Origin of the sequence: Nitrococcus mobilis Nb-231, from assembly GCF_000153205.1 — a bacterium.
GTDB classification, from domain to species: domain Bacteria; phylum Pseudomonadota; class Gammaproteobacteria; order Nitrococcales; family Nitrococcaceae; genus Nitrococcus; species Nitrococcus mobilis.
Window position 1 is genome coordinate 929,342 of record NZ_CH672427.1, and the last position, 115,343, is coordinate 1,044,684.

General features: G+C 61.2%; 106 protein-coding genes, 1 tRNA gene and 2 pseudogenes (2 of these 109 running past the window's edge). 27 read left to right on the forward strand and 82 right to left on the reverse strand.

Features of this window, described 5'->3' with window-relative positions; all coding sequences use genetic code 11:
• On the forward strand, nucleotides 1-1,021 hold the 3' portion of the coding sequence (locus NB231_RS04215; RefSeq protein WP_005000051.1) for a hypothetical protein. The gene continues 365 nt to the left of window position 1, outside the view; 1,021 of the gene's 1,386 nt are visible here — the last part of the coding sequence; the start codon falls outside the window, past its left edge; it ends in the stop codon at nucleotides 1,019-1,021.
• A gap of 80 nt (nucleotides 1,022-1,101) precedes the next feature.
• On the opposite strand, the gene NB231_RS04220 is transcribed toward NB231_RS04215, so the two are convergent.
• The 12 genes from NB231_RS04220 to NB231_RS04275 all read right to left on the reverse strand — a co-directional run bounded on the left by NB231_RS04220 (nucleotide 1,102) and on the right by NB231_RS04275 (nucleotide 10,579).
• Nucleotides 1,102-1,371, reverse strand: coding sequence for a hypothetical protein (locus tag NB231_RS04220; protein WP_005000053.1), 270 nt, complete (start codon nucleotides 1,369-1,371; stop codon nucleotides 1,102-1,104).
• Between the two features lie 87 nt (nucleotides 1,372-1,458).
• A complete protein-coding gene (locus tag NB231_RS04225) occupies nucleotides 1,459-1,689 on the reverse strand; it encodes a hypothetical protein (RefSeq protein WP_005000054.1) in 231 nt (76 codons plus the stop codon).
• 46 nt (nucleotides 1,690-1,735) lie between these two features.
• The gene (locus tag NB231_RS04230; protein ID WP_040661784.1) at nucleotides 1,736-1,969 is read right to left on the reverse strand and encodes a DUF4160 domain-containing protein; all 234 of its coding nucleotides are present in this window, start codon (nucleotides 1,967-1,969) and stop codon (nucleotides 1,736-1,738) included.
• Nucleotides 1,970-1,987: 18 nt separating this feature from the next.
• Nucleotides 1,988-2,272 carry a DUF2442 domain-containing protein gene (locus NB231_RS04235; protein WP_005000055.1) on the reverse strand — a complete coding sequence of 95 codons (285 nt, stop codon included), beginning with the start codon at nucleotides 2,270-2,272 and terminating at the stop codon, nucleotides 1,988-1,990.
• 246 nt (nucleotides 2,273-2,518) lie between these two features.
• Nucleotides 2,519-3,586: a hypothetical protein gene (locus NB231_RS04240; RefSeq protein WP_156776893.1), complete on the reverse strand. Its 1,068-nt coding sequence runs from the start codon at nucleotides 3,584-3,586 to the stop codon at nucleotides 2,519-2,521.
• 255 nt (nucleotides 3,587-3,841) lie between these two features.
• Nucleotides 3,842-4,777, reverse strand: a complete 936-nt coding sequence (locus NB231_RS04245; protein WP_005000057.1) for an ArsA family ATPase — start codon at nucleotides 4,775-4,777, stop codon at nucleotides 3,842-3,844.
• Between the two features lie 10 nt (nucleotides 4,778-4,787).
• Complete coding sequence (locus NB231_RS04250) at nucleotides 4,788-5,054, reverse strand: cory-CC-star protein (RefSeq protein WP_005000058.1); 267 nt, start codon at nucleotides 5,052-5,054, stop codon at nucleotides 4,788-4,790.
• Between the two features lie 134 nt (nucleotides 5,055-5,188).
• Nucleotides 5,189-6,895 (reverse strand): carbon starvation CstA family protein, encoded by a 1,707-nt coding sequence (locus tag NB231_RS04255; protein ID WP_040661787.1) that lies wholly within the window; start codon nucleotides 6,893-6,895, stop codon nucleotides 5,189-5,191.
• A gap of 133 nt (nucleotides 6,896-7,028) precedes the next feature.
• Nucleotides 7,029-7,820 carry a YggS family pyridoxal phosphate-dependent enzyme gene (locus tag NB231_RS04260; protein ID WP_084766230.1) on the reverse strand — a complete coding sequence of 264 codons (792 nt, stop codon included), beginning with the start codon at nucleotides 7,818-7,820 and terminating at the stop codon, nucleotides 7,029-7,031.
• Nucleotides 7,821-7,855: 35 nt separating this feature from the next.
• Entirely contained in the window at nucleotides 7,856-9,124 is a 1,269-nt protein-coding gene (glgC, locus tag NB231_RS04265; RefSeq protein WP_005000061.1) for a glucose-1-phosphate adenylyltransferase, read from the reverse strand.
• A gap of 46 nt (nucleotides 9,125-9,170) precedes the next feature.
• On the reverse strand, nucleotides 9,171-9,869 hold the full coding sequence (locus NB231_RS04270) for a TIGR04282 family arsenosugar biosynthesis glycosyltransferase (protein ID WP_084766231.1): 699 nt from the start codon (nucleotides 9,867-9,869) through the stop codon (nucleotides 9,171-9,173).
• A 2-nt stretch (nucleotides 9,870-9,871) separates the two neighbouring features.
• Nucleotides 9,872-10,579, reverse strand: a complete 708-nt coding sequence (locus tag NB231_RS04275; protein ID WP_005000063.1) for a TIGR04283 family arsenosugar biosynthesis glycosyltransferase — start codon at nucleotides 10,577-10,579, stop codon at nucleotides 9,872-9,874.
• 88 nt (nucleotides 10,580-10,667) lie between these two features.
• Here NB231_RS04275 and NB231_RS04280 point away from each other — a divergent pair.
• From NB231_RS04280 to NB231_RS04295, 4 genes are all read left to right on the forward strand, one after another.
• Nucleotides 10,668-10,743: transfer RNA gene (locus NB231_RS04280), tRNA-Ala, on the forward strand.
• 326 nt (nucleotides 10,744-11,069) lie between these two features.
• The gene (locus tag NB231_RS04285) at nucleotides 11,070-11,483 is read left to right on the forward strand and encodes a group III truncated hemoglobin (protein ID WP_005000064.1); all 414 of its coding nucleotides are present in this window, start codon (nucleotides 11,070-11,072) and stop codon (nucleotides 11,481-11,483) included.
• 96 nt (nucleotides 11,484-11,579) lie between these two features.
• The gene (locus NB231_RS04290; protein ID WP_005000066.1) at nucleotides 11,580-12,002 is read left to right on the forward strand and encodes a group III truncated hemoglobin; all 423 of its coding nucleotides are present in this window, start codon (nucleotides 11,580-11,582) and stop codon (nucleotides 12,000-12,002) included.
• 162 nt (nucleotides 12,003-12,164) lie between these two features.
• Nucleotides 12,165-13,166, forward strand: a complete 1,002-nt coding sequence (locus NB231_RS04295) for an aldo/keto reductase (protein WP_005000068.1) — start codon at nucleotides 12,165-12,167, stop codon at nucleotides 13,164-13,166.
• Nucleotides 13,167-13,169: 3 nt separating this feature from the next.
• On the opposite strand, the gene NB231_RS04300 is transcribed toward NB231_RS04295, so the two are convergent.
• The 6 genes from NB231_RS04300 to NB231_RS04325 form a co-directional block, all read right to left on the reverse strand.
• On the reverse strand, nucleotides 13,170-14,300 hold the full coding sequence (locus NB231_RS04300; protein ID WP_005000070.1) for a class I SAM-dependent methyltransferase: 1,131 nt from the start codon (nucleotides 14,298-14,300) through the stop codon (nucleotides 13,170-13,172).
• A 272-nt stretch (nucleotides 14,301-14,572) separates the two neighbouring features.
• Nucleotides 14,573-14,848 (reverse strand): hypothetical protein, encoded by a 276-nt coding sequence (locus NB231_RS04305; protein ID WP_005000071.1) that lies wholly within the window; start codon nucleotides 14,846-14,848, stop codon nucleotides 14,573-14,575.
• Nucleotides 14,845-15,036 carry a hypothetical protein gene (locus tag NB231_RS04310; RefSeq protein ID WP_332247689.1) on the reverse strand — a complete coding sequence of 64 codons (192 nt, stop codon included), beginning with the start codon at nucleotides 15,034-15,036 and terminating at the stop codon, nucleotides 14,845-14,847. The genes NB231_RS04305 and NB231_RS04310 overlap by 4 nt, the downstream gene beginning before the upstream one ends.
• A gap of 43 nt (nucleotides 15,037-15,079) precedes the next feature.
• Nucleotides 15,080-15,388 (reverse strand): hypothetical protein, encoded by a 309-nt coding sequence (locus tag NB231_RS18930; RefSeq protein ID WP_005000075.1) that lies wholly within the window; start codon nucleotides 15,386-15,388, stop codon nucleotides 15,080-15,082.
• A gap of 233 nt (nucleotides 15,389-15,621) precedes the next feature.
• Nucleotides 15,622-16,053, reverse strand: coding sequence for a hypothetical protein (locus NB231_RS04320; protein WP_005000076.1), 432 nt, complete (start codon nucleotides 16,051-16,053; stop codon nucleotides 15,622-15,624).
• A gap of 153 nt (nucleotides 16,054-16,206) precedes the next feature.
• Nucleotides 16,207-16,656, reverse strand: a complete 450-nt coding sequence (locus NB231_RS04325) for a MerR family transcriptional regulator (protein ID WP_005000077.1) — start codon at nucleotides 16,654-16,656, stop codon at nucleotides 16,207-16,209.
• 89 nt (nucleotides 16,657-16,745) lie between these two features.
• Here NB231_RS04325 and NB231_RS04330 point away from each other — a divergent pair, with 89 nt between their 5' ends.
• Nucleotides 16,746-17,681: a cation diffusion facilitator family transporter gene (locus NB231_RS04330; RefSeq protein ID WP_005000078.1), complete on the forward strand. Its 936-nt coding sequence runs from the start codon at nucleotides 16,746-16,748 to the stop codon at nucleotides 17,679-17,681.
• Nucleotides 17,682-17,699: 18 nt separating this feature from the next.
• On the opposite strand, the pseudogene NB231_RS18285 reads toward NB231_RS04330, so the two are convergent.
• Nucleotides 17,700-17,792 (reverse strand): annotated as a pseudogene (locus NB231_RS18285) (IS5/IS1182 family transposase); the annotation flags it as partial.
• A 30-nt stretch (nucleotides 17,793-17,822) separates the two neighbouring features.
• Between NB231_RS18285 and NB231_RS18290 the strand changes: the two are divergent.
• Nucleotides 17,823-17,969 carry a hypothetical protein gene (locus NB231_RS18290; RefSeq protein ID WP_005000080.1) on the forward strand — a complete coding sequence of 49 codons (147 nt, stop codon included), beginning with the start codon at nucleotides 17,823-17,825 and terminating at the stop codon, nucleotides 17,967-17,969.
• Here the strand turns inward: NB231_RS18290 and NB231_RS04335 are convergent.
• The 4 genes from NB231_RS04335 to NB231_RS04350 are packed head-to-tail and all read right to left on the reverse strand — an operon-like array spanning nucleotide 17,966 to nucleotide 21,367.
• Complete coding sequence (locus NB231_RS04335; RefSeq protein WP_232210385.1) at nucleotides 17,966-18,844, reverse strand: alpha/beta fold hydrolase; 879 nt, start codon at nucleotides 18,842-18,844, stop codon at nucleotides 17,966-17,968. The two genes, NB231_RS18290 and NB231_RS04335, sit on opposite strands and share 4 nt — an antisense overlap.
• Nucleotides 18,841-19,581 carry an SDR family oxidoreductase gene (locus tag NB231_RS04340; protein WP_005000083.1) on the reverse strand — a complete coding sequence of 247 codons (741 nt, stop codon included), beginning with the start codon at nucleotides 19,579-19,581 and terminating at the stop codon, nucleotides 18,841-18,843. Before NB231_RS04340 ends, NB231_RS04335 begins: the two co-directional genes overlap by 4 nt.
• The gene (locus NB231_RS04345; RefSeq protein ID WP_005000086.1) at nucleotides 19,581-20,390 is read right to left on the reverse strand and encodes a M90 family metallopeptidase; all 810 of its coding nucleotides are present in this window, start codon (nucleotides 20,388-20,390) and stop codon (nucleotides 19,581-19,583) included. Before NB231_RS04345 ends, NB231_RS04340 begins: the two co-directional genes overlap by 1 nt.
• Nucleotides 20,387-21,367 (reverse strand): 2-hydroxyacid dehydrogenase, encoded by a 981-nt coding sequence (locus tag NB231_RS04350; protein ID WP_040661796.1) that lies wholly within the window; start codon nucleotides 21,365-21,367, stop codon nucleotides 20,387-20,389. Before NB231_RS04350 ends, NB231_RS04345 begins: the two co-directional genes overlap by 4 nt.
• A gap of 268 nt (nucleotides 21,368-21,635) precedes the next feature.
• Between NB231_RS04350 and NB231_RS04355 the strand changes: the two genes are divergently transcribed.
• Nucleotides 21,636-22,136 (forward strand): aminoacyl-tRNA deacylase, encoded by a 501-nt coding sequence (locus NB231_RS04355; protein ID WP_198007232.1) that lies wholly within the window; start codon nucleotides 21,636-21,638, stop codon nucleotides 22,134-22,136.
• 6 nt (nucleotides 22,137-22,142) lie between these two features.
• Here NB231_RS04355 and NB231_RS04360 read toward each other — a convergent pair whose 3' ends face one another.
• From NB231_RS04360 to fabG, 4 genes are all read right to left on the reverse strand, one after another.
• Nucleotides 22,143-23,510 (reverse strand): glutamate--cysteine ligase, encoded by a 1,368-nt coding sequence (locus NB231_RS04360; RefSeq protein ID WP_005000090.1) that lies wholly within the window; start codon nucleotides 23,508-23,510, stop codon nucleotides 22,143-22,145.
• 198 nt (nucleotides 23,511-23,708) lie between these two features.
• On the reverse strand, nucleotides 23,709-25,253 hold the full coding sequence (locus NB231_RS04365; RefSeq protein ID WP_005000092.1) for a bifunctional aminoglycoside phosphotransferase/ATP-binding protein: 1,545 nt from the start codon (nucleotides 25,251-25,253) through the stop codon (nucleotides 23,709-23,711).
• A gap of 212 nt (nucleotides 25,254-25,465) precedes the next feature.
• Nucleotides 25,466-26,446, reverse strand: a complete 981-nt coding sequence (locus NB231_RS04370; RefSeq protein WP_005000094.1) for a cysteine synthase A — start codon at nucleotides 26,444-26,446, stop codon at nucleotides 25,466-25,468.
• Between the two features lie 341 nt (nucleotides 26,447-26,787).
• Entirely contained in the window at nucleotides 26,788-27,531 is a 744-nt protein-coding gene (gene fabG / locus NB231_RS04375; protein WP_005000095.1) for a 3-oxoacyl-[acyl-carrier-protein] reductase, read from the reverse strand.
• Nucleotides 27,532-27,795: 264 nt separating this feature from the next.
• Between fabG and NB231_RS04380 the strand changes: the two genes are divergently transcribed.
• Nucleotides 27,796-27,996 (forward strand): DUF6316 family protein, encoded by a 201-nt coding sequence (locus tag NB231_RS04380; RefSeq protein WP_005000096.1) that lies wholly within the window; start codon nucleotides 27,796-27,798, stop codon nucleotides 27,994-27,996.
• A 98-nt stretch (nucleotides 27,997-28,094) separates the two neighbouring features.
• Here NB231_RS04380 and NB231_RS04385 read toward each other — a convergent pair whose 3' ends face one another.
• Nucleotides 28,095-28,781, reverse strand: a complete 687-nt coding sequence (locus NB231_RS04385; RefSeq protein ID WP_040661799.1) for a rhomboid family intramembrane serine protease — start codon at nucleotides 28,779-28,781, stop codon at nucleotides 28,095-28,097.
• A gap of 161 nt (nucleotides 28,782-28,942) precedes the next feature.
• On the opposite strand from NB231_RS04385, the gene NB231_RS04390 reads away from it, so the two are divergent.
• Nucleotides 28,943-30,274, forward strand: coding sequence for a DUF3422 family protein (locus NB231_RS04390; RefSeq protein WP_005000098.1), 1,332 nt, complete (start codon nucleotides 28,943-28,945; stop codon nucleotides 30,272-30,274).
• Between the two features lie 271 nt (nucleotides 30,275-30,545).
• Here the strand turns inward: NB231_RS04390 and NB231_RS19395 are convergent, their stop codons facing one another.
• A complete protein-coding gene (locus tag NB231_RS19395) occupies nucleotides 30,546-32,510 on the reverse strand; it encodes an MBL fold metallo-hydrolase (protein ID WP_005000100.1) in 1,965 nt (654 codons plus the stop codon).
• Between the two features lie 167 nt (nucleotides 32,511-32,677).
• Between NB231_RS19395 and NB231_RS04400 the strand changes: the two genes are divergently transcribed.
• A complete protein-coding gene (locus NB231_RS04400; RefSeq protein ID WP_005000102.1) occupies nucleotides 32,678-32,974 on the forward strand; it encodes a hypothetical protein in 297 nt (98 codons plus the stop codon).
• Between the two features lie 254 nt (nucleotides 32,975-33,228).
• Here the strand turns inward: NB231_RS04400 and NB231_RS04405 are convergent, their stop codons facing one another.
• From NB231_RS04405 to ilvA, 3 genes are all read right to left on the reverse strand, one after another.
• Nucleotides 33,229-33,441, reverse strand: a complete 213-nt coding sequence (locus NB231_RS04405) for a cold-shock protein (protein WP_005000104.1) — start codon at nucleotides 33,439-33,441, stop codon at nucleotides 33,229-33,231.
• Between the two features lie 269 nt (nucleotides 33,442-33,710).
• Nucleotides 33,711-34,712, reverse strand: a complete 1,002-nt coding sequence (locus NB231_RS04410) for a YhdH/YhfP family quinone oxidoreductase (protein WP_005000105.1) — start codon at nucleotides 34,710-34,712, stop codon at nucleotides 33,711-33,713.
• Between the two features lie 83 nt (nucleotides 34,713-34,795).
• Entirely contained in the window at nucleotides 34,796-36,307 is a 1,512-nt protein-coding gene (ilvA, locus tag NB231_RS04415; RefSeq protein WP_005000106.1) for a threonine ammonia-lyase, biosynthetic, read from the reverse strand.
• Nucleotides 36,308-36,456: 149 nt separating this feature from the next.
• On the opposite strand from ilvA, the gene rpiA reads away from it, so the two are divergent.
• Nucleotides 36,457-37,119 carry a ribose-5-phosphate isomerase RpiA gene (gene rpiA / locus NB231_RS04420; RefSeq protein WP_005000107.1) on the forward strand — a complete coding sequence of 221 codons (663 nt, stop codon included), beginning with the start codon at nucleotides 36,457-36,459 and terminating at the stop codon, nucleotides 37,117-37,119.
• A 105-nt stretch (nucleotides 37,120-37,224) separates the two neighbouring features.
• Nucleotides 37,225-37,431 carry a DUF2905 domain-containing protein gene (locus tag NB231_RS04425; protein ID WP_040661802.1) on the forward strand — a complete coding sequence of 69 codons (207 nt, stop codon included), beginning with the start codon at nucleotides 37,225-37,227 and terminating at the stop codon, nucleotides 37,429-37,431.
• 213 nt (nucleotides 37,432-37,644) lie between these two features.
• Here NB231_RS04425 and NB231_RS04430 read toward each other — a convergent pair whose 3' ends face one another.
• The 6 genes from NB231_RS04430 to NB231_RS04455 form a co-directional block, all read right to left on the reverse strand.
• A complete protein-coding gene (locus NB231_RS04430) occupies nucleotides 37,645-38,124 on the reverse strand; it encodes a molybdenum cofactor biosynthesis protein MoaE (RefSeq protein ID WP_005000110.1) in 480 nt (159 codons plus the stop codon).
• Nucleotides 38,125-38,136: 12 nt separating this feature from the next.
• Complete coding sequence (locus NB231_RS04435) at nucleotides 38,137-38,376, reverse strand: MoaD/ThiS family protein (protein ID WP_005000112.1); 240 nt, start codon at nucleotides 38,374-38,376, stop codon at nucleotides 38,137-38,139.
• 9 nt (nucleotides 38,377-38,385) lie between these two features.
• Complete coding sequence (gene moaA, locus NB231_RS04440) at nucleotides 38,386-39,435, reverse strand: GTP 3',8-cyclase MoaA (RefSeq protein WP_005000113.1); 1,050 nt, start codon at nucleotides 39,433-39,435, stop codon at nucleotides 38,386-38,388.
• A 740-nt stretch (nucleotides 39,436-40,175) separates the two neighbouring features.
• Nucleotides 40,176-40,490: a DUF190 domain-containing protein gene (locus tag NB231_RS04445; protein ID WP_005000114.1), complete on the reverse strand. Its 315-nt coding sequence runs from the start codon at nucleotides 40,488-40,490 to the stop codon at nucleotides 40,176-40,178.
• 41 nt (nucleotides 40,491-40,531) lie between these two features.
• The gene (locus tag NB231_RS04450; protein WP_005000115.1) at nucleotides 40,532-40,906 is read right to left on the reverse strand and encodes a fluoride efflux transporter FluC; all 375 of its coding nucleotides are present in this window, start codon (nucleotides 40,904-40,906) and stop codon (nucleotides 40,532-40,534) included.
• Between the two features lie 416 nt (nucleotides 40,907-41,322).
• The gene (locus NB231_RS04455; RefSeq protein ID WP_005000116.1) at nucleotides 41,323-42,519 is read right to left on the reverse strand and encodes a recombinase family protein; all 1,197 of its coding nucleotides are present in this window, start codon (nucleotides 42,517-42,519) and stop codon (nucleotides 41,323-41,325) included.
• A gap of 212 nt (nucleotides 42,520-42,731) precedes the next feature.
• Between NB231_RS04455 and NB231_RS20420 the strand changes: the two are divergent.
• Nucleotides 42,732-44,571: pseudogene (locus NB231_RS20420) on the forward strand (IS1634 family transposase).
• Between the two features lie 56 nt (nucleotides 44,572-44,627).
• On the opposite strand, the gene NB231_RS04465 reads toward NB231_RS20420, so the two are convergent.
• The 7 genes from NB231_RS04465 to NB231_RS04500 form a co-directional block, all read right to left on the reverse strand.
• Nucleotides 44,628-44,969 (reverse strand): recombinase family protein, encoded by a 342-nt coding sequence (locus NB231_RS04465; protein ID WP_156776894.1) that lies wholly within the window; start codon nucleotides 44,967-44,969, stop codon nucleotides 44,628-44,630.
• A gap of 207 nt (nucleotides 44,970-45,176) precedes the next feature.
• Nucleotides 45,177-48,191, reverse strand: a complete 3,015-nt coding sequence (locus tag NB231_RS04470) for a type I restriction endonuclease subunit R (RefSeq protein WP_005000121.1) — start codon at nucleotides 48,189-48,191, stop codon at nucleotides 45,177-45,179.
• The gene (locus NB231_RS17415) at nucleotides 48,188-50,320 is read right to left on the reverse strand and encodes an NADAR domain-containing protein (protein ID WP_005000122.1); all 2,133 of its coding nucleotides are present in this window, start codon (nucleotides 50,318-50,320) and stop codon (nucleotides 48,188-48,190) included. The genes NB231_RS04470 and NB231_RS17415 overlap by 4 nt, the downstream gene beginning before the upstream one ends.
• On the reverse strand, nucleotides 50,317-51,354 hold the full coding sequence (locus NB231_RS04480; protein ID WP_050756050.1) for a phosphoribosyltransferase-like protein: 1,038 nt from the start codon (nucleotides 51,352-51,354) through the stop codon (nucleotides 50,317-50,319). The genes NB231_RS17415 and NB231_RS04480 overlap by 4 nt, the downstream gene beginning before the upstream one ends.
• Complete coding sequence (locus NB231_RS04485; protein WP_005000123.1) at nucleotides 51,351-53,654, reverse strand: type I restriction-modification system subunit M; 2,304 nt, start codon at nucleotides 53,652-53,654, stop codon at nucleotides 51,351-51,353. Before NB231_RS04485 ends, NB231_RS04480 begins: the two co-directional genes overlap by 4 nt.
• A gap of 239 nt (nucleotides 53,655-53,893) precedes the next feature.
• The gene (locus NB231_RS04495; RefSeq protein WP_005000124.1) at nucleotides 53,894-54,085 is read right to left on the reverse strand and encodes a hypothetical protein; all 192 of its coding nucleotides are present in this window, start codon (nucleotides 54,083-54,085) and stop codon (nucleotides 53,894-53,896) included.
• A 205-nt stretch (nucleotides 54,086-54,290) separates the two neighbouring features.
• Nucleotides 54,291-54,653: a helix-turn-helix domain-containing protein gene (locus NB231_RS04500; protein WP_005000125.1), complete on the reverse strand. Its 363-nt coding sequence runs from the start codon at nucleotides 54,651-54,653 to the stop codon at nucleotides 54,291-54,293.
• 1,973 nt (nucleotides 54,654-56,626) lie between these two features.
• Here NB231_RS04500 and NB231_RS04505 point away from each other — a divergent pair.
• Nucleotides 56,627-57,100 (forward strand): Crp/Fnr family transcriptional regulator, encoded by a 474-nt coding sequence (locus NB231_RS04505; protein ID WP_005000126.1) that lies wholly within the window; start codon nucleotides 56,627-56,629, stop codon nucleotides 57,098-57,100.
• A gap of 69 nt (nucleotides 57,101-57,169) precedes the next feature.
• On the opposite strand, the gene hypB is transcribed toward NB231_RS04505, so the two are convergent.
• The 12 genes from hypB to NB231_RS04565 all read right to left on the reverse strand — a co-directional run bounded on the left by hypB (nucleotide 57,170) and on the right by NB231_RS04565 (nucleotide 68,667).
• Nucleotides 57,170-58,009, reverse strand: a complete 840-nt coding sequence (hypB, locus tag NB231_RS04510) for a hydrogenase nickel incorporation protein HypB (RefSeq protein WP_005000128.1) — start codon at nucleotides 58,007-58,009, stop codon at nucleotides 57,170-57,172.
• A complete protein-coding gene (locus NB231_RS04515) occupies nucleotides 58,009-58,341 on the reverse strand; it encodes a hydrogenase maturation nickel metallochaperone HypA/HybF (RefSeq protein WP_005000129.1) in 333 nt (110 codons plus the stop codon). Before NB231_RS04515 ends, hypB begins: the two co-directional genes overlap by 1 nt.
• A gap of 12 nt (nucleotides 58,342-58,353) precedes the next feature.
• Nucleotides 58,354-59,448, reverse strand: coding sequence for a hydrogenase expression/formation protein HypE (hypE, locus tag NB231_RS04520; protein ID WP_005000131.1), 1,095 nt, complete (start codon nucleotides 59,446-59,448; stop codon nucleotides 58,354-58,356).
• Nucleotides 59,445-60,617: a hydrogenase formation protein HypD gene (gene hypD / locus NB231_RS04525; protein WP_005000132.1), complete on the reverse strand. Its 1,173-nt coding sequence runs from the start codon at nucleotides 60,615-60,617 to the stop codon at nucleotides 59,445-59,447. Before hypD ends, hypE begins: the two co-directional genes overlap by 4 nt.
• Before the next feature lie 64 nt (nucleotides 60,618-60,681).
• Nucleotides 60,682-60,960, reverse strand: a complete 279-nt coding sequence (locus tag NB231_RS04530; RefSeq protein WP_005000133.1) for a HypC/HybG/HupF family hydrogenase formation chaperone — start codon at nucleotides 60,958-60,960, stop codon at nucleotides 60,682-60,684.
• 4 nt (nucleotides 60,961-60,964) lie between these two features.
• Nucleotides 60,965-63,310 carry a carbamoyltransferase HypF gene (gene hypF, locus NB231_RS04535; protein WP_005000137.1) on the reverse strand — a complete coding sequence of 782 codons (2,346 nt, stop codon included), beginning with the start codon at nucleotides 63,308-63,310 and terminating at the stop codon, nucleotides 60,965-60,967.
• A gap of 377 nt (nucleotides 63,311-63,687) precedes the next feature.
• The gene (locus NB231_RS04540; RefSeq protein WP_198007233.1) at nucleotides 63,688-64,191 is read right to left on the reverse strand and encodes a hydrogenase maturation protease; all 504 of its coding nucleotides are present in this window, start codon (nucleotides 64,189-64,191) and stop codon (nucleotides 63,688-63,690) included.
• Complete coding sequence (locus NB231_RS04545) at nucleotides 64,184-65,473, reverse strand: Ni/Fe hydrogenase subunit alpha (RefSeq protein ID WP_005000139.1); 1,290 nt, start codon at nucleotides 65,471-65,473, stop codon at nucleotides 64,184-64,186. Before NB231_RS04545 ends, NB231_RS04540 begins: the two co-directional genes overlap by 8 nt.
• Nucleotides 65,463-66,245 (reverse strand): NADH-quinone oxidoreductase subunit B family protein, encoded by a 783-nt coding sequence (locus NB231_RS04550; protein ID WP_005000141.1) that lies wholly within the window; start codon nucleotides 66,243-66,245, stop codon nucleotides 65,463-65,465. Before NB231_RS04550 ends, NB231_RS04545 begins: the two co-directional genes overlap by 11 nt.
• A gap of 1 nt (nucleotide 66,246) precedes the next feature.
• Entirely contained in the window at nucleotides 66,247-67,113 is an 867-nt protein-coding gene (locus NB231_RS04555; RefSeq protein ID WP_232210386.1) for an FAD/NAD(P)-binding protein, read from the reverse strand.
• Nucleotides 67,091-67,552: a cyclic nucleotide-binding domain-containing protein gene (locus NB231_RS04560; RefSeq protein ID WP_005000145.1), complete on the reverse strand. Its 462-nt coding sequence runs from the start codon at nucleotides 67,550-67,552 to the stop codon at nucleotides 67,091-67,093. Before NB231_RS04560 ends, NB231_RS04555 begins: the two co-directional genes overlap by 23 nt.
• Nucleotides 67,549-68,667 (reverse strand): 4Fe-4S dicluster domain-containing protein, encoded by a 1,119-nt coding sequence (locus NB231_RS04565; protein ID WP_198007338.1) that lies wholly within the window; start codon nucleotides 68,665-68,667, stop codon nucleotides 67,549-67,551. The genes NB231_RS04560 and NB231_RS04565 overlap by 4 nt, the downstream gene beginning before the upstream one ends.
• A 333-nt stretch (nucleotides 68,668-69,000) precedes the next feature.
• On the opposite strand from NB231_RS04565, the gene NB231_RS04570 reads away from it, so the two are divergent.
• The 4 genes from NB231_RS04570 to NB231_RS04585 all read left to right on the forward strand — a co-directional run bounded on the left by NB231_RS04570 (nucleotide 69,001) and on the right by NB231_RS04585 (nucleotide 74,774).
• On the forward strand, nucleotides 69,001-70,020 hold the full coding sequence (locus tag NB231_RS04570) for a hypothetical protein (protein ID WP_005000150.1): 1,020 nt from the start codon (nucleotides 69,001-69,003) through the stop codon (nucleotides 70,018-70,020).
• A gap of 277 nt (nucleotides 70,021-70,297) precedes the next feature.
• A complete protein-coding gene (locus NB231_RS04575; protein WP_084766232.1) occupies nucleotides 70,298-71,845 on the forward strand; it encodes a sensor histidine kinase in 1,548 nt (515 codons plus the stop codon).
• A gap of 19 nt (nucleotides 71,846-71,864) precedes the next feature.
• Nucleotides 71,865-72,311, forward strand: a complete 447-nt coding sequence (locus NB231_RS04580) for a response regulator (RefSeq protein WP_005000152.1) — start codon at nucleotides 71,865-71,867, stop codon at nucleotides 72,309-72,311.
• A gap of 6 nt (nucleotides 72,312-72,317) precedes the next feature.
• On the forward strand, nucleotides 72,318-74,774 hold the full coding sequence (locus tag NB231_RS04585) for an EAL domain-containing protein (RefSeq protein WP_005000153.1): 2,457 nt from the start codon (nucleotides 72,318-72,320) through the stop codon (nucleotides 74,772-74,774).
• Between the two features lie 125 nt (nucleotides 74,775-74,899).
• On the opposite strand, the gene NB231_RS04590 is transcribed toward NB231_RS04585, so the two are convergent.
• On the reverse strand, nucleotides 74,900-75,406 hold the full coding sequence (locus NB231_RS04590; protein WP_005000155.1) for a pirin family protein: 507 nt from the start codon (nucleotides 75,404-75,406) through the stop codon (nucleotides 74,900-74,902).
• A gap of 40 nt (nucleotides 75,407-75,446) precedes the next feature.
• Nucleotides 75,447-76,352, reverse strand: coding sequence for a pirin family protein (locus NB231_RS04595; protein WP_040661812.1), 906 nt, complete (start codon nucleotides 76,350-76,352; stop codon nucleotides 75,447-75,449).
• Nucleotides 76,353-76,704: 352 nt separating this feature from the next.
• On the opposite strand from NB231_RS04595, the gene NB231_RS04600 reads away from it, so the two are divergent.
• Together NB231_RS04600 and NB231_RS04605 are read left to right on the forward strand one after the other, a co-directional pair.
• On the forward strand, nucleotides 76,705-77,376 hold the full coding sequence (locus NB231_RS04600; protein ID WP_005000158.1) for a TetR/AcrR family transcriptional regulator: 672 nt from the start codon (nucleotides 76,705-76,707) through the stop codon (nucleotides 77,374-77,376).
• Between the two features lie 18 nt (nucleotides 77,377-77,394).
• The gene (locus NB231_RS04605; RefSeq protein WP_005000159.1) at nucleotides 77,395-78,444 is read left to right on the forward strand and encodes a metal-dependent hydrolase; all 1,050 of its coding nucleotides are present in this window, start codon (nucleotides 77,395-77,397) and stop codon (nucleotides 78,442-78,444) included.
• A gap of 249 nt (nucleotides 78,445-78,693) precedes the next feature.
• On the opposite strand, the gene NB231_RS04610 is transcribed toward NB231_RS04605, so the two are convergent.
• The 7 genes from NB231_RS04610 to NB231_RS04640 all read right to left on the reverse strand — a co-directional run bounded on the left by NB231_RS04610 (nucleotide 78,694) and on the right by NB231_RS04640 (nucleotide 88,443).
• Nucleotides 78,694-80,343, reverse strand: coding sequence for an acetolactate synthase large subunit (locus NB231_RS04610; RefSeq protein ID WP_005000160.1), 1,650 nt, complete (start codon nucleotides 80,341-80,343; stop codon nucleotides 78,694-78,696).
• Nucleotides 80,344-80,376: 33 nt separating this feature from the next.
• Complete coding sequence (locus NB231_RS04615) at nucleotides 80,377-81,816, reverse strand: cryptochrome/photolyase family protein (RefSeq protein WP_005000161.1); 1,440 nt, start codon at nucleotides 81,814-81,816, stop codon at nucleotides 80,377-80,379.
• 75 nt (nucleotides 81,817-81,891) lie between these two features.
• A complete protein-coding gene (gene truD / locus NB231_RS04620; RefSeq protein WP_232210387.1) occupies nucleotides 81,892-82,956 on the reverse strand; it encodes a tRNA pseudouridine(13) synthase TruD in 1,065 nt (354 codons plus the stop codon).
• Nucleotides 82,957-83,208: 252 nt separating this feature from the next.
• Entirely contained in the window at nucleotides 83,209-84,267 is a 1,059-nt protein-coding gene (locus NB231_RS04625; RefSeq protein ID WP_232210388.1) for a zinc-binding alcohol dehydrogenase family protein, read from the reverse strand.
• 628 nt (nucleotides 84,268-84,895) lie between these two features.
• Nucleotides 84,896-86,002 (reverse strand): HNH endonuclease signature motif containing protein, encoded by a 1,107-nt coding sequence (locus NB231_RS04630; protein ID WP_005000168.1) that lies wholly within the window; start codon nucleotides 86,000-86,002, stop codon nucleotides 84,896-84,898.
• The gene (locus NB231_RS04635; RefSeq protein WP_005000169.1) at nucleotides 85,999-86,712 is read right to left on the reverse strand and encodes an OmpA/MotB family protein; all 714 of its coding nucleotides are present in this window, start codon (nucleotides 86,710-86,712) and stop codon (nucleotides 85,999-86,001) included. The genes NB231_RS04630 and NB231_RS04635 overlap by 4 nt, the downstream gene beginning before the upstream one ends.
• An 18-nt stretch (nucleotides 86,713-86,730) precedes the next feature.
• On the reverse strand, nucleotides 86,731-88,443 hold the full coding sequence (locus NB231_RS04640; protein WP_040663166.1) for a hypothetical protein: 1,713 nt from the start codon (nucleotides 88,441-88,443) through the stop codon (nucleotides 86,731-86,733).
• Between the two features lie 331 nt (nucleotides 88,444-88,774).
• Here NB231_RS04640 and NB231_RS04645 point away from each other — a divergent pair, with 331 nt between their 5' ends.
• On the forward strand, nucleotides 88,775-90,199 hold the full coding sequence (locus NB231_RS04645; RefSeq protein ID WP_005000172.1) for a dihydrolipoyl dehydrogenase: 1,425 nt from the start codon (nucleotides 88,775-88,777) through the stop codon (nucleotides 90,197-90,199).
• Between the two features lie 54 nt (nucleotides 90,200-90,253).
• On the opposite strand, the gene NB231_RS04650 is transcribed toward NB231_RS04645, so the two are convergent.
• From NB231_RS04650 to NB231_RS04710, 13 genes are all read right to left on the reverse strand, one after another.
• On the reverse strand, nucleotides 90,254-91,252 hold the full coding sequence (locus NB231_RS04650; RefSeq protein WP_040663169.1) for a ribose-phosphate diphosphokinase: 999 nt from the start codon (nucleotides 91,250-91,252) through the stop codon (nucleotides 90,254-90,256).
• 89 nt (nucleotides 91,253-91,341) lie between these two features.
• The gene (locus NB231_RS04655; RefSeq protein WP_005000175.1) at nucleotides 91,342-94,695 is read right to left on the reverse strand and encodes an exonuclease V subunit beta; all 3,354 of its coding nucleotides are present in this window, start codon (nucleotides 94,693-94,695) and stop codon (nucleotides 91,342-91,344) included.
• Entirely contained in the window at nucleotides 94,692-97,361 is a 2,670-nt protein-coding gene (locus NB231_RS04660; protein ID WP_050756051.1) for a PD-(D/E)XK nuclease family protein, read from the reverse strand. The genes NB231_RS04655 and NB231_RS04660 overlap by 4 nt, the downstream gene beginning before the upstream one ends.
• 73 nt (nucleotides 97,362-97,434) lie before the next feature.
• Nucleotides 97,435-99,069, reverse strand: coding sequence for an electron transfer flavoprotein-ubiquinone oxidoreductase (locus NB231_RS04665; protein WP_005000177.1), 1,635 nt, complete (start codon nucleotides 99,067-99,069; stop codon nucleotides 97,435-97,437).
• Between the two features lie 77 nt (nucleotides 99,070-99,146).
• Nucleotides 99,147-100,745 carry an AMP-binding protein gene (locus NB231_RS04670; protein WP_005000178.1) on the reverse strand — a complete coding sequence of 533 codons (1,599 nt, stop codon included), beginning with the start codon at nucleotides 100,743-100,745 and terminating at the stop codon, nucleotides 99,147-99,149.
• 254 nt (nucleotides 100,746-100,999) lie between these two features.
• Nucleotides 101,000-101,524 carry an SRPBCC family protein gene (locus NB231_RS04675; protein WP_005000179.1) on the reverse strand — a complete coding sequence of 175 codons (525 nt, stop codon included), beginning with the start codon at nucleotides 101,522-101,524 and terminating at the stop codon, nucleotides 101,000-101,002.
• A gap of 88 nt (nucleotides 101,525-101,612) precedes the next feature.
• Nucleotides 101,613-102,425: a M23 family metallopeptidase gene (locus tag NB231_RS04680; RefSeq protein WP_232210389.1), complete on the reverse strand. Its 813-nt coding sequence runs from the start codon at nucleotides 102,423-102,425 to the stop codon at nucleotides 101,613-101,615.
• A gap of 72 nt (nucleotides 102,426-102,497) precedes the next feature.
• Nucleotides 102,498-103,325 carry a metal ABC transporter permease gene (locus NB231_RS04685; protein WP_005000181.1) on the reverse strand — a complete coding sequence of 276 codons (828 nt, stop codon included), beginning with the start codon at nucleotides 103,323-103,325 and terminating at the stop codon, nucleotides 102,498-102,500.
• A gap of 4 nt (nucleotides 103,326-103,329) precedes the next feature.
• A complete protein-coding gene (locus tag NB231_RS04690; RefSeq protein WP_005000182.1) occupies nucleotides 103,330-104,067 on the reverse strand; it encodes a metal ABC transporter ATP-binding protein in 738 nt (245 codons plus the stop codon).
• Nucleotides 104,064-105,005, reverse strand: coding sequence for a metal ABC transporter solute-binding protein, Zn/Mn family (locus tag NB231_RS04695; RefSeq protein WP_005000183.1), 942 nt, complete (start codon nucleotides 105,003-105,005; stop codon nucleotides 104,064-104,066). Before NB231_RS04695 ends, NB231_RS04690 begins: the two co-directional genes overlap by 4 nt.
• 116 nt (nucleotides 105,006-105,121) lie before the next feature.
• Complete coding sequence (locus NB231_RS04700; protein WP_005000184.1) at nucleotides 105,122-105,466, reverse strand: histidine triad nucleotide-binding protein; 345 nt, start codon at nucleotides 105,464-105,466, stop codon at nucleotides 105,122-105,124.
• A gap of 274 nt (nucleotides 105,467-105,740) precedes the next feature.
• Entirely contained in the window at nucleotides 105,741-106,421 is a 681-nt protein-coding gene (gene tsaB, locus NB231_RS04705; RefSeq protein ID WP_040661821.1) for a tRNA (adenosine(37)-N6)-threonylcarbamoyltransferase complex dimerization subunit type 1 TsaB, read from the reverse strand.
• Between the two features lie 363 nt (nucleotides 106,422-106,784).
• On the reverse strand, nucleotides 106,785-107,360 hold the full coding sequence (locus NB231_RS04710; RefSeq protein WP_005000186.1) for an IS5 family transposase: 576 nt from the start codon (nucleotides 107,358-107,360) through the stop codon (nucleotides 106,785-106,787).
• A gap of 209 nt (nucleotides 107,361-107,569) precedes the next feature.
• Here NB231_RS04710 and NB231_RS04715 point away from each other — a divergent pair, with 209 nt between their 5' ends.
• From NB231_RS04715 to NB231_RS04730, 5 genes are all read left to right on the forward strand, one after another.
• Nucleotides 107,570-108,178, forward strand: a complete 609-nt coding sequence (locus NB231_RS04715) for a hypothetical protein (protein ID WP_005000188.1) — start codon at nucleotides 107,570-107,572, stop codon at nucleotides 108,176-108,178.
• Nucleotides 108,175-108,315: a hypothetical protein gene (locus NB231_RS17420; RefSeq protein ID WP_005000192.1), complete on the forward strand. Its 141-nt coding sequence runs from the start codon at nucleotides 108,175-108,177 to the stop codon at nucleotides 108,313-108,315. The genes NB231_RS04715 and NB231_RS17420 overlap by 4 nt, the downstream gene beginning before the upstream one ends.
• A 331-nt stretch (nucleotides 108,316-108,646) precedes the next feature.
• The gene (gene ectA, locus NB231_RS04720) at nucleotides 108,647-109,153 is read left to right on the forward strand and encodes a diaminobutyrate acetyltransferase (protein ID WP_040661824.1); all 507 of its coding nucleotides are present in this window, start codon (nucleotides 108,647-108,649) and stop codon (nucleotides 109,151-109,153) included.
• A 100-nt stretch (nucleotides 109,154-109,253) separates the two neighbouring features.
• Complete coding sequence (gene ectB / locus NB231_RS04725; protein WP_005000198.1) at nucleotides 109,254-110,549, forward strand: diaminobutyrate--2-oxoglutarate transaminase; 1,296 nt, start codon at nucleotides 109,254-109,256, stop codon at nucleotides 110,547-110,549.
• A 32-nt stretch (nucleotides 110,550-110,581) separates the two neighbouring features.
• A complete protein-coding gene (locus NB231_RS04730) occupies nucleotides 110,582-110,965 on the forward strand; it encodes an ectoine synthase (protein WP_005000199.1) in 384 nt (127 codons plus the stop codon).
• A gap of 187 nt (nucleotides 110,966-111,152) precedes the next feature.
• On the opposite strand, the gene NB231_RS04735 is transcribed toward NB231_RS04730, so the two are convergent.
• The 3 genes from NB231_RS04735 to mrcB all read right to left on the reverse strand — a co-directional run.
• Nucleotides 111,153-113,141, reverse strand: a complete 1,989-nt coding sequence (locus NB231_RS04735) for an ATP-dependent DNA helicase (RefSeq protein ID WP_084766235.1) — start codon at nucleotides 113,139-113,141, stop codon at nucleotides 111,153-111,155.
• Nucleotides 113,098-113,439, reverse strand: coding sequence for a tetratricopeptide repeat protein (locus NB231_RS04740; RefSeq protein WP_005000201.1), 342 nt, complete (start codon nucleotides 113,437-113,439; stop codon nucleotides 113,098-113,100). The genes NB231_RS04735 and NB231_RS04740 overlap by 44 nt, the downstream gene beginning before the upstream one ends.
• A 167-nt stretch (nucleotides 113,440-113,606) precedes the next feature.
• On the reverse strand, nucleotides 113,607-115,343 hold the 3' portion of the coding sequence (gene mrcB, locus NB231_RS04745) for a penicillin-binding protein 1B (RefSeq protein ID WP_005000202.1). 582 nt of this gene lie beyond the right edge of the window; 1,737 of the gene's 2,319 nt are visible here — the last part of the coding sequence; its start codon lies beyond the right edge, outside the window; the stop codon is at nucleotides 113,607-113,609.

Consider the following 115,343-nt stretch of genomic DNA (forward strand, 5'->3'; position numbering starts at 1 on the left):
CGAAGCGCTATTGACCACCCAGCTATCGATGCTGCCGACCGATCTCATCGCTCAGGAGGATTTTGCAACGGCTTGTCTCATCGCGCTGGACCTGGAGCGGGAGACGACCGGGTGGCGGGTCTCCCGATTCGACACTCGCAACCGGCGGACGCTACGGCTCTGGAAGCGCGTCGCCAACGATACCCGCTGCAAGGGAATCCGCGTACACGCGGTCTTGAGCGCTATGGATTACAACACGGCACGCTCTGCAGGCAGGCTTGCCGCCCGGGCGGGAGTACGGCACGCCGCGGTCGGCATCGCCGGTATCACGCGTGACCCGAGCGCGACGGATTTCTTCGTCATGGAAACCAAGAGCATCAGGCTCGCGCGACCCGTGCCGCGGCGCTACGTGCGGCTGGCTCAGATCATTCGGGGCTTTGCGGAGGGCTTCGGTGAAGCCGGACGACCCCCCGAAAGCTTTCACTGCCTGGGACTGGGAGCACCGTATCTGTTTCCCGTCACCGCCGCGGCGCTGGCCGAAGCGACGCGCGCCACCACGGATGCGACAAGCCCCATACACGCCGCTGTAAGAGATCGCGTGCTCTACGACCCGGTGAAAGACGGCGATCGCGCAAGCACCAAGGAAATCGTCGATCGCATCGTCAGAGGCGGCGACTGGCCGTTTTTGAGCCCGTTCACACGCGCCTTCCGCGAGAAGTTCGGACACGATCCCGAGGCGGCACGGAAGGCTTGGGCGGCGCTGGGAAAGCCCGCGATCACCAGGCAGCTGCTCGAGGTAGCAAGCCCGTTGACCGCCTCCTTGCCGCTTTTCGCCGACGCTGATGACGAGGTACGGAAAATCGCCGCGCGAGCATGGATTGCGCACAATCATTGGGTCCTTGGCGCGATCGCCGACAGCTTGCCGAATGAGAAAGGACGCCGTGACCTGGCTCTTTCCGTCATCGACAGATTGCTTTCGAACCCGCCGACGATGACAACACGCGGCCTCGCTGCCGCCCGCGAGGTTATCCTCAGCGATTGAGGGCGGTGCGAGCGGGACGGATCGGCAGAGGCCAGATACCAGGCGAGTTCCGGCACGGCCTGGATGGGGCCGGCCATGGCTCACCCAGGGAGGTCGGGCAGATAGCCGACCTGGGTGACGGTCGCCATCCCACCGAGCACCGGGGCGGTGAACCAGATGGTGAAGCCGCAAGCCTCGAGGCAGTAACTGCCGCCCGGAAGATTCGGGTCTTCGTGGAACTCCCACCGCCCCTCGGAGAGGGAGCGCAGGGCTTCGCTGAGGCAGTTCCATTCCTGGGTCAGCAGGCGGTCGAGCAAGCGGCGGGTTCGAGCACCGGGGATCTGGATGCGCACGAAGGAGTGCCGGGGCATCTCTGCTCAGCCTTCGTGGCCGACCAGATCGTGCCGCCCGGCGCGCTGCGCGGCGTACTCTTCCAGCGAAGGGCCTTCGGCGCAGCCCTACATGGCCTCGCGATGTACGCGCAGCATCTCCTCGAGGCCCTCGGGGTCGCGCATCAGCTCGCGCAGCTGGGCCAGGGCGCGGTAGTGTTCCACCGAGAGCATGACCGCGGCCGGACGGTTGTCACGCATGACCAGCACGTGGTCGGTCTCACGGTTGGCAATCTGGCGCAGGGCCTCTGCGGCGGCACTGATGGATACGTAGCGTATAAGGGTACTCTCCGCCGGCAAGGCGATGGCGTGACTATCAGATTATTATGCCTATCTATGCCGAAGCTCAGTCCAGAGGGTCGATTTTCCCGGGTGACTCCAGACGCTTCGCACGTCTCCAGGCTTCTCGCAGCTCGGATTGATGCAGCAAGGCCCACTCAACCACAAGCCCTTGCGCTCTCGCTGGAAGATGTCCATGGAGCACGGCCAACGTATCGATAGCGACAACAACCTCGTGCCCGCCGTATGAGGCGTGGAAATGAGGCGGCGCATGGTCATCGAAGTACATACGAATAATGATCCCGTAGAATCGGCAGAGTCAGGCATCTGCGATCAGCGTCCGCGCACCCGGCATCACCTCTTCGACGGATTTGCCAGTGAGCTGCATATAGAGCGCATCCGGGCAAAGCTCCAGGTCCTCGCCCCATGCGATCGCTCCAACTTCTGAGACGTGCACCGTTTCAAAAAATGCCCGCTTGTTCCAAGCCTTGAACACACCGCGGCCAGCCAGATGAGACAAATCGATCTCTCCCATCGTGCCATCAGAATACCGCAGCCAGATTCGGTAGCCGTCTCGGGCTTCCACGTCAGCCGGCCGGATCATGCCCCCTCCGTTACACGCTCATCCTGTTTGAACATTTTGCCTCCTTTAGACTGAAGGGCCGCTTGGCGATGCATTCAATGCCGTACTCTGCGCCGCCGGGCACGACATCCGGTTACTGCTGTAGACAATAACCAATCTTTTGCGCCGATTTTTTTAGACGATTCTAAAAATCCATTTACCCTAGAGCAATGGTTCGTCCATTCCACTACGCTGCTTCAATGGCCGCTTAGCATTACCCAGACGGGATTAGTTCGTGACCGAGGCGGGTTTACATTTCAGCCTCACAAGAGGTTTATTCCCATCCGGACAAAAAGAATCCCACCCGATATCAACGCCATGATCGACCACCTTACCGCAGTATGGTGATCTAAGAGTTATCGTTGGCGAGCCAGAATTTTCTTGATAAACAGCTAGCGGGTCGCCTTGCTTCACGTGTTGGCCAACCCGAGCCTCGTAGCGAACGAGCCCACGCCGCCCGAAGAGCCTGATGGGGCTAATAAGGAAATCTTCCGCACTAACGCAATCTTCTAGACTTAGTGTCACCACGCTTAAATCAACATCACACTCCCGAGTCGTTAGGATTAAGCGGTCCCGGTACATCAATTGCTCTCCATGGTGCTTGAGTATGGCCCTGACATAGCCGCCCAGGACGGATTCAATGTAGAAGCGTTCCTTCCACTCGTCCAGCGAGCCGGTAGCTCCGCTAGGGTAGACAAATCCGATGCGTTCACCGGAATTTATTAGTTCGCCAAGCTCGGGGCCATTATGGCCGCTCCGATTCTTGTAGTAATGCACCCGGCCGGGGGAACGGTACCAATCAATCCAGGATCCAGAATAATGACTTTCTCTTGGTCCAAACTGTGTTCGGTCCCAACACAAAGCCTCGAATTCCTTTATGGAGTCGCGCAGGGAATTTTCAATCGCCGATTTATCTTCTTTAAAAGATTTTTTATCTTCGACCTTGAGTGCTGATCGCAAAAAAATCCCTACTGCATTAAGGCGATAACTTCTATAGTAGTCAGCTGTCGCAATAAGCTTCGTTGAGTACCGTTCGTAAGGAGTTAGCTGGAAAGTGTAATAAGCAGGCTGGTCGTCATGGCGGCAATCCTGAATAGACAGCTTGTACCGATGCGTATACTTGTCTAGCTCGCAATCGACAATGAAACTGCTTTGGCCTCCAGGCGGGCATCTCGATAGACGTTGCCCCACGCAAAAGCGCTTAGGCAGATACAAGTAGATTGCTTTGTAATTGAAATTCCTAGACTTAATCCAATGATACCAGTGCTGTGTCTCAAGCAAGAGTTGCCATGTCACTTGAAACTCGTGAGGGATGATGGCAGTTAACTGCTCTGTGACCCCGGGGTATCGGGAAGGCTCTCTGCTGACCGCCCGAAATCGGTCTATTGCTTGTCTCGCATCCTCGTCGCGGCATTCTCCGTTAGGGTCAAACTCCCTGATCAACATGTGAAACCTCTATAGCTACTACGAGTAGGTATTATACGGATAGCATCCTCATTATAAGGCTTGTCAGATCCCTCACAGTGTTACAACCGGCTGAATGCATGCTTCTCAGCTCAGCACCGCCGGGCTGAGCTGCGTGGCGACGGTGCGCAGTTGCTCCAGGGTGGTGATATCGTGCGGATCGTGGACGATGTGGACAATGCCGGTGGCGGCGAAGCGGCGTTCGATCTCGGCTAGATATTCGGCCTGCTGGCTGAGCCGCGCGCGCATGAACGCCCCTTCCGCGTCGGCTGGCAGCACCCGATTGATTAGCAATCGCCCTACGGTGAGGTGGCTCGCCTGTAGTGCTCGCAGTGCCCGGGCCGTCTCCTCGATGGGTAGTCGCTCAGGGATGAGCACCAAGTAAAAGCATGCGTCTTCCAACAAGCGCCGGCGGGCCTGCTCGAAGCGGCGCTGGCGCTCGGCGAGCCGCTCGAGCACCGGATCCTCGGCGCGCACCGGCTCCCGGCCGGCCATGTTGCGCAGCATGCGCTCCATGCCGCTTACCCGCTCGCGCTGGCGGCGCACGCCCTGCACCCAGGCGGTGAGTAGACTCGGAAGGGTGAGCAGGCGCAGCGTCTGCCCGGTCGGCGCGGTGTCGAAGACGATGCGCTCGAACTCCTCCGGACAGCGGCCGATCAGCTCGACGAAACGGTCGAACAGCGCCGCTTCATCCGTGCCGGGGCTGGATCGGGCGAGGTCGAGCTGCCTTTCCACGGTCGCTATGACCTCCGGGCTCACAGCCGCCCGCGCGTCGGCCTTGATGCGCTCGATGTGGCGTTCGGCCTCGGCCGCGGCATCGATCTCGACCGCCCATAAGGTGCCCGCCACCCGGCTGGGCTCGGCTCCGAGCACACGACCGAGCACATCGCCGGTGGAGTGGGCGGGGTCGGTGGAGACCAGCAGCACCCGCTCACCCGCCTCGGCACGCCGCAAGGCGAAGGCGGCGGCGAGCGTCGTCTTGCCCACGCCACCCTTGCCGCCGAAGAAGATCAGCCTGGCCATGGGCAACCCGTCAGCAGCAGAAGCCGACCTCCGGGAAGCGCTCCATGCCCATGCGGCGGTGCCATTGGTGGAAGGCTTCGACCATCTCCGGATAGAGCTCCAGCGTGTAGTAGCCCGCCGGGTTCGGAACCCCCAGGGCCTCGAGGAAGAGCATGGCGAGCAACGCGTCCTGCTGGCGGTTGGCCTCCCGCTGCAGGGCCGAGCGCCAGGGCGCGACGAAGAGCTCGTCGTGGAAGGCTTCGATACGACAATAGAGGCGGCGCAGATCAGGTGGCACTGGAATCGGCCTCCGCGGCCGTTGTGCCCGCCGGCAACGCCAAGCCCGAACCGAGGGCTTTGGGATTCCGCTCCCGAGCACGCCTGAGGCAATGCATCATGGCCGTTCACCTCCCATCGACCGGGCCGATCTTATTAGCGCTCGACCGGCACCGCCTGAGCCATCGGTGCACGGCGCAGCCGGTTAAAGGCCATGACGGCCTCCACCAACAGCCAGACGCTCAAGACCAGAATGATGGAATCCAGGCTCAGCAGCAACCAGTCCCTCTGGGTATAGAACGTTACCAGGTTCAAAAGCAGCGCGTAGACCGTCATGAACAGCAGGAACACCAGCGGGATGAGCGGCGCGGCCGGATTGCACCGACGCGCGGCGGTCCACACCGCGATCACCGCCAGGGTGAGCCCGGCAGTGAGCTGATTGGTGGTGCCGAACAGCTGCCAGAGGCGACCGAAGGCGAAGCCCTGCTCACCGCCGCCCGGCGCGAGCGCCAGGGCCAGCGGCGCCGCCACCCCTGCGGTGGTGGCGGCGGTGACGTTGCGGGCCAGCCAGCGCACACCGATCAGCTCGCCGACCTCCTGGAAAATATAGCGCTGCAGGCGCACACCCGTATCCATGGTGGTGCCGGCGAAGGTGATGACCACCACCGAGGCGAAAATCGCCCCCAGCTCCGGCGGGATGCCGAGATGACTCACGAAGTGGCCGACACCGCTGACGAAATTATCCACCGCGCCGCTCGAAGCGGTACCGAAATCTACGTATTTCTCATTCCAGACGGCGGCGGTACCGATGCCCGCCGTGGTGGCGAGGATGGCGCCCAAAGCGAGCGAGCCCTCCCCCAGGGCACCGAGATAACCGACGTAGCGGGCGTCGGTCTCCTTGTCGAGCTGCTTGGAGGTGGTACCCGAGGCAACCAGGCTGTGAAAGCCGGAGATCGCCCCGCAGGCGATGGTGATGAACAGGAACGGGAACCAGCTCGGCGAGTCTTGCGCGATATAGGTGTTGACCGCGGGCGCGTTGATGGTGTCGAAGCCGACCAACACACCGCAAAAGATCAGCCCGAGGGCGACGAACAGCTGATGGGAGTTGATGTAGTCGCGGGGCTGGAGCAGTACCCAAACCGGCAACCGCGAGGCGAACCAAGTATAGAGAAAGATCAGCAGAACCCAGGTGGTCTTCGGGGTGAACCCGACGAGCGCCGCCAGGCCGTCGACCGACACCGGGTAGAGCTGGCCGACCGGGATCATGAGATAGAGGACGACCAACCCGATCAGCGAAGGGATCAGTGCCGGGGAGCGCGCACGATACACTCGCTGCCCGACCACGATGGCGATGGGAATGACGGCAACGGCCGGTATCACCGAAGCCGGATTGGCGATGAACAGCGTCGCCATGACCACGGCGAAAACCGCATTCACCAAAGTCAGCAGGAAGAACAGGATGATCAGAAACAGCGACCGCGCCCGGCCGCTGATGACACTACCCGAGAGCGTACCGATGTTCTGGCCTTTATTGCGCACGGAGGTGACCAAGGCACCCGTATCGTGTACCCCGGCGGCGAAAATCGCGCCGAACACAACCCACAGCAGGGCGGGCAGCCAGCCCCAGTAGACGGCGATGGCCGGGCCGACGATCGGTGCGGCGCCGGCCACCGAGGTAAAGTGGTGGCCGAAGAGCACGTGTTTGTTGGTGGGGACGTAGTCGACCCCGTCCTTGAGCTCGTGCGCCGGCGTAACGAAGTTCGGATCGAGCCGGTAGACCTTCTCGGCCAGATACCGGGAATAGAAACGAAACCCGAGATAGAAGGCCGCAAATACGAGTACGGCCACCACCACTGCCGGCACGGTGTTCTCCTTGCTTGCGCTTGCTTCGCTCTCGTGCTATCCCCTGCCGCCCCGCAGCACACCCGCCAAGCCGGCCGCGCACCGAATACGGATACAGCGCCCGGAAGCTCATTGCGCCGCTTCAGGGCGTTCGTCACTGATCCGCTACGCCGCTGCCCTCGCCCGGCCAGTAATGGCTGTCCGGCAGCGGGCGCGCTCCGAAGATCGCTTGCCCGACCCGCACGACCGTCGCGCCCTCCTCCACGGCGGCCTCGAAATCTCCCGACATGCCCATCGACAGCTCATCGAGCGCGATCGCGGGCGGCGCCGCGTCGCGGAGCCGATCCCGAAGTACTCTGAGCCTGCGGAAGCAGGCCCGGACACGCACGGTATCCGGGTCAAAGACGGCCAGCGTCATAAGGCCACGCACCCGCAATGCCGAAAACGCCGGCAGCGCGCGCAGGAAATCGGCGACGGCCTCGGGGGCAAGGCCGAATTTGCTCGCCTCAGCGGAGGTGTTGACCTGCACGAGCACGTCGAGCCCCCGGCCTGCACCTTGCAAACGGCGCTCCAACGCCTCGGCCAGCCGCAAGCTATCCAAGGCCTGGAACTCCCGCGCGAAGCGGACCGCCTGCTTGGCCTTGTTGGTCTGCAGATGACCTATGATACTCCAGGTGACCGGCAGATCCGCGAGGTGTTCCGCCTTGGCGTCGGCCTCCTGAATCTTGTTCTCGCCGAACTCGGTGAGCCCGGCCACAAAGGCCGCTCGCAACCGCTCGGCGGCGACCGTTTTGGTCACCGGCAGGAGCCGCACTTCTTCCGGCGCGCGGCCGGCGCGCGCGCAGGCCTGCGCAATACGCCGGCGCACTTCGTCGCAGTGCTGTCGTATTAACAATTCATCGGTCTTAGTCATACGCTTATTAGCGCCGTTGCGGGTGATCGTCAACAGGCCCTATCCTACCGTGAGCATTGCCAGGTCACTCAGCGCACGTGCGCCACCTCCTGACCAAGCATCTCGGCCGTGACCAACACCACTCCCTTGGGCGAGACGAAGAAGCGCTCGCGGTCGGCCACGTCATCCTCGCCGATGACAGTTTCACGGGGAATTCGGCAGCCCTCGTCGATCACACAGCGACGAATCCGGCAGCCCTCGCCCACCACCACGTCAGGCAAGATGACCGCATCCTGTATCTTGGCTCTCGGCCGCACAAGCACCTGCGAGAACAACAACGAGTGGCGCACCTCCGCTCCTTGGATGATATCGCCGCCCGAGACCATGGAGTCGATCGCGATCCCACGATGACCGGCGTCATTAATGAACTTGGCCGGCGGCAGCTGCGCCTGATAAGTCCAGATGGGACGGTCTTGGTCGTAGAGATCGAGTTCGGAGCCCTTACCTATTAGCTCCAAGTTGGCCTCGAAGAAAGCGTCCACCGTACCCACATCGCGCCAGTAAGGCTGCTCGCCACTCTTGGGATCGGCGAAAGGATAGGCAATCACCTTGTTGTGGGCAATGGCGGCCGGGATGACATCCCGGCCGAAGTCTCGGGAGGAGTCGATGTTCTCGGCATCCGCACGCAACTGCTCGAAAAGGTACTCACGCTCGAATACGTAGATGCCCATGGAAACGAGCGCGGTATCCGGCTTGCCCGGCACCGGGTTGGGCTCCTGGGGCTTCTCGGTGAAACGCAGCACTCGCCCGTTTTCGTCCACAGTCATTACACCAAAGGCCCGCGCCCGCTCCCGTGCCATCTCCACGCACCCTACGGTCATGTCCGCGGCGTGCTCCACGTGCAGGGCGATCATGGGTCCGTAATCCATCTTGTAGACGTGGTCACCAGCCAGGATCAGGACGTAACGCGGCCGATGCGCCTTGATGATGTCGATGTTCTGGTGGATTGCATCGGCCGTCCCGGCAAACCACAACGGCTTGTCCAAGCGTTGCTGAGCCGGCACGATCTCTACGAACTCACCAAATTCCCCACGCAAAAACCCCCAGCCGCGCTGAACGTGCTGGATCAGTGAATGCGCCTTATATTGTGTGACGATCTGAATCCGGCGCACACCGGAATTGATGCAGTTCGACAACGGAAAATCGATCAGACGGAATTTGCCGCCGAAGGGTAAGGCCGGCTTTGTGCGCCAGTCGGTAAGGTTGGCCAAACGCCCGCCCCGGCCACCGGCGAGAATGATGGCAAGCGTATCCCGAGTGAGGCGGCTGACGAAACGGGGGTTACGCTCGAAGTACATGATGGGACCGGCTCTCTCTCGAAGGCCTTGGCGTCATTTTGCTGGGCTATCCGCCTGCCGCAGCCGCCAAGGTAGGATACGTTGCCGCAGCACCGATGCCAAATGTCGTTGCCGATTGCCGCTGCAGGCGCACCAGGTCGGCGGGCCGATCGATATCGAAGCTCAGCGGCAACTCCACCCACTTCAGCCCCAACCGGCGCAGTCGCTTGCGGGTCGCGGCCATCACTTGGGGCCCACCCCAGGGCAGCGCCTGGAAGAGCAACGGTTGAGGACGACGCAACCCCACCAGCACATACCCGCCATCCTCGGCTGGCCCGACCACGACATCAGCACCCTCGGCGAGACGATCGAAGGCGCGCTGTAATTGCCACGGCGTCAATGCGGCACAATCACCACCGATAAGCACGGCAAACGGCGCCACGCGCAGCGTCCATTGTAAGGCCCGGTGCATGCGCTGGCCCAAATCGCCGCGCACCTGGACCCGCAGCGGCATTCCCTGCTCGCGCGCGCGGGCCGCGAGCCACGGGTGCGCACGACCGGGAGCCACCCAGAGTTCCACCGGCGCCACGCGCGCTTGCGCTACCGTCGCCAACGTGTGCCGGAGCAGTTGTCGATAGCGCAGCGCCGCGCCTCCCCGGCCGTAGGCTGCCGCCAACCGCGTCTTGACCCGCCCGGCGACCGGTGCCTTGGCAAAGATCAACAGCCGCGCAGTTGGGTGCCGTACAGTAACGTTCGCTATTTCCATACTCATAGCCTATTTTGACGGCGTGGCGGCGACTCGCCCCTTTCATAGCGACGCTGCAGCGTGCGCGCATCGGCACCACAAAAATAGGCCAGCCGAAGGCGCCACATCAGGACGATCGTAGACCATACACCATCGCGCTCCCAGCGCCGGGCGGAAGTGACGAGCGGCCCGGGCAGACAGGCGGGGCGCCCGCGGCGCTTCAATCGACGTGACAATTCCACGTCTTCCATCAGCGGCTGATCCGGATAGCCGCCGAGCGCCTCGAAAAGCAACCGGTTCACGAACAACCCTTGATCTCCGGTGGCAATGCCGCTCAAGCAGGAGCGCCGGTTCATCGCCCAAGCCACCACGCGCAAAAGCCGTTTTCGCCCGGTCAAGCGCACATCGAACCGCCCCCAGCCGTAGCCGCGCGCCCGCGCGAGCGCGATTTGCTCCGTAGCATCCGCCGGCGCCAGGGTATCGGCGTGTAAAAACCACAGCACGGCACCGGTTGCCACCGCCGCGCCGGCATTCATCTGCCGTGCCCGGCCGCGCGGCGCGACCAGCACCCGATCGGCGAACGGCGCGGCAACGCGCGGCGTGCCGTCGCGGCTGCCGCCGTCGACCACGATCACCTCATGGCCATGCTCCCGCAAGGGCTGCAGCACCCGCAGTGTCGCCGCGATCGTTGCGGTCTCATTGAATGCCGGAATAATAATGGAGACGATCACTGGATCCGCCCAGGGGATATTTGCGCCGCGCCCGCCTATGCTGGTACTCGGGGAACGCCAGTGTTAAACTGCGCGCCGCGAACAGCGCGGGGCCGTAGCTCAGTTGGGAGAGCGCGACATTCGCATTGTCGAGGTCAGGGGTTCGACTCCCCTCGGCTCCACCAACCCACGCCTAAGATACCGTTCTAGCGACATTTTCTCCATTCAGTCCGCCCGGGACAGGCCCGAGATATAAAGCCGAGGTACAAACTTCGGTACAAAGACCAAAGTGGCAATAAAGCCTTGCCTGCCCCCTGACCTGAAACGCCGCGCTCACGAACCGATTTGAGCAGCGAACGAACCCTAATTGCGAAATCTTTGACAATCGTCATGGTGCCGCACGATTCTCGCCGTAAACGCGCCGGCGATAAAGAGTTTGGCCCGGCTCTCCCACCAATGCGCCCTTGGCCGCAGATCTTATGACACGTATCATTTTTGGTGAATTTCCGACATGGGCAATTCCATTATGGGACAGCGCACGCATCAAACCATCGACCATGAGACCGTCTGCCGGGTCGTGGATGACTTCTACGGCCGCGTCCAGCGCCATCCCACCCTTGCCGAGCCATTCAAGCGCGTCAAGGACTGGCCCGAGCATATCGCTCGTTTGAGTCATTTCTGGTGGATCACCATGGGTGGCGAGCGCTACCGGAACGATCAATACCATGTGCTCGCCAAGCATATGCCCGTCGGGGTCACCGACGCCCTCGTGGACGACTGGTTGACGCTGTTTCGCACGACGCTCGACGATCATCTCACCCCGGAGCAGACCGAGTTTTGGTATGGGTATGCCGAGCAACTGGGCCAGTCCATCCGTATGCTCGCCCAAATGAGAGCAGGCGGGCAAGCGGGGCCGCCACGGTAAGCTTGCCGCGCCGTATCAGGCCACTGGCGTATAGGCGGCCTTGGCCAGTTGGTCTGCTTGAAGTATTATGAAGTATATTATTTATATCTTTACAGGATGAAGCATCCGGCCATGCGCCAGCGCGACACACACGCCGCTATCGGGCTCGAGAGCATCCATAGCGTCGTGGATGATTTCTACAATCGCATACAGCGCCATCCCACTTTGGCCGAGCCCTTCGAGCGCGTCCAGGATTGGCCCGAGCATAAAGCCCGCTTGAGCCATTTCTGGTGGATCAGCTTGGGTGGCGAGCGCTATCGGGATGACCGCTACCGAGTCGCCGCCACACACCTGCCGATTGGGATCAACGATGCGTTGGTCGACGATTGGCTCGTTTTGTTCCACGCTACCCTCGAGGATCATCTGGAACCGGATTTGGCCGCCCATTGGTACCGGCGTGCCGAACACATGGGCCGTTCCATCCGTATGCTTGCCGAGTGGAAGCCGGGTGCCCACGGCGGCCTCTCCCGGCCTGCCTGAACGGTCCGACTGCTTGCTTGCCTTGTGATTTGGCCGCGATAGTAACCCGTCGGTTGCGATAAGGGGTGCGATTTGACCTAAGCCAAGGTCTGGTCCAAGGTCTGGCTAAAGTAGCTGCTATGGGCCTGGGCGGTTGTCAGCCGCCCACGCGCGGAGGTTTTCATGGAGCAGACGGTCCTCGCCGATACCGGCATCGAAGTCTCGCGAATCGGGCTAGGAACCTGGGCGATCGGGGGCTGGATGTGGGGCGGCAGCGACGAGCGGGCCGCCATCGCAACCATCCAGCACGCGCTCGATGAGGGTATTACGCTCATCGATACGGCGCCCGTCTATGGCTTTGGCCGCTCGGAGAAAATCGTCGGGCGCGCGCTGGCAGACGGCAATCGCCGCGCGCGGGTCGTGCTCGCCACCAAGGTCGCGCTTGAATGGTCGCCGGACGGTCGCAGGATTTGGCGCAACGCGAGCCGCCAACGCATCATGCAGGAAATCGATGATTCTCTGCGGCGCCTGCAAACGGACTACATCGATCTCTATCAGATCCATTGGCCGGATTCGATGACCCCGACCGAGGAAACGGCACATGCCATGGAGGCACTCTATCGAGCCGGCAAGATCCGCGCGATCGGTGTTTCCAATTTCTCGCCCAAGCAGATGGATGCGTTCCGGGGGGTGGCCCCGCTGCATGCCAGTCAGCCACCCTACAATCTCTTCGAGCGCGGGATCGAGCAAGATGTGCTGCCGTATTGCCGGCGCCGGAAGATAGCCACTATCACGTATGGCGCGCTCTGCCGAGGTCTACTCAGCGGCAAAATGACCCGCGAGCGGGTCTTCCACGGCGATGATCTGCGCCAGACCGACCCCAAATTCCAGCCGCCGCGCTTCGATCAGTACCTCGCTGCCGCGCAGGCACTGGATGAGTTCGCCAAACACAGCTATGGCAAGGATGTCATGGCCTTGGCGCTGCGTTGGCTGCTCGATCAGCCGGGCTTGACGGTCGCGCTCTGGGGCGCTCGGCGGCCCGATCAGCTCAACCCGCTGGCCAACGTGCCGGGCTGGCAGCTCGAGCACGAGGCGCTGACAGCCATCGATGAGATCTTGGCTCAGCACATAACCGCGCCGATCGGGCCGGAGTTCATGGCGCCGCCGGACCGAACCGAAGCCTAACCGCTACGGCCTAGCCTCGAAAATTAGGTTAAACGGCGTCTGCGCCACCCGCTGGAAGGTACGGAAGCCGCCTTCGTTCACCACTTCACGCAAGCGCGCCTCACCGGCTTGTGCACCCAATCCCAGCCCGACCTCCTGAGCGAGCGAGCAGGGGGTGCAGACCATGGTTGATATCGAATAAAAGGCCCGCCCGACCAGGTTCAGGTTGTCCTCGACTCGATCGTTGGCGAAGGGCTCGACGATCATCCAACTACCCTCGGGTCCGAGTGTTTCGAGCACATGAGCGGCGACGCCGACCGGATCGCCCATGTCGTGCAGGCAGTCGAAGGCGGCAACCAGGTCGTAATCACGGCCGCGATAGGTCTTGGCCCCGGCCACTTCGAAGTGCACGCGATCGGCCACCCCAGCGCCTCGGGCACGCTCGGTGGCGATCCGGATCGAGTTTTCATGGTAGTCGTAGCCGGTGAAGCTCGAAGCGGGAAACGCCTGTGCCATCAGTATGGTTGAAGCGCCGAAGCCACAACCGATGTCGGCTACGCGCGTCCCGCTTACGAGTCTATCCGCCACTCCATCCAAGGCGGGAATCCAGTCGCGGACCAGGTACTCGGCATAGCCAGGGCGGAACAACCGTTCGGTGGCATGGAACAGCTCCGCATCGTGTTCGTCCCAGCCGACCCCCGTGCCGCTGCGGAAGGCGGCTTCGATCTTCGGCGTTGCGAGCAGTCCGGCCACGGCGCCCTGGAACGCCCCGATCAGGAACGCGGGGCTGTCCTCGTTCGCCAACACCATGCTCTGCTCTGGGCTCATGTAGTAGCGCTCGGCGTCGGGATCGTAGCTCACATAGCCGCCGGCGGCTTGCGCGCGCAGCCACTCACGCACATAGCGCTCATGCGTTTGCGTGCGAGCGGCCAGCTCCGCCGAATTCAGTGGACCGTTCTCGGCCAACGCCCGATACAGGCCCAGCCGATCGCCGATCACGACCAGGGGCGCATGCCAGGCGGCACCGAAATCGCTCACGGCTCGCTCCAGCAATTGGTTCAGTCGCTCTTCATCTATGCGCATGGTCAACACCTCCGAATCGATCGGCGGATTGCCGAGTTGCGTCGGTTTTACCCAGGCGGCGGTGTTCCTCATGCGCCGGCACCAAATTCATCGCCTTGGTTTGACGCATTAGGCCAACAGCGCGACCAGAGGTATTCTCAGCGGCTGCGTTACCAGGCGGCGCGAACCGGTCTGAGTTCAATATAGCGCATAAAAATCAGGAAGGAGCTTTCCATATCGATCAGGTCCGCCCAGCAGCTGCGCTTTCAGAGCGTGGTCGGTGCGTCAGCGATTTTTTAGCTCAGCCCAACGCTTGCGTTCAGGGGCAGCTGGCGAGTGATGGGGGCCAACCGCCTCCTGCATTGTCAGCGGTCGTTCTCATGCAGGCGCCCTTCAACGTACTTGTGAAGAATACTGGCCACTAGGGTTTGATAAGGAATCCCCTCGGCGAGGGCCTTTTTCTGCAGGCCTCGGAGATCCTTCGAGGAAAGCCGGATATTTATGCGGGCATCTTTACGGAACATAGCTTTCGCGTATTCTTGATGCCGTTTTTGGATCTCAGCGGCTTTCTTCGCGCGCTTGACATTACCTGCTTCAAACGCTTCCAGAATTTCCCGCTCCTCTTCATCTAGCTTGCTCATTTGCCGCCACCTAGGTAAGTCTTGCTGGCCTTTCCGCTGGGAAGGATCGTCTTCAGAAACACCTCGTCTTCCGATTCGACAAATGGAACGAGGTAGACGTACTCCTCTATGGCCACCACGTGAATTTGCTGGCCGGGATAACGATCCTGATTCGGATGATCGATCGTTTCAAGGATGTCGCCGGCCATGATGTGATACACAACATCTTCGAATGAAACGCCTCTCTCAGCCTTAAATGGCTGCAAGAAGCCGTGTACCGAGGGCAAGCAAAGCTTTCGGGGCGGGGAGCGATTTGTATCCGGTAACCCGGTATTCGAAATGCTTGGCCTTATAATACGTGTTGAGCGAAGCGATAGCTGCTCGGTCTTCAGGGGAGAACTGGTAGTGCTGTTCCAGCCCTTGCGCTGCAGCCTCATCAGCGGCTTTCTCGATGTCATGGCCGATGGGCCGAAGAGCTTTGAGGGAACGCCCGCATGAGCGTAAGTAGGCCTTGAGAACAACCTCAAGTCCGTGACCAGCGAGATAATAGGCGGGGCTCACTAGCAACGAGCTCGGCGGCCATGAACATTTCCCGAGCGTCCGTCCACAGCCCTATGCCTGTTGTCCGTGCGACGTCATCCATGGCCAGCACCTATCTGCTAAGCATTTATCCGTCGTGCGCAGCAGGGCAGATAAGTGTCTGTTGGACGAAGCCGCCCTGCAGCCTTGATCAGCGGAATTTCTACACGGCCCGGGCCGCGGTTCCAGGCCCGGGCCAATGGAGTTCACCGAACTTAGGACTTGGCGGCGCTTTGCTGTTTTGCCTCCTGCAGCAGAGCCTCGACCGCCTGGGCCACGTGGCCGGCGGCCTCGGCCGACTCGATCCGTGTGCCGATGCGCGCGAGCTCCGCGGCCTGTTCCAACATGCGGGCAGCCGTTTCACTGGCCTGCATGTCGTGGATTGCGCCCTTTCCCATGCCCTTGCAGGGATTACCGACCGAGTCATCGAAGCCTTTCCCCTCCTCACCAACCAGACAGTTGACCGCATGCTGAAGGTGCATCCGATGCTTTTCCAGCGTATCCGCCTTGGCGGCGAAACCGGCGTGTTCTGTAGCTGTTTCCAGTTCCTTTGTAGCGTGACTCGTTGCGAGCGCGAGGCCCGTGGCGAGCAGGCCCGCCGCGAGGGTGAGAGATAAGCCGAATCGAGTTGCCAAATGCCTGTGCATTGCTGCACCTCCGCTTGTAATGGATCGATCGACAGAACCCGGTTGTTGGACTTGCTGTGCCCTCCTCCCGGGCCGCAACTGCTCACCCCCTTCGAGAAACCATAGATCATTCCATGCGGATCCGCCGCCATTCGTGAAGGAATGGAATGACCATCAATCCTCGAACATCTCTGGAGAGCCTATATGTTCGGTATGGCATTGATCGTGCTTAGAGAGGACCCGGATCACCCGACAATCAGCCACCCGGCCGCCGCGGCATGCGCTCGCCATACGCTGTAGCTCATGGCGCAACAGCTCCAGACGTCTGAGGCGGCTTTCGATGGCGGCAAGGTTGGTGCGTGCGATGCGGTCGATCTCCGCGCAGGACTGATCGGGATAATCCGCCAGGGTCAGCAACTCACGGATCTGCTCAAGACTGAACCCAAGCTCCCGGGCGTGGCGAATGAAGTGCAAACGATCCAGATGCTGGGCCGTGTAGCGCCGCTGATTGCCGCCGGTGCGCCGCGACTGCGGCATAACGCCGATGCGCTCATAGTAGCGGATGGTCTGTACCGTGCAGCCGGTGCGCCGGGACAGAGCACCGATCGAAAGCCCGTTTAGCATCGCCGTTCCCGCTTGAATCTACAACGACTATAGGTTTTATCCTAGCAAATGCTGATGACATGCATTCCGAATTCGGTGAATAATGCGCGATGCCGCCCCATACTCCTTCGCGACAAAACGGCAATACCGGCGCCCTGTTGTGGAGCTTGATCCTAACGCTTGGGTTCGCCGCGATCGAGGTGATCGGCGGAATACTCTCGGGCTCGCTCGCCTTGCTGGGCGATGCCGGTCACATGGCCACCGACTCACTCGCGTTGGGCTTCGGTGCCCTGGCAGCCTGGCTCAGCCGCTACCCGCCGACGATGCGCCACTCCTATGGGCTACAACGCTTCGAGCTGCTCGGTGGGTTGCTCAACGCGCTTTTCATGCTCGGCGTAGTGGCTTGGCTCGCCTACGAGGCCGTGCAGAGACTCGCGGCACCGCAGCCGGTCGCGGGGGGCGCCGTGATGATCGTCGCCGCCGTCGGTTTGGGCGTGAATTTGCTGGTGCTGCGAATCCTGCACAGAGGCGCACAAAGCTTCAATACCCGCGGGGCGATTTTGCATGTGCTCGGCGATTTGCTGGGCTCGGTAGCGGCACTGACCAGCGGCGCCGTCGTCTTTTTCACCGGTTGGAACCCCATCGATCCCCTATTGTCGCTGGTGATCGGAGTACTGATCCTGGGCTCGACGGGCAAACTCCTGCTCGAGGTCTTGCATGTCTTTCTCGAAGGGGTTCCCCCGCACGTAGACCTGGCCGAGGTCGGCCGCACGCTGGCTGAGCTCGAGGGCGTCGAGGAAGTGCATGATCTGCATATCTGGACTCTGGCCTCCGGCAGTCATGCCCTGTCGGCGCATATCTATATTCGCGATATGGGCCGCTGGCCGCAATTGCTGGCCACTATACAAAATTTGCTCAGACACGACTACGAGATCACGCACACCACGATCCAGCCCGAACCCGCCGCAGCCGTCACCTTCAAGTCGCTGAGCGATGTCGTGCGCGAGCTAAAAACGCCGCGCCGTGATCGGCACCGGTCCCGATAACCGCGCCTAAGAGCCTGTTCACAATCTCCGGAGCAACAATGCCAAGAATGCCACATGGACGAACTGCAGACGGATATTTAGCTTACGCTCGCAGTTCTTCCATAAGCGGCGGTAGCCGCCTAACTCGATGATTTCCGCTTGATGAGCTGGCTCACACTCATCGCCCTACCGCTGCTGCTCTCGCTGCGCAAGCCGGACGCATCGACCGGCCCGGTGCCCGAGGCACCGCCAGCGGCACTGGAAATCTCCGCGCGCAGCGGGGCTGACAGCGCCCCGATCAGGAGCTAAGGCGCACTCAGAAATGGACCGATAAGACGTGCCAATGCTTGCGGCTGCTCGTAGTGCACGGCATGGCCCGCCTCGGGTATCGATGCTTCACGGAAGTCTCGGAAGCAGCCGGTGCGCTCCGCCCAGTCACCCAGCGCGCGCAACCGAGCTACATAGGCCGAGTTCGCCCCATAGACCCAAAGCACCGGCGCCGTGATGCGCCGCCAGCAAGCCATGGCCTCCTCCAGCCGATAGAGCACCGGATTGGGCCGTTTATGGGCCGAGTCGCCTCTGAGATAAACACCGTCGACCGAACGATAGGCCCAATCATGGGCAAGTGCTTCGGCGCGCTCGCGCGTCAGGCCCGGCTGTCGGCGCAGCAGATGCTCGGCAAGCGCGGCATAGTCGTTGAATCGCCGCGGTCGTGGCGGCCAGCGCAAGCTCTCAAGCCAGCGTGCGTAGCGCTCCGGCGCCTCCCGTGGGTCGCTCGCCGCGAGCCCAAAGCCCTCGATCGAAACCAAACGCCGCACCCGCTGGGGTCTTACGCCCGCATAAAGACCGGCGACATTGCCACCCATGCTGTGCCCTACCAGGGTAACGGCCTGATCGGGCGCGAGCTCATCAAGCAGCGCTTCCAGGTCGGCCAGGTAATCGGCAAACCAATAGCCGCCCGGCGCTCGGTCGCTCCTCCCGAAACCGCGCCAGTCCGGTGCCAGACAGTGACACTCGGCGCCCAAAGCGTGGGCGAGCAAGCGGAATGTGGTTCCAGTATCCATCCAGCCATGCAGCAACAGCACGGGCTGACCGCTGCGGCGACCCCATTCATAGATTCGATAACGTAGGCCACGGATATTCAGATCCCGAATACGTGGGTCTAACCTCCCTTCGACACTCACCGTTTCAATCGAGCCGCGTGTTCTTGAATGTCCCACTCTTGGGCGGCGAACTCATCGGCCGTGGTGCGGGTAAGCAGTTGCCAAACGAAGTCGGCCACCGTGTCCGGGGATTCGAGCCCGCCGGTCCGCTCGAGCTCTCGAAAACGCTCCACCTCCGGAAAACGCTCGCTGTCCTGCTCCCGAATGAGCGCCTGCATTGGTGTATCCACGACTCCTGGGCGCACGCTTCCCACGGCAATGCCGTGCGAGCGCAGCTCCATATCCAGCACCTGGTAGAGCATGTACAGCGCCGCTTTTGCCGTGCAGTAAGCACCCCAGCCGGCCAGGGGATAGTGCGCCGCGCCCGAGGAAATATGCAAGATCCGCCCACCGCTCAAAGAGGGCAACAGGCGTTGAGTGAGAAACAGTGGCCCCTCGACGTTAACGGCCTGGGCGTAGCGCCACTCCTCCAGTCCAACCGCCGCCAGGGGGCGCACCGGCTCCAAGACACCGGCATTATGCAGCAGATAGCGTACCCGGCGCCCGGCTACCGCCTCCGCCACCTGCTCGCGACCCTCCGGAGTCGCCACATCCGCAGCCCGCGTCTCGACTCGATCCGGCCGTGCTTGGGCGAGCGCCTCGAGCGGCCCGCTGCGACGGCCGATCGCGAGCACCGTTAAGCCCCCAGCCGCCAGCCGTTGCACCATGGCCCGCCCAATACCTGTTCCACCTCCGGTTACCACTGCAAGCTCGTGCATCAGTTCCTCTCTGTCGTTAGCGGTCGGTAAATTGCTTGGCTCGACGACGAGCGTTGGAGTGGATCTTGGCGAAAGAACCGGCGCAGCTGCTCGTAAACCGCCGGGTAGCCAGCGCAGAGTCGTTCGGGCAGCTCGAAGAAGACCTCGCAAGCCACCGCGAAGAACTCACCGGGCGACTCCAGAGCATAGCGATCGAGCACCAACTCCTCGCCCGCCGCCGCAGCTGCTTGGGCCTGGTTCCAGGCATTCGTGAAAGCCCGAGTCCAATCCCGCCGTGACATGCCCCGATGCAGCGGGGGCATACCATTGGCGACGCCGTTGCGCATGTCCAGCTTATGCGCGAACTCGTGCAGAACCACGTTATAACCATCCAGTCTCACCCCGCCTTGAATATCCTCCCAAGAGAGAACGAGCGGTCCGCCATCCCAGGCTTCACCGATCAACTCCGTCACTTGCTCGTGAATCACCCCAGCGTCATCGGGATACGCATGCCGGGCGCGGAACCCGCCGGGATAGATTACGATGCTGCACCAGCCACGGTACCAGTCGAGCCCCAGCTCCAGCACCGGCACGCATCCCAGCGCCGCGATGGTGGTCGTCTGCCAAGGGCCCACCTGAAGGCCGGCGATTCCATAAAAGCGCTTTTCGGCCACCAGCAACGTCGCGAGTTCGTGCAACTGCTGCTGCGCCGGCACGCTCATCCGCATGAGCAAGGGCTGGGCAGCGATTACCTCTTGCCAGAGACGCTCCGGTATGCGCTTTTGGGCAAGGATGCGTTTTCGCCGCCAACGCCGCAGCCAGCCGGTCACGTCCGCTTTGCCCCACCTGGCCCGGCCACGACCCGCAGCGGCTTCCCAGCAAGCCAACTTCGCACATTCTCTGCGGTTTGATCGATGAGACGCTGGCGCGCCTGGCGACTGCCCCAAGCACAGTGGGGCGTCACGATCAAATTGGAAATATCCGGCTCCAGCAAGGGATTACCTTGCCACGGTGGCTCCTCGGTAAGCACATCAACCCCGGCCCCTGCGATTTGCCCGGTGCGCAGCGCATCGGCCAGCGCCGCCTCGTCGACGATCCCACCGCGAGCGGTATTGATCAGCAGCGCCGTGTCTTTCATCCGGGCAAGTTCCGGTGCGCCGATAAGTCCACGGGTCGCGGGCGTAAGCGGGCAATGCAGACTGAGGACGTCCACCTCCGCCAGTAGCTCCGGCAGCCGTACGCGGCCGGGTTCGGGCCGCTCCACCCCCGGGCGCTGTGCCACCCGCACCGACATGCCGAGCAGCTCGGCGGTTTGCGCGACCCGCCGACCGATCTCGCCGTAGCCGATAATGCCGAGCACGCGATCCTCGAGCTCACCAATTGGATGGGTGAGCAGGCAGAACTGATCGGCGCGAGCCCAGCGGCCGTCACGCACGTCCCGTACATAGGAGAGCAAATTGCGCGATAGCGCGAGGACAAGCATGAAAACATGCTGTACCAGCGAGGCCGTGCCATAGCCGCGGCAATTCACCACTGTGATTCCGCGCGCCGCCGCGGCCTGCAGATCGACGTTGTTGGTGCCGGTGGCAAGCACGCAAATCAACCGTAGCCGGGGACAACGTTCGAGCACCGACCGGTCGAGCACCGCCTTGTTCACGATCGCGCACTCGGCGGTGCCAATGCGCGCGACGGTTTGCGTGGCAGCTGTCGCCTTGAAATAATGTATTTTTTTAAAAATTGAATCTAATTTATTGAAATTTAAATCATCAAGATCCAGAGATGCGCGATCTAGCAAAACCGCTTGCATGTCATCTCCTTCGGGGCCAACCCGCAACCGCCCACGCAGCGCTCGTACCGTGTCGCCCTCATAGGTAGCGTTTCGAGGAATCGTTGCCACGCTCGAGCTGGCCTTCGCCGACGCACGACCTAAACTTGAGCCTAGCTGGATGCAACGCGGATCGACCAAGCGTGGCGTCCCCTAATCGGCTACGCTTGCCAACAGACCCAATGGGGTCGTGGCGACCCTCTCCCCACGAGTACCCGAAGGGGCGCAAGCCGATACGGTCTTGCAACAAATGCCGCTGGGCATCGGCCCAACGTGCCGCGATACGGGAATGACGATGCCTGCTCAGCAGCTCAAACAGTTCCTCAACCAAAATGAAATCAATTACCTGATCATTCAGCATTCGCCAGCATTCACCGCCCAGGGGATCGCAGAAGCGGCACACGTCTCCGGCCGGTATTTCGCCAAGACCGTGATGGTGAGCCTAGATGCTCACCTGGCACTGGCCGCTATCCCGGCCATGCGTCAGGTGGACCTGCCGCGCTTAGCACGGGCCGTGGGTGCCAAACAAGCCGTACTGGCTTCGGAGTCACAATTTCAAGATCGTTTTCCCGGCTGTGAACTCGGCGCAATGCCTCCGTTCGGCAATCTCTTCGGCATGGAAACCTATGTAAGCCGGGATCTTTCCCAAGCGCAAGAAATCGCCTTCAACGCCGGTTTACAATCCGAGGTCATGCTACTCGCCTGGCGCGATTACCTGCGGTTAGTCAAACCCAAGGTGCTGGATTTCTAAAGCCAATCAATACGCATGTTCCTCGAATACCGGTTCGACGCTGTGGTGCCAGCGCTGTTCCCAGGATTCCAGCAGGCGTTCGGCCGGGGTAATACCCGACTCGGCGATCTCCTGCAATTCCACCAAAAACCGGGTTTCATCGCCACCGGCCTCATTCAGCCGGGCACGGCGGCGCAGCCCTTGTTCCGCGATCCCGAGCGTCTCCCGAGCCACCTCCTGGAGCAGGTGACCGCGAAACGGTGTGCGCAGCCCCCAGCGTGGCACAGCGCTACGCAGCTCCTCGCGTTCCGCTTGCGTCCAGTCCGCTACCAAATGGCTTGCCGCATCCAATGCCAGCTCATCGTAGAACAACCCGACCCAAAAAGCCGGCAGCGCGCACAGTCGACCCCACGGCCCCGCATCGGCCCCACGCAGCTCGATGAATTGCTTAAGGCGCGCCTCGGGAAACAAGGTGGTGAGATGGTCCTCCCAGTCGCTCAGCACCGGCAGACAGCCCGGCAGGGCCGGCAGCCGACCGGCGAGAAAATCACGAAACGACTGCCCGCTGGCATCGATGTAGCGCCCCTCGCGGCGAACGAAGTACATCGGCACATCCAAGGCGTGCTCGGTATAGCGCTCGAAGCCCATGCCCTCTTCGAAGACGAACGGCAACATACCGCATCGATCCGGGTCGGTATCGGTCCAAATCAGGCTGCGGTAGCTCAGATACCCGCTCGGCGCCCCTTCATAGAAAGGGGAGTTGGCAAACAAAGCGGTCGCTACAGGCTGCAGGGCTAAACCGATGCGCAGCTTGCGCACCATGTCGGCTTCGTCGCGGTAGTCGAGATTGACCTGCACGCCGCAGGTGCGGGTCATCATGTCGAGCCCTAGCGAGCCGCGCTGCGGCATGTAACGGCGCATGATCCCATAGCGGGCTTTCGGCATCCACGGCATCTCGTCCCGCCGCCACAGCGGCTGAAAACCAAGGCCGATCAGCCCCAGCCCGAGCTCATCGGCGACCTGGCGCACCTCCCGCAGATGGGCATTGACCTCCTCGCAACTCTGATGCAGGGTCGCCAGCGGCTCTCCCGAGAGTTCCATTTGTCCGCTCGGCTCAAGGGTTATCGCCGCCGCACCGCGCTGCAGCGCAATCGGCTGACCCTCCTCGAGCAGCGGCTCCCAACCAAATGCCGTCATCGCTTCGAGGAAGGCCCCGATACCGGCCTCGCCCTGGTAAGAAACGGGGCGTCGGTCCGCCAGGCGGAACACGAACTTCTCGTGTTCCGTGCCGATCCGCCAATGCGCCTCCGCTTTACTCCCGCGTACCAGATATTCAACCAGCTGACGCGGGTTGGTGATGGGCTCTTCGGATACGGATGCCTTTGCCTGTGTCATACGCCTCGTCGCGCGGTCGCCCCCGATTACTTAGGATGTATACGGATTGGTGCGCGCCCGCGCAAGCACCTGTCCGGAGATTGGCGAAATAGCTGTTGATCGCGCGCTGCCGACACGCCGAAAATTCGAATGAATTAAATTTGATATCAATTTCTTAAATAAAAATCTAATTTGTACTATAGATCAATGGTATGTTTTTTAATCCGCCGGGTCGGTAGCCTGCGCCGGGACGACAATAGTGCGCTCACGCTCACCGGCATCCAGCAATTCACGTTGCTGGAGTTGCCGCTCCAGAACGCTCAGATCGGCTTCCGAGGCATCACGCCCCCTCGCGCGGCGCTGTGCGACCCGCAAGCGTAGCTGCGCCGGGGGCACTTCCAAAGCCAGAATTGCGAATCCGGCCTGCCGTGCCTCGGCCAGTTCGGCGAAGCGGCGGCGCTGCGCTCGGCCGAGGAAGGTCGCGTCGACGACCGGTACGAAACCGGCACTTAGCACGCCCTCGGCCAGGGTGCGCAAACGCGCATAGGTCTGCTGAGTATGTGCGTGCGTATAAGCGCCGCCGCCCAGTGGAGAGTCGGTGTGCGCGTGGCTGGCAAACCCCAACAGGCGCTTGCGCTCGATATCCGAGCGTAGGCGGATACAGCCAAAGCGCTCTACCAATGCCTGTGCGGCTGTGCTCTTGCCGGAACCGGCCACGCCGAAGGTAATCACGAGATGGGCGGGATCGGGCCGGGCCAAATACTCGGCTAAAGCCAGATAGCGATCCACACGCTCCTCCAGCATGACCTGCCGAGTCTCCAGCGTACCACAGTGCTTTTCGAGCGAGAGCGTGTCGACCTTGGCGCGTACCAGCGCCCGATAAACACTATAGAACGGAATGAGCTCCAGGGCGTTGTAATCGCCGCTGCGTTCGAGATACGCATTGAGCAAATGATGGGCCGCAACCGGCTGGGCGCGGAAATGCAGATCCATGACCGTGAAGGCGATGTCGTTGGCCGTATCGATCCACCGCAGATCCGGAGCGAACTCGATGCAATCGAAGGCGGCCAACTCGCCATCCCAGGCAATGATGTTGTCCAGGTGCAAATCACCATGGCACTCGCGCACATGCCCTTCGCGTTGGCGCCGAGCAAAGGCCGCGGCAAGGCGTTGGGCAGCTTCCTGCACCCAAATGCGCAGGCGACGCAGCCGCGCGACTTGTTTTTGCCCAGTGAAGTTTCGCTCCAGAACCTCGAAATTCTCGAGCGCACGCTGGCCGATGCGCTCCGGAGCGCCATAGAGGGGGTCCGTCGCGATGGGCATAGCCGCGTGGAAGTCAGCGAGCTTATCGGCCAAACGCTCGATCAAGTCATATTCAAGCGGACCACGCTGGGCTCGGTTGCCGAGCAGCGCTGCTTGCGGAAAGCGGCGCATCTTGACTGCATAATCAGCCACTTCACCGGTGCCATCGAGGCGTGGCCCGCTGGCATCCTCGGTCACCGGAACCACATCCACATAGACATGCGGGGCCAGGCGGCGGTTGAGGCGAACCTCTTCCATACAGTAGTAATGGCGCCGGCCGAGACGCGTGAAATCGAGGAAACCGAAATCCACCGGCTTTTTGAGCTTATAGGCGTAATCGCCCCCGAGCAAAACGGTGGAGATATGCGTTTCGATGACCTCGACTTGCTCCACCGGCTGGGGCCAGGCCTGCACGTGCTGCAAAGCCGCCACCCGCCGGCGATGCTCTGCCAACGTATCCATAACGCCATATTCCCCTTGCCACGTCGCCCGAGCCCGCCGCAAGCTCGCGCTCAATTTTGCCGTCCCCTAAAAACTTATCTGCATCCTACCAAGCCCTAGTACAAGGGGGGCAAGGACAGCGGAGCCGAGGTCGTTGCCGGGCGGATGCAAACGAACCACCGTTCGCAACCCGAATTTGTGCACCCGCCGGCAGGACCACTCGGCACATCGTCTCAGCCACTCGCAGCGAGCCCTTTCTCGGCGAGCCAGGCCGCATTGAACAACCGAGAATAGTAGCGCCCGCCACCGTCACAAAGCACGGTGACGATTTTGTGCCCCGGTCCCAATCGCCTTGCCACTTGAACGGCCGCCGCCACGTTCACTCCGGTCGAACTGCCCACGAAAAGGCCTTCCTCGCGCAGCAACCGATACACCATGGGGACGGCTTCCTGATCGGGCACGACCAGGGCATCGTCGATGGGGGTTCCTTTCAGGTTGTCTGTTACCCGGCTGCTACCGATCCCCTCGGAAATGGAGTTGCCTTCCGAGGCGGCGGGCTCGCCGTGCAATACGTAATTATAGAGGGCGCTGCCGGCTGGGTCGGCGAGCACGATCCGAATGGACTGGCGCCGCTCCTTGAGGTAGCGGGCTACCCCGGCCAGGGTTCCGCCGGTACCGGTAGCCGAGACGAAGGCATCGATACGGCCCTCGGTCTGCCGCCAGATCTCCGCACCGGTGGTTTCATAATGGCCGTCCCGATTGGCCGTATTATCGAATTGATTGGCCCAGATGGCATTATCAAGACCCTCAGCCAGCCGCCCCGCAACCTTTTGGTAATTGTTCGGGTCCCGATACGGTACGGCGGGCACGGTGCGCACCTCGGCGCCCAAAGTAGCCAGAAGGTCGATCTTCTCTTGGGACTGCGTCTCCGGGATCACGATGACGCAGCGATAGCCGCGGGCGTTGCATATGTGCGCAAGGCCGATACCGGTATTCCCGGCTGTTCCTTCCACCACGGTACCGCCGGGGCGCAACTCACCCCGGCGCTCCGCCGTGCGAATGATGGCCCAGGCGGCTCGATCCTTTACCGAACCACCCGGATTCATGAATTCCGCTTTGCCCAGGATCTCGCAGCCGGTCTCCTCACTCAGGCGGCGCAACCGGATCAGCGGCGTATTCCCGACGGCGCCTATGAAGCCGTCGCTGATTTCCATGATGGCACTCCTCCAGCGTCTGCTTTATCGCTCAAAAATAGGGTCGCTCCGCCGATCCAAGCGCTCGATAGCGACGCAAATGCCCGCACACTCTAGACTATGCACTGGAATGACACCACAACCTCACGGCGGTTGTGAGTGCCACAAGCCGATCCGTGACCACAGCGGAAGGCGGCCGGAGCCTGGGTTATTCGATTGCCGGGCACTGATTCGCCTCGACAAGTGCGGTTCGCCCTTGCCGCCCAGCCCTACCGAACAATCAAGCGTTGCCCAATTACCCGTTAACCCGCATTCAGTCCAGCACCCGTCCAATTATGGCAATCGCTCGCCCAGCGCGGAGTTTACATGTAAATGCCGCCATTGATATTGATCTGCTGGCCGGTGATGTAACCGCCCTCACTCGCCAAAAAAACCACGGCCTGGGCGATCTCCTTGGGCTCGCCGAACCGGCGCAGAGGAATTTTTGCTAGCAGCTTCTCCTGGATGGCCTCCGGCACCATCGCCAACATCTCGGTCGATGTGAACCCGGGCGCAACGGCGTTGACGGTAATATTGTATTTAGCAAGCTCCAAGGCCGCACTCTTCGTGAAGGCGATCATACCGCCCTTGGAGGCGGCGTAATTGGATTGTCCGAAGTTGCCTGACTGGCCGACGAATGAACTGATATTGATGATCCGGCCATGGCCCTGCTCCATCATCTTTGGGCAGACCGCGCTGGTCGTATAAAAAACGCTGTTGAGATTAGTGTGGATCACCGCTTCCCAGTCTTCGTCCGTGAGGCTTTTGAGAGACTTGTCTCGGGTAATACCGGCATTGTTTACCAACACGTCGAGGCGGCCGTAGTGCTCGATAACCGTTCCGACCAACCCGCGCGCCTGGTCGCTGCGACTGACATCCGCCTGCACGGCCAAGCATTCGCTGCCGAGTTGCTTAATCTGTTCCGCCAAGGCATCGGCCGCCTCTGCGCTGCGGTTGTAATTGACTGCTAACTTGGCGCCCAAGCCGGCAAGTGCAAGTGCAATCTCCTTGCCGATACCGCGAGCACCCCCGGTGACCAAGGCAACCTGATTATCAAGGCGACGCATGAGTCGGGACCCCCTTTCGTTCATGTTCCGTTTCAAGAAAACGACGACCAATTCGCAACTGAATGCAGAGCGCCACCCTACACGAGGCTTTATTGGCCTCGACCCGGGCCACAACCCTATTCAGTATGGTAGGCCAGAGAGCAGACGAAAAGACAACCACAATGCAACTTTCTCCCCAACGCTTTTCAAACGACCAAAGTGGGCTACGCTTTTCGGTAGAGGACGGAAAACGATCACATGCTTGCCGGAAGGAGGGATCCAGAGATGCTACATCGCAGGCGCGGAGAAAACGGACCGGTCCCGTATCGCAATGGACGGTTCCACTGCATCAATCAGCAGTGGTTCTTCGCCACGCGCGAGCAGCGCCTGGTCGGTCCCTATCGTGATCAGGACGAAGCACAAGCAGCGCTAGAGAACTGGTTGGCACCAGCCATAACCAATCGCATCAATCGGTTCGGTAGCTGACGGTAAAAGTAGCTCGCCATTAACACGGTGTCCAAAGTTACGGTGTCCAAAGCTAAGGAGAAGTGAGCTTTCCCTGGCTAAAGATAAAATTGTGAATGCTACCAGTGTAGGCGATGCTTTGGTTTGATCGGCAGACGTCCACGCCAGTATTGGATCAGCGCAAAACCAAAGATCATGCCGCCGATGTGCGCGAAATGGGCGACGCCGGACAAAGACCCCGTGAATCCAGCCCAGAGTTCGAACGCACCGTATAACAGCACAAAATACTTTGCTTTCATGGGAATGGGCGGGAACAACAGAAAGATCATTTGGTTCGGGAACATCATGCCGAAAGCAAGCAGAATCCCGAAAACGCCTCCGGAAGCCCCGATGGTCGGGTAAACATCACCTTGGCCCGCGGCAACGCTCGCCACGACCAGCTGGATCAAGCCGGCCCCAACGATGCAGAAAAAATAATAAAAGGCAAACGGTCGGGATCCCCACAGGTTTTCGATTTGTACCCCAAACATCCATAGAGCAAACATATTGGCGAACAGGTGCAGCATACTGCCATGTAAGAAAGCGTAGCTGACCAGCTGCCAGACATGAAAGCCCGGCGCCTGGCTAACTCCGAGCGGCGCCGTCGCAACCTCCGGCATCCCGAGCGGCCACAGCCCGAAATAAAATACGGGCGCCAAAGAGCCGCCCATTTGCTGCCAGAGAAACACCAGTGCGTTGCTAATCAATAATCCCAGGACTACCGGAGGCAAGCCGGACTGACTGGAAAAGCTTCTATTACCGTTCATTAGCGCGTCATCCTGTCGGGCTCGCCGCCATCATACTGGGCGGGCTTGGTTCGGCGCCACTCGCGAGCACTGGTTTTTTCAGCACCTGCCAACGCTTGTCGAACAATCAACACCTCAGTACCCTTAGCGTCTTCGGATAAGATCATATGCGCCTTTCTTTAATGAACGATTCCAAACGACCGAGCAACACCAATCGAGCCGGGTTGCCAGAGCACCCGCAACGCAGCGCTTTGCTTGCCGAGGTGCATGCGCGCCCTGTTGCGCCATTGCGCCCCCCCCAACATTTAACCCATCTTGCCCTCTACTCTGGCACCGGTGAGCATGAGCGTGAGTTGGCGCACATTGGCGCGCTTTGCCGCGAGTTCGGCATCGATCCGCCCGCGGCGAAAACCGACCACGTGCTTCTAGAGACACAGGCGTTTCGGCTGCGTTGGGAGCCGCATACAGAGTTCTCTACTTACACCCTCTTCTCCCACGCGCCGGATGGACAGCCCTTTCAGACCACCGGGCTCGATGCTGTGCCGGCGCATTGGATCGCAAAGCTGCCAGGAAAACTCCTCGCAGCGACTCATCTTAGCCTCGTCCAGGCGGACACGGTCGCCGAGTATCCTGAACGGATGGCCGAGTATTTTGATTTGCAGAGCCTCACCGGCAGCCGATGCGCCGGGGGGGCTGCCACGGTTTGGACCGATTTCCGCTCCAAGCCCGATGGCTTCACGCGCTTTCTGGTTATTGACCGAGGCCTACGCCCGGCTCAAGCGGGGCGATTGATCCAACGCCTGCTGGAGATCGAGACCTACCGGTTGATGGCCTTGCTCGCCCTTCCCATCGTGCGCCAGCTCATGCCCGAGATCACTGGAATGGAGAATGCGCTCGGCGAGCTCACCGATCGCATGGCAAGCGCCCGAGATACGGAGCAGGAGCAGGGGTTGCTCGAAGCGCTGTCCTCCTTGTCGGCCGATGTGGAGCGGATCATCGCTCAGAATAACTTCCGTCTCGGCGCCGCCGCCGCCTATTCGGCGCTGGTACGGCGGCGCATCGACGCATTGCGCGAGACACGCGTCGAAGGTGTAAGCACGGTGCATGAGTTCATGGGACGCCGCCTGGTTCCAGCCATGGATACGTGTCAAGCCATCACCGAGCGCCTGGATCGACTCTCACGGCGGGTCAGCCGAGCAGTCAGTTTACTGCGCAGTCGCGTCGACCTGGCGCTCGAGGCGCAGACTCGTGATCTGCTCGAATCCATGAACCGCCGCACGCGGCTGCAGCTGCGCCTGCAGACCACGGTGGAGAGTCTCTCGGTAGTGATCCTAAGCTACTATACGATCGGTCTCATCCATCATGCCCTCGTCGGGCTCGAGGCGAGCGGTCTGCACGTACCGGTGGAACTGCTCACCGGGCTAAGTATTCCAGTGGTGATCCCTGCCGTAGCCGGCGGGATTTTTGCCATTCACCGCTGGGTCGAGCGAGCCGATGCGGGCGCGACCAAGTAAACGCCCCATAGCGGCCCAAATTTAAACTCTGCAGCTAACTCGCCGCGGTTGCTACCGAGGCCGCCTGACCAAGCAGACGGCCCGCACTGAGGGCATCATCGTGGCACGTGTAATCGATGTCTACTCAGTGAAACCGTTCGGCATGGATGCACTTGCGCGTGCTGCCGGCGAGACCGGAGCATTGGCGGTAAACCGAGGACCACTGGCTCGAGGGCGGCCATAGCCCAACCGATGAGTTAGCGCCGTATTCACACGTGCCTCCCCAGACTTCTCAATCCACCTTCGCAACGGATCGTGTTGTCCCTCCGAAACGGCTGCAGGCGGCTTCTACCTCGGCATACACAGCGTGCGGATTGTTTTCGTAGCGGCGTGAGAAATGGAACGGCACCAAGCGGGCAACAGCAGCGCCGGCGGCGATCTCCCCACAAGCGCGGGCGGTCAGATGACCCGTCCGCAGCGCCCGTCCCCGGTCGACCTCCAGGAAAGAAGCTTCGCAAAAGAAGGCCTGGGACTGATCGGCAAACTGCGTTAGCAAGGCGCGGTTTGAGCGGGTGTCGCCGAAATCGGTGGCATAGACGAGCTTTATTACCGGGGCAATCCGCCCCATATCATCTAGCAAGAGACCCGCCGCTTTCCGCGCGCCATTCGGCAAGCGGATCACACGCTGGCGATCACCAACCCGTGCCGCCGCTTTGAGTGCCATAAGCCACGGTCCGGGCGAGAGCCCGCTGGCGCGCAACCGGCTTTTACGTATGTGCACCTGCCTTGGCAACTCGAAGGCAAAAGCCAGCACCGGGGTGCCATGATCCAGCGTTATGCCACTAACGCTAAAGCCCGGTTCCTCGCGTAATAGGCCTGCCGAACTCGGCATCTCCCCCAGATATTCGCTCGCCGCTTGGCCTGCGCGCAGATGCCAGCGCAACAATCGATCGCCATGCAGTTCCGCCACTTCAAAGTGTGGCGCGCGTGCGCCGATACGATCCCAGAGGATGCCCCGTAGCAGCCCTTCGATGTGACCCATCAAACCGGGCGGGCCATACAGCCGGCAAACGGGAAATACACCAAGGCGCGAGCGCAACAACCACAAAAACCCACCGATATGATCGAAGTGGGCATGTGTGATAAAGACATCCGTCACCTGATGGGCGATTCGGGCCGGCAGACGCCCGCTATCTCCGAGGTCGAACAGCAAACTGCGCCGCTCCTGACGCAACCGCAAATGCAGCAACGGATCACCGAAAACCCCGTTAACCAAAGTCGCAAACGCCGGGCCCACGCGCACCACGGCCGCGGCGTCAGCACCGCGGGCCGTTGCCACAAAAGGCATGACATCAGGCGGTGGGCGCACTTGCGAAGCCGCCCGCACAAAAGGCCTTGCCGTAACCAAATAACCGTTGTCATTACGCACAGCATCTCGTACGAGGACATGGCTCGGTGCCCTACTCGCCGAACGAGCCCGCAGCCGCAGTCGACGACCCTCCAACGCTATGATCTCAGCCAGATCACGAGTGCCATCGCCATCTCCTAAGCCTACTTGCCGACCATGCCATGCCGCCGGTACCTCGATAGGCGGCGGTGTACCGACAACCGGCAGCCGTTCAAGGTCGATCGCGCACTCAAGCGCATTCGCCAAATAAGCGTTCCACAGCTGAGTTCGGTTGATCGCTCGCGCCAGTTGCCTAGGGCGGTGCGCACGCTGACCGGCATCCAGTTGCCGAACCTCCACCGACAGTGCGCTCAGCTCACGTACCAGGAGTAGCCCAGCCTCGCCATCGACTAGCGCCACCACCAGATCGACTCCACCACGCTGCACCAGTGCTTCCAAGAGCTCCGCTGCCGGCACACCGCGCATCAGTCCAGGTGCATCCAAAACCCGCACCGGTGCTTTCTGCCGAGCCAGTAGCCGAACCGTCGCCGTGATCAGCGGCAGGCGAAAACGGGCGGCATCTAGCGAGCATACGGCCTCGAGATCGAGCAGTCGCCAGCCCTCATCACCACCCCATTGTGCAAGGTTCACGGCGCCCGGCACACCGAATCCCGGCGATCCCACATCAGCGCTGAGGCAGCCGGCAACACACCCTCGCTCATACAGGGCACGGCAGAGCTGCCCGACCAGAGTTGTCTTGCCAATCCCACTCGCACCGACGATCAGTACCCGCGCATCGCTACCACGCATGCGCTTTAGCAAGGCTTCGAAGGTTATGCCGGGAAAGGCCTCAGAGAAAGCGTTGGACATGGCATCGCTCTCGGCGCGTCTCCAATAACGCCTCACGCCGCAAGCTTAGGCGAGCAAACAGCCACAAACCAGTACTGCAGAGATGAGGCACGCTCAAGCGCGGATTCTATTGGTACAATAGTGACAGTTAGATTTTTATACTCCCAAACAGCAAAGGTTTTCCCGCCATGAACCAGGAAGTGAATAGCTACGACGAGGCGTCGGCGCAAACCGTAGAGCTGGGCAATCGACTGGCGGATGATGAGACAGCGAACCCTGGGGAAATCGCTGATGGTCTGCTTGCCGGGGCCATCCAATATTGGCTTTATTCCCGCCAGCCATGCGGCGACCTAAGTTGTGAGGACTGCAGCGTACTATGCACTGCGGAGCGACGTCTCGAGGAATTACTGACAATTGTTCGGGAGCTCGCCGAGACCAGCGAATACTATCACTCGCCACATGATCACGGTGCTGGCCGCGCCTGAAAGATGCCTGCATTCGGACAAGCCCAGGGGCTTAGCGTTACATGCCCAGCATGAGTCCGTCTTTGACGGCAAAAAGTGCATCCGTGCCGGCGGGCAAGCTCCCAGCCTGTCTCGATCACCGGACACGCCACTCTATCCGCCGAGGAGGCCCGACCGCATCGAGGCTAGCCTAAGCACGCCGCCCGGTCCTCCGCAGGGTAGGTAAATGCCTTTTCTCAGCTCTGCTCGTGACTCAACTGTCGATGCGCTCAAAGTCAAAGCATGGCAACCACATCGCTTGCCTGTAGGCCCTTGGGGCCTTCGACGATGTCGAATTCCACCCGCTGACCTTCCCGCAGCGTACGGAACCCCTCGCCACGGATGGCGCGAAAGTGCACGAACACATCCGGACCCTGTTCTTGACTGATAAAACCGTATCCCTTCGAATCGTCGAACCACTTCACGACGCCGATGTACCGCTCCGTCATGGATTAACCTCTATGCTGCAGGCTGTTTACACAACCGTGAACCATCAACCAGGCGTAACCAAACTAACGCATCGCCTCGTTCCGCACCCCCGGACCACAGTGTGCTAAAGCAAGCATAGAACAGAATCTCGCCACAGCGGAATCGGAACAATCTCACCCTGCGCCCACTCTCGGTCCTGCACCGGCTGGTAGCGCACACAATCCTCATGGTTGAGCCGCAACCTCGGGGCAAGCAACGCTAATAAGCTTAAGCACCTACTAAGCCGCGCTCAGGCGCGCGGATTGAGCAGAATACGCCCACGCACCTGCCCGCTGAGTAGGCGTTCGAGATGTTCGCCTACTTGATCCAGAGTAATTTCAGTAGCAATCGCCTCGAATCTTTCCCCTTGCCAGTCCCCGGCCAGCTTGGCCCAGATGAGCTCGCGCAGCTTACGCGGCGCATTCTGCGAGTCCACACCCAATAAGCTCACGGCACGCAAGATAAAAGGAAATACGGTGGTGTGCAGTTCGGCCGAGGCAACCATCCCGCAACAGGAAACCGCCCCTTGGTAAACCATTGCCTTAAGCGTCGTAGCAAGGATCTCGCCACCAACGGTGTCTACCGCAGCCATCCAACGCGCTTTGAGCAAGGGGCGGGCGCTATGGTCGATCAGCGCCTCTCGCGGGATGACCTCGTCGGCTCCCAAACCACGCAGCCAATCCATCGCATCCCGCTTACCGGTAGCCGCGACTACGCGGTAGCCCCGGACATTCAGCAGGCTCACAGCCACACTACCGACGCCGCCGCTCGCGCCAGTGACCAACACCTCGCCGCCGCCAGGGTGCACACCTCGCTCCTCAAGCGCCTGTATACAAAGTGCTGCCGTAAACCCGGCCGTGCCACAAATCATTGCTTGCCTTAGAGTCAGCCCCTTCGGGCAGCGCAATACCCATTCGGCCGGCACACGAACATAACCGGCAAACCCACCGGCCGTGTTCATCCCCAGATCGTAGCCGGTGACGATCACCTCGTCCCCGACCTGCCAGTTCGAGCTGGTGCTCTCCTCAACGATTCCTGCACAGTCGATGCCCGGCGTATGCGGGTAGTCTCGGGTAATTCCCTTCGCTCCGCTGGCTGATAGCGCATCTTTGTAATTCAAGCTTGAGTAATGCACCCGCACGAGCACGTCACCGGCAGGCAAGTCATCGATGCTCAGAGTCTGAATGCCACGGGTATACTGCTCCTGAGCGCCCCTCTCGACGCGGTACGCGCGAAAACGCTTGTTGCTCATGCTGCCTCCTAATTCAGAGCAAGGGCAGCGCGCTTGCGCTCACATGGCGGCGTAGGCTTCTTGCACAAACCAATCCTCTCCCCTCAGCTCAAAAACAGGGCATAAGCTGGATGTTCGCTCTCATCCCGATAGGGGTAGCCGAGCTTGCCCAAGGACTCGCAAAATTTTTCCCGTTGTGCCTTGGGAACCTGAATACCGATCAGCACACGCCCATAATCGGCGCCATGATTACGGTAATGAAACAGACTGATATTCCAACGCCTACCGAGCTGGCGCAGGAATTTGAGCAAGGCCCCGGGACGCTCCGGGAACTCGAAATGATAGATGATCTCATCCTGTACCTTGTGGCCCCGGCCGCCGACCATATGCCGCAGATGCACCTTCGCCATCTCATCCTCGGTCAGATCAAGCACCGGATAACCGCGCTCCCGCAGCAGCCGAATCAGTCCGTCCTTTTCATCGAGCCCATTATTGAGCGCGATTCCGGCGAATACATGAGCCTCGAGCGCATCCGCATAGCGGTAGTTGAACTCGGTGATGGAACGCGAGCCGATAGTCTCGCAGAATGTACGGAAGCTACCGGGGCGCTCTGGGATCGTTACGGCGAGCACCGCTTCGCGGTGCTCGCCTAATTCTGCGCGCTCGGCTACATGGGACAACCGCCCGAAATTCATATTGGCCCCGGAATTGACAGCAACCAGGGTCTGCTCGTGCGCACCGGTCGTCTCGACGTATTTCTTCAGGCCGGCTACCGCCAATGCCCCGGCCGGCTCCACAACGGAGCGCGTATCATCGAAGATATCCTTGATCGCGGCACACACCTCATCGGTAGAGACCAAAATACACTCATCCACCATTTGCCTCGCGATCCGAAAGGTTTCCTCACCGATTTGGCGCACCGCCACGCCGTCCACAAAGATACCGACCTCATCGAGCACCACCCGACGCCCGGCTGCAATGGCCCGTTGCAGGGTGGGCGCATCCTCGGGTTCGACGCTGATGATCTTCACATCGGGTCTGATTTGTTTTATGTAGGCCGCAATACCTGCGATCAGGCCACCGCCACCCACCGGGACGAAAATAGCCTGGAGCGGATGGGAATGCTGGCTAAGAATCTCCATGCCGACCGTGCCCTGCCCGGCGATCACATCCGGATCATCGTAGGGCGGAATATAGGTCAGACCCCGCTCGGCCACCAGGCGTTCCGCATGCTCTCTGGCCTGATCGTAGCTATCGCCATGGAGAATGACCCGGCCACCGAGGTTACGCACAGCGTCAATCTTAATACCAGGTGTGGTGCAAGGCATGACTATGGTGGCCTTGATACCGAGCCGCTTGGCCGACAAGGCAACGCCTTGGGCGTGGTTACCGGCCGAAGAACAGATCACGCCATGTTCGATCCGCTCGCGCCCAAGCCGCAAGATTTTAGTGTAGGCACCGCGGATCTTGAATGAGAAAACCGGCTGCAAATCCTCGCGCTTGAGCAGGATACGATTGCCTAACCGCGCCGACAGATTGGCGGCATCTTCCAACGGTGTCTGCCGGGCGACATCGTAGACGCTGGCGGTGAGGATCCTTTGTAGATAATCCTTCATTTCCTTGTTTTCCCCACTACGCCAGTGTGCTCCAGGGCCGCATCCGACTATCCGACAGAGGCAGCCAGCATGGGATAAGGCGTTGACCTTCAACGCGAAACAGCAACCATGTATGATCTATACATTGGTATCTGCTAAAGGAATTGACCATGGCTTCAGACCAGCAAAAAAAGGCCGCTGCCGAGGCAGCGTTGTCGCATTTACAACATGCCAACATCGTCGGTATCGGGACCGGTTCCACCGTGAACTTCTTCATCGATGCGCTGACATCCATCAAGGGCTCCATCGATGCCGTCGTTTCCAGCTCGGAGGCGTCTACCGAGCGGCTACGCCGCCACGGTTTCGAGGTGCGCGAACTGAACGCGGTGGATGAGATCCCCGTGTACGTAGACGGCGCCGATGAGATCAACCGATACCTGCAGATGATCAAAGGCGGAGGTGGCGCACTGACCCGCGAGAAAATCATCGCCGCGGTCAGCCGACGGTTCATCTGTATCGCGGATGCATCCAAGCGCGTAGACGTGCTGGGAGGGTTTCCGCTGCCGGTTGAAGTCATTCCGATGGCACGCAGCTATGTGGCGCGCGAGATGGTGAAGCTCGGCGGTTGGCCGGCACTACGAGAAGGCTTTGCTACCGACAACGGTAATCTCATCTTGGATGTACGCAACCTGCAGATCATGGAGCCGAGCCATATGGAACAAACTATCAACAACATCCCCGGTGTCGTAACGGTTGGTATTTTTGCCTTGCGCCCCGCCGACATGCTGCTATTGGGCACCGATCAGGGGGTGGAAACACTCACAGCGGCTTGATACGGGCTTCAATCGCTAAGGCTATGACACCACTTAGGGGAATTTTAAACCCCCATGCACGGTTCCTATGCCTTGCAGCCCAGATACGGCTTGTAGGCAACCGCCATGGATTTTCAACGACTGCTCATTATAGTGGGAATGACTCTCTTGGTAGCGGGACTGCTCTGGCCGCTCATCGTCAAGCTTGGACTTGGCCGGCTGCCGGGTGATCTCGCCATCAAGAAGGACAATTTCGCTTTCTATTTTCCGATCACCACATCGATCATCATCAGCGTATTATTGACCCTGATCGTTTGGCTGTTTCGCAAATAACCTTCCTACTCGGTCGACTCCAGAGGACGAACGGCAGCCTTGTGCTGGATGGCCAAACTGAACCCGCTCCTTATGCGCCCATCGGATCTGGGGAGAAATTTTCCGTTTCGATCGCAGGGAGGCTTTCTCTTGCTACCGCTGGGGTATGCTGGGCGGGCCACGCATGCGCTGTTTCAATCATGATTGTTGCAGCGGATGCTTGGATCGTAACTCTCAGCTGCCTCGCGACGAGGCGGAATCCGAAGCCGTGGAATCATGCTCGCCCGAACCGCATGCAGAGAGCGGAACACCATCTTGATAGGCACGTGTGCCGTCCGTATAGAAGTCATTTTTCCAGATCGGCACCCGCTGCTTTAGTGTGTCGATGGCCCACTCGGCTGCATCGAAAGCATCCCCTCGATGCGCCGAGCGCACGACGATAACGACACTGGCCTCGCCGATGGCGAGCTCGCCGATGCGATGCACAATCCGACACTCGACTACTCCGAAGCGCTGTTTCGTCTCCTCTTCCAGCTCCTGAAGCACGCGTTCCGCCAAAGGCTTATAAGCCGTATATTCCATCCGCTGCACCTGACGGCCGCGATGGTGGTTGCGCACCGTCCCCTCGAACACGACCAATGCTCCACACGTCGGATTTTCCGTCTCCCGCTTGAGAACTTCAGGATCGAGAACTTGATCCGTAATGTGCTCCATCTGCGCGCTCCTTTACCCGCCGCTCACAGGCGGTAGCAAAACCAGCGGAGCATCCCCGGTCACCATTTCCGAACGCGGGATCACCTCATCCCCCACCGCACAGGCTATTCGTGGCAAATGCGACTGCAAGGCCGGGATTTGCTCGCCAAGTTCCTCCAAGATATGTGCTACCCGGCTCGGCGCATCGATAGGCAGCTCGAGCGCTTCGCGGCCAGCCGCCTCTTGCAGAACCCCGTAGAACTCGATTCGCATGTCTTTCCTTCAACCTCCCAAGCCATGCATGGAGATGGCTCGCTCGACGTAGCCCCTGCTCTCCACGAAGCCGCGACCTTTGCGCCAAACCGCGCCACGAATGGTTTGCTCCAGCTCCTCACGCGAAGCACCGGAGCGCAGCGGTGTCTTCAGATCAGTGCATACCGGTGAGAACAGACACGGATAGATCTCCCCGGTCGAGGTCACTCGCACCCGATCACAGCTGCCGCAGAACGGATTGGAAATGGTGGAGATGATACCGAGCCGGTAGTCACCATCCATACGATAATAGGTGGCCGGTTCCCGGGTACGCGGCAACTGCTCAACAATAAAATGCTGTTTCAGCGCCGTAATGATCTCATCTTCCGTAAACACCTTATTGGGCTGCCAGCCACCCCGCGCATCAAGCGGCATGAACTCGATGAACCGCAGGGAAATACCCTCGCCCATCGCCCATTGCGTCAACGGAACGACATCGTCCTCATTTTCGCCCCGGATTGCGACCGCGTTCAGCTTCATCGACAATCCCGCATCCCGGGTTGCCCGTATGCCGCGCAGCACCGGCTCCAGCTCTCCCCCTCCGGTCATTTGTCGGAACCGCTCGGGATCGATGGAATCGATACTGATGTTGACATCATCCAAACCCGCCTTTACCAACGCCGCTGCATGGCGATCCAGCAAGGAAGCATTGCTGGTCATGGAGATGCGCTCCAAACCCAGGGGCCGCAACTCATTCAACCGCTCGATAAACGCCGGCACCCCGCGGCGAACCAATGGCTCGCCTCCCGTCAAGCGAATGTTGGTCACTCCCATCCGGGAGACGAACAACTGCGCGATACCCAACAGTTCCTCGAAGCTGAGGAGCTCGTGGCGGGGTGTCCACTCGGGATCCTCCGGCATGCAATAGCCGCAACGGAAATTGCACCGATCCGTCAAAGACAATCGCAGCTTGCGTTTGCTGCGACCGAAACGGTCAACCAGGACATCCCCCTGACGGGTCGCCTCTTCCGCCCGCTGCCAGGTGTCACGGTCACGACTCGGATCAAACGCCATTCGCATAGTGGACTCTCCCGATGGCTGTCATCAGCTCATTCGGTAGGCTTTATAAGCCTACTCCGGTTTCTGCATCCTATCGACGCTGAAACCGTCATCTCTCGTATAAATATGATACCTTAGCTACGCATTATCCTCCAACACACACGCTCTCTCCAAAACCCGCCCGTATCCGCCGTCCAACCGAGATTCTAGCGCGCACAGCAAACCACAGCAGTGGATTCTGATTTTTCCCGGTAACACAGCGCTGGGTGCCTTTATGAGGCTTGCGCGTATTTACGCCGTGCAACCGAACTCACCGAGCCACAGCTTCCTACGCCACGGCCTATTCTTGCTCGCCCGCCCCCCAGCACCGGCTTCCACCCTGCCAAGGGCGGCCCAAAGGGAAGCGACTACCCGGCCAATCAGCATCCGACCCAACAACGGATTCAGCCAGCCGACCATAAAGCGCCTATGATGTTTGCGTAGAATAGCGACAAACCACGGCATCAAACTAAACGATAAAGGCGGCTACGAGAATGATGAGCATTGGAGGATTCAGTCCTTACGAAGTGCATGGCAATCCACATCTTCGTCAAAAACCGCCTCAATTATTTTTGTGCGTTTAGCGGTCGAACTATTACCCGCCAGTGCAGTCACACCCTATTGTCGAGTAGCGACACAACGTCTTTGATATAAAAGTTTGAGGTAAGCAAGCAACCGGCATTGGATACTCATTAGCATTGGACGGGAACAGAGTCAACTGTTCAGCGGCCTTCGGCATCCCAAACGATGATGTGTCGTGGACGAACCAACTTCGAGATCCATTGCAGTGCTTCCTCCACAGTTTCCGGGTCATCAAAAAACTCCACCACGAGTGGCAGATCGGCGCGGAGGCGCAACAAATCCGCCGCGTGCACTTGCCCATGCCCCCCAAAACCGACAATACCCCGGAATACGGTGACACCGTGGACTTTATGCTCGTCCTGGAGACGCCTGACGATCTCGTGCATGAGGTTGTGATGGTTGACCTTGTCGACCTCACTCAAGTAGATCCGCACGACCTTGACTCGCCCGCTCATGGCCTTCTCCCGCCATCGGCTGCACTCGCACAGGATTTCATTCAAACGTTTCTTGCAATATAGACTGCACCGAAAGCCACCGTTATTCCGAGCCCAATGGACAGCACGAGATAAAGTGTGGCCTTGCCCGCCTGGCCGTCCTCGATCAGCAACAGCGCCTCCATGATGAAGGTCGAGAAGGTGGTAAACGCGCCGAGCCCTCCCGTCAACATTCCGGTACGCACAGCCGAAGAGATCGTTATACGTTCCAGGGTGAGAATAAAAAGAAACGCCAACAAAAACGTCCCCAACAAGTTGACGATCAACGTTGCCAGCGGAAACCCCGGGCCGACGAGGCTCTGGATAAGCCGCGTCAGCCCATAGCGGGCGTAGACACCGAGAATTCCGCCAATGGCGAGCGCGATGTAGGTAGCCATGCGTCTTTATCGTCCGATGACTGGAGGAATACACTTTAAGCTATTGTCCAATCGGTTAATTGGACTGCAACCGGGTGGTCAGTACGGGGCATAGGCCATCGCCCCGCGTGGACGGCTTAACCAAGCGCCGGTATGTCGGCAAGCGATTGTATCCGCCGTATTGGCTAGCAACCAAGCGCTCGGCCACGCTACTATCCTGAGGAATGCCTCTTACGCCATCGTCAATTTGCGACTGGCTTTGATCACCCGGCTGGCTGGTCGGCACTCCTGGAGGCGGAGAATCTGGCGAGCAATACGGAAGGATCACCGCCACCTCGGCAGGATCAGGCCATCCCGGGTATTTAATCCGGGAACCTCCCCTGTTGTCTACGGGTGGGATCGCGCTGCAGTTTTGACAATTTCGTATGGGCGTGCATCTACTGCACCGATACGCGCAGCAGAGCTAGGTTCGAGTCCTCGCTGGGGCGCCAATTATCAAAAACGCCGTCTCGAGCCCGCCCAGTCGGCTTTTTGCCTTCCAGCTCAATCACATTTTTTGCAAGCAAATAAAACGGTTGTCGGTATACGGCCGTGAGCTGGTCGTCCTTCCAGATGCAGTTCGATAGTACAAACCCGAGAAGCCGGCGTTTTTCTGCCGACGACTGCTGGCGGAACAGCCTGCCAGCCTTCTGCGCCAGTTCGAGTAGACGGATGCCCTCGTCGAGATAGGTCTGGTTTGCATCCTGGTGTTCGCGGATCAGTGCCAAGCACTTGCGCTGCTCTTCGCGCCACTCCGCGGCCTTGCGGTCAAAGAAGTCAATATCGATCCGACCGTCGAGCTTGTCGACATACATGGCGTCGATGCGGTTCTGCAGACGATTGTACTCGGCCTGAATCCGCCGAATCGCGTCTTCGTGGTGCTGCTTCTCGTCGCCGTGGCTGACCCGTAGGGCCTGCGACACCCAGGCTAGCACCTCGTCGTCGAAGCGTAGGCGGTCGAGCAGTTCGGCGAACCGTTCTTCAAGCACCTCCTCTCGGGTGTAGGGCTCCGGGCATTTCCCCTTCGCACGGCTGCAGTGGTAATAGACGTAGCGGTTCTTCTTAATCTCGGCAACCATTGAGCAACCGCAGTGCCCGCAACGGATCAGGCCGGTGAAGGCGAAGTCGCGCTTCGGTTTGCGGTTCCGGTTGGCAGACCGGCCGTCGAGCACTGCCTGCGCTTTGTTCCATAGCTCCCGGCTCACAATAGGCTGATGGTTGCCTTCGTAGATCTTGCCATCCCAGACGAACTCGCCCATGTAGATCGGGTTGCGCAGCATCTTGTGCACGCTGCTCTGGGGCACCGGATTTCCGGTCTTGCGAAAGGCCAACCCCTCGGCGCGCGCCATGCGGGTGATCTCACGGACCGAGTAGCGCCCGGTCACATACCACTCGAACATCTGCCGAACCACCGACGCCAGTTCCGGGTCCGGTTCGATGGTCTTCTTGCCGTTCTCGCCGAGGACGTTGCGGTAGCCGAACGGCGCATAGGACGGCCAGATGCCCTGCTCGGCCTTTTCGGTCATGCCCTTGCAGGTCTCCTCCGAAAGGTTGTCTATGTAGTTCTTCGCCATCAGCACCTTGATGCCGTGCATGAACTTCTCGGAGGAGCGGGAATCGGCGGAGAGGACGACATTCTCCTTAACCCATCTTTAACGCTCTCTGCCTGATTTCGGGCTGATTTGGGCGTGTATGCGAAGAGAAGTTATTGATTCGTATAGTGGCGAGGGTGGCGCGCTGGATGTAGTGCCATAATATTTGTTGTTATCCCTTGTGCGGAGCGCCCGCCCACGCTAGCCTCGCGGGCATGTTCATCCGCCGCACCCAGACCCGCAGCACGGCCACCGGCGAGTCGTATGTCACGTATCGTCTGGTGCGCTCCGAGCGGCGCGCCGGTAAGGTCCGCCAGCGCACCCTGTTGAACCTGGGGCGGCACTTCCCAGTGGCGCAGGCACACTGGTCGGCGTTGTGTGCGCGCATCGAGCAACGGCTCAGCGGCCAGGCGGCGCTGTTCGACGAGGAGGGGAAGGGCCTCCCGCTCGCCGTCGAGCGCCAGGCCGAGCGTATTGCGGCGCGGCTGCTCGCCGAGCAGGGCGGTACGCCGGCACCGGCCGATGCTGGCGGTGTACCCGGCGGTGGGGGTGACGTGCAGTCGGTGGACGTGGACTCGCTCTCACTGGTGCGCCCGCGCTCGGTGGGCGTCGAGCAGCTCGCCCTGTGGGCGCTGCGCCAGGCGGGCTTGGAGGAGCAGCTCCAAGCGCTGGGGCTGACCGGCCCGCAACGTGCGGCGGCGCTGGGGCTGATCGTTGCCCGCATGGCCGCCCCGGGCTCGGAGCGGGCGACGTATCAGTGGCTCGCCCGGCGCAGCGGCCTCGGCGAGCTGCTGGAGGTGGACTTCGAGGCGATGAGCCCGATGCAGCTCTACCGTACCTCCGATATCCTGCTGCGCCACCGCGCGGCCCTCGAAGGGCATCTGTTCGCCCGGGTGAGCGATCTGTTCGCGCTCGCCCCGACAATCACGCTCTACGATCTGACCAACACTTACTTCGAGGGCGAGGCACCGGTCAAATCCGGCCGCGCGCCACGGCCACTCCAAGGAGCGGCGCAGCGACTGCCCGCTGCTCACCCTGGCGCTGGTGCTCGATGCCTGCGGCTTTGTGCGCCGCTCGCGGGTCTTCGCTGGCAATGCGGCCGAGGCGCAGACCCTCCAGGGGATGCTCACCGGCCTCGCGGCGCCCGCCGGCGCGCTTGTGGTCATGGACCGCGGGGTGGCCACCGAGGCCAACCTCGCCTGGCTGGCCGAGCAGGGCTACCGCTATCTGGTGGTCAGCCGCGAGCGCCGCCGCGCGGTCGATTTTAAAGAGGCCATCACCCTCGACAACGCCGGCGGGCAGGCCGTGGAGCTACTCAAAGTGCCCTCGGCTGATGGCCAGGAGGTGCGCCTGTATTGTCGCTCCGAGGGCCGCGTGCGCAAGGAGCAAGCGATCGCCGGGCGCCTGATGGACCGCTTCGAGGCTGGGCTCGACAAGCTTGCGACCGGACTCAGCCGGCGGGGCACCACCAAGCGCATCGACAAGCTCTGGGAGCGCATCGGGCGGCTCAAGGAGAAAAGCCGCGGCCTCGGCCAGCACTACCACATTGAAGTGATCGCCGGTGACAGCGGCGAGCGCGCCCGTGCGATCCACTGGCAGCGCCTGCCCGTGAAAGGCTCTCTGGTCACCGAGCCGGGCGTCTATTGCCTGCGCAGCAACGAGACCGGCTGGGACGAGAAGACAATGTGGCGCACCTACATCATGCTCACCGACCTTGAGGCGGTCTTCCGAAGCCTGAAATCGGAGCTCGGCCTGCGCCCGATCTTCCATCACAAGGAAGAGCGCGCCGAGGGGCACCTGTTCATCACCGTGCTCGCCTATCAGTTCGTCCAGCTCATCCGCCACTGCCTCGCCGCCCACGGCATCTGCGAGCGTTGGAGCACGCTACGCGATACCCTCGCCGGCCAGTGCCGGGTCACCGCCACGTTCAACCGCGGCGATGGCCGCACCCTGCACGTGCGCAAGGCCACCCGCGCCGAGCCCGATCAGGCGCGAATCTATCAGGCCCTCGGGGCCGATCCCGCCCCGGGCGGCGTGCAGAAAACAATCGTGTGAGCCCGCTGATTTATAAAATGAACGTAATGTAGTGCCACTCGCCGCCGCGGCCGATCTTAACTCTCTGAGTATCGCGAAGTTATTTTTGGGGACGTTAAACTTGGGTTAACGAAGTGGATCTCCAGGTCCAACTCGTCGAGGGTCACCCAGTCCTTCAGGTTGCGGTACAGGCGGTCGGTCTTCTCGACCAGGATGATGCGGACCTCCGGGTGCTGTCGAAGATAGTCCACCATCTCGCCGAAGCTGGAGCGGCCGGCCTGCTTGGCGGTCTCCACGTCGACGTACTCCTCGACGACGCGGATACCCTCGGCCGCCGCGTAGTCGCGCAGCAACTTGAGCTGGGCCGGGATCGAGAAGCCTTCCTTCTCCTGCTCCTTGGAGGAGACGCGCGCGTACACGACCCCTTCTCGTCGCTGCGAGGCGCCGGTCTTTTCACTTGTTCTATCGCGACTCATCATGTTGTTTAGTTTATACTAAACACTCCTGGATGGCGAGTCGTCTGCACAAGCCATTCCCCCCACATCCACCAATCGACGCAAGCCTGGAACCGCACTGCGCGTATCGCGGGGCACGGCATTGCCCCAGAGCCCTTCACGAATCCACTGTCACGGATTCGTGATCGCATAGACCATGTCACCGACAAAGCGCTTGAACGACTCATTCTCGACAAATTGCTTGTACACCTGCATGTCGTCCTTCAGCAGTAGCTGCATCACCTTGCCGAGCGCCTGATCGTGCGCCATCCGCGCAGTGTGCGGCGTATTCTCCTTGGCGTTCTGGTACGCGGCGTCGGCCGCGACCTTTGGGGCGATGTCATCGCGAATACGCTGCGCGACGCGGTCCGTATCCGTGAACAAGGTGCCGAATTGCTCGTTGAACGTCTTCAGGATATTGCTCAAACGGTCGAGTTCAGGCTCGCCTTTGTGCCCCGCGGCATCTGTCGGGACCGGCCCGATCTCCGCGTCCTCGTCGGCCAGCGCGATCTTCATCGCGGCGTTCTTTTCCACGCGGTAACTGTCCATGTCGATGGCTTCGAGGATGCCCTTGGCTAGGTCCTCATCCTTGGGTGCCGGCAACTTGGGTGTGAGCAAATCCAGCAGGATCGAGAGCTTTTCCCATTCCGCGTTGCTGTACGGAATCACCGACGAGAGAAAGCTGTAAGTGCGGCAGAACACCTTGGCTTTGCTCTTGAACTCCACCTGGGCGTCCTCGTCGAGATGGTCTACATAAACAGCCACGCAGAGGTCGAGGATCGGGTCGAGCTGGTCGCGGTCCGCACCGCCGAGGAATAACTCCACCACCTGCCGCACCTGCTCGGGCGAGTACACCTGCGCGGCATCCAGCGCCGCCTTCAGATCGTGCAGCTTGTTGGGGTCGGTCTCTTCCGCAAGCAGGGTTGTCCGGTAATAGTCCTGAAAGGCATAGGTGATCGCTTCGCTGTTGTTCTGGAAGTCGAGCACAAAACAGTCGTGCTTCTTCGGGTGGGCACGATTGAGCCGCGACAGCGTCTGCACCGCCTTGATGCCTGACAGCGGCTTGTCCACGTACATCGTGTGCAAGAGCGGCTCGTCATAGCCGGTCTGGAACTTGTCAGCGCAGATGAGGAAGCGGTACGGGTCGGTCTGGATCTTGCCGGCGATGTCGTTACTGGGAAAGCCGTTGAGCGACGCCTCGCTTACCTTGGCGCCGCCGTACTCGTGCTCTCCTGAGAAGGCGACAATTGCCTGGTACGGGCTCTTGCGATCCACCAGATACGCCTTGAAAGCATGGAAGTACTGGATCGCTCGCTCAATGCCGCTGGTGATTACCATCGCGCGGGCCTGGCCGCCGATCTTCCCGGCAGCCATCACCTGTTCGTGGAAGTGGTCCACCATGATTTCGGCCTTGAGCCGGATAGCGTGCTCGTGGCCCTCCACGTAGCGGCGCAACTTCTTTTTCGCCTTCTTGGTGTCGAACTCCGGGTCGTCCTCGGTCTTCTTGACCAGCTTGTAGTAGCTGTCCACCGAGGTGTAGGCCTTAAGCACATCGAGGATGAATCCCTCTTCAACCGCCTGCTTCATGGTGTAGCTGTGGAAGGGCCGGTGCTTCACCTTGCCCTCTGCGTCCGGCGGCAACGGCTCGCCGAACATCTCGAGCGTCTTATTCTTGGGCGTGGCGGTGAAGGCGAAGTAGCTGGCGTTGGTCAGCATCTTGCGCGCCGCCATACGCTTTTCGAGGGCGGCGTTCACGGTGTCCTCCGGGTCAGGTCCCGCGTCTTCATCCTCCGCCGGTGCGCCAAGTGCCTCGCTCATCGCTGCCGATGTCTTGCCCCCCTGGCTCGAATGCGCCTCGTCGATGACGATGGCGAAAGTCTTTCCACCCTCGGTGGCGATCTCGTCGAGGATGAAGGGGAATTTCTGCACCGTCGAGACAATGATCTTCTTACCCTGCTCGATGAAACGGCGCAGGTCGCCGGACCGCTCGGCGTGGCCAACGGTCGCACCCACCTGCATGAACTGCTTGATGGTGGCCTGAATCTGGCTGTCGAGGATGCGCCGGTCGGTCACGACGATCACCGAGTCGAAGATCTCGCTCTCGTCGCGCTTCAGGCCGATGAGCTGGTGCGCGAGCCAGGCGATGGAGTTGGACTTGCCGCTGCCCGCCGAGTGTTGGATCAGGTAGCGCTTGCCGGCGCCATGAGCACGCACGTCGGCCAGCGCCTGTCGCACCACGCCGAGCTGATGGTAGCGCGGCCACACCTGTTTGCGTTTCTTCCTGCCGGTGCGTGGCTCCTTCTCTTCGACGATCTGGGCGTAGTTCTCAAGAATGTTGGTCAGCCCCGTCGGGGTCAGTACTTCCTTCCACAGGTAGTCGGTCTTAAGCCCATGCGGGTTCAGCGGGTTACCTGCGCCGTCGTTGTGGCCCTTGTTGAAAGGCAGGAACCACGAGCCCTTGCCTTTGAGATGGGTGCACATCTGCACCTCGCTGTCGTCCACTGCGAAATGCACTGCGCAGCGACCGAACTCGAACAGCCGCTCGCGCGAGTCGCGATCACGCTTGTACTGCTGAACCGCGTCCGCGACGGTTTGCTTGGTGAGGCTGTTCTTCAGCTCGAAAGTGGCGATGGGCAGGCCGTTGATGAACAGGCCCAGGTCGAGCGCGCGGCGCGTCTCATCCATGCTGTAGGCGAGCTGGCGCGTGATCGAAAAGCGGTTCTCTGCGTGCAGCGCCTCGGCCTTGGCATTTCCGGGCGACGGCGTGCCGTAGAAGAGGTCGAAGTGGCCGGCGGGATGATGCTCGATCCCCTTGCGCAGCACGTCAATCACGCCGCGTTTGCCGATTTCGCCCGAAAGACGCTTCAGGAACTTGAGGCGGTTGATGTCCTTTGCGTCATTCGCATCCGACATCGCCAGCTTCTCGAACGCCTCGAGTTGGGTAGAGCGAAGGAAGGCGAAGAGCTGGGGCACATCAAGCGCGTGGGCGCGGTCGTAATCCTGCGCGCTGCCGGCGGTGTAGCCGGTACCGCCGTAGGGCGTAGGAGGCTTGGCGATCGTGTTAGGTGCAACGGCGAGACCATCCGTACCGGTCATATGCCGCACGATGAGCGTTTCGAGGCCCTTTTCGCTGGTGTTAGTCGTCATAAAGCGACTACCTCGTCAGCGGTTTCAAGCTCATCGGCCAAGGCGGTGTCATCCTCAGCCGACTCGAGGGGCGCTTCTTCGGGCAACCGTGCTGCCGCCTCTCGCACATCGAGCTTGCCGGTAACCACGTCGGCGACGAGGCGCGTGCGGTACTCGCGGAGGAGTTCGATCTCGCTTTCGAGGCGTGAGATGGTGGTGTTCACTTCCGACAATTCCCTCGTAAGCCCTGCGACGATGTCGCCTTGCTCAGCTCTCGGGGGAAGAGCTACGTGGATAGCTCCTAGCCGGTCGTTGTAGAGACGTAGAAAGCCAGACGTGCCTGTGCCAAGTCCCTTTGACTCAGCACGGAATTTCGCACGAACTTTTCGGCTGCGGAACAGCTCTCCTAGAAAATCTACATTCGCATCACCGATCGGATCGAACACCGCGTAGTCAGGACTGACCAATCCGGTGAGGGTTGATGCGAAGATCACGCCATTACCCGCCTGCATCCGGTTCACGACGAATTGTCCTGGATGCACAATCTTGAACCCGACCAGCGTGGCCGCCTGAGGTGGCCGGCTGAAATGTTCAGCGAAGAGAACCAGCCCATGATGCATCCGCATTGAGAGCAACGGTTCACTGCCAGTCGTCGAACGCTCGTCCACCTCGCGAAGCAAGTACTTGATTCGTTTTACCTCCCAATGCCGAGGAATGTGGCCGAGCCAGGGGATGCCGGAGGGTTTGAGGGGGACGGAGGAGTCGAGGCCGCGGGTGACGGCTTGGTGGATGATGGCCTGCTTCTGCTCATTGAGCAGCGCGATTACCTTCCGCTTCGCCCGGGTCGCTCGCTCCAGCCGCCCGTTCGCCCAATCCAGAAACCGCACAATCGCCTCCTGTTCCGCTGTCGGAGGCTCCGGCGTGTAGATCATCTTGAAGTGCTCTGGCCGCAGGCTCCACATGTCTGACGTGATGCCGTATGACCAGCGCTCGGCCTCCTTCGCGAACTGCGGCGTCCGGTAGAGGTAATGAATGTAGCTCGGCAAGTCATCACCATTTCGCAGACGCATGACGACGTACGCAGGGCTGATAATCCCCCGCAACGCCGATGCACCGATCGCGCCTTGCCACGCCCGCATTTTGTTATAGGCAATATCCCGAGGCTGAACGAGCTTGTAAGCGGACTTATCCAGATTGGAACTGTCTTTCTTTGAACTTCCTTCGAGGAGCGCTTTCTGCCGAACGATGCCCTTCGTGATCGTAACCGACAGCATTTCCTCGTCCGGGTGGCCTCGGTCTTTCACCTCATTGAAGAGCGCGCGATTCGGCAGCACTGACCAATGTTGCGGAATCTCGCCAAGCCATGCTTGTGCGGTAGGCTTGTATTCTGGATACGGTTTAAGGTCGGTGATCCGCACGTCCCTTTCTTTACCGCCAGGCTTCGCAGGCGGAGGAGATTCTTTCACCGCCGGCTCATCGAACAGCGACTGCTGAACCACCGCGGGGCCATCAATTTGTCCACGAGGCACCTGCACGTCGGCCTGTGTCTCCTCCCGAGCAATCTCGGCAACCCGTGTGGCAACAACACCTATAGGCTCGCCGCCGAGCAGGAAATCCGGGATCGCAAGTGGTTGCACGAAACAGAGCGTTTCGCGAGTTTCAGTCTTGACCTCTTCCCGCAGTTCCATCAGCAATCGCCCGAGAACGTTCATACCGACCAGGGTGTCGTCATCAACCGGCTTTGCGCCCCAGAAGTCATCCTTGCGGGACTGCTCGACGATAGGCCGGTCGCCCGTCTCGAGTAAAAGCTCGCTGAACTTTCGCCAGTTCTGTGCGAGCTTCACACGCAAGCACCAGCGCATGATCTTCACGCGCACCTGAAACCAGTCCCCACGCGAGTTCGAGCGATGCGGCTTGCTCTTCATTTTCGCGGTCATCGGGCTTCGCTGATCGATGATCAAGCGTTGCATGTCCGGGAGATGGGGAAAGCGGCACGCCTGGTAGAGCGCCTCGGACGTGAGGATGCGCACGCCGTTCACGCGCAGTGGAAATCCTCCAGCCATGTTAGACAGACCGCCAAATGCCTCGTTGGTCTTCAAGAAGACAACACTCGCGGCGCGCTGATAGGTCCGCGTCTGCCCCGAACTCACGGGCTTTCATCCTTCGTCAGATCCGCAAACATACGCATGATCTCGGTCTGGGCGTTAGTTGTACGCGGAAACAATGGATACCAGGGATCGCCGAGCCAAAGCGCCAAGGGTGCATTGTTCGGACAATTGCGAAAGGTGACGATGAGCGACCCGAAGCCAAGCGTATCGAGCGTCATGTGACCCAGCGGGCGCTGCGTCGCACCCAGGTTCGGGCAAATCTGACGGATTCTAGCCCCCGCCTTCAAGAACTCCTGTTCGAGCAGGTTCTTGCCCTCGTCACTTGAAAACAGCGCATTGCCTCCGACATTTCCAGGTTGCCGAAGAGTTGGCGGGTATCCCATTGCCTGCACGTAAGCGTGGACAGCCGCATCGTTGGGAATCGCGATGGGGCGCAATACGTCCGCCGTACTACTGTAGGTCTTGCGGTCTTCCAGCTCGATTGCACGCCACCACGTCACACTGATCGATTTTCCAGCGCTAGTAGCAGCGTTGGTGATATACCTACCCGCGTAGTACTGCCCACCGCTGTGGAGTGCAATGGATACAATGTGGAGAGTCGCATTGACTGGCGCCTGGTCCCTTATCCACGCCTCGAGATCGCGTCGCACCCTGTTACCCGTGAAGATGCCGTCGTCAAGATACAGGTACACGGCGTTATCGCCGCCGCAGTCCTCGATCCCGAATCCGCATCTTTCCCGGAGTATTGCGTCGAAAAGGGCCAACATGTCGGTCTGGCTGTTTCCACCCCCCTGAATGTCCAGAAAATGGACACCGCGCCAGAATGCACACGGGTCCTTGCCAGCCAGCTTCTCGGTCTGAAGCAGCCCTCTTAGGAATCCGGTCACACCCTCGAGCGAGAAGTAGGTCTGTTTAAGGACATGGTCCATTTCCCGAAGCATCGGTATTTGAACGGCTTCGTCAAACTGCTGGACCCAGCGGTCGACATGCTCGGGCGTGGGCGTGGGGAGATCACCGGCCCGATAGTCCCGGATCGTATTCCCGATCGAACGCAGTAGGTCTTCCCTTTCGCTCATGGCTCGCTTCCCCCAAGTATGTCGTCCAGCAGTCCCTCGGCTTCCTTCTCGATGGCGAGGATGTCGGCGCGGATCTCCTCAAGCGTTCGAAGCGGCTGTGGCTTGTAAAAGTGCCGCGTGAAGCTCACCTCGTAGCCGATCTTGGTGGCATCTTCCTTGATCCAGGCGTCGGGCGTGTACGGCAGCACCTCGCGCCGGATGAAGGCCTCGATCCCGCCTTCTTCCAGCAGCGGCACCTGCTCGGTGTCGCGAAGCTCGGAATCCGGCTCGTACGCAACGATCGCCGGCTTGTCGCCCACCGTGGCCTCGAATAGCCCGTGCAGCGGGTCGGCTTGTGCCTTGCCCGGCCTGTGGACCTTGGCAATGACGGGTGGTGCGGTTTCAACCCGCCAGCTCACGGCCTTGAGGATCAGCTTTAGCTCGGCGGCCGGCAGCTTGAGCCCCAGATTTTTCAGCGCAGCACTCACGCGCTCGCGGAAGATGTTGTGGTCCTCGAAGAGCGCATCGCCCAGCTCGGCACGCAGCTTCGTGGCGACCTCGACCAGTCGGCCGTCGCGCGCCCAGGTCTTGCGATCTAGCAGCTTCTTACGCTTCTTCTCGGGCAAGCCCTTCTTTGTAGTGGCATCCTCGTCTTCGTCGCCTTCGTCCTCGTCGCTGCCCCAGTCCGCCAGGCGTTTCTCCAGCGGGTTCGCGATCCTGGAAAAATTGGCGAAGAGCTCCTCGCCAAACTCATCGAAGAGCATGGCGCGCAGCTCTTCGTCACCGGAGGCGAAGCGCAGCGTCTCGATGGCCTTGCGAGAGAGCTGGCTGTGCAGACGCAGCGGACGCTCGACCGTCACCTTCCAGTAGCCGAAGGCGGCATTGGGGAAGATTTTGGACTCGGGCGTTTCCTTGAAGTCGAGGAAGGTGCGGCTGATGCGCTCGATGTCCTCGGTTGAGAGTTCACAGTTCTTCTTGCCGAGATTCTTGCGCAGCGGCTTGAACCACCGGCTGGCGTCGATGAGCTGCACCTGTCCCGTGCGATGTGCAGGCTTCTTGTTGGACAGCACCCAAACGTAAGTGGCGATGCCGGTGTTGTAAAAGAGGTTGAGAGGCAGGGCGACGATGGCTTCGAGCCAGTCGTTCTCGATCAGCCAGCGACGGATGTTGCTCTCACCCTGGCCCGCGTCACCGGTAAAGAGCGATGAGCCGTTGTGCACCTCGGCGATACGGCTGCCGAGGATCGACTTATCGTTCATCTTCGACGCCATGTTGGCGAGAAACAGCATCTGGCCGTCGCTGGATCGAGTGACGAGTGAAAGCTCCTCGCCGTTGTGCATGACCTTGAAGCGCGGGTCCCGCATCCCGGTCTTGCCACCCATCGCCTCCAGGTCTTTCTTCCAGCTCTTCCCGTAGGGCGGGTTGGCCAGCATGAAGTCGAACTCTTGCGCCGGGTAGGCGTCGTGGGACAGCGTTGACCACTCTGCACCGCCGACGATGTGGTCAGCGCTCTCGCCTTCACCCTTCAGCAACATGTCCGACTTGCAGACGGCATAGGTCTCCGGGTTGATCTCCTGGCCATAGAGCAGAGTTGTGACCTGCTGGCCACGCTTCGCCGCGATGGCAGCGAGCGTCTCCTCCGCCACGGTGAGCATCCCCCCGGTGCCGCAGGCGCAGTCGTAAAGCAGGTAGGTGCCGGACTTGATCTCTGCCTCGATCGGCAGGAAGACGAGGTTCGCCATGAGCCGCACCGCGTCTCGGGGCGTCCAGTGCTCGCCCGCCTCCTCGTTGTTCTCCTCATTGAACTTGCGCACCAGCTCCTCGAAGACCGTGCCCATCGAATGGTTGTCGATCCCGGCCGGCGAGAGGTCGATGTCAGGGTCGAGAAACTTGTTGATCAGCGTACCGAGCGAGTCGGAGCGCGACAGGGTCGGGAGCTGGTTGCGAAACTTGAAGTTCTCGAGGATGTCCTGGACATTGGCAGAGAACCCATTCAAGTAGTCCTCGAAGTCGGCCAGGAGCTGTTGCTGACTGCCGCGCGATGTGAGATCGCGCAAGGTGAACTTCGAGGTGTTGTAAAAGGCCTGGCCTGCCGCGTCGCAGAGTGCCGCCCGCTGCTCGGTGATCTGCGCCTCGTCGAGCATCTTCTTGGTGTCGAGCACCGTCTGCTTGGTCGGCTCGAGCACAGCGTCCATGCGCCGAATAACGCACATCGGCAGGATTACATCGGGGTACTTGCCGCGCCTGAAGAGGTCGCGCAGCACATCGTCGGCAATGCCCCAGATGAAGGAAACGATCTTGTTGTGGGTGGCTTGATCCATGCTCAGGCGAATCCGCGTGGGCGGGAAGTTCCGATTCCCGCATCGTGATGAACTCTCGGCACCGTCCAAGCGATGCTGGCGCTACCATCCTGCGGAACTCCGATCGCCAACGTTGCGTTTTCGTTGGTCGCCAGTTTGGAGTTTGCGGGAGCTTGATCCGCGTCACCCCAGAGGCGGGATTCGACCTGTTCGATGTTCTGTAGGGCGTTCCGTGTCATGTGTTGTTCTCGGTTATCTCTCTATTTGCCAGCACCCTTGCGCCCCGGACCGGATTCGGGAAAAGCGAGACCGTGGGCCTTCGCGTAGTCCAGCACCAGTACCTCGATCATCGACGCGGCGGAACGCCGCTCGCGCTCGGCAGCCAGCTTGAGCAACGCCTTGACCTCGGCGGTGGTGCGGATGGTGAGGACTTCGTTCTTGGTTCGCGCCATGGAGCTGCCACCCGCTAAAACGGTAATGCAAATGTACTGCCACCGCGGAAGGGGCGGCAAGCGGAATCGTGCCCGAGGCGCTACTCGACCAGCCGCCGATTCTGCTCGCGTAGGACACGCGAAAGCTCGCGCAGCATCTGCCAGGTACCGCCCCTGTAGGCATTCTGTGACACTGCCGCCTTACCGGCCTCGGTCTTCGGCCCGATCAGCTTTTTTCCTCTTTTTTGAGGCGCTGCACCTCTTCCGCCAGGCGTTGCATCTCCTCCGCGGACAGACGATTTGCTGCCCGGAGAAGTGTCGCCATCTCACGTGGATGGCGCTGAATGATATCGGCAAGGTCAGACGAAACCCGACCAGCCAGCGCGAGCAACTCGTCTGGATCTCGGCCTAAAACCCGAGCGATAGCCCTCACCTTTTCCTCAGTGGGGGGCTTGAACTCGTTGCGCTCGACCTTCGACAGGTAAGTCGGACTCATGCCGACCATCTGCGCAAATTTGCGCAGACCGATTTTTTTTTCCTCCCTCTGCCGCCTAACGGTCGTGCCGAAGCTGCTGTTGTCGTTACTCATCCCCGCCTCCTCGCGCTGTCATTAGTATAGTATACACTAAACACTCCATGTGCAACCCGCCTCGCAAGATGTAGGGGCTATCCCATAGCTAAACCGCTAACTGTTGGGTCGGACAGCGCTACCGTGGCATTTCGGCCGAACCCGTGAGTGACGAGCGAGAGACGTATTCCTGCGAACCCGCGAAACCTACGAAAACGCATCGGCCGATCGGCATCTTGTCGTCAGACTCGGAGGGGGGGTGAATTGTTGATCAGGCCGCGCTGCCGAACTCGCGGATCGCCTCGAACACCGCCCGGGCCTCTGGCGGCGGCGCAATGCAGATGGTTCGATATGCGTCCACGATGGGGCGGCTTCGCTATCGCGGTTCGAGTTATTTGGAGGCGCCTGCCGAAAAAGGCTCCATGCCGCGCTCGAAAGGGGCATCCTTGCCCACCCCCATACAATCCCTTACAAGCATGCTATCGCTCGAATTCGATCTTAAATGTGACTTGCTCGGCATTATTGTCAGATCAGGATAAGGCGAGGCGTTGTAAACGGCTGCGGCTGAAGGCGATCAGCACCGGCTCGGCTAAGGAGCCTCTGATTTATTCGTCACACCGGCCTTCGCCGGTGTCCAGCTTTGATTTTACTGGGTTACGCAAACCCTCCCTGGTTTGCGCCCTTCGGGTCAACTGAAGCTATTCAAATCCGTTCCTACGGATTTGAATAGCTTTCGCCCTCCTCGCGCCCGCCACCTACCAAAGCAGTGTTCGATCCAAATCTAACCTGATCGTTTCAGTGCGCCGTGGGAAGGCGCGCCTTCTCGGTGGGTGCAATTCCCACCCGGCAACTATCGCTCCAGCCGGTAGCAATCGGAACGGCTGTGGAGGTAACGAAGCAGCCGAAGCCTCTGGTGTAGAAGGTCATTATAGGTGACTTGTCGAGCATGCAGGCCGAACGAGTAGTGAACGCTGAGCAGGCCTCGAAAAGGGTGATGTGGAAGCCGACCCGCCTGGAATTCGGGAAGGCCGCCGCGGCTAGGGAAGTTGAGCGCTGGGTGCACCCAGCGGTTCCACCGGGGTAGTGGCGAGGGCATGCATGCACAAGGTAGGGCGAGGCAACACGGGAAGCCCCAGGCGGTGCTAAAGAGTGCGTTGCCGAACCGGCGGCCCGCGAGGGTAAGACCGGGCTGTTTGGGGTGGCGGGAGGCCCGCAGTACCGAGGAGGCCGAGTAATGTCGGCGGAGGAAAGGGGCCTCAGTTCGAGGGCCGTGTTGAAAGAAGAGCGGTCGAGGAGACTGGCATGAGCCTACGAGCTCCGGATAAGGTACAGAAACTTCAGCAGACACTTACAGACCGATAAGCGAAGGGATCGCCTGACTTTCGCTTCTATGCGCTGTACGACAGGTCTACCGGGAGGACATTCTAAGCCATGCCTACCGGCCGGTGCGCCGCAATGGCGGCAGACCAGGGGTGGACGGTGAGGACTTCCCGGCGATCGAGGCGTACGGGGTCGAGCGCTGGTTGGGTAAATTGGCGCAAGCCTTGAAGGACGCGCGCTACCGGACGGCTCGGTACGCCGGGTCTATATCCACAAAGCGAACGGCAAGCCCAAGGCGAATTTGTTCTCATGGCCCAATTGTAGCTGCTTCGGCTGAATTAGCGGTTAGCCTAAGCTGGCGAGGAATCGCACAAAATCAGGCCAGAGGTGCCCACTTTGGTTCCGGAGTCGAGACGAATTCGGCCCAAAGATGGCTGCTGTCCCGGCTATGGCGCCAAAATTGACACCGCCGGAATGCGCTCGGATAACGCGCTAGAATCCTTGGCCCACTCCGATACCTAACCGTAGTGGCGGCGCGAGGCGCCCCTTCCTCCGGTTTGATCCTGATTTCCAGGAGCAAAGATTCCTGGAGCGTTGTTGATCTCAGACAAGCGCACGTCGGTCGACATCCGATAGCCTAATAGATAATCGCTCCACTGGTAGGGAGTAATCCAATGGCCAAGGATTCGATATCCGAATATCTCGCCAACCAGAGTTTCTTTGCCGATCTCAGCCCCGCCTTCCGCAAATTTCTGGCGCGCCATGCCGTGCGACGGCCGCTCCAGCGTGATGAGATTCTGTTTCAGCATGGAGATCCAGCCCGCCGCTTTTACCTTGTTTACGATGGCAGCGTAGTTATTGAGGTCCCGGCGATCTATGGGCCTTCCCTGGAGGTTCAGAAGCTGGGACCGGGGCAGATCCTCGGCTGGTCATGGCTGATACCACCGTATCGGTGGCACTTCCAGGCCAGAACCGAGGCGCCGACCGAAGTGATCGAGTTCGACGGTGAGGCCGTGCGGGCCCGCTGTGATCAGCATCCCGCGTTCGGCTACGCTCTGCTGAAGTGTTTTTCAGCACTGATGTCTGAGCGACTGCAGGCCGCGCGTCGGAAGATGATGGAGGAATGGAACCCGCCCGGTTTTGCATAGCCGGTGCTTGCAAGCCGATTTATGCCCAGCAAAGCGTAGCACCCGAGGGCCGCGGGGCTCCTCGACGGATCACTGTGTGCGGCGCTGGGTGGATGCAGACGCGCGCAGCCACTGATACCAGCCGTCCAGACCCTCACCGGTGCGAGCGGACAGCGCCAGCACCTCGATCTGCGGGTTGACCCGGCGCGCATAGCCGATGCAGCGCTCCAGATCGAAGTCCACATGCGCCAGCAGATCCAGCTTGTTGAGGAGCATGAGCCGAGCGGCCCGAAACATATGCGGGTACTTCATTGGCTTGTCATCACCTTCGGTGACCGATAGGACCACCACCTTGGCCGACTCGCCGAGATCGAACAGCGCCGGGCAGACCAGATTGCCGACGTTTTCGATCATGACCACGGAGCCCGGCGGTGGCGCCAGCTCATCGAGGCCGCGTGCCAGCATGGCCGCGTCCAGATGACAGCCGGTTCCGGTGTTGATCTGCACGGCGCGACAGCCCGTGGCGCGGATGCGCTCGGCATCGAAGACACTCTCCTGATCGCCCTCCACCACGCTTATGGGAATCGCGCCGGCGAGCTCGCACAGGGTGCGCTCGAGCAGCGTGGTCTTGCCCGCACCGGGGGAGCTCACGAGATTCAGCGCCAGGATGTTGTGATCCGCCAACCAAGCCCGGTTGTGCATAGCCAAGTGATCGTTCTTGGCGAGGAGCGCCTGCTCCAGCATAATCGTGGTGCCCTGCTCCCGGGCATGGTCATGGGCCTCGTCATGGCGATGAGCGTGGCCGTGCTCGTGGTGGGCGGAGCCACGGTGATTTAGGTGCTCATCGAAGCCGGCCGATCGTGTTTCGCCGGTGTCCAAATCGGTGAGACTCGCCTTACCGTCACCGGAGCAACCGCAACTAGTGCACATTACACCACCTCCATAGACCGGATTCTCAGAGCGTCGCCGCCGCGCCACTCTGCCAGATTCACCGAGCCGCACCCGCAGTCGGCCAGCAGCTCGTTGAGCTCGACCTCCTCGCCGCAGTCGCGGCAGCGTGCCCAGCCCGGCGTCATAATAATCTCCAATTCGGCGTCCGCCAGCGCAGTCCCGACACTACACGCCTCGAAGCAAAAGCGCAGCGCCTCAGGCATCACGCAGGTGAGCGCCCCGACCTCCACGGTGACGCGTAGAATACGCGCGCCCTGCGCCTGTTGGCTGCAGACTTCGATGAGGCTCCGAGTGAGGGCGAGCTCATGCATTGCGCCGTTGCGTCAGCAGATCCGCGGCAGCTGCTCGCCGACCAGCATGTCGACGATGCGCTCGCCGCCGAAGAGCGTGGCCATTACGACGGTGGCTGGCGGCGTTGCACACACGGTGCCGATGCGCACGGCCTCGCGGCCGGCCGGATGTGAGCGCATTGCAGCCAATGCCGCCTCCGCTCCGTCGGCCGGCACCACCGCCACCAGCTTTCCTTCATTGGCCAGATATAGGGGATCCAGACCGAGGATCTCGCACAGACCTTTGACCTCCTCGCGAATGGGCAGGGCATGCTCGTCGATGTGCAGACACAGCTCACACGCCAAGGCGAACTCGTTGAGCACGGTGGCCACGCCACCGCGGGTAGCATCCCGCAGGCAGCGCACGGCAGGGCAGGCCTCTATAAGCGTATCGATCAACCCGTTCAACGCCTGGCAGTCGCTCGCGATGTCGCTCTCCAGTGCCAGATCGCCGCGGGCATTGAGTACGGCCGCGCCGTGATCGCCGAGCAGACCGTTCACCAGAATCACGTCGCCGACGCGCACGGCACTCGGGTCCAGCTCCAGGCCGGCCCGGATCACGCCGATCCCGGCGGTGTTGATGAACAGCTTATCCGCGGAACCGCGCGGCACGACCTTGGTATCTCCGGTGACCACCGCAACGCCGGCAGCCGCCGCGGCGGCCTGCATCGAGCGCACTACTCGGCGCAGGGTCGCCACCTCCAGACCCTCCTCCAGGATCACGCTGCAGGAGAGAAACAGCGGGCGGGCACCGCCCACCGCGAGATCGTTGACCGTGCCGTTGACCGCCAGGGCACCGATGTCGGAGCCCGGGAAGAACAACGGGTCGACCACGTAGGAATCGGTGGTAAAGGCCAAGCGGTCGCCGCAAGCGGCCAACTCGGCGAGCGAGATCCGCGCCTGGTCGTCCAACGAAGCAAGCAAGGCATTGTCGAAGCCAGCGACGAACACATCGTCGATGAGATCGCGCATCGCCTTGCCGCCCCCGCCGTGGGAGAGCGTGATACGAGTGTCGCGCAACCGGCCGCGGCGCCGGCGTATGCCCTCTGACCGTGTCGCCTGCGACAGCGGTTTGGCATCGGCGCTCATGGCATACCCCTCGCTCGCCCCCTATCGGGCGCCGCGCGCGACCGTCGCACTTTGCCGAGTTGCACACCGGCGTAATTATAATACGCCGCGCAGGCACCCTCGGAGGACACCATCAGCGCCCCCAGCGGCGTCTCCGGAGTGCAGGCGCGGCCGAAAACCTTGCACTGCCGAGGCTTGATCACCCCCTTGAGCACCTCGCCGCACTGACAGGATTTGGGATCCGCGATCTTGAGGTTGGGCACCGAAAACCGACGCTCGGCATCGAAGGCCGCGTACGCATCACGGATACACACGCCGGAGTGATCAATGGAACCCAACCCGCGCCATTCGAAAAACTCGCGCAGCTCGAATACCTCCTGCACCGCGCGCAACGCCGGGTCGTTGCCGGCGTCGGCTACCACCCTACGGTACTGATTTTCCACCTCGCAGCGGCCCTCGGCAAGCTGCCGCAGGAGCATCCAAATCGACTGCAGGATATCGAGCGGCTCAAAGCCGGCCACCACCAGCGGCTTGCGGTAGTGGCGGCAGATGAACTGGTAAGGTGCGGTACCAATTACCATGCTCACATGACCGGGGCCGAGGAAGCCGTCCAAGGTCAGCTCCGGGGAGTCCAGAATCGCCTTGATCGTAGGAATAATGGTGATGTGGTTGCAAAATACCGAGAAATTTGCGACATGCTCGCGCTCGGCCTGCAATACGGTCATGGCAGTGCTGGGTATGGTGGTCTCGAAACCGAGTGCGAAGAACACCACCTCTTTGCCGGGATTGGCCTTGGCGATCCCGAGCGCATCCAGCGGCGAGTAGACCATGCGCACGTCGGCGCCGTCGGCCTTGGCCTGCAGCAGGCTTTTCTTCGAGCCGGGCACGCGCATGGCATCGCCGAAGGTGGTGAAGATCACGCTCGGATGCTCGGCCAGGACGAGCCCATCGTCCACTCGTCCCACCGGCAGCACGCAGACCGGACAGCCGGGGCCATGCACGAACTCGATCGCCTCCGGAAGCAGGCTCTCCAGGCCGTACTTAAAGATCGAGTGAGTGTGTCCACCGCAGACTTCCATGATCTGCAGGGGCCGGCGGCGACAGATTTCGATGTCGGCAACCAGCCCCTCGATCGCCCGCAACAGCGACCGGGCCTTATCCGGATCGCGAAATTCGTCGACGTATTTCATCGTGTCGCTCCCCGTTTCACTTCGACGCTGTAGCTCGCCTTCTGCCACACGGGCTCCAGCATCATCAATTCTCCGAGCGCTGCATGGCCTCGAGCTCCTGCTGCACCTCACCGAGCTCGGCGAGCAGCTGCAACGTCCGGGCCGCCTCGGCTTCGTCGATACGGCTCATGGCGAAGCCGACATGGATCAGCACCCAGCTGCCGAGGCAGGACGCCACCGGATGCTCGGCGTCGACCACGCAGTGGAGGTTGATTTCACGCTTGACGCCGGCAACGTTGACGATGCCGCGCAAGTTCTCGGCGTCGCTGATTTCGATAATCCGCCCCGGAATGCCTAAGCACATCTCATCACCTCGGTTTCACAAGGCGTGTATCGGCGGCTGCACCGACCGCCGCCTGCCCGAGCGAGAGGCCGCCGTCGTTGGCGGGCACGCGGCGATGGCTGAATACGGACACCCCACGCTCGCGCAGACCTGTGGCTACCGTCTCGAACAGCAAACGATTCTGAAACACCCCTCCCGACAACGCCACCGGACCACTTGGGTGCACGTCAGGCCGCTCGCCAAGCCGGATCACCAAACCCACCAAGGCACGGGCGAGTCCGAGATGAAAACGCGCCGCGACGAGCGCCGGCGTGATCCCGCGCATCAGATCATCCAGCAGCGCGGACCACAGGGGAGTGCAATCGAGCACGTGCAACCCATCGTCTGCAATCAGATCGAACGGATAACCCTCACCCGCCGTCTCCAGTGCCGCTTGCGTAACGCATGCTTCCAGTTCGATCGCGGCTTGGCCCTCGTAGCCGGCGCGTTCACGGCAGATGCCGAGCACGGCGGCCACGGCATCGAACAACCGCCCGCAAGAACTGGTTAACGGACAGTTCAGGTCCTTGGCGAGCATGGCCTCCAAGGTGGCCAGCGGGCGATCGCGCAGCCAAGCACAGAGCTCGAGGCAGCCGTATTGACGGGCGAAGCGCCGCCAGCCGAGCGCCGCGCGAATATGGGCATAGGCACAGCGCCAGGGCTCGCGGACGGCCTGTGCGCCGCCGAGCAGCGGCACCTGCGTAAGACGCGCGAGGCGGGCGTAGCCTCGGTAATCGGCGAGCAGCACCTCCCCGCCCCAGAGCGTGCCGTCATCACCGTAACCCAAACCGTCCAGGGCGACGCCAAGCACCGGCGCGCTCTCCAGGGGCCTCTCGTTGTCGGCCAAACAGGCGGCAATATGGGCATGGTGGTGCTGCACCGCCACCACCGGCAAACCTTCGCGCTCGGCATGCGCCCGTCCCAGCTTGGTCGATAAATACTCCGGATGACAGTCGACCACGATCCGCTCGGGGCGGTGCGTGAAGAGCGCTTGGTAACGCGTCAGGTTCCGGCGATAGTCGGCCTGAGTAGTGGCGTCCTCCAGATCGCCCATGTGCTGGGAGAGAATGGCCGTACCGTCCCGAACCAGACAAAAGGTGTTCTTGAGCTCGCCCCCCATCGCCAGCAGCGGCGCGGCCCGGCCGAATCCCTCCGGCAAAACCAGCGGAACCGGCGCGTAACCGCGCGCGCGGCGCAACAGCTGCGGCGTGCCGTTCACCACCCGGGCAAGCGAATCGTCGACACGATTAACGATGGCTCGATCGTGCAGAAGCAGATAATCGGCCAAGCCGGCCAACCGGGTGCGCGCCGCGTCATTGTCGGTGCATTGCGGTGCATCGGAGCGATTGCCGCTGGTGAGCACGATCGGCTGATTCAGCCCTTGCAGCAATAAATGATGTAAGGGAGTGTAGGGCAACATGAAACCCAGCGTGCGCTGGCCCGGCGCCACTGCGGCGGAAACGGACTCCGGACCGCTCGCCTCCAAGAGGACAATGGGCGCGGCGGGGCTCTCCAACAGAGCTTGCTCCGCGGCGCTCACGGCGCAATAGCGGCGGATGACCCCGATATTGCGTGCCATCAGGGCAAACGGCTTGTGATAACGCCCCTTGCGCTGGCGTAAGCGGGCGACCGCCGCTGCGTTGTCCGCAGCAACGGCCAGATGGAAGCCGCCGAGCCCCTTGACGGCGACGATCTGCCCCTGCGTCAACAAGCGGCGGGCAGCGGCGATGGTATCATCGGCCGCGAGCACCGCACCGCCGGCGCGTTCCAGCCACAGCCGTGGGCCGCACTGCGGGCAGGCGTTGGGCTGAGCGTGGAAGCGGCGGTCGCCCGGGTCCGCGTACTCGGCTCGACAGCGCGAACACATCGCGAATTCCGCCATGCTGGTGCGCGCGCGGTCGTAAGGGATGCCACGCACGATGCTCAGGCGCGGCCCGCAATGGGTGCAGTTGGTGAAAGGATAGCGATAACGCCGATTGCCAGAATCGGCGATGTCAGCGTAACAGGCGCTACAGGTGGCCGCATCCGGCACCACACCCGTGCGCACCGCCCCACTGCGGCTGGCAACGATATGGAAGCCCGCCCGCGGCGGTGTCCCACCCAGCGGCGCGGTATCTAAGACGTCGATGCGCGCGAGCGGTAGCACCTCGCTGCGCAGCCGGGACAAAAAGCGCCGGCGAGCCACCCTATCTCCCCAGATATGAATGACCACCCCCTCGGCGTCGTTCCAGACCTCGCCGTCCAGGGCACACTCCGTGGCCAACCGCCAGACCGTCGGGCGAAAGCCCACACCCTGCACCAGCCCGCGCACGCGGACCGCCTCACCCGGCATAGGGATTTCGGATCCAGGTGCGCCGTGCTGCTGTTCAGAAACGATAGCCAATTAAAGCCCTGCCTTCGTTCTAACGCCCGAGCCCAGGCGCGTGCAGCCTCTATCCACGTGGCCTCCCCCGGAAACTCTGATCAATTATCTTCTCGTCATCCCGGCAAGGCCGGACAAATCCGTAGGAACGGATTTGAACAGCTTCAGTTGACCCGAAGGGCGCAAACCAGGGAGGGTTTGCGCAATCCAGTAAAATCAATAACCTGGACACCAGCCTTCGCCGGTGTGACGAATAAATTAGATTGCTCCCTCCTGCTGGCGCACCTTCGCAGCTCAGCTAAGGTACGCAGCCGATCCCTGCTTGCACGAATGCCCACTTCTGCGCATCAAGTATCGATCAACCGATCTCTCGTGCACCGACTGTCGCTACCCCGGATGTCCTCGAGAATGCGCGCCGTCAGAGTATCGACAGCCGCGGCAACGGCTGGGGAAAGCCTCGCCCCCGCCTCGAAGGAACTCGCCTCCACGACATAGACAAGGCAACGTGCCGGCAGCTGATCCAGCGCACGTGCCAACTCGACCGCCTCGGCCAAGCCAAGTGCATGCGTCGAGGCGCTCCCAAGCAGCGCTGGCAGCTTTTCCTCCAGGACATCAAAGCACCGAATCGTTCCCGGTACGGCGCCGGAAACGGCGGCGTCCACCAGATAGACCGCATCAGCGCCGTGCAAATGCTCCAGTAGACCGGCACTCTCGCCGTCATGCTCGATTATATGGACACCCGCCGGCACCCGTCCCCGCAAACCGGCGGCGACCATCCGCCCAACCGCATCGTCCCCTCGGCCCCGGTTGCCTAGACCGATAACACGCCGACAAGGCATGGGGTCAACCACGGTCGACCTCCAGGTTCAAAAAATGCGTCGCACAAGAGATGCACGGGTCATAGTTGCGCACGGTCTGCTCGCAGCGCTCACGCAGGGCCGCATCGGGCAGTTCGAGCCAATCACCGATGAAGGTCTTCAAATCCTCCTCGATGCTGGGTTGGTTCTGCGCCGTAGGGGGCACGATCTGCGCTTCTGCAATGGTGCCATCGCCGTTCAGGCGGTAGCGATGAAAGAGCAGGCCGCGGGGGGCCTCGGTAGCACTGCAGCCCACACCGGCGCACGGTCTCAGCTCGACAGCCGCCCGCTCGGGCTCCTCATAGCACTCGATGATGCGCAACGCCTCATCACAGGCATACAGCACCTCGACGCTGCGCACGATGATGCTCTGGAACGGATTGGTGCAACTCGGGCCCAGCCCGGCCTCGGTCGCGGCTTCCCGGGCCAGGGGCGAGAGGCGGTCATAGTTGAGGCTGTAGCGCGCCAACGGCCCGACCAGATAACTGTTGCGCTCCCGCAGCCGCGAGTGCAGCGCCGTGGAATGCGCAATGTGCTCTTCGACGAAGTGCCGATTGTACTCGGCGACTGAGATATCCAACCCTCGATTGGAGACGATACGTCCCTCGTTGAATGGGTATTCCTGCGGATGGCGCAGCGCGACCAACTCGTAATCGCGATTACAGTCGGGGAAATCGAAACCGGCGGTCCAGCGAACCGTCTCCAACGCCGCGTCCCGCGCACGCCGGAGGTTCTCGGCGAGGGGGGCGAGTTCCTGGCGCGTCGGCGTACGGTAGAAGCCCCCCACCCGGACGTTGATGGGGTGGACCTCCCGACCGCCCAGCAGCGACATCACCGCATTGCCCACCTTTTTCAAAGCCAGACCGCGGCGCACCGTCTCGGGATGATCCCGGGCCATGTCGATGGCCCCAGCATAGCCCAAGAAATCCGGTGCGTGGAGCAGGTAAATATGCAAGGCGTGGCTTTCGATCCATTCACCGCAGTAGAGCAACCGGCGAAGCTCGCGCAGCGGACCGTCGACGTGCACGCCCAGCGCGTTCTCCATGGCATGCACCGCACTCATCTGATAGGCCACCGGGCAGATCCCACAGATGCGGGCGGTGATATCCGGTGCCTCGGCAAACGCTCGACCGCGCAACAGCGCCTCGAAAAAACGGGGCGGCTCGAAGATGCGCAATTCGGCAGCGCGGACCACGCCATCACGCACCGTGACGCGCAGCGCGCCCTCGCCCTCGACCCGGGCAAGGTAGTTCACCTTGATGGTCTTACGGGTCATGCCGTTTACTCTCGGTACGAAACGCCTCGGCGTTGGCGTAAAATTTTCGGTATACACGCAGAAGGTCGCCTCGCGCCATTCCGAGCCCCTGTAACCACTCGCTCAGTGCCCGCGTATTCGGCGTCTCCATAGGCCCGTAGCAACCGTAGCAGCCACGGTTATACGATGGGCACAGAGCATCGCAGCCGGCGTGGGTCACCGGGCCGAGACAGGGGGTACCGTGGGCGACCATGATGCAGACGTTGCCTTTGAGCTTGCACTCGATACAGACGCTGTGGCTCGGTATGGCCGGACGGCGACCACTCAAGAAGGCCGCGATCACCTCCAGCAGCTGGCGCTTGTTGATAGGGCAACCCTGCAACTCGAAATCCACGCCGACATGATCGGCTATGGGCGTGGAGGTCGCCAGCGTCTGGATATACGCATGGTTCGCATAAACTACGGAGATAAACGCTTCCACGTCCGCAAAGTTACGCAATGCTTGGATACCGCCGGCGGTGGCGCAGGCCCCGATGGTGACCAGCCTGCGTGAGCGCCGGCGAACATCCTGAATTCGCGCGGCATCATGGGCAGTGGTAATGGAGCCTTCCACCAGCGAAAGATCGTAGGTGCCCCGAACCTCGCCGCGGCTCGCCTCCGGGAAATAGGCAATCTCCACGGCATCGGCCACCGCCAGCAATTCGTCCTCGCAGTCGAGCAAGCTGAGCTGACAGCCATCGCACGAGGCGAATTTCCAAACGGCGAGACGCGGCTTGCGCCGGCGGCGGGCCATGTCAAATCTCCTTGCGGCTGAGTAATCCGCGAATGCGCTCAAAGGACAGTACCGGTCCGTCCTTACAGACGAAGAGCGGCCCGAATTGGCAATGCCCGCAGTGGCCAATAGCGCATTTCATGTTGCGCTCCATCGACAAATGGATGGCAGCGTCGTCGACACCCGCCTTCTGTAACGCCGCGACGGCGAAGCGCATCATTACTTCCGGGCCGCACACGAAGGCGACCGTATCCGCAGGGTCGAACGACGCCGATGGGACAAGGTTAGTGACGACACCCACGCAGCCGACCCAGTCGCTGCCGGCGTAGTCCACCGTAACCCAGGCCTCCAGATCCAAGCGGCGCCGCCAGCGCTCCAGCTCGCGACGGAACAGGATGTCGCCAGGGCTTCGTGTCCCATAGAGCAACGCCACGCGCCCATAACGGGCGCGCCGGCTCAGAATGTAATACAGCGCAGGGCGCAAAGGTGCGAGCCCCAGCCCGCCGGCGATCAGCACGACATCGGCGCCGGCCGCCGCCTCCACCGGCCAGCCCTGGCCGAACGGCCCGCGCAAGCCAACGGTAGCTGCCGGGCTGAGCGCCGCCAGCGCCCGCGATACCGGCCCCACAGCCCGCACGGTGTGCACCTGCCGGTGGGGATCGGCCGAATCCCCGCTCAGACTGATCGGAATCTCGCCTACGCCAAATACGTAGAGCATGTTGAACTGGCCGGGAGCGAACGGGCGTCCCGCTGCGTCCCCGGGCTCCAGCTCCAAGGTCCATGTATCCGCCACCTCCCGGCGTCGAGTCAGCACCCGCACCGGGACCGGCTGCATGGGATCGGACTGCATCGGCAGGCACATAGAATTACCCCGGAGCGCCGTAGACATCGAGAATCTGCATGCGGGTGGCCTGCAGACGCCCGACCAGTATCGGCATCAACCGCTTGATGACCTCATAGCCCAGATCATGGTCCGACTCGCACTTATTGCGCAGACAGCCGGCATCCATGACAATGGCGCGGGTCAACTCTATGGCACGAGCATCGTAGGCCCAGCGATAGGGCGGCACCAGCCAGGAAATACCGACCAGCTCATCGTCCCCCAGTGTCTGAAACCGCACGGCGGAACGACCGGGAACGGCAATTTCGAGCGCGACACGGCCGTGGCGAATGAGATAAAGCGTGTCGGCCAAACCGCCCTCATGTAAGAGATACTCGCCGCTGTCGAAGCGCACATTGCGCGCACAGGTGCAGACCAAATCGCAGAAAGCCTCGTCCAGCCCCTGGAAAAACGGATGCTCCCGGACAATCTGTTCGATCCCTTTCACGAGTCGTCTCCGTCACACTCGCCCTCGTGAATCGCCCGGACCTCCTCGGTGATATCGATTCCGACCGGGCACCAGCTGATGCAGCGGCCACAGCCCACACAACCCGAGGTTCCGAACTGATCGACCCAGGTAGACAGCTTATGGGTCATCCACTGGCGATAACGCGCTCGGGTGGAACTTCTCACGCTGCCACCATGGATATAAGAGAAGTCCATCGTAAAGCAGGAATCCCAGCGCCGGGTGCGGGCGGCCGTAGCACCGCTGAGGTCCGTCTCGTCTTCCACGCTCGTGCAGAAACAGGTCGGACACACCATGGTGCAGTTGCCGCAGGTGAGACAACGCTCGGCCACATTGTCCCAGCGCGAGTGTTCCAGGTTGCGCCGCAAAAGAGCGGGGACGTCGGTAGCCGGCATCTCGCGCCCCATGCTCTGCGCGGTGCGCTCTATGATGGCCCGTGCCGCCTCGATGTCGGACGGCGGCGCCGGCCGATGAGGCAACTCGGTGAGCACCTGTGCGCCGACGTCCGTCCCGCACTCGACGAGGAAACGGTGCGCGCCGTCGTGAACGATCTCGGTGAGGGCCAGGTCGAAGCCCGAGCCCACCCGTGGCCCGGTCCCCATGGACGCGCAAAAACAGGTTCCCCCGGCCACGGCGCAGTTCACGGCCACGACAAAGATACCCTCACGACGTGACCGATAGTGTGGATCCACATAGGGGCCGCCGAGGAAGACTTTGTCTTGGATGGCGATGGCATTGAGCTCGCACGCCCGGACACCAATGAATGCATCGCGTGGCGGCTCGTCATCTTCATCGATAATCCGCATGTCATCGCCGCTGCGTTCTGCCCGCCAGAGCCGCAACTGGGGCGGATGCAGATAGCGCTTCCAGGAATGCGGCCCAACCGCATAGCCAAAAAACGCCGCATCGTCGCGACGCCGAAGCCGGTAGTACCCACCGTCTTGTTCGTCGGTCCAGCCCACCGGGAAATCGTCGATGCCGTCGATTGCATCATAGCCGATCGCGCCATTGCGAACGGTTGGGCCAATCACCCGGTAACCGCGGGCGGTAAGCACCTCGATAAGCCGCCGCACTCCATCGGGGGTTATGAGGGCCAAATCGCTGGTCGTGTTCATTCGCTGCCCTTTATGATCAATCGATGTGACGCAGTGTAGCTATGGGACACCCTACTCAGTAGCTTAGAGTGCAATGGACCGAGTACAAGTTGATCCCGATCAATAGCTGTAGCCGTGCCGTAATGAGGCGCGCTCAGAAGCATCAGGTACCGCCGCACTCCTGCGAGAGCCTGCCGGTAGAAATTCTTCGCGTGGGCTGTGTGGTTCTCGTGGCGGTCGCGTCCACGGCATCGGGCTGCCGCCAGGGCTGTCCAGGGAAATCCACCGCTGAGACGAGGTTCGCGCTGAAACGCGCGAGGAAGGGGTAGCACGGATATGCCATCAGCCGCCTTGGAAGCGCAGCGTGATCACCAACGTCGGATGGTCGACTCACTGCAGCGCACCCTGAGCCAGGGGAGTTCAGCTCCTGTCGAAGTCATGGAAACGCATCTGTCCTGGCTTCTCCTGTCGGCGGATCAGGTGATCAAGCTCAAAAAGGCGCTGCATTACAGCTACCTCGACTACTCCACCGTCGAGGCGCGGTATAGGCAGTGCCAGACCGAAGTCAGGCTGAACCGCCGCCTGGCTCCCGACGTATATTTGGCCGTGAGTAGCGTGATGCAGGATGAGCGTGGCGCGCTGACGCTGCATGGTCCTGGTACCGCAGTGGAGTATGTTGTGCGAATGCGCCGCTTGGCGGAAACGCAAAATTTCGACTGGCACCTGCAGCAGCGCAAGTTGACTCCCAAGGCTATCGATTCACTGGCCACCACCCTTGCCCGGTTCCATGAGCAACTGCCCGGCCTGGCGCTGGACCCGACGTTCTATGTCGAAGGTCTGCGCCGAAGAATCAGTGAAGACACCAACATCCTAGCCGAGCGCGGCTACGGCCTTGACCGCCATCTGGTAAAGCAAATTGCCGCGGCTCTCCATAGCATCGCGCACGATTTAGAGCACACGTTGCAGGAGCGCGTCGGTGCCGGCCAGATTGTCGAGGGTCACGGTGATCTCCGCCCCGAGCATATCTACTTTACCCCGGAGCCGGTGGCCATCGACTGTCTGGAGTTCAACCACAGCCTGCGAACGCTGGATGCCGTCGACGAAGTCAGCTTGCTTGCCATGGAGTGCGACCGCTGCGGGGCGAACTGGGTGCGGGAACGGCTACTGCGTCGCTACGTCGAAGCCATCCAGGATAAGCCATCGGAGGAGTTGTGCTGCTTTTTCATGGCCTGCCGCGCCATGCTCTGGGCGAAGCTCGCCGTCTGGCACCTGGCTCGAAACCCTGAACACGACCGGGACAAGTGGATTAACCGGGCGAACGAGTACCTGGCGCTGGCCCGCAAGTATGTACTGTAGGGAAATCCAACGCAGACAAGCGGGACGACGAGCAATTGCCATGGCAAAGACCGCGCGCAGTGCCGCTCCGACGCACCCAGGCAAATCTCATGCGATTTTTGCGCAACACCATCATTCCTCTTATTTTTTCTTTGAAAAAGCTCCGGCTGAACGATATGTAACAGTTAAGACTTAATGTTAACTTCATCACATACTAACAGCTGCCAATTTCGCAATAATTAATTTGGGGAAACAAACCAAATGCAGGGGTGCAGGGTTGTCTTCTAGACAAGACGATATGGCTCAGCAGCACGGGAGTCAGCCTCCTCGAATAGGTTCCACCGTTGAAGGGCACCTAACTGAGGCAATTCTTTCGGCATCCGTGGAAATACTCTGGGTCTTCGATCGGGAGAGCCGTTACCGCTATGTGAGTCCTTATGCAGCCAGCCTGTTGCAACTCGACCCAGCCGCCATGATCGGACGCTCATGGCGCGAACTGGGATTCCCCGCCGAGTTCATGGTGCCCTTCGAGGAGAACCTCCGCTGCGTCTTCCGAGAGAACAAAACGCTAAGGGGGGAGACGCCATTCCTGATCCGAGACGAGCGCCGCCATTTCGAGTACGTACTGACCCCATTGGAAACAACCGATGCTGGGATGGAGCTGGTGATCGCCAACGCCTGGGATGTCACCGACCGCGAACGCATGGGGGAGTCCTTACACCGAAGCGAGCGGCTCTTTCGCAGCCTATTGAAAGCCGCACCGAGCGCCATCCTACTCATCGATGCCGCAGGCACGATCACGCTCGCCAATGAGCAGGCGGAAGTGGTTTTCGGGTTTCCCCACGACGAGCTCATCGGCATGCGCATTGAAACGCTGATGCCCGAGCGATTCCGCTCTCGGCATGTAGGCTACCGGGAGACCTACCAAACAAACCCTGTGACACGCCCTATGGGGGCGGGGCGTGAGCTCTATGCAAGACACAAAAACGGTGCGGAGTTCCCCGTCGACATCAGTCTCAGTCCTTTGGAAACCGACGCTGGGCTGCTCACGATCAGCATCGCCCGCGACATTACCGATCGTATTGCAACCACCAACACGATACGCAAGCTCAACCGCACTCTTGAACACAAAGTAACGCAGCTTTCCGTCATAAACCAGGAACTGGAAGCTTTCTGCTACTCGGTTTCGCATGATCTGCGCGCGCCCCTGCGCGGCCTGGACGGCTTCAGCCAGGCCTTGCTCGAGGACTACGCCGAAACGCTGGATGAAACGGGCCAGGATTACCTCCGGCGCATCCGCGCAGCGAGCCAGCGCATGGCACAGCTGATCGATGACCTGCTGCGGTTATCGCGAATCACTCGCGCAGAAATAACCCTCGACACCGTGGACCTGACGGGCATCGCCAACGAAATTATAGCCGAGCGCCGAGCACAGGCGCCGCATCGCCAAGTGATGACCCATATTGCGCCCCGTCTGAGCGTCGAAGGTGACCGGCGGCTATTGCGCGTGGCCCTGGAGAATCTTCTGGATAATGCCTGGAAATTCACGGCGGGGAAGCCTCAGGCAGAGATCGAGTTGGGAATTGACGCCGCCGACCGAGCCACTCCGACCTACTACGTTCGGGACAACGGGGCCGGTTTCGATATGGCTTATGCGGAACGTCTTTTCGGGCCTTTTCAACGGCTGCACTCGCCACAGGAGTTCGAGGGCCACGGCATCGGCTTAGCCACCGTCCAGCGTATCATTCAGCGTCATGGCGGCTGCATCTGGGCCAATGCCGAGCCTCAGCGAGGGGCGATTTTTTGTTTCACACTGGCCGATCCGGATTTTCACGGCAAACGATAAGCACGCTAAGGAGAGCCGCTTGATACAAAACGCTACCCTCCTGCTGGTTGAGGATAATGCCGACGATGTGGCGCTTATGTTACGGGCGCTGCGCAAACACAATGTAGCCAACCAAATTCTGGTAGCCCGGGATGGTGTGGAAGCGCTTGATCTGCTGTTCCCGGCTGAGGCGAAGAATAATGCAGCGCCACAGAATTTGCCCCATCTCGTGTTGCTGGACTTGAAGCTGCCGAAGGTCGATGGGCTGGAAGTGTTGCGCCAGATTCGTTCCCACCCCACGACGCGCTCGATTCCTGTCGTCATTCTGACCACTTCTGATGAGGAGAAGGATTTGCTCGCCGGCTACGATTACGGCGCCAACAGTTATGTTCGCAAGCCGGTGGACTTCATCGAGTTTACCGAAGCCGTACGACAGCTAGGTATCTACTGGTTCATGCTCAACCGCCTGCCACCGCGGGGAGAGTAACGATCGATGAACACGCCGTTGCGGGTGCTAATCATCGAGGACTCGGAAGACGACGCGCTGTTAGTCGCACGGGCGCTTCGAGCAGGCGGCTACGATCCGATCTTACACCGAATCGAAAATGCCTCGCGCATGGAAGAGGCCTTGCAGCATCCCTGGGATGTGATCATTTCCGACTACACTATGCCCTCCTTCAGCACACCGCAGGCCTTGCGATTGCTCCAGCGCAAGGGAGTCGACATCCCCTTTATCATGGTCTCCGGGACCGTGGGCGAAGACCGTGCCGTGCAGGTCATGAAGGCCGGTGCCCATGACTACATCATGAAGGAGCAACTCAGCCGTTTGGTCCCAGCCGTGCGCCGTGAGCTGCGGGAGGCCAAGCTGCGGCGCGAACGTGTGCGCGCCCAAAAGCAATTGCAGAAGCTCTCGCGCGCGATCGAGCAGACTGCGGAGTGCGTGTTCATCACCAATCCCGACGGGATCATCGAATACGTCAACCCTGCATTCGAGCGTTTAACGGGTTTCACATCGGAAGAAGCCATGCGCAATTCTCCACGAATACTGCGCTCTGGACAGCACTCCGCGTCATTTTATCGTGATATGTGGCGAACGCTGAAAGACGGCGGTGTCTTCCGGGGCATGGTGATCAATCGCCGTAAAAACGGGGCGCTTTTCTATGAGGAGAAGGTGATCACCCCGATAAAAGATAGCAACGGCGTCATTACCCATTTCGTCTCCACCGGTCAGAACATTAGCGATCGGATGGAGGCCGAGACGATTCGCAAGCGGCTGACTGCAACGCTGGAGGCGACGACCGATTTCGTGGCCATTGCCGATCTCCAGGGGCATCTTCTCTACGCTAACGCGGCGCGCCGGAGCGTATTAGGCTTGGCACCGGAGGATAAAGTCGGCATCTGCACCCTATCCGATGGGCATACCGAATGGGCGTCTGCCAAACTGATGAGTAAGGCGATTCCCACAGCAATGCAGGAAGACACCTGGAGTGGCGAACTCGCTCTGATCGATCGGGACGGGCTGGAAATTCCCGTCTCCGAGGTCATCATTGCCCATCGCGGTCCAGACGGTGAGGTACAGTTTTTTTCAGCCATCGCACGAAACATCAGTGAACGCAAACGCTTGGAGGAGGAGCTTGCCTATCGGGCTAGCCATGATGCGCTGACCTGCCTTCCCAATCGCTCGCTGTTATTGGACCGCATGCAGCAGGCCCTCGCTTATGCCCGCCGCTACAATCATCGTGTCGGTGTGCTGTTCGTCGATTTGGATCGCTTCAAGCGAATCAACGACACCCTTGGCCATCACGCAGGCGATACCATCCTCCGCACCGTAGCCGAGCGCATCTGCCAGGGCGTACGGCGTAGCGACACGGTGAGTCGACATGGCGGTGATGAGTTCGTGGTCATCGCCGCCCAAGTTTTCGACAGCAACGACCTGGCCTCCATCGTGAGCAAAATCCGCAAGACGGTGAGCGAACCCATCAAGGTAAAAAATCGCCAGGTCGTGCTGACATGCAGCATCGGTATCGCTCTATATCCTTTCGATGGAGAGGACACGGATACGCTGCTGAAGAATGCGGATACGGCCATGTATCAGGCCAAAGAAAACGGGCGCAATGACTTTCAATACTACACCAAAGAAATGAATGCCCAGTCCCACGAGATGCTGAATCTCGAGGAAGAATTGCGGCGGGCGGTGAAAGCAGGTGAGTTCGTGCTCCACTATCAACCGCAGGTCGATCTGCAAACCGGGGCGCTTTCCCGGCTAGAGGCACTGATCCGCTGGCAACATCCCGAGCGTGGGATGCTAGCTCCTGGAACCTTCATCCCCGTGCTGGAAGAAACCGGCTTGATCGAGCCGGTAGGCGAGTGGGTGGTTCGGGAGGCTGTTAGGCAGTGCGCGGTCTGGAAGGAGATGGAACTCCCTCCTGTTACGGTAGCCGTAAACCTATCGGTCAGACAGTTTGCCAATCTCAATATTGCCGAAGCCATCGAGCGCATCGTCACAGAAGCGGGGATTCCCCCGGCATGCCTGGAGCTGGAAATCACTGAGAGTGTGCTGATGGCGGATGCATTCGACGGCGCAGAAGCTTTGCGGGCACTCTCGCAGCGCGGCCTGAGAGTGGCGGTGGATGATTTCGGTACGGGCTATTGCGCGCTGCACTATCTGCGCCGGTTGCCAGTGAACACACTCAAGGTGGATCACAGTTTTGTCTCGGACTTGGAAGGGGACCCGACCACAGCCGCGATTGTTTCCGCCATTATCACGCTCGGTCATGATCTCGGGTGCAAGGTGGTGGCCGAGGGGGTGGAGACACTCGCCCAATGTAACCACTTGCACCGACTCGGCTGCGATCTCGCCCAGGGCTATCTCTATTACCGCCCGTGCCCGCCTGAGGAAATAGAACCCCTGCTACAAGGCGGGAATCATGGACACTACAAAGTACAGTAAAGTTGTGAGATCCCGTGTTGATACACCTACTCAGGCAGCGGAATCCATTCATGCTCGCCCGGTACCGGTTCGAAACGTTCGGCCTGCCAGCATCGCATCCGCATAGAAGAGTTCGGAAGCCGTTTTCACCGGGGCACGCTTGCCGTAGAGGGCCCCGGCGGTGACGCAGATCCGAACGCCCGCGCCTTCTTCGCGCGTTGGCTGTTCCTCTGCGCCATGGTGCGCGAACGTCGGCTCACCCTTTTCTGCCTCATCGGGCAGGGCAACCCAGGACTGGATGCCGGCGGCACGCGAGCGCGCCCGGCGCTCATCCAGTTGACTTCCCCTGGCCGGATCGTCTGCACGCTGCCCAGACTATCGCGATACAGCAACTCGCCTTCGAAAAGATAAGTCACCGTCGCCAGTCCGAGGTGCGGGTGCGACCGAACGTCGATGCCTTGCCCAGTTTCGAATATCGCCGGCCCCATATGATCGAAGAAGATGAACGGCCCGATCATCTGCCGCTGCGCCGCGGGTAGCACTCGACGCACGGTAAACCCGCCGAGATCATGGGGACGCGGGATGATCTCCGCCTTCAGGCCCGGACAGCCAGCGGGGAGCACCTCCGGTTCTTGCGTGGGTCGCCAGCTCATCGTATTGCGCTCTTCGGTTGAGGTTCAAAGAAACATCGCGTCAGCTCACCTCGGCCGAGCGTGTGATCTCACCCAGCTTGCCGGCCCGGAAGTCCTGAACAGCCTGCCTCAACTCTTCTTCGGTGTTCATGACGAACGGCCCGTAGCGCGCGATCGGCTCGTGCAACGGCACACCGGCCAACAGCAGAAGCCGGGCCGGGGCAACCGCATCCGCATGGCAGCGCAGGCGAGCCGCGCCGCCGTCGCCGAGGACGGCGAGCTGGCCCTCTCCAACCCCTGTGGCGTCATCCCCCAGCAACGCGGCGCCCTCAAACACATAGACATAGCCGCGTTGCTCGGTGGTAAGGCGCACGGTAACGTCCGCGCCGGGCTCCAATGTCCAGTCTTGGAACACGATCGGCGTACGTGTGTCGATCGCGGCCACAGCACCCAAGGCCGCACCGGCGATCACACTGACCCGGGCCAAGCCGTCCCCGCTCGTTGCGCTCGGGATGGCTGCGGCGGCCAGTTCCTGGTATCTCGGGCGCATCAGCTTGTCGCGCGCCGGCAGATTCACCCAGATCTGGAAGCCGTGAACGCGACCGCCCGCCTCCCGTATCCGGGCCGAGGGCATCTCCGAGTGCACGATACCGGCACCGGCGGTCATCCATTGCACATCGCCCGGTCTCAGCGTGCCCCGGTGCCCGGCGGAGTCTTCGTGCTCGAACTCGCCGTCGATCATATAGGTCACGGTCTCGAAGCCGCGATGGGGATGATCGGGTGCACCCACGGCCTCGCCGGGCCCATAGTCCACCGGCCCCATCTCGTCGAGGAGTAGAAAAGGGTCGGCAGCGTCGAACCCATGGCTCGGCAAAGGGCGGCGGACCATGAAACCCGCCCCTTCGCGCTGGCGGTGCGCGGTCACGACCCGTGCGACCTCCCGAATCTTGTCTGTGGCAACATTCATGGTGCTCTCCGCAAAGCATGTCATCATTGACAAACGATAGGCGCTCTCCCGGCTATTGGCTAGGATTCAGCAGTGGAACGCCCCGTTTCTACCGGAGAGACGCTAGGAGAAATCGCTTACCGAGCGCCTACTGCGAGAAATTCGGGAGATTCCGTTCCCATGGAACCGCCCTCGACGACGAGGAGATAGGCATCAATGTCCACAAGCTGGAAATTCATCGGCGCACCGTTTTGGTACACGTCTCTAAATCGTAGAGTCTATCCTGATTGAGGAACTGACCGAGCACCGACGGGGCGCCGCTACAGCACCTATAGTCAAGACAAACGGAGGATATCATCCGAGGGGGCGCTTCATGACAGAACCGGCAGCAAACACGGCCCCTTATCCCGCCACTGCCGACCAACGCATACTGGATACCGCTATCACTCTGGCGGAACGCGTCGGTTGGGAGGCGGTCCGGTTCGCCGACGTGGCCGATGCGCTCGGCATCGGCCTCGACGATATCCGCCGCCACTACCGGGAGAAAGAAGCCATCGCCGATGCATGGTTCGACCGGGCGGATGCGGTGATGCTGCAAGCGGCGGCCGGCGAGCGGGCCAAACTCCTGCCGGAGCTGGAACGCGTCGAGGATTGCATCATCGCCTGGCTCGGCGCGCTCGACACGCACCGGCGCGTGACCCGCGAGATCATCCTCAACAAGCTGGAGCCGGGCCATCTGCATGTCCAGATCCCCGCTGTGCTTCGCATCAGTCGCACGGTTCAGTGGGTACGGGAGGCCTGCGGCCGCCCGCAAACCTTCGTGCTGCGGGCGCTCGACGAAAGCGTCCTGACCACGCTGTTCGTCACGACTTTCGCGTACTGGCTCCTGAACCCGCGTGACAATCTCCAGGCCACCCGGCGCTTCCTGCATCGCTTGCTCCGGCTGGCGGCCGCCTTCGGCCGGCTGCCACCCCTGCCGCGGTTGTTGCGCTTGCTCGATGCGCGTGCTGGCAGGGCGGCGTCCCGTCGGCGTGGGGCTCACTAGAGCGCGAGCCATAATGCTATGGATACCGCAACACATGCGCTGCTGGGGGCACTGGTGGCCCGCGCCGTGCCCGCCTCGGCCACTGGCACCAGCCCGGCGCGACACGGTTGGCTCGGCGCAGTGGCTGCTGTCTTCCCCGACATCGACTATCTGACCTATTGGATCGATCCCCTGGTCTTCCTCGCTCAGTGGCACCGCGGGCCGACGCACTCGCTGGTGTTGCTGCCGCTGTGGGCCGCCCTGCTCGGCCCGGTGTTGGCCCGAATGTTCGCCGTACCGCGGACCGTCGCGATCGCCTTGGTGGCATTGGCCATCGCTTCACACATCGGCGCCGACCTGCTGACTTCCTATGGCGTCCACTTGCTTGCCCCATTGTCGAACTGGCGTCCCGCGCTCGACGTCAGCTTTGTGGTCGACGCGCTTTTCACCGGCGTGGTCATCCTGGGGCTTCTCGCCTCCGTGCGCTGGCATGCGCACATCGGCGCCAGCGCCGGCCTGCTCGGACTGGTCCTCTACATCGCCGTCCAGGCGTGGGCAAAAAACGCGGCCGAAACGCTTGCCAGGATCCACGCACAAACCCCCATGGCGGGCGAGCACGCTTTCCACGCTCTACCCATGGCACCGCTGCCGGTGTACTGGAAAGTGCTGGTCGCGGGCGATGGGCGCTACGCGGCAGCCTACCTCGTGCTTGTGCCCGCGCTGCACGAGCGGCTGCGCCGACTCCCGGGCGTGGCAACGCTGATCCGCCCTTATCGCGCCCCTTCGCAACTAGTTTGGCGGGAACATGTAACTCCCCCCGCCTCGTCCTCGGCAACGGTCCGGCAGATGTGGCGCCACCGGGAGATGGCGCCGTTTCGGCGGTTCACGCGCTACCCCGTAGTCTATCGTGACGAGATACGGGGCGTGCAGCGGTGCGTGTGGTTCACCGATCTGCGCTACGTGTTCCCGGGACTGACACCCGCCTTTCGGTACGGCATGTGTCGTCATTCGCAATCGGGCGCGTGGCATCCCTACCGCCTGCGCCGATTTACGATAGACACTCGCGTGCCGCTAAGGCCCAAAGAGTAAGCCTGGCCCTATCTTGCAGAAAGGGAGGGTTCCCTATTTGCTGGGCGCGAACTGAAACGGAGATTGAACGATCATGCCAAAGCTCTACACCATGCCCGGTACCTGTGCGCTGGCACCCAATATCGCCATCGCTTGACTCGCTGCGCCGATCGAAATTCACAACTTGGCCTATGGCGACCACAAAAAGGACGACTACCTCACTATCAACCCATAAAGACCGCCGTCGAGAGCGACCTGCAATACGATGCCTCAGATCGAGCAACGGATCTCGCCGAGACGGCGGGTGAGCAGGCGGTTTTCGCGATAATCGATGGGGATGACGATCAGCGACGGACCGCGGTGGGCGAGCGCGGCATCGATCGCTGGGCGCAGTTCGCGGGCATTGGCGACATACTGCCCCTGCCAGCCGAAGCTCACGGCGAGTTTAAGCCAGTCCGGGTTGCCGAAGGCGAGGTCGGTGTGGCGACCGAACTCATCCTCCTGCTTCCAGGAGATCAGCCCATAGCCGCCGTCCTCCCAGACCATCAGCGTAATATCCACATCGAGCCGGCGGGCGGTCTCCATCTCCTGGACGTTCATCAAAAAATCACCGTCACCGGCAATGCCGAAGATCCGGCGTTCCGGGTAGACCAAATGAGCACCGATCGCCCCGGGCAGCGGCATGCCCATCGAGCAGAACCCGTTGGGGATGAGACAAGTGTTGGGCTCGTAGCAATGATAGTAGCGGGCGATCCACATTTTGTGGGCGCCGACTCCGGAGAGCAGGATGTCGTGCTCGCCGAGCGCTTGGCGAACATCCCAGATCGCCTTTTGCGGGCGGATCACCCCCTCGGTATCATCCTCGGCGTGCAACGCGAAGTCCTCCTGCATGCGCTGGCGGGTGCGGCGCTGCAGGTCGAGCCCGTAGTCGGGCACCCCACGGGCCGCCGCACACTCATTAAGCGCCCAAAGCGCATGGGCGATGTCGCCCACCAATTCAACCTGGGGGTGGTATTCCCGATCGATGCCGGCCGGTGTGAAATCGATGTGGAGAATGGTTTTGTCGCCCTGGGGATTCCACAACCGCGGCGGATATTCCACCAGATCGTAGCCGACCGTGATCACCAAATCGGCCTGATCGAGGGCGTAACTGACGTAATCTTTTTGTTGCAGGCCGATGGTGAACAAGCAGTAATCGGCATCGAGACGGACACTACCCTTGCCCATGAAGGTGCTCATGACGCCGATGCCGGTTTGCTCACAGAAACGGCGCAACTGACGACTGGCGCGTTTGCGAATGGCGCCGTTGCCAGCGATGATGATCGGGCTCCGGGCCTTGCGCAGCAACTCGAAGGCCTGATCCGTCACCTTGTCGTCGGGGCCCGGTCGACGGAACCGGCGCGGTTCCATGGGAGGGTATGTCGAGTCGAGCTTGGCAATGTCCTCGGCGAGTTCGATGTGCACCGCACCCGGCTTCTCGGCACGGGCGGTGCGCACGGCCCGGCGCACCACTTCGGGGATGTTGTCCGGATGCCGCACGGCATGCGCCCATTTGGTTACCGGCGCGTACATGCTCACCACGTCCATGATCTGATGGCTCTCCTTGTGCTGCCGGGTGGTGGCCCCTTGGCCGGTCAGCACGAGCATCGGGGCGTGATCCATGTTGGCGTCGGCCACGGCGGTGATCAGGTTGGTCGCCCCCGGCCCCAGCGTGCCCAGACATACGGCCGGGTTGCCGGTTAGGCGCCCGAAGGATTCCGCCATGAACGCCGCTCCCTGCTCATGGCGCGCCAGCACGAAGCGAATGCCTGAGTCCTGCAGCGAGAGCATGAAATCGGCGTTCTCCTCTCCCGGTACGCCAAAGACGTGGGTAATGCCCTCGCGCTCCAGGCATTGCACGAACCGATCGGAGGCTTTCATCGCTTTTTTACTCCCTTCCTTGCGGTATCGGGCTCAAATTATGGGTTTGTTTTTGACCACGTAGTGCTGGTATGCCTCCAGCGCCCGCTCGCGCCCGCGCTTGAGTTCGATCAGCGGCGCCTCAGGGTACTTTTGCTCCGGATCAAGGCTCCAGTGGCGCGGACAGGCATCAAAATAAGCCAGAGCCGCTTCACCCGGATTATCGCCTGCGAGTTCGGCTACGTAGCGCCTGCGATAGACCGCGTCGGGATCGAATTTCTCCGCCTGCGTGGCCGGGTTGAACACCCGGAAAAACGGTGCCGCATCCGGGCCGCTGCCGGCGACCCATTGCCAACCCAGCGCGTTAGCGGCCGGATCCCAGTCGATGAGGCACTGCGCAAACCAATCCATGCCGATTTTCCAGTGGGTCATGAGGTGCTTGGTCAGATAGCTCGCCACCAACATCCGAGCCCTGTTGTGCATGGTGCCGGTCACATACATCTGCCGCATCGCCGCGTCGATCACCGGCTCCCCGGTCAACCCCTTGCGCCACCGCGCCGCCTGTTCATTATCCCCGCGCCACGGGAAGGCATTCCATTCGGCGCGCCAATTGCGCTGCGTGATATGGGGCGTGTGATAAAGGAGGTGATAGGAGAACTCACGCCAGACCAGCTCCTTGAGAAACGTCTCGCCGCCCTGCTCCTGATCGCCCCCGCTCGCGCACACGCCGTGCCAGATCGTTCGCGGGGATATTTCCCCATAGGTGAGGTTTTCCGACAGCAGCGATGTCGCCGCTAGATCGAGGCGATCACGCCCATTCCGGTAGGCGCTCCAGGGTTCGTCGAGAAAGGCGGCAAACCGCTCGAGTGCGGCCTGCTCGCCAACGCAGGCATACCGTGCCACCACCTCCGCGCCGCGGTTCATCGCGGCATCCAACCGCCACCCTGCCAGATTATCCGAGCGAGGCCATAACGCGGGGGCGGGCAACGCTTCGATCTCCGGGACAACGGGGGCGATTTCGATTGTCCTGAACGCCCGCCAATACGGCGAATAGACCCGAAAGTGATCACTCGCTGCCGGCGAGACCGCCCAAGGCTCGATGAGTGTATGGCCGGGATGACTCAGCGCGTGCCGCCCCGCCCTTTTGAGCGCGGTTTTCACCTCCTGATCGCGTTCAATCGCATCAGGCGTATAGTTGCGCGACCAATGCACCTCGCAAGCGCCGGTCTCTTCCAGCAGTTCCAGCAGCGTCTCCTTTGCCGGACCGCGGCGCAGGATCAAATCGCTGCCAATTGCCTGCAAACGCTCGCGGAAACTGGCGATGGCCAGTCCGAGGCGCCACTTGGCAGCGGCGCCCAGTGCTTCTGTCTGCGGATCGAGGATGAAGACCGGGATAACCGGCACACGCGCAGCCTGGCACGCCACAAGGCCGGGGTGGTCCGCCAGGCGTAGATCGCGCCGGAACCAGAACAGAACGGGCGTCCGATTCGACATATTCGCAAAGCCCTTTTGGTTACCCGCCGACCTGCGCTGACAATCCGCTCGATGAGTTTGGTTATAGACCGTGCCTCAGTCGACTCCAGCCGCTTCGATGAGCTCGAAGCACTCGCCCAGCACGGTCGTCGCGTAGGCACCCGGTGGCAACCGAAACCCGACTATCAGCTCACTCGTGGCCGGCCACCACCAGGCGAGCTCTGCCACCCGCAGGCGCAGCGAGCGGCGCTGAGCACTGACCTTGCGCCGAATCAACAACGCCGTCAGCTCCGGAACCTCGTCGAGAACGGCTTGCTCCAGCCGCTGAGCCTTATCGGTTACCAGCGGCTTGCCCACCCCGGGCAATGGGCCGGTCGGGTGGATCGTCTGCAAAGCCAAGCGCTGGGCAAGCCGCGCCGGAGTCTCGTCGGCGGCCGCAAAGACGCTGCCGCGGCCATCGAGAATCATCCAGTCGCCGGTCAGAGCGCGATCCCAGGTGCCGGTTTCCACCCGGTGGCGAAGCACTCGATTGAAGCACTCTGCACGCACCGCCGACAACAACAAGCCTTGGAGGTCGCGCCGGCGGATCGTTAATTCGCCGCGTTGCCAAGCAAGTGCCTTGGCCACGTTCTCCCCGCCGCGGCCGAAACGCTGACGGCCGAAATAGTTGGGCACGCCGTGATGAACGATGCGCAGCAACCGCCGGTCCGCCGCGGCACGGGGCACGTCTATACCGCGCAGCCGAATCTGGAACCGGTTGCCGGCCAGGGCGCCGACCCGGAGCTTGCGGCTATGCCGGGCTGCACTCAGAATCTCGAGCCCCGGAGCGATCGCCCCAGGCACCGGTAGCTGCCGACCGCCGGGCTGGTGCACACTCAACCACTGGGTGGTTACCGCGTTGCGGTCCTTGCGCCCGGCGTGGCCGACGGCGCGGGGCGCTACGCCGAGCAAGCCGGCGAGCCGCTCGACCGCTTCGGCGGTGGTGAGGCCGCGTTTGCGGATCTCGACGAGCAGGTGCTCGCCCTGCCCGTCCGGTTGGAAGCGTGGTATTTCTGTAACCTGGAAATCCTCGGCAACGCTTTTGAGCCAAGCGCGACCGAGCGGCGGTCCGTGAGCCGGTAGCACGCGGGTCAAAAGGTCATTCGCAGGCTTGTGATCCACGCTGTTCAAGCCGATACCCACTCAAAGCGAAACGGCCTGCGCCCCGCCTGGCAAAGCTCAGCGAACATTACGTCCTCCCGCATTGGCTTCGGCAAGCGTGTCACGATCATAGGGGTAGAACAAGCAGTCGCGCCACCGGCCGCCATTTCAATCAGAGCAACGCCAATCGGTCATTCATGTCGAACTTGAATCGCCCACACCGGTCGACTTGCTCCCAGATAAGCGGCGTCAGAGCAGCCTAACCGCGCGATGTCAGCTTGCCCAGCCTTCCAGCACGATCTTTCCCTTGGCCGCGCCGGTTTCGATCAGCCGATGCGCCTCGCGCATGTTGACGGCATTGATCGGGGTAAATACCTTGTTGACGGTCGTGCGGATGCGCCCGGCGTCGACCTCCTCGGCCACCCAGGTCAGCAGTTTGTGCTGCTCGATCATGTCCGGTGTCTGGTGCATGGCACGGGCGAACATGAACTCCCAGTGAAGGCTGGCCGCCTTCATCTTCATGCCTTCCATCGGCATCGGCCGGTCGGTGTCATCGATGGAGACGATGCCGCCTTGGGGCCGGATCAGCTCGACCGCCGTTTCCCAGTGGCGCATATCGTTGAAAATCGCGATGTGATCGACATGCTGGAATCCGAGGGCACGCACTTGCTCAACCATGGGTTCGCGGTGATTGACAACATGGTCTGCGCCAAGCTCTTTGACCCAGCTGGTCGTCTCCGGGCGCGAGGCCGTAGCGATGACGACCAGCTCGGCCGCCTTGGCAAGCTGAATGGCAATCGAGCCGACACCGCCACCCGCTCCGATGATGAGCACCGACTGCCCTTTATCGGCACCGGCTCGATCAATACCGAGACGATCAAAGAAAGCCTCGTAGGCGGTGAGCGTTGTCAGTGGTAGCGCTGCGGCTTCGGCAAAACCAAGGCTCTTCGGCTTGAATCCGACGATGCGCTCGTCCACCAGCTGAAATTCTGCATCGGAACCGGACCGGGTAATATCGCCGGCATAATAGACTTCATCCCCCGGCTTGAAGAGCGTGGCGTCCGGGCCGACAGCTTCGACAATCCCGCTGGCATCCCAACCAAGAACGCGGGGGACCTCTTCCACCTTGTCTTTTGGCCTGCGGACCTTGGTATCGATCGGATTGACTGATACGGCCTTTACAGAGACCAGAAGGTCACGACCTGAAGCTGCAGGCTTGGGCAAGTCCACGTCAAGAAACGCTTTCGGGTTATCGACGGGAAGATAATGGGTGAGAGCAACAGCTTTCATTGTTAAACCTCCTGATTTTTTGGGGCCGGTTAGGCAATGCACATTGTTTCAGCCAAAACCGCTTCGATACCCGCACAATCTCTTCGGATTTCCGTGGATGCAGTTGACCCGCAATCCATCAGGGCAAGTTTGACTGTATGACGGCGACAAACGCTGGTGATGAGATGGCCAGCGCCCTTCTTTGGCACCGCCCCCAGCCGGCTATGTGGCATTTGCGGGTGCTGCAGATCGTCGGCAAAGCGAATGACGGGCGGCTCGTCGGGCCGCGGCACGGAGCACACCAGACGCCGCAGCTCGCGGAACCCGTGTGCTCGTGCAGCACTTGTCCAGTTGCACCGCGCGCGGCCGCGGCCCGCTTACGCGCATCCCGCCCCGCACAGCTCACCGGCAACGACGGTAGGAAGCATTCTCGCGCCGGCTCATGTCGTTTCAGCTACCGTCCTGGCCGCTTTCTTCTTTATGCTCAGAAATCGGCTACGCCGTAGCGCCGATTCCCCGACCGTCGTGCCAAGTTGCATTGAAGGCCAGCACACGCCTGCGCTTGCTCGGGCTCATCAAACGCGTCACCGACACTTATCGCTACTACCTCACCCGCCTCGGCACGGTTTCACTGGATGCCACACTGGCGCCTGAGGCGCAATGTCCTGCGGTTATTGCGCTCTACCCATCTTCACGTTCTCAAAGCATCAATCATACTGAATGCTTTCCATCCAGCCTTGCGCGCGGCGTCCCGATCAGCGGCTGATATTGCAACGCCCATCTTCTCCCGTGGCCAGGCGATCTCGAGATTCGCGACGACAGCCTTGGTGGCATCCTGCACGTCGTAGCTCACTTCCGGCATTTTTACTCCGCGAGCGCGGTACGCATCCAAAACCCCGTGTAGCGCCGGATCACAGAATTTGAACACTTCGCTCCAGCCGAGATCCTCCATGACACCCTGCCTCTGCCGGAGACGGTTGATCGTGCGCATATCTTTGTGAGCGACGAACATATGACCATGATCGGCTTGCTCCCGGTGGCACGCCGCGCAGAGCGTTCTAAGGTTCGCGCGACGATTGTCGCTCTTGACTCCATTTTCGTGGTGGACATGGAGTAAACGTTTCTGCGTACTCAAATCGACCTTGCAGGACTGGCACCGAAAATCCTGATCGGCCTTGTAGCGGGCGGCTACCCGATGCCAGTCCTGTGTGTAATCTTCTTGCGTCCCATCCCCCGCGTATCGGCTCGGGAGGTGCGCAAAAAACGAGCTGTAGATCGAGAAGAATTCTTCAATATCGAAGGATTGCGCAATGTCGCGCACATTACGCCGCTGAGCACCTTTGTAATTCAGTGAATTTAAGCAATTCTGGCATACCCAAAGACGCGCGTAGCCTTCATTTTTCTGGCCTGTGTACCAGTCCTTCCCAAAAACATAAAACTCACCGTCGCGCCGGTTGGTAACCACAAAGCGTTCATACCGTCCTTTCGCCCGCATGTTTTTCAACGTCTTGCAATCGGCGACATGGAATCTTCTGCCCTGATAGCCGTCTTCAAGCGCCACCGCGACATTTGGACCGTGATCCTGGATATACAAAAGGATCTGCCGTCCCTTGTAACCAAGCAGCCCATTGTCGCTTTCCACCTCCGCAAGATCGGGAAGCTCGACCCCCTTCTCGAGCTCACAACCAATTATGGGTGGCGGTGGCATTTCTCTTTCAATGGACAACTCCACCGGCTCGGCGCCCATGAGCCTTGCGGCTTCCTGCAGGCCAGAAAGATCCACGTTCAACCGTTTCATCCCGATTCCTCGAGAATCTTCCGGATCTGGATCTCAGCGTTCGTTATGACCCGAAAAGTTACCCGACGAGAGTGGGCACGATCTTCTTTCCCGTCAGGCCGGAGTATAGGGCGTGAGGATGAAAAACCGACGGCGGCGAACTGCCGCTGCACCCACGGTTGATCCCCCCGAATCGAAGGCATCCGATAAACATGCTGCAAAACCGAGCGTGTCCGCCCCTGCGACAGTTCCATGTTGAGAAAATAGGCTTTGGTATCCGTAACCCGCTGATTCCAAGTGCTACTCGTATGCCCTTCAATGCGTACCTCGTCGATGGAATCTTTGAAGCCCTTCAAGATGCCGAGGTAACGCGGGAAGAAATCCTCGAGGATGTCCTTGAAGCGCGGCCTGATTTCCGCTGATCCTACCTCGAACAGCACGTCCGGCGACTTGAATCGAAACGCCAGACTGTCCCGGTCAATGCTCGCGTTCCAGTGCGCGAGATCGTCTTTGAACTCCTTCATCAATGCGTTGTAGATGGCAACCTGGTTCTCTTGGTATGCAACGGCAATCTCCCGAATCTGGTCACGTTCTTGAAATGCGTTGCGCATCAAAGCAATGGCGATAAACATAAAAACCATCATTAGCCCGGCCATCAAGTCGGCTACCGATAGCCAGTGGGCCTCCTGTCCCTCGCCGCCCGCGCGATACTTGCCGAACACCTTTTCCATGCTCAATCTCGGCGCGCGCTAACGGGCCATGCGCACAAACTGCCGATTTTGCTCAACGACTTGACCCATTTGCGATGTAAGATCCTTGTAATCGCTAGTAAAGCGCTGAGTGATACCGGCGAGTTCCCTGCCCATTGCTTGCATTACCCGCTCGATTTCGTTGAGCATCGCCTTGTCAATGGCTTCGAGCTGGGTGTTGACTGCCTCGCTGGTGGTGCGTACGGATTTGCGCAACTCCTCGTCCAACGCGCCAAACGTTCGAGCGATTTCCCGAGTCTGGGCCTGAAACACCTGTTCCAACGCACTCTCCAGCCGCTTCTGCATGGAGTCGATGGAATCGGTCACCTGGTACTGAACCTCCTTGATGCTCGTCTCCAAACGCTTGTTGGCGTCGACAAGATTGTTGCCGATGGCCTTCGAGCTATCCGTCACCTCCGCGATCATGGCCCGGACGCTTGCATTGATATCTTTAACGGTGGCAGCCAATTGCTCGCGAATCCGCTCACTGTTGTTCGCGAGCTGGTCGGATGTATTGGTCAGTCCCTCGTTCGTGCGGCTCACGCGGTTCTCGAAGTCCTTGGCGCCTTCGACGATGGCCTTATGGGTCGCTTGAGTGGCCATCATGATCTGCTGGCCGGCGTCCTTCACGGCCGCGGATACGTCCTGCACCATCTGGTCCATCTGCTGGCGGATCTGCGGCACCGCTTCCACGGCGCGATCGCGCATATCCCGGAATGCTTCCAAATGCCGTTCCAGCTCCCGGATCTGATGATTGGCCGTCTCCATCACGGCCTTGAGCTCGCTCATCGTCTCCGGGATCTGCCGGGATTGCTCGCTGATCTCGGTAACTGAGTTCGCCGTTTGAGTGATCGCCTGCACGCCCTGCGCATACTGCTCGTTCATCTCGGCCAGCTGATTACGGTAGTTCTCCTGCCATTGGACCAGCTCGTCCACCGCCGCGTTGAGCTTTTTGAAGTTATCTCCAAACTGTTCGGTCAGATTGCGGTTGAAATCGGCAACGACTTCTTTCAGAGCGTTGATAACCTGTTCCGTCGCGGACTTGGAGAGCATCTCGGCAAAGTCGTCGAGCTTGTTCCATAGCGCGTCGGTGAATTCGTTGAAGCTCTGCTGTTGCAACTTGCTATTTCTGGACAGGGAAGCCTGTAGTTCGCTTTGAGCCCTCAACTGCTCCAATGAGCTTTTCGATTGATCCTGTGCGTCGCTTCGCAACAGCCGGATCTGACTAATCAAGGCGGAGTCCTCGTCGCCCGCGATGGCCCAACTCAACCGCTCCGTCGCCTCACGCTGGCCACGCAACTCCGCATGGATCTCGCTCGGACCGATGTGCTCGGGAACTGCGTCCTTATCGCGCCGGAACATGCTGGTCATGCCGATGCTATCGAGCACCTTAAAGACGATCGCTAGGCACATGCCCGCGATACTGGTGATGAACGCTGTTTTCAGACCTTCCAGAAGCGGACCGATGCTGGCATCGATGTCGTTGACCTTGAAAGCCAACAACCCGACAACAATCCCCACAAATGTACCGAGGATGCCTAAGGAGGTAAGCAGGTTCGGCGTGTAATGGCCAAATCTCGGCATTTTCCCCCATATTGCCGCAATAACAGCCAAGAAGAAAATAGCGAACAGCAGGAAAAGGACACCGTTCGTGATCTCTGCCGCTGAGACCTGCTGTAATGCGGTCTCGATAATGCTGGCCAAATCCAACATGGGCACTCCAATAAGGATTCTTATCTCGTGTTCGAAGGCGGCCCAGGCACTGCCGCAATCCCGCGTGCCCTCGATTAAACCAGGTAGGACGCAATAACCGAAGGGCATTGCGCCGATTCCCTCGATTTACGGCCGTATACGGTATCCGGTTCGGCGATCCGTGATCCGGGCGCGGCCGCCCCCTTCACACATCGCCGCAGCGTGATTTTAGTGATTGACCCTAAATCCAACGGAGCGCAAGTTTGACTTTGCGATAGCGGCAAGCGCCAGTTTGGCGCCGACGATGCCAGGAGTCACGATTTCTGAGGGATTCCAGCTAGAGGTGAACGATATGGCTCGCAGGGTACGTTTGGCGATTATCGGTGCCGGCACCGCTGGCTTGACCGCGCTCAAGGAAGCCCAGCGCATCACACCCGACGTGGTGCTCATCAACGACGGTCCTTATGGTACCACCTGCGCACGGGTGGGTTGCATGCCCTCCAAGGCCCTGCTCGCCTCCGCCCATGCTTTTCACGATCGTGCTTTTCTCGCCGAGGCCGGGGTGCGCGGTACCGAGGCACTCTCGGTGGACATGTCGGCCGTACTTGAACGAGTGCGAAGCTTACGCGATCGCTTCATCGCCGGCCCAATTCGGCTGGCCGAGTCGCTCGGTGAGCGCAATTTACGGGGGCGGCCGCGCTTTCTCGACCCACACACCCTGGAACTCGGCGGTGAGCGGATCGAGGCGGAGGCAACGGTTATCGCCACCGGTAGCCGACCCGTGTTGCCGGAGCCTTGGCGGCAGCTGGGGAAGCGGGTGCTGACTTCCGATGACATCTTCGAGCAGGAGGATCTATTGCCGCGTGTGGCCGTGGTCGGTCTCGGCGCCGTCGGCGCCGAACTCGGCCAAGCCTTGGCGCAGCTTGGCTTGCACGTCAGCGGGTTTACCCTCACTGAAACCGTGGCCGGGCTGACCGACCCGCAGGTTTCGCAAGCGCTGATCCGCTGCCTGCGCGCGGACATGCAAGTCTTCACCGGGACCGAGGTACACCTCGAGCCCGCAGACTACAATGCGGTGCATGTGCGCACCGGTGATCGAACCATGGAGGTGGATTGGGTGCTCGCCAGCCTCGGGCGCCGCCCCAATATCGAAGGACTGGGCCTCGAAAATCTCGATGTGGAATTCGATGGGCAGGGAATTCCCGTGTTCGACTCGACAACGCGGCGCCTCGGCAAACATCCGATCTACATCGCCGGCGATGTCAACGGCGAGCGCCCGGTTCTGCACGAAGCCGCAGACGATGGCCGCATCGCCGCTTATTTTGCGCTGCATCCCGATGCGCAGTGTCTGACCCGCCGCACCGCACTCGGCATTGTTTTCACCACCCCTAACGCCGCACGCGTGGGGCAAAGCTATGCAGAGCTCGACCACGAACACATTGTCGTCGGAGAAGCCGATTTCTCCCGACAAGGACGCGCGCTCATGGCGGGGCGCAATGCCGGTTGCCTACGGGTCTACGCAGCCACTGCGGACGCGCGCTTGCTCGGCGCGGAAATGGCCGCACCCGAGGGCGAGCACTTGGCACACCTGCTGGCTTGGGTCATACAGCAAGGTCTAACGGTCGACGAAGTGCTGCAGCTGCCCTTCTACCATCCGGTGGTTGAGGAAGGCCTGCGTTCGGCGCTGCAGGCGGCTCGGCGCGAACTCGGGCAGCACCGTAGGACCCCGGACTTGCCGTTATGTGAGGAACCGGTCGATTGGGCTTTGGGTAAGTAAGGGGCTTTCTTTAACGTAATGAAATCACCCTACAAGGTTCCCTAATAGGAGCGCTTATTTTTGGCAAAACGCCTCGGCCAGTTCGCTCAACGAACCATCAGTATGCAGCCGTCGGATCGCCTCGCCCAGCAACGGCGCCGTCGGCACCAGCGTGACTCGATTCTGCAAGACCTCGGCTTGCAACCGGAAAGGCGGCACCGTATCGGTTACGAACAACCGCTCGAGCGGTGCCCCCGCCAACACACGGCTGGCCGCGCCGGTGAAAAGACCGTGCGTGGCCGCCGCATAGACCGCCCTCGCCCCGGCCTTCCGACAAGCCATAGCGGCTTTGACGAGCGTACCGCCCGTGCTGATCAGATCATCGACGATCACGGCGACACGGCCCGAGACCTCGCCAACCAATGCCTCCCCCGAGACCACATCGTCGCTGCGCTTTTTCTCCATGAACGCTAGGCCGGGTGAACTGCTCCGCTGCTTCGCGAGCAGTTCCCGCAATCGTTCCGCGCGTTTGTAACCGCCGGCGTCGGGCGAGACGACGACCACTTCGGAGTCACCCGCCTGGCGGCAGAGCGCGCGCACGAACAACGCACCGGCTTCTAAATGGACAACCGGCACTCGAAAGGCGTTCTCGAAGGCGGCAATGTTGTGCACATCCATGGTCAACACCCGATCCACCCCCACGGCCTCCAGAAGCTGCGCAACATACCGAGTCGTAACGGGATCGCGCGGCTTAGTGCGGCGATCCTTGCGCGCGTAGGCCAAATACGGGATGACCGCAGTGAGACAGCCCGCGTGTGCGTCCCTGAGTGCCCCCAAAAAGAACAGCAGCCGTACCAGCTTGTCGTTGACACCCTCGCTCGCATCCTGATAGAGGGAGTGCAGCACGTAGACATCGCGGCCTCGAACACCCTCCAAAGGCCGACTCTTGTGCTCACCGTCCTCGAAAGCACGCTCCTCGTGGGTCGCGAGCTCACCTCCCAGACAGGCGGCGACCTGCTGGCCGTACTCCCGGGTCGCGCCCAAGGCGAACAACGTCGGCTCAGCTCCACTCATGGGTGCCTCCGGCAAAAATACGAGACTTACCTTCAGCATAAGCCGCCGGCGCGCTTTCTCCAGTACCGATCGAGCGGCCGCCTCAGGCATCAAGCCGCGGTGATCTCGTCCACTTCGGCCAGGCTCATATACACGACCAGGCCACGCTTGGCCTGTGTTGCGACAAGATACGCACGCACCTGTTCGCGGTAGAGCCGGCGCACGCGCTCGCTTGGAGCGATATCGCTTTTCCAGTCGATCACCGCCTCGACGGTGCCGTCGACACCGAGCGCGAGCGCATCGGCGACCCCCGAGATCAGCGTTTCCGCTCGTGGGGCCTCAGCCACCTTATAGCAGTCGTAGATCGGTACTTCCGCCAGCAGCCGTGTCCGCAACGCCACCACCACCGGCAAAGCGAGCGTGCGCCGTACCACCTCGGCGAGTTCGGCGGGTGAGTCGCTGATCGGCGGGGCTTCGACCGGCGCGGGCGCCAACTGCGCCAGTAACTCGGCCGCGCGCGTTTGCAGCACCTGCGCCGCCTCGTCCACCTCTTCCGTCAGCACCTCCTCCATGAGCTTGTGCAGTACTGTTCCACGCAGCGCACCGCCCTCAGCGGGACTCATCGCGTCCGCAGCCGGCTCGGCGAAGACGCTGGATTCCTCCGCCATGCTCGGCGCAGCGCCGGCCGGCTCATGCTCGCTCGGCCGGCGCCAAACGAGCGCTCGGCGGGCGGCTTGGATGCGCTGCGCCTCGTGCTGAAACCTCACTCGGTCCTGGCCATTGATGATCTGCGCAGGTATACGCTCCGGCAACGACGACCCCCAACCGCCGTCATCGAGCGTCGGCAACTGATCGAGGCGCAGATCCAGCAGGCCAAACCAACCTGATTCGGCTTCGAGCGGCTGCGGCAACACCAGCAATTGCTCGGCCCGCGTGAAAGCCACATAAAGCAGCCGAACCTGCTCGCGCCGCTGCTCGGCCTTCTCCTCATCGAGCGCTGTGACGTAACGCTCCGCACGGAAAGCACCCAGGCAGTAGTGGATCCGTTGGTCCGAGCGATCGAACAAAGGGCCGCCGGCGGCGCGGCCCTCGCTCACGGTATTGACAGGGATCACGATAGGCCATTCTAGGCCCTTGGCGGAGTGCATGGTGATGAGGTGAACGGCGTGCTCCTGTGCGTCCGGGCGGCCTTCCGTACTCGCCTCGGCGTCCTCCCAACGCGTGCGCATATCGGCAGCGAAGGCGAACAAGCCCCGCGCCGCGTACGGTTTGCTCATCTCCAGAAATAGCTCGACATTGGCCAGGGCGCGCTCCGCCCCGCCGCTGTGGCGGTGTATCAGCAAGGGACGCACGTGCAGCTCGGCAACGGCCTGCCCGAGCAGCGCAAACGGCGTCGTATCCAACGCCCGCGCCGCCAGCGCCTGCAGGATCTCGAGGGTCGTCCGGGCCAGCGTGTCGGCCACGTACGCAGGCTCGGTCCACAACGTCAGCCGCGCAGATCCGGCACAATCCTCCGGCGGCGGCAACTGATCGACGATGTCGAGCAACGCCTCCTCGGTGAGTCCCACCAGTGGCCCGCGCAACAGCGCACCGAGTGCTACGGTGTCGCGGGCATCGGCCAGCACGCGGGTGATGGCGATGAGATCCTGGATCTCCTGGCGGCGGAAGAACCCCTTACCGGCCTGGCTCGCAACCGCGACCCCCCGATCTTCGAGGGCTCGTTCGTAGCGCCAAAGCTCGGTTCCGGACGGCGCCAGCAACACGATATCACCCGGCCGGCAGGGGCGTGGCCGACGGCCGGTATGGATCGGGTAACCGCCGATAAGCCGTTGGCAAAGTTCCGCCACGCGCTGCGCCTCCGCCTCGCGGCATTCGCTCGGCCGAGGTTTGTCATCGGCGGCAGCCACCGGCACCGTCAGCCGAACCACGCGCGGGGCGTCATCCGGTGGAGTCCGGGTCGGGGCAAGCGGCTGGAAGCCGGGCTGACCGACGGCCGTAAGCGGCGCAGCAAAGCGCTCGTTCACCCATTCGAGTATCGGCCGGTAGGAGCGGAAATTGGCGGTCACCTCGAGGATGCACTCGGGATCGGCGGCTTTGAGCCGCTCCCGAGCGGCGACGTAGGTGGCCACGTCAGCGCCGCGAAAGCGATAGATCGCCTGCTTGGGATCACCGACGCAGAAAAGTGCGCCTGACCGCAGCACGCGCTCTTGCCAGGGCGTGTCGTGCGTGCCCTCGCCGCACAACCGCCACAGGATCTCTACCTGCAGAGGATCCGTATCCTGAAACTCGTCCACCAAAATGTATCGGTAACGCGCACTCAGCGCACGGCGCACCGGCTCGTTGGCGGGGTCACGCAGCAAAGCACACGCCGTTGCCAGCAGATCATCGAAGTCCAACAAAGCGGCGGCGCGTTTATAGTCTTGATAGCGCTCCAGCAAAGGGCGTAACGATTCGGCCAGCTGTTCGAATGCACCGATGGCAACGGCCCCCTGCAGCGCCGTACAAGCGGCTCCGACCACTTGATACAACGCTTCTCCCTCCCGTGAGAGCGCGGTGCCGGCGGCCTTGGATAGACCACTCGCCGTCGCGGCGCTCTGCCACTTGCCTTGCCGACCCCACTTCCGGAAGGTGAGCTTCTGAGTGTGGGCACTGCACCGCGGCGGAACGAACGCCAAGGCCATCAGCGCGCGCGGACTCGCCCCATGTTGCAATGCGCGCCGATAGACCTGCACCAGCGCGCGCAGCTCGGCCACCAACTCCACCGTGCTCGGCTCGCTGCAGAGCTGTTCTTGCAGCCAATTAGCCAGTGCTGTTACCGCCTCGTGCAGCGACTCGAGCCACTTCGTAGCGTCTTGTGCCGCAACCGGGTCGGTACTCCTGCTCCGCCGCAAAAAGCGCGCGATCCGGTCGATCTCTGCGGCTGAATTCGCACCCGCCGCCTCGATGAAGGCGACCAGCGGATCACCCTCATCCGCTGCCTCGAGGCGCTCTCTTAGAAACGCCTCCAACAGATCTTGCCAAGCCAACTCGGCCGCCGGTGCATCCATAATCGCCGCCCCCGGATCGATATCGGCCTCGACCGGATACGGGCGGATAAGCTGTTGGCAGAAGCCGTGAATCGTGGTCGCGGTGAGCTCTGCAAGACGCTCGCGGGCCGTCGTCAGCCGAATCCTCTCGGCGTCGCTCAGACCCTTGGGAAAAGCGGCTTGCAGCTCGACCGGGGTTTCGCCGCGCAAGGCCCGCTCGAGAAAGCCGCGAATGCGGATCAGCAGTTGCCCGGCGGCCAGTTCCGTGAATGTAATCGCGGCGATCCGCCCCGGCTCGATGCCTTGCGCCAGCGAGTAAACGATGCGCCCGGCCATGAGCGCCGTCTTGCCGGAGCCTGCCCCCGCTTCGACGAGTAAAGTGGAATCGATGGCGGTCAGCGCGCGGAGCCGTTGCCGATGATCGATAAGCTCGCTCACGGCAACTCCCAAAGCTCCGGCAACGGTGCCAATCTCTGGGCCGCGAGCGGGCGCTTCGTTTCCAGATAGATCGCCTTAGCATTACCCGGCAAAACGAACCGTAACGGGTCGCTGTCGAACTCGGCGGTGCCCGGCCCGGGCAGCGCGTGGCCCGTCAGCAGATGCTCGTGGGCGGCGACCAGGTAACCAGCGATCTCCTCGAGACGCTCACGCGGCGCATCCATGCTTAGCAGCGTGCCGGGCTCGCCCGGATAGAGCAACCGCGCCTCCACCACGAGCTGCGGCCCGAGCAGAGCCTGGACTGCGAAGGCATACAGGCAGCGCTGCAGCTCCGCACCGCCCCTTACAATGACCGTCTTGCCCGGGGCCGGTGGTTTGCCCGTCTTGTAATCCGTCACCCGAGCAACGCTTTGATCGGCCGCAAGATCCAGCCGATCGATCCGGCCGGTGATAGCGAGGTCGGTGCCCGGAATTCGCACGGCCGTGGCGCCATGCCAGGGGACGGGCCGATCCGCCTCGTGCGCTGCGCGGCCGCCGCCGAATGCGACCTCGGCGAACGAGCGCTGACCTGCCAGAGGTGGCTCCTCGTAGGTCAGCGCGGCGAGCGCCAGCTGCCTGATCTCGGCCTGAGTGCGGCGCCAGAGAACCCGCGGTGGGACGGGCTCGTTCACCTCATACTCGGTAACCGAGTCAGCCAATGCGGCATCGACGGCCTGTCTCACCTGACCAGCGGTCGCACCGGCCAGCCCGCCCGCCTGCTCAAGACGCACCAATGCCCGCTCCAGCACCTGATGTGCCAGGTTGCCGTAGGCCTGGGCATCCAGCGCAAGCGGTTCACGCTCTACCAGCGGCGCCTCCCATCCCAAAACGTAGCGCCAGACGAATCCCAAGGGGTCGCGCACGAGCGCGCGCAGCCGAGTTGCAGAAAAAGGGCGCTGCAATGCCCGCCGCACAGCCGGATGCTCCGCACGCAGTAGCCCATCATGCGCCGTGAGCTGCGGGCGATGCCAATTGAGCCAACACGCGCGTGCGCTGCGGGCGCGGGGCTGTTGCGCGAACACCTCAGGTCGGGCCAGCACCCGGTCGGGTTCACTCACGGCATGCTCCGGCACGCGCGCATCGTGCCGGTAAATTTCTTTTGCATCGATGGCACGCAGCAGCGCGCTCTCGCCATTCTCCCGACCCTCGGCATCGTGGCGGGCCCAGGAGAGAATGAGCCGCTTCGCTGTCGTGTGCAAAATGGCCTGAAAATCCCGTCGGTCGCGCTCCGTTAACGAAACCGGATCGAGTATAGCCGGCGCCAGTACGTGGGCAGGCAGCAGCGCATCCTCTTGCGAGGCCCGTGGCCAGCCGCGACTGGTCAAGCCCAGCAGCCACACGTAAGGTCGAGGACAAGCGGCGAGATCGGCGGCCTGGCCGAACAAGATGGCTGTCGCCGGCTCGCAGTCGTCCTTGATCCTCAGGCGCTCGAGTGTGACATCCAATCCCCAGGCCGGTCCCTCGCTCAGCGCCGTGCGCCAAATGCCCAGGGCCCGGTTGCCAAGGAGCAGCTCGCCGATGGCCTCCGCCGCATCAAGGCCGCGATCGAGCTGCTCCAGCACACTGAGCAGTCCCTCCACCGCGCCATTGTCTGCCGTCACGGCACGCGCTAGGCACACCCGCCATTGGTCGAGACGCAGCAGCGGCGCGTCCTTCGGCAGGATCCGCCGCCAGGTGGGCGGAACTTGGGCAGTCAGCGGCGTTTGCCCGCGCACCAGGCTGAGCAGCCGCTGCACGCGGCTGCGGCTCAGTCCCTTGAGCAGAATCTCCGCCAGCGCGGCCGCCGCCTGTCCGTCCCGCGTCGACAACGCCGGGCGCCCGCCGGCAAACGCAACGGGCAGGCCGGCCTCGGCGGCGATGAGCGCGATGTGCGGCTCCCATTCGGCCGTTGCCGGCGCCGCAATCGCAATCTCCTCCGGCCGAACCTCGTCGGCGGCAAGCAGCTCCCGTGCCCAGCGCAGCGCTTCCAAGGCCTCATGCCGCGGGTTGGCGCAGGAGACTCGGCTCACTTGCGGAGTCGCTCGGCTGATCGCCTGCCACTTGATCCGGGCGCCGTTACAGGCCCAGTGCGGCCTGGAATCCGGCAGAGCCTCCCAGCGAACGGGGCAGACCTTGGCAAGCTCGAGCAGCAGGGGGCGCCAGACGGGATCGAGCTCGAACATTCCCCGCAAGGTAATTGGGCCGAGCAGGCGGGAGGCTCGATCGATATGCTGCAACGCCTTGGCGAGCAATTCGCGTGGCCGCAGCCGGCCGCCGGGCAACCGGCTCAGCACCGCTTGCTCGAGCTGCGCCATGGCCTGCAAGCGCGGCTCACCGTGTGCCGCCAACGTACTCAAATCTTGCCCGCTCAACCAAACCCGGCGCAGCGATTGGGCGCTGGCGCGCACCATCCCGGGCAAGCGGCGAATACCCTCGAGCTCGCCTAGGGCAATGAAGTCATCCCTGAGAACCGCATCGAGCGCTTCCTGCACGGCAACCGCCTCCGGCGCCTGCAGAAATCCGCCAGCCAGGCGAGCGGCCGCTTGCGCCGGACTCAGCACCTGACGTCCGTGCGCCCGTTCGCGGGCGGCGTCGACCAGGGCCATCCGCCGTGCCAATGAGCGCGTTACCAGAATCGTATGCCGCACGGATATCGTCTTCTTCCTTTTATTTAGGACCGGTTTATCCCCGCGTGGCTTGCGCCTCAAAACATATCAGTTCCTACATGTTGGGGTAGGTGGGACCGTCGCCGCCTTGAGGTACGACCCAATCGATGTTCTGCGTCGGATCTTTGATGTCACAGCCCTTGCAGTGCACGCAATTCTGGGCATTGATTTGCAGACAAGGCCGCCCATCCTCGCCAGCGACGATCTCGTAGACTTCGGCGGGACAATAATACCGCTCAGGCGCATCATAACGAGCGAGATTGACATCGATAGCTGTCTGTGCATCGCGCAGCTTGAGATGGCAAGGCTGGTCTTCGGCATGATGGGTGTTGGAGAGGTAGACGGAGGACAAACGATCGAAGCTCACGACGCCATCGGGCTTGGGATAATCGATACGCCGCACCTCAGCCTTGGATTTCAAACACCTATGATCGGCCCGATGGCCGAGCGTCCAAGGCGCTCGACCGCGCAAGAGATAGGTGTCCACCGCCGAGTAAGCGAGTGCCGGCCACAACCCCCAGTGAAAGCTCGGTCGTATGTTGCGTGCTCGGTAGAGCTCATCCCAGAGCCAGCTTTGGCGCAACTGCTCGGGATAGGCCACAATCTCCCGCGGGGTTGCGCCGGCCTGAGTCAACGCCTCGAATACCGCCTGCGCGGCTGTCATGCCGGATTTCATGGCCATATGGGTCCCCTTGAGCTTGGGGACGTTGAGAAAACCAGCCGCGTCACCGATCAGCATCCCACCCGGAAAGGTGAGCCGCGGCAAGCTCTGATAGCCGCCTTCAACCAGCGCCCGCGCGCCGTAACACACCCGCCGGCCACCGGTGAAGGTGGGCCGGATGGCGGGATGCAACTTGAAACGTTGCAGCTCTTCGAACGGGGAGAGATAGGGATTGCTGTAATCCAGCCCGACTACGAACCCCACCGCGACCTGACGATCCTCCAGGTGATACAGGAAAGCCCCGCCGTAGGTCCGTGAGTCGAGCGGCCATCCGAGTGTATGGATCACACGGCCCGGGTGGTGGTGCTGCGGCTCGATCTCCCAAAGCTCTTTGATGCCTAAACCGTAGGTTTGCGGTTGCGCACCTTGTGCCAAGGAATAGCGCTCGAGTAGGACTTTGGTCAGCGAACCGTGGCAGCCTTCGGCGAACAATGTCTGCTTTGCATGCAGCGCGATACCCGGCTGATAGTTGGCTCCGGGCAACCCGTCCGGGGTAAGTCCCATATCGCTGGTGGCCACCCCTTTGACCGAACCATCGGCGTGGTAGAGCACTTCGGCGACGGCAAAGCCGGGATAGAGCTCGACGCCCAACGCTTCGGCCTGCTCGGCTAGCCAGCGGCAGACGTTGCCAAGGCTGATGATGTAGTTGCCGGCATTGCGCATCTGCAGTGGCACAGGCAAAGCGTAGGCGTTCGCCCGACTGAGGAAAAGGAACCGATCCTCGGTCACCGGTGTATTCAGCGGCGCCCCGCGCTCGCGCCAGTCGGGTAGGAGTTCATTCAACGCCCGCGGCTCGAGCACCGCACCCGATAGGATATGGGCGCCGATCTCACTGCCCTTCTCCAGCACGCACACCGACAGCTCCCGGCCGTGCGCCACTGCCAATTGCTTGAGCCGGATCGCCGCCGCCAAGCCCGCGGGACCGCCGCCTACGATCACCACTTCGTAGTCCAAGCTCTCACGTTCCAAGCGTGTGCTCCTCTAAATACGGCACCGCCGCTGCCTCCCGTCAAACTCAGGCCCGCCACGCTTGCCGAGAACAACGGTTAGAGCCGCCAGGCGTAGGCCCGCAGTTTAAACTTCTGCACCTTGCCGGTGGATGTCTTGGGCAGCTCGCCGAACACCACAGTTTTAGGCACCATGGAATGCGCCATGTGCTGCCGGCAGAATTCGATGATCTCGGTGGCACCGACGTTCGCGGCATCCGGCTTCAACACGACGAAAGCACAGGGGGTTTCACCCAGTTCCTCATCCATTCTCGCCACCACCGCCGCCTCCATGATCGCGGGGTGTCGGCAAAGCACCGACTCGATCTCGAGGCTCGAGCTGGGCTCGTCGTCTAAGGTGATGATATCCTTCGCGCGGTCTTTGATCTCCATATAACCGTCGGGATGCCAGATCGCTAGATCACCCGTGTGAAACCAGCCGCCGTCGAATGCCTCCTCGGTGGCCTGCGCGCTTTTGAAATAGCCTTTCATGACGGTGTTGCCGCGTATAAAGATCTCGCCGATCGTTCGCCCGTCTTTCGGCACCGGAACCAGGGTATGCGGATCCGCCACCATGAGCCCATCCAGCATAGGATAACGCACGCCTTGCCGCGCTTTGAGCCGAGCGCGCTCCTCGCGCGGTCTCGCGTTCCATTCCGGATGCCACGCGCAAACCGCCGCCGGGCCACCGGCTTCGGTCAGCCCATAAACATGGGTTATCTCCATACCCATGGCCTCGATGCCCTCGACGACGGCGGCGGATGGAGCCGCTGCGCCCGCCATTACTTTAACGGGGTGATCGAACTTGCCAGGCCTGCGCTCCACAGATACCGCAAGCAATGCATTCAAAACAGCCGGGGTGGCGCAGAGATGACTCACCCGATGACGGCGAATCGCCTCAAATACAGCCTCGCCCCGCGCTTCCCGTAAACAGACGTGCACTCCCGCCATGGCCGTGATCGTCCAGGGGAAACACCAACCGTTGCAGTCGAACATCGGCAGCGTCCACAGATAAATGGGGTGCGGGGCTAGCCCCCAAACCAAAACATGACTGACTGCCTTGAGATAGGCCGCGCGGTGATGGTAGACAATCCCGTTGGGATTAGCGGTTGTCCCCGGCGTGTAGTTGAGCGCGATCGCCTCCCACTCATCCGGCGGGGGCTCCCAGATGAAAGTCGGATCACCCTCGGCAAGTAGGGCCTCATAGCCCAGCTTGCCGAGACCTTCCCCACCGCCGCCTTGCGGATCGTCGACATCGATCACCAGCGGCGGGGATGGCAACAAGGCCAGCGCCTTTTCAATGGTCTTTGCGAATTCCGTGTCAGTAAGCAATACCCGGGCGCCGCAGTCCTGCAGAATGAAGGCGATCGTGCGGGCCTCCTGATGCACGTCGAGGGCGTTGAGCACCGCGCCGACCATCGGAACGGCAAAATGAGCCTCGAGCATCTCCGGCGTGTTAGCGAGCATGACCGCTACGGTATCGCCTCGTTCGACACCCCGGCCGCGCAGCGCCGAGGCAAGCCGCCGCACGCGCTCGTAAGTCTGTTCCCAGCTCCGCTGCAGCTCTCCATGGATGACGGCCGTGCGCTCAGGGAATACCGCGGCGCTGCGTTCAATGAACGTCAACGGCGATAATGCGCCGTAATTGGCATGCTCCATTGGTCTCCTCCCGGATTAAGCAAAGCCGCGCCCGTGGTTGCTGCTGGGCCCAAGCATCATTACGCAGCTCACGGCGCACGCCCCGTCGCCTATGAAGCAAAATGACCTGTTTTGGGCCATTCAGGTGAATTTCGGAAGGTTTTTTCGGTGCGGCAGGATATTTACCCCGAATCCTAACACCTACCTACCCAGGTGTACTCGCTTAGCAAAGCGAGAGCCGCCAACGATACCCGTCAGTCGGGCGTAGGTGATCCTTACGGTGCGCCAAAGTGCTGTTGAATGCCCTGCAGACCGACATGTAACTGGTTGCGCACACGATCGCTATAGAACCATGCGATGAGCCGATCGAACGGATTCCACCCGGTCTCGCCTGACACCGCCCACGTCAGGCGGGTACCGCCTGACGCACGTTCGGCTTGGAAGCGACCGTCACGCACAGGCCCATCGTTGGTCTGCCGCCGATAGCGCAGCTCAGCGGGCTGAACCTGAAGCAACCGCCACACTGTGGTCTTGGGGCCCATTTCCCACACTTGCTCGGAGCCGGCGTTGCGGGAGGTGCCACGATAGGAAAAAGTCGACCCGGGGAAATGCTGCGTGTTCCAGACACTCCACTGCCGCCAAGTATGAAAATCGGCCACGTAGGCGATTACCTCGCGCGGCGAGGCGGCCACAGGAGTGCTCACCGCAACCTGCCACCGTGACCCCATCGCGAAACCGGTCAAGGCAGCAAGGACGACCAGCGCGACCAAGGTTAGCGCAATGACGTATTCCACACGCATGTCAAGAACCTGCCCGACTCAGCGGGAATTCTACTGTGCGGGTTGAAAGCACCACATCAATCTCCTCTCATCACAACACTCCACAGCCTCAACGCTTAGAGCGCATCTCGGCCATGCTTGGTACGAGCAGACTCGGATCGAGCCGACGGTCAAACCAGTTCAACCCCCAATGCAGGTTAGGGCCGGTCGCGCGACCGCTCGCCCCGACCTCACCGAGGCTTTGCCCTTTTTGGACTGCCTGACCCGTATGGACCAAGATCCGCCTGAGATGAACATAGGTGGTCGAGATGCCGTGCCCATGATCCAAAATCACGGTTCCGCCGGAGAAAAACAGCCCTTGTTCGGCAAAGCTGACTGCCCCATCGATAGGAGCACGAACGGGCGTACCCGCCGGAGCGGCGATATCGACACCTCTGTGCGGACTGCGCGGCTTGCCATTGAGAATCCGTTGACTGCCGTAAACCCCTGTGATCGTGCCGCTTACCGGCCAAATCCAAGTACCGTCGAAATCGGTGCGGGTGCTGTTTGCGGAGCGCGCCTGGCGAATTTGCGCCGCCTCACGGCGGATCCGGACAAGCTCCGCTTTGCCCGGCGTCACCTGCTGCGCGGACAGACCGCTGATCCGCTGAATAGGATAACGACGCTGGCGCACCGTCAACCGTCGCCTTGATACCTGAGCATCCGGATAACGGATCTCAAGCAGCATGTGCTCACGCGCATCACGGCCGAAACCAATGACGAATTCGCCGTTGTCCGCGACCCTGACATCGCGTCCATCGAAGCGCACCTGCGCGCCTGGCATCGTACGGCCAATCACCATCCCGCCCTGGACGAGCTGGCCTTTGAGCTCGAGCCGCTCACCCGCCGCCAGTACGCCGCTCGTGAAGAGCAGCAGAACCAAGTTGGCTAGCCACCACGGCCGTCGCATATTCCTATGCCAATAAAGGGCGGCGCTCGATCTGTCCGGCACAGGCTACCCCTGAACCCGGCGTTTGCGAATACCCATCATTAGGGTGGACAAGAAATAGACCAACGCGCTGACAAGCACGATGGTCGCGCCGGAAGGGAGATCCGGCCCATAGGACAAACCTAACCCGGAGAGCGTAACTATGGCGCCCAAAACCGTCGCCAGCAGCATCATCGCACCCAGCGAGCGCACCCATTGCCCAGCAACGGCTGCTGGTAGCGAGACGAGCGCGATCACCAGAATCAAGCCAACCACCTGGATCAACAAAACGAGGGTCAGCGCTACCATACAGAGCAGCAGAAGATAGAATTGAGTCACTCCGACCCCGCGCAGGCGCGCGAATTGCTCATCGAAGCAAACCGCCTGGAACTGGCGATGAAACACCATAATCAAAGTAAAAATGACCGCATCCAACCCGGCCATCAGCAGCAAATCATCCCGTGTGATCAGCAGGATATTGCCGAACAGATAACTCATTAGATCGACATTGTAGCCGGGCGCACGCGAGATGAAGAGAATGCCGACCGCCATACCCCCGGCCCAGAACGCACCGATCAGCATATCCTCCTGTTGCCGCCAGCGCAGGCTCACCCAACCGATCAGCAACGCCCCTAATACGGCAGCCACCAAGGCACCGCCGAACGGCGGCCAACCGAAATAATAGGCCACACCCACGCCGCCCAGCACGGCATGCGCGATGCCCCCGACCAGATAACTGATCCGCTTGACCACAACGTAGGGACCGATCATGCCGCAGCCGAGGCTGGCGAGAAGCCCGCCCAGCAGCGCATTTTGCAGGAAGCTGAAATCCATCAAGGCGCGGAGGAATTCCATCACATCAACCGTGCCCCTCATGCTGGACGAAGCGAATGGGATGACCGTAGAGTCGTTCTATGGTCTCGGCCGTAAGCGGTTCAGTGGTATGACAAACGAGTTCCCGGTTGAGACAAGCGACACGGGTTACGTATTCGGAGACGAATGCAATGTCGTGGGTGACGACAAGAATGGTCATCCTTCGGTTGAGGCTCTTGAGCAACCCGAACAGGTCCCGCTCCGCACGCGGATCCAGATTGGCGGCGGGCTCATCGAGCAACAGGATCTCCGGCTCAGTGGCAAGTGCCCGGGCGATCAGTACCCTTTGGAACTGGCCGCCGGAGAGTTCACCGATCGGTCGCTCGCAGAGGTCCACCAGCCCTACTTCGCGCAGGCTGCGCATGGCGATCGTCCGATCGCAACGGCGGTAACCAAACAGTGGCGGGCTCTGCCCTAACCGCCCCATTAACACCACCCCACATACAGAGATGGGGAAATCCCGCGCAAACTCGGCATATTGCGGCACATAACCTACCTGCCGGCGAGCACGCAACGGGACGGCTCCCAACACCCGCACCCGCCCGCGACTCGGCATCAGCAGGCCCAAGATCACCTTGAGCAGCGTGCTCTTGCCGCCGCCGTTGGGGCCAACCAACCCCAAGAACTCACCGGCACCGACGCCCAAGGTCACATCTTGGAGCACACTCGGGCCACCGTATCCGGCGCAAATCCCCGTGAGCTCGATCACCGGCCGCGCTATCATCGCAGCGCCTCCTGTAATGACCGGGCAAGGTGGAGTAGGCTGGGCGCATAGTCCTCGGCAAGCGGATCCACTCGAATGATCCGGGCGTCAAGCGCCTGCGCCACCGCCAAGGCGGGGGCCGAACTGTGCTGGCGCTGAACGAAAATAGTATGGATCTCCTCTCGCTTGGCCCATTTGATCAGCCGCCCGAGAGCAGCGGCCCCAGGCGTCTTACCGCCGACCTCAATAGCAATCTGTTGCAAGCCGTACTCGTCGGCAAAATAACCCCAGGCCGGGTGAAACACGAGAAAACGTCGGTTGCTCAATCCGGCCAACACATTTCGGATCTCGGTATCGAGCGCGCGCAGATCGACGACGAAGGCCTGATAGTTCGCCTCGTAAGCATCGGCGCCGGCGGGATCCAAATCCGTGAGCGCATCGCGTATGCGGGCGGCCATCGAAATGACCCGCCGCGGGCTTGTCCAAATGTGAAAATCCTGAAGGGAAGGCTCGTGCTTCGCCCCGAGGTGACGATGATCCGCGCCATTGCGCGGGGGAAGCCCTTCCCGGAGATCGACCACTTTCATCCGGGGATTCATACTGCGGATGCGCTGCATCCAACTCCGTTCAAACGGCACTCCAACGCGAAAATAAAGATCGCTGTCGGCCAACGCTGTTATCTGCCTCGGCGTGGGCTCATAAGTGTGCGGGCTGCTGCCGGGCTGAACCATAACGGCGACCTGCACCCGCTGACCACCGACACGCGTTACGAACGTCTTCTCCGGGGCGACGCTGACGAAGACGCGCAGCGGCAACGCCGCGGCAGCAGTAGTAGTAGTAAAAAGTGTTGCCAGTGACAGCAGGCAGAAAAAAACAAGACAGCGCATTCGAACCGGCGCGAACACGGCCGCCTGCGAACTACGCCGTGCAGCCGCCAAGCCTGAGAATGACTCACTCATCGGAATATAGTAAGGCCCTTCGCGAGGCGGGATCGTCGTCCCGGCTTCAACCCGCCCCCCCCGGGCTTGCGTTATTATGCAGGCCAGTTTGCCTTTCCCGGGTGTGAAATCCCCGCTCAAGCAACGACCATCGGGCCCATAGGCCGTCCGCCCATCAAATGCAGGTGCAAATGATAAACTTCCTGCCCGCCGTGGCGATTGCAATTCACCAATAGCCGATAACCGTCCGCAGCGATCCCTTCTTTCCTGGCGAGATCACGAGCGACAAGGACCATATGACCAACCAACCGCTCGTCCGCATCGTCGATGTCATCGACTGTAGGAATCACTTTGTTCGGAACAATGAGAATGTGGACTGGCGCCTTCGGGTTGATATCCCGAAAGGCCGTCACCTGATCGTCCCGATAAACGATATCGGCAGGCACTTCACCGTTGATAATCTGCGCAAAGATATTTGCCATAATCGCTCCGCCTTCTGGTGCTCAGACGTCGACCATAGCCTGATAACACAAGCCTAGTAACACAGCAGTTGGGTGGTCCAGCCGCCGGCCAACACGGCTTTTTGCTGTGCTACTTGAGATCACATGCCCAGCCTGAGCGCGATGCACCCCAACCGCGCGCGCATCATAACCCAACGGCGCGTGCAGCGCACGCTGGAGCCCGGCATCCGGCGCGCCTACTCCATGCCTTCGTATTATATGGGACCAGCACGACCAGTGAGTTGTTCGATGGCCATCAGGTCACACGGTTGCGAAGATAGACAGGCAGCGCATCACTTGCACCCACCAGAGCGCCCTCGCGGTACCTGGCAAGTGCCATGCTCAGGCAATCCCGAGCATCCGGCAAACGTCCGCCGTCGAGACCGCCGGTCGGTTTACCACAGCGCGCCACAAGCCGCTCCTTATACAAACTCCAACCCGATCCGGCTCCATACCATGAACCAAGCAGCGGCGGCACGGGCACCGCATCCGGCGAGACCACCAGCTCATCGGCCATAGCGACCATGATGCCCTGTGCGGTGAGCTGATAGACTCCCCAATAGACCTCATCCATGCGCGCGTCGATTGCCGTCAACACCACCTCGCCGCCTTGTTCGCGGTAGACGCCTTGCGCAAGGCAAGCCAAGGTCGAAACCGGGATCAGCGGCCGATTTACCCCGTAGGCAAGCCCCTGGGCAACACCAGCGGCGATGCGGATACCGGTAAACGAACCGGGTCCACGGCAATAGGCAATAGCATCCAGGTCACTCAATTGCAGCGCCGCCTGCCCTAGGAGCTCATCGAGCAGAGGAAGCAATCGCCGGGTATGCCCACGTGGCATGATCTCAGAGCGACTGAACACGCCCTGCGCCGTCGAAAGCGCTGCAGAACAGGCCTCGCTCGTTGTATCAAAAGCCAATATTCGGGGATCGCTCACATTCGCTCCATAAAGGTAGTATGGCTACGCAGCGCTGACCCGGCCGCGCGGACAAACGCGCATACTCATGGCCGATCGACGCAGACAAACCCCCACCACCACAGACTCATTCGTGGCCAAGACGAATCTGTTCTCTACAGATACCCCAGACTTCCCAATGAGTTAAATCAGCTCGCTGGACATTCCGAATCGTGCGCTGGTACCAAGGAAGCATGACACGGCCCTTTCCATTGGTCACGCCCGTGCTGTCCGAGGTCATCGTCCACCCGATCGAACGCCACGAAGAGCCGCGCTATCAGGCCGAGGCGCGCATCATTACCTCGGCGAACGGCCCACAATCGGCGAGACGCTGTGGTCACAGCGTTACCGACAACTCATCCGTTGAGTTGAACAACGGCCGCACCACGATAGCCCGCATTGCCGGAGAAGCCCTTCACAGGGTGGGCATTTATCCCGTGCCGCGCGCAGCACCGCACAGCCTCCCGCGGTGTCATCGACGTTGGCCGCGTGGATGATCACCTGAATCAGATGGCCCAGTGTGTCGACTACGAGATGGCGTTTGCGTCCCTTGATTTTCTTGCTGCCATCGATCCCCCGCGCTTTGCTGGCGCTGACCGTTTTGACGCTCTGGGAGTCGATGATGGCGTAGCTTGGGGTTGGGGTTTTGCCGTTTTTTTTTCGATGCAGCGCGTTGAGCGCGTCAAGGGCAGCCGCCCAAACACGGCGCCGATTCCAGTTGCTGTAATGGTCGTACACGGTCTGCCAGGGTGGGAACTCCTTGGGCAACATCCGCCATTGAGCGCCGGTTTTGTTGATGTAGAGGATGGCGTTAACAATAGTGCGCTTGGAATGGATCGGAACAGCGCCGCGGTTGTCTTTGGGTTCAAAGTGGTGCGCGATGAGCTGCCATTGTTCGTCGGAGAGGTCACTGTCGTACACGAGCTGATCTCTTGTGTGAGATTTAAATATATTTATATGATAAATAACAGCGTTTTAACAAGACAGCTTCTGAGCTCGGCAAAGGGCATGCAAGAGCGAAGCGAAAATATCCGCCGCCAAGATTAGTCTGCGAGGACGATGGAGACGAAAGGAAACGATATTACTCCGGCGAGCGGATCCCAACGCTCGAGGTCGCGCTCACCGAGCACATGAATGTCGGCGACCTCAAGGCGCGGCTCGAGACCTTCGTGCCGAAACCTGCGAAAGCCAAGGTCAATACCATGCCGGGGCTTCCCGCTGCCTGTGAACTGCCCTGGTCCAGGTGGAATTCCAAGACGAGGACAGAAGAAAAAGGCACAGAGGAGGTTCCACTGGTGGTTCACCAGACCGAATTGACCGCTCAGCGAGAGCTGCTCTCGGTGCTGCGCCTCATCGATTCGGGCAAGGTCTCTGTCAGCGACAAGACGCGACGCCCCTCGGCCGCGACCATCAAGGCCATCACCAACGTCCTAGAGGGCGGCGACTACTACCCGATCCTCCCGGTCAAGAGCAAGTGGAGCGATGAGAACGCAGGTCCGATTCGCGCCTTTGCCTGGCCGCTCATCGCGCAAGCCGGGAGGATAGCACAGCTCTCGGGCTCGAAGTTGCAGCTCACCGAGGCGGGTCGCAAAGCACTCTCGGAGCCCGCCGCCGCGACCCTTCACAAGCTCTGGTCCAAGTGGATCGATACGACCCTGCTCGACGAGCTATCGCGCATCGAGTGCGTCAAGGGACAGACCGGCCAGGCGATCATCCGCGCCACCGTGGCCGGCACGTGAAGGCGAGCGAACAGGCGATCGGGCGCGCCTTGACGGGTAACTGGCGCGAGGAGCACCTGTTCGTGCTTGGCCAGGCGCTCGCGGTGTACGACGACATCGGGCTAAATCTGAGCACTCTTCGGGGATTTTACTCTTGACACCGTCGCGGCTGGCGTCTTTAATTTAATTGAGCATTATGTTTATTTATAGGAATGCTTTTGATTTCAACTGCTTCATATGTCAGGCTCGCTGGCCTGATCGCATGCCGATATCCCCTCTCGTCTTTTCATAGACCTGCTAGAGTCTGGCTTTGGCGTAACGCGTTGCTTTTGCAGAAGGAAGATAATCGCGACCGCAAGGGAGACGCCCCACAATCCTTCGGTAATGGCCGAGTTGGACGGTGCTCGTATTGGGTCATCGCAAACCGAATAACGTCTTGCGTGAAGTGGATATAAAGGAGCCTATACCCCTAAAAATAGGGAGGCAGCTGTGACCCACACTGAGCCGAATACAGGGATTCCCATTATTCGCCAGCCCGATGTCAATGACGGCAGTGGTATATGGCGCGTAGTGAAAGAATCCAACGTCCTCGATCTCAACTCCAGCTACCTCTATCTGCTGTTGGCCAAGGATTTTGCCGAGACCTGCGTCGTCGCGGAGCTCAGCGGCAAGATCGTCGGCTTCGTCACCGGCTACCACCCACCGGCACGCCCCGAGGTCCTGTTTTTATGGCAGATCGGAATCTTGCCTAGCATGCAGGGCTGCGGCCTAGGCAAGCGGCTCGTGACCAGCTTTTTGCATAGTCCTGGCGCTCAAGGAGCCACGCTACTCGAGACCACCGTAGCACCCTCGAATGCCGCCTCCCGAGCACTTTTTCTAGCCATTGCCCGACAACTCGGAGTGGAATGCCGTATTAGCCCGTGCTTCAGCGCCAGTCAGTTTCCCGAATCCGGGCACGAGGATGAAGAGCTCTACCGCATAGGACCGTTGCCTTAAAGCGCGAGCGTGCGTTAACCAGCAGCGCGCGCGCTTAAACCAGAAACGGCAACCGCCCGCCACCAATTAGGCTTAGCAACAAACCAACCGAGGTGCACTCATGGAATTAATGGAGGCGATCGAACGCTACGAGTCCGAGGTGCGTAGTTATGTCCGCAACTTCCCGACGGTGTTCGAGAAGGCGCGGGGATCCTACCTCTATGACATCGACGGCAAAGCCTACCTCGACTTTTTCGCCGGAGCCAGCGTGCTCAACTACGGGCATAATCACCCCGAACTCAAAAAGGCACTGATCGAGTATTTGGCCGGCGATAACATCACCCACAGCCTTGATATGGCGAGCCGTGCCCGAGCGGAGTTTCTCATGACCTTTCATGAGAAAATACTCAAACCTCGGGGTCTGAACCACCGCGTCCAGTTCCCTGGCCCCACAGGCGCTAACGCCGTCGAAAGCGCATTGAAGATTGCCCGCAAGAGCAAGGGCCGGCAGAAGATCATTGCCTTTACCAATGCCTTCCACGGTATGACCCTGGGCGCGCTGTCGGTTACCGGTAACGCGTTTAAGCGCGCCGGCGCCGGCTTGTCGTTGACCCACAGTGATCCGATGCCGTTCGATGGTTACATGGGTGAAGGGTTCGACACCATCGATTATCTTGATCGCGTGCTTGATGACGGCGGCAGCGGGGTCGATCAACCGGCGGCGGTCATCACCGAGACCGTTCAGGCTGAGGGTGGCGTCAATATCGCCTCCGTTGCGTGGCTGCGCAATCTGCAGCAACTTTGTCGCAAACACGACATGCTTTTGATCGTCGACGACATCCAGGCCGGTTGCGGGCGTACCGGAAAATTCTTCAGCTTCGAAGAAGCGGAGATCGACCCGGATGTGATCACGATATCCAAATCGCTCAGCGGATACGGGCTGCCATTCTCTCTTACGCTGGTAAAACCAGAATACGATATTTGGGAGCCCGGCGAGCACAACGGCACGTTCCGTGGCCACAATCCTGCCATGGTCACCGCCAAACGGGCCATCGACCTCTTTTGGAGCGACTCAACCTTCAGCCAGGAGGTGACGGCCAAGGGAGACTACATCCGTGAGGCCTTGGAAAAAATGGCCAGTAAATATCCGGAAACGCTGGGCACGGTACGTGGTCGCGGCATGCTGCAGGCAATCGAGTTCATGGACAAGGAATTGGCGGGCGCCGTCTCGAAAAAGGCTTTCAAACTTGGCCTGATTATCGAGACAGCCGGCCCGGTGGATGCCGTGCTCAAGCTCATGCCTCCGCTCACCATTGCACAGGCGGACTTGGACAAGGGACTGCAAATCATCGATCGTGCCATCGTCGAGGCCATGCAGGAACTCGACATCGGCGCACCCCAAGCGGCCGGCCAGTAGTTCTCTGGGTAGGGAAGCGAGAGTAGTTGCCTATGATTTATCGTACTTTGGACGAGCTGGTAGGAAGCGAGAACGACGTCCGTGCATCGACCTTTCACAGCCGCCGCTTCTTGCTCAAGTCGGACGGAATGGGTTTTTCTTTCCATGACACCATTCTGTTCGCAGGCTCGGAGACCTACATTTGGTACGCTAATCATCTGGAAGCGGTTTACTGCATCGAAGGTGAAGGCGAGCTCGAGACCGTGGACGACGGTAAGATTCACCCTATTCATCCCGGTGTTTTCTACGCCCTCGATAAACACGACAAGCATTACCTGCGTGCCAAATCACAGCTGCGAATGATGTGTGTGTTCAACCCACCGCTCACCGGACGGGAGGTTCACGACGAGCAAGGCACCTATCCGCTCATGGAATAGCAGCCTACCAAGCCTGTCTGGTTGCCCTTACCTCTTGGACCGGGTTCGCTCTTCTTCAGCGACCCGGTCCGATGCACCTTCCCAACGCTTTGCCGCGGCGGATGCGAGCCGTCGGCGCGGTTTCCGTTGGGCGTCTCACGTAGCGCACTTTATGCCTTATCGACGGCAAGCACCCGAGGACAATGCCCTACGATGGCTCCTTAACGGTGACGGAACTGTACTCGCCGAAAAACGCTTGCACATCGCCGATTCGTCGTGTCAGCGGAATCGGAGGTAGGCTACGCAGAAACACTCGCCCGTAGGACCGGCTTACCAAGCGATTGTCGCCAATGACGAGCACGCCGCGATCCAAGCTGTCCCGAATCAAGCGCCCGACACCTTGGCGCAACGCAATCACCGCCTGTGGCAACTGGAGATCGACGAAGGGGTTGGCATTGCGCCGCCGCAGGGCATCCACACGCGCCTGCTGAACAGGCTCCGAGGGCGCAGCAAATGGCAGGCGATCAATCATGACGCAGGATAAGGCATCACCGCGCACGTCCACCCCTTCCCAAAAACTTTGCGCCCCCAGCAAAACAGCATCACCGAGATCACGAAACCGCTGCAACAATTGATTCTGAGATAACTGGCCTTGCACCAGCAGTGGATACGGCAGACGCTCGGCGAGAAAGCGCACGGCATTGTCGAGTGCTTGATGGCTGGTGAACAGAAGAAAGGCCCGGCCACCGCTCGCGCGCAGGACCTGCAGCACCGTTTCCAGATAACGTGCTTGGTAGTCATGCGCATTTGGCAGCGGCAAACCCGTTGGCACATACAGCAGGGCATTGCGTGCGTAGTCGAACGGACTCTCCACCTGCAGGGTACGCGGCTGCCCGAGTCCGAGCTGGGCCACATAGTGATCGAAACGCCCGCCTACGGCTAAAGTCGCGGAGGTGAAAATCCAGGCGGCCGGATGCTCCGCCATACGATCATGAAAGGTAGCGGTGATATCGAGCGGTGTCAGGTGCAGAGTAAAAGAGGCTGCACCGGTCTCCCACCATGGGACATAGCCCGCTTCCTCCTCGGGGGCGAGAAAACGCTGCAACGTGCCGGCGATCTCCGCCGCTCGCCGCCAGCAGCTCTCCAGCCCTTTGCCACGCTGGACCAGCGGCCCGAGCACCGTGTGCAGGCTCTGCAGCGCCGCAAGCTGGATTTGTAGTGCTTGCAATACTCCGGGCCGGCTTGATACTTCAGCCCAAGCGCCCCGGCGGGCACCTTGGCCCAGCGCGAGACGCAGCACCCGCATGGCTTGTTGCAAATCCTCGGCGGCACCAGTGAGCGCCGGTGAGTCGGGCGCCTCGCGCAGCTGCTGCAAGCGGGTATCCCGAGCCAGATCCTTGAGTTGACGGCTGCTCACAGAGCGCCCGAAAAACCGCGCCGCCGTCTCCGCGAGCTGATGTGCCTCATCCAGAACGTAGGCATCCGCGGCCGGCAACACTTCACCGAAGCCACCACGGCGCACCGCCCAGTCGGCCATCAGCAGATGGTGATTGACAACAACCACATCGGCTTCCTGGGCTCGGCGCCGCGCCTCCATAAGAAAACACGTCGCATAGGCCGGGCATTGCTGCCCGAGGCAGTTATCCGCCGTCGCGGTGGCCCGCCCGAGCAGGCCAGGATCGTTCAAAGCCAGCGGCGCCTCGGTCAGATCCCCGCTCGAGGTGATTCTCGACCAATCGTAGAGCTCGCCAAAAGCGGCTGCTTGTTTGGCATTGTCGAAGCGCCCCTCCTCGGCCGCCGCCGCCAGGCGGTAGCGGCATAGATAATTGGCGCGCCCCTTGAGCAGCGCAGCGTGTAACGGCCGCTCCAGCGCCTTGGCCACTAATGGCAGATCTCTATAAAAAAGCTGATCCTGCAGGGTCTTGGTACCGGTGGAAAGCACGACCTTACGCCCGGAGCATAGAGCAGGGACCAGATAGGCGAAGGTTTTACCGATCCCGGTACCCGCCTCGATGACCACGGTGGCGCTGTCGGTCAGGGCTTCGGCCACAGCCTGCGCCATCTGGAGCTGTTGGATGCGTAGTTGAAAGCCCGGCACCGCCCGAGCGAGGCAGCCGCTGCCACCGAGCGCGTGCCGGCATACCTCGACGAGATCATGGCTTTGCACTGGAATTAGCAAGCCTGGCCGCCCGAGCATGCGCCTGCCTCGCTCCGGCCTCATCACCCTGCAGTTCCCGCGCGGCACCGATCAACACCCAATTCTGGCGCTTGAGCTCGACATCGTCGCCCGCCAGCGCGATCGATTTGAGCGCCAAACTCTCGGCCTGAGCGTATTGCTGTTGCCGATACCGAACCACCGCCAAATTCTGCCAGATTATGGCGTTGCGCGGCACGATGCGCAGGGCGCGCTCCAAATAAGCGGCCGCACGATCATGCTCACCCGCCGCGGAGCTGTCCTCTGCCCTAGCTACCAGATCGCGCACCGCCGCGGGCATAACGACTTTGCGTTCACCTGGAGCAGGCGGAGGCGGGAGCGGTTGCTCACCGGTCTCAGCAGGCACTGGCGGGGGCGCGGGGCCTCCCGAGGGTGGCGCAGCGCAGCCTGTGAGCAAGCCGAGCACCAAGCCGGCCACGGGCCAACGTACAGCAATTCCTGTGCCCATCAGTTGAATAGCCTCTTCACCCAATTCATCGCTCGATCGACCTCACTCGCCGAGCGGACGCACCCCGAGGTACCATCTGGTGCGCTGTCGCGGATATACGGCAACTCCACGGCGTGCTCACAATAGGCAGCGGCGAGCGCTCCCGTCTGGGTATCGATCCAACGCCTTCGCACCCGCTGCGGGGGAGTCGGCTCGAATGCCTGCAGTGGCAATTGCGCCATCATTTCACCCCAAATCTGCATCGCGCCGCTCGCACCGGTTAATCCGATCCGGCCATTATCGTCCCGCCCCACCCAAACCACCCCGAGCCTCTGCCCGGTAAAACCAGCGAACCAGCTATCACGGGTATCGTCGGTGGTGCCGGTCTTACCGGCTACATAAAGCTTCGATGGCAGCCATCGAGACAGTCCGCGTGCGGTCCCTTGCTGCACCACTTCCTGCAAGCCATATCGCAGCAGATAAATCGGGCCCGGATCGAAGACCCGCGCGACCTCGAGTGGATAGTGACTCAGGACTTCGTAATCCGGCGTCATCACGGCTCGCACCGCTCGCAGCGGGGTACGGAAACCACCCGAGGCAATCGTCTCGTACATCCTGGTCACCTCGAGCGGAGTGAACTGTACGGCACCCAATAGCAAGGACGGATACACCGTGTCCGGTACCCGACCGCCCAGCCGCCGGATGGTATCCGCCACCGCCCGCAGCCCGACCTCCAATCCCAGCCGCACGGTAGGAACATTGTAGGAGTGCGCCAGCGCCGACCACAACGGCACCTTACCATGGTGCTTGCGGTCGTAATTGCGCGGCGTCCAAACCTGGCCGTTGGCATTTTGGAGGGTAACGGGCGTATCCGGTAGCAAGCTGCCGAGACCAAAGCGTTGCGGTCGCTCCAGGGCCGTGAGGTAGACCGCCGGTTTGATCAACGAGCCGATCTGGCGGCGGGCGTCCAATGCCCGATTGAACCCGGCATAGCGCAGATCGCCCCCCCCCACGACGGCCTCTACTTCGCCATCCTCCACGGTGGTCACGATCACGGCCCCCTCTGTGCCGGGCAACCAACGCCGAACCCGCTTGGCCAACGCCTGCTCCGCGGCATGCTGCACGGATGGCGCCAGCGTAGTGAAGATAAGCAGCCCCTCGGAGGTCAAATCCTCGTAGCGGTAGTCGCGGCGCAAGTGGCGTTTGACCAAATCCATGAAGGCTGGGAACGCCGTGTTGCTGCTCGGTGGCCGATGCACCACCCCAAGCGGTCGGCGCTTTGCCCGTCGAGCTTCGGCACTCGAGGCAAAGCCCTGCTCACGCATGGCATCAAGTACCCGGTTACGACGTACCCGCGCCCGCTCCGGGTGCCTGCGCGGGTTATAATATGAAGGCCCTTTGACCAATCCCACTAGCAGTGCCTGCTGCTCGAGAGCAAGCTGATCGAGTGGCTGGTCGAAATAGTATCGGCTGGCAAGACCAAAGCCATGCACCGCACGATTCCCATCCTGGGCGAGATAAACTTCGTTGAGATAGGCCTGCAGGATCTCGCGCTTACTGTAGTGCAGCTCTAACAAAATCGCCATGAGCGCTTCATTGAGCTTGCGCCAGAGCGTGCGCTCGTTACTAAGAAAATAATTTTTCACCAGTTGTTGGGTCAGGGTGCTGCCACCCTGCACCCACCGCCCGGCTCGGATATCGGCTATGAGCGCACGGGCAATACCGGGCAGCGAAATGCCGTGATGCTGTAGGAACCG

Bases quoted from the DNA above. Each gene is read 5' to 3' on its own strand.
- NB231_RS04220 (WP_005000053.1), bottom strand. From the start codon at position 1,371: ATGCCCCGGCACTCCTTCGTGCGCATCCAGATCCCCGGTGCTCGAACC.
- NB231_RS04235 (WP_005000055.1), bottom strand. From the start codon at position 2,272: ATGATCCGGCCGGCTGACGTGGAAGCCCGAGACGGCTACCGAATCTGG.
- NB231_RS04245 (WP_005000057.1), bottom strand. From the start codon at position 4,777: ATGGCCAGGCTGATCTTCTTCGGCGGCAAGGGTGGCGTGGGCAAGACG.
- glgC (WP_005000061.1), bottom strand. From the start codon at position 9,124: ATGTACTTCGAGCGTAACCCCCGTTTCGTCAGCCGCCTCACTCGGGAT.
- NB231_RS04270 (WP_084766231.1), bottom strand. From the start codon at position 9,869: ATGGAAATAGCGAACGTTACTGTACGGCACCCAACTGCGCGGCTGTTG.
- NB231_RS04285 (WP_005000064.1), top strand. From the start codon at position 11,070: ATGGGCAATTCCATTATGGGACAGCGCACGCATCAAACCATCGACCAT.
- NB231_RS04290 (WP_005000066.1), top strand. From the start codon at position 11,580: ATGAAGCATCCGGCCATGCGCCAGCGCGACACACACGCCGCTATCGGG.
- NB231_RS04295 (WP_005000068.1), top strand. From the start codon at position 12,165: ATGGAGCAGACGGTCCTCGCCGATACCGGCATCGAAGTCTCGCGAATC.
- NB231_RS04300 (WP_005000070.1), bottom strand. From the start codon at position 14,300: ATGAGGAACACCGCCGCCTGGGTAAAACCGACGCAACTCGGCAATCCG.
- NB231_RS04305 (WP_005000071.1), bottom strand. From the start codon at position 14,848: ATGAGCAAGCTAGATGAAGAGGAGCGGGAAATTCTGGAAGCGTTTGAA.
- NB231_RS04310 (WP_332247689.1), bottom strand. From the start codon at position 15,036: ATGGCCGGCGACATCCTTGAAACGATCGATCATCCGAATCAGGATCGT.
- NB231_RS04320 (WP_005000076.1), bottom strand. From the start codon at position 16,053: ATGCACAGGCATTTGGCAACTCGATTCGGCTTATCTCTCACCCTCGCG.
- NB231_RS04325 (WP_005000077.1), bottom strand. From the start codon at position 16,656: ATGCTAAACGGGCTTTCGATCGGTGCTCTGTCCCGGCGCACCGGCTGC.
- NB231_RS04330 (WP_005000078.1), top strand. From the start codon at position 16,746: ATGCCGCCCCATACTCCTTCGCGACAAAACGGCAATACCGGCGCCCTG.
- NB231_RS18290 (WP_005000080.1), top strand. From the start codon at position 17,823: ATGAGCTGGCTCACACTCATCGCCCTACCGCTGCTGCTCTCGCTGCGC.
- NB231_RS04340 (WP_005000083.1), bottom strand. From the start codon at position 19,581: ATGCACGAGCTTGCAGTGGTAACCGGAGGTGGAACAGGTATTGGGCGG.
- NB231_RS04350 (WP_040661796.1), bottom strand. From the start codon at position 21,367: ATGCAAGCGGTTTTGCTAGATCGCGCATCTCTGGATCTTGATGATTTA.
- NB231_RS04355 (WP_198007232.1), top strand. From the start codon at position 21,636: ATGCCGCTGGGCATCGGCCCAACGTGCCGCGATACGGGAATGACGATG.
- NB231_RS04360 (WP_005000090.1), bottom strand. From the start codon at position 23,510: ATGACACAGGCAAAGGCATCCGTATCCGAAGAGCCCATCACCAACCCG.
- NB231_RS04365 (WP_005000092.1), bottom strand. From the start codon at position 25,253: ATGGATACGTTGGCAGAGCATCGCCGGCGGGTGGCGGCTTTGCAGCAC.
- NB231_RS04370 (WP_005000094.1), bottom strand. From the start codon at position 26,446: ATGGAAATCAGCGACGGCTTCATAGGCGCCGTCGGGAATACGCCGCTG.
- fabG (WP_005000095.1), bottom strand. From the start codon at position 27,531: ATGCGTCGCCTTGATAATCAGGTTGCCTTGGTCACCGGGGGTGCTCGC.
- NB231_RS04380 (WP_005000096.1), top strand. From the start codon at position 27,796: ATGCTACATCGCAGGCGCGGAGAAAACGGACCGGTCCCGTATCGCAAT.
- NB231_RS04385 (WP_040661799.1), bottom strand. From the start codon at position 28,781: ATGAACGGTAATAGAAGCTTTTCCAGTCAGTCCGGCTTGCCTCCGGTA.
- NB231_RS04390 (WP_005000098.1), top strand. From the start codon at position 28,943: ATGAACGATTCCAAACGACCGAGCAACACCAATCGAGCCGGGTTGCCA.
- NB231_RS19395 (WP_005000100.1), bottom strand. From the start codon at position 32,510: ATGTCCAACGCTTTCTCTGAGGCCTTTCCCGGCATAACCTTCGAAGCC.
- NB231_RS04400 (WP_005000102.1), top strand. From the start codon at position 32,678: ATGAACCAGGAAGTGAATAGCTACGACGAGGCGTCGGCGCAAACCGTA.
- NB231_RS04405 (WP_005000104.1), bottom strand. From the start codon at position 33,441: ATGACGGAGCGGTACATCGGCGTCGTGAAGTGGTTCGACGATTCGAAG.
- NB231_RS04410 (WP_005000105.1), bottom strand. From the start codon at position 34,712: ATGAGCAACAAGCGTTTTCGCGCGTACCGCGTCGAGAGGGGCGCTCAG.
- ilvA (WP_005000106.1), bottom strand. From the start codon at position 36,307: ATGAAGGATTATCTACAAAGGATCCTCACCGCCAGCGTCTACGATGTC.
- rpiA (WP_005000107.1), top strand. From the start codon at position 36,457: ATGGCTTCAGACCAGCAAAAAAAGGCCGCTGCCGAGGCAGCGTTGTCG.
- NB231_RS04425 (WP_040661802.1), top strand. From the start codon at position 37,225: ATGGATTTTCAACGACTGCTCATTATAGTGGGAATGACTCTCTTGGTA.
- NB231_RS04430 (WP_005000110.1), bottom strand. From the start codon at position 38,124: ATGGAGCACATTACGGATCAAGTTCTCGATCCTGAAGTTCTCAAGCGG.
- NB231_RS04435 (WP_005000112.1), bottom strand. From the start codon at position 38,376: ATGCGAATCGAGTTCTACGGGGTTCTGCAAGAGGCGGCTGGCCGCGAA.
- moaA (WP_005000113.1), bottom strand. From the start codon at position 39,435: ATGCGAATGGCGTTTGATCCGAGTCGTGACCGTGACACCTGGCAGCGG.
- NB231_RS04445 (WP_005000114.1), bottom strand. From the start codon at position 40,490: ATGAGCGGGCGAGTCAAGGTCGTGCGGATCTACTTGAGTGAGGTCGAC.
- NB231_RS04450 (WP_005000115.1), bottom strand. From the start codon at position 40,906: ATGGCTACCTACATCGCGCTCGCCATTGGCGGAATTCTCGGTGTCTAC.
- NB231_RS04455 (WP_005000116.1), bottom strand. From the start codon at position 42,519: ATGCACGGCATCAAGGTGCTGATGGCGAAGAACTACATAGACAACCTT.
- NB231_RS04470 (WP_005000121.1), bottom strand. From the start codon at position 48,191: ATGACGACTAACACCAGCGAAAAGGGCCTCGAAACGCTCATCGTGCGG.
- NB231_RS04480 (WP_050756050.1), bottom strand. From the start codon at position 51,354: ATGAGCGAAAGGGAAGACCTACTGCGTTCGATCGGGAATACGATCCGG.
- NB231_RS04485 (WP_005000123.1), bottom strand. From the start codon at position 53,654: ATGGATCAAGCCACCCACAACAAGATCGTTTCCTTCATCTGGGGCATT.
- NB231_RS04495 (WP_005000124.1), bottom strand. From the start codon at position 54,085: ATGGCGCGAACCAAGAACGAAGTCCTCACCATCCGCACCACCGCCGAG.
- NB231_RS04500 (WP_005000125.1), bottom strand. From the start codon at position 54,653: ATGAGTAACGACAACAGCAGCTTCGGCACGACCGTTAGGCGGCAGAGG.
- NB231_RS04505 (WP_005000126.1), top strand. From the start codon at position 56,627: ATGGCCAAGGATTCGATATCCGAATATCTCGCCAACCAGAGTTTCTTT.
- hypB (WP_005000128.1), bottom strand. From the start codon at position 58,009: ATGTGCACTAGTTGCGGTTGCTCCGGTGACGGTAAGGCGAGTCTCACC.
- NB231_RS04515 (WP_005000129.1), bottom strand. From the start codon at position 58,341: ATGCATGAGCTCGCCCTCACTCGGAGCCTCATCGAAGTCTGCAGCCAA.
- hypE (WP_005000131.1), bottom strand. From the start codon at position 59,448: ATGAGCGCCGATGCCAAACCGCTGTCGCAGGCGACACGGTCAGAGGGC.
- hypD (WP_005000132.1), bottom strand. From the start codon at position 60,617: ATGAAATACGTCGACGAATTTCGCGATCCGGATAAGGCCCGGTCGCTG.
- NB231_RS04530 (WP_005000133.1), bottom strand. From the start codon at position 60,960: ATGTGCTTAGGCATTCCGGGGCGGATTATCGAAATCAGCGACGCCGAG.
- hypF (WP_005000137.1), bottom strand. From the start codon at position 63,310: ATGCCGGGTGAGGCGGTCCGCGTGCGCGGGCTGGTGCAGGGTGTGGGC.
- NB231_RS04545 (WP_005000139.1), bottom strand. From the start codon at position 65,473: ATGACCCGTAAGACCATCAAGGTGAACTACCTTGCCCGGGTCGAGGGC.
- NB231_RS04550 (WP_005000141.1), bottom strand. From the start codon at position 66,245: ATGGCCCGCCGCCGGCGCAAGCCGCGTCTCGCCGTTTGGAAATTCGCC.
- NB231_RS04555 (WP_232210386.1), bottom strand. From the start codon at position 67,113: ATGTCTACGGCGCTCCGGGGTAATTCTATGTGCCTGCCGATGCAGTCC.
- NB231_RS04570 (WP_005000150.1), top strand. From the start codon at position 69,001: ATGCCATCAGCCGCCTTGGAAGCGCAGCGTGATCACCAACGTCGGATG.
- NB231_RS04575 (WP_084766232.1), top strand. From the start codon at position 70,298: ATGGCTCAGCAGCACGGGAGTCAGCCTCCTCGAATAGGTTCCACCGTT.
- NB231_RS04585 (WP_005000153.1), top strand. From the start codon at position 72,318: ATGAACACGCCGTTGCGGGTGCTAATCATCGAGGACTCGGAAGACGAC.
- NB231_RS04590 (WP_005000155.1), bottom strand. From the start codon at position 75,406: ATGAGCTGGCGACCCACGCAAGAACCGGAGGTGCTCCCCGCTGGCTGT.
- NB231_RS04595 (WP_040661812.1), bottom strand. From the start codon at position 76,352: ATGAATGTTGCCACAGACAAGATTCGGGAGGTCGCACGGGTCGTGACC.
- NB231_RS04600 (WP_005000158.1), top strand. From the start codon at position 76,705: ATGACAGAACCGGCAGCAAACACGGCCCCTTATCCCGCCACTGCCGAC.
- NB231_RS04605 (WP_005000159.1), top strand. From the start codon at position 77,395: ATGGATACCGCAACACATGCGCTGCTGGGGGCACTGGTGGCCCGCGCC.
- NB231_RS04610 (WP_005000160.1), bottom strand. From the start codon at position 80,343: ATGAAAGCCTCCGATCGGTTCGTGCAATGCCTGGAGCGCGAGGGCATT.
- NB231_RS04615 (WP_005000161.1), bottom strand. From the start codon at position 81,816: ATGTCGAATCGGACGCCCGTTCTGTTCTGGTTCCGGCGCGATCTACGC.
- NB231_RS04630 (WP_005000168.1), bottom strand. From the start codon at position 86,002: ATGAAACGGTTGAACGTGGATCTTTCTGGCCTGCAGGAAGCCGCAAGG.
- NB231_RS04635 (WP_005000169.1), bottom strand. From the start codon at position 86,712: ATGGAAAAGGTGTTCGGCAAGTATCGCGCGGGCGGCGAGGGACAGGAG.
- NB231_RS04640 (WP_040663166.1), bottom strand. From the start codon at position 88,443: ATGTTGGATTTGGCCAGCATTATCGAGACCGCATTACAGCAGGTCTCA.
- NB231_RS04645 (WP_005000172.1), top strand. From the start codon at position 88,775: ATGGCTCGCAGGGTACGTTTGGCGATTATCGGTGCCGGCACCGCTGGC.
- NB231_RS04650 (WP_040663169.1), bottom strand. From the start codon at position 91,252: ATGAGTGGAGCTGAGCCGACGTTGTTCGCCTTGGGCGCGACCCGGGAG.
- NB231_RS04670 (WP_005000178.1), bottom strand. From the start codon at position 100,745: ATGGAGCATGCCAATTACGGCGCATTATCGCCGTTGACGTTCATTGAA.
- NB231_RS04675 (WP_005000179.1), bottom strand. From the start codon at position 101,524: ATGCGTGTGGAATACGTCATTGCGCTAACCTTGGTCGCGCTGGTCGTC.
- NB231_RS04685 (WP_005000181.1), bottom strand. From the start codon at position 103,325: ATGGAATTCCTCCGCGCCTTGATGGATTTCAGCTTCCTGCAAAATGCG.
- NB231_RS04690 (WP_005000182.1), bottom strand. From the start codon at position 104,067: ATGATAGCGCGGCCGGTGATCGAGCTCACGGGGATTTGCGCCGGATAC.
- NB231_RS04695 (WP_005000183.1), bottom strand. From the start codon at position 105,005: ATGAGTGAGTCATTCTCAGGCTTGGCGGCTGCACGGCGTAGTTCGCAG.
- NB231_RS04700 (WP_005000184.1), bottom strand. From the start codon at position 105,466: ATGGCAAATATCTTTGCGCAGATTATCAACGGTGAAGTGCCTGCCGAT.
- NB231_RS04715 (WP_005000188.1), top strand. From the start codon at position 107,570: ATGAATGTCGGCGACCTCAAGGCGCGGCTCGAGACCTTCGTGCCGAAA.
- ectB (WP_005000198.1), top strand. From the start codon at position 109,254: ATGGAATTAATGGAGGCGATCGAACGCTACGAGTCCGAGGTGCGTAGT.
- NB231_RS04730 (WP_005000199.1), top strand. From the start codon at position 110,582: ATGATTTATCGTACTTTGGACGAGCTGGTAGGAAGCGAGAACGACGTC.
- NB231_RS04735 (WP_084766235.1), bottom strand. From the start codon at position 113,141: ATGCTCGGGCGGCCAGGCTTGCTAATTCCAGTGCAAAGCCATGATCTC.
- NB231_RS04740 (WP_005000201.1), bottom strand. From the start codon at position 113,439: ATGCCCGCGGCGGTGCGCGATCTGGTAGCTAGGGCAGAGGACAGCTCC.